103 protein-coding genes and 2 riboswitches (1 of these 105 only partly in view) are annotated in these 115,343 nt (G+C 44.1%); of the genes, 92 read left to right on the top strand and 11 right to left on the bottom strand.

The genetic code is table 11. The annotated features are described in order from the left end of the window. Both pta and ACGLYD_RS16665 read left to right on the top strand, forming a co-directional pair. Positions 1–445, top strand: the 3' end of a protein-coding gene (gene pta, locus ACGLYD_RS16670) for a phosphate acetyltransferase (RefSeq protein ID WP_399629362.1). 527 nt of this gene lie to the left of the window's left edge; the window shows 445 of its 972 coding nt (coding positions 528–972); the start codon falls outside the window, past its left edge; it ends in the stop codon at positions 443–445. 15 nt (positions 446–460) lie between these two features. Beyond that, positions 461–1,303 (top strand): lipoate--protein ligase family protein, encoded by an 843-nt coding sequence (locus ACGLYD_RS16665; protein WP_067213247.1) that lies wholly within the window; start codon positions 461–463, stop codon positions 1,301–1,303. Between the two features lie 142 nt (positions 1,304–1,445). On the opposite strand, the gene ACGLYD_RS16660 is transcribed toward ACGLYD_RS16665, so the two are convergent. Then, a complete protein-coding gene (locus tag ACGLYD_RS16660; RefSeq protein ID WP_067213244.1) occupies positions 1,446–2,084 on the bottom strand; it encodes an RsfA family transcriptional regulator in 639 nt (212 codons plus the stop codon). Positions 2,085–2,266: 182 nt separating this feature from the next. Here ACGLYD_RS16660 and ACGLYD_RS16655 point away from each other — a divergent pair, with 182 nt between their 5' ends. Beyond that, positions 2,267–3,565 (top strand): HD domain-containing protein, encoded by a 1,299-nt coding sequence (locus ACGLYD_RS16655; protein WP_067213241.1) that lies wholly within the window; start codon positions 2,267–2,269, stop codon positions 3,563–3,565. Between the two features lie 12 nt (positions 3,566–3,577). Next, positions 3,578–4,084: a YwgA family protein gene (locus tag ACGLYD_RS16650; protein WP_067213238.1), complete on the top strand. Its 507-nt coding sequence runs from the start codon at positions 3,578–3,580 to the stop codon at positions 4,082–4,084. 182 nt (positions 4,085–4,266) lie between these two features. Here ACGLYD_RS16650 and ACGLYD_RS16645 read toward each other — a convergent pair whose 3' ends face one another. Continuing rightward, positions 4,267–4,452: a 2-hydroxymuconate tautomerase gene (locus ACGLYD_RS16645; protein ID WP_399629360.1), complete on the bottom strand. Its 186-nt coding sequence runs from the start codon at positions 4,450–4,452 to the stop codon at positions 4,267–4,269. A gap of 68 nt (positions 4,453–4,520) precedes the next feature. Between ACGLYD_RS16645 and ACGLYD_RS16640 the strand changes: the two genes are divergently transcribed. Further along, a complete protein-coding gene (locus tag ACGLYD_RS16640; RefSeq protein ID WP_067213234.1) occupies positions 4,521–5,051 on the top strand; it encodes a YwhD family protein in 531 nt (176 codons plus the stop codon). Between the two features lie 685 nt (positions 5,052–5,736). Here ACGLYD_RS16640 and ACGLYD_RS16635 read toward each other — a convergent pair. After that, on the bottom strand, positions 5,737–7,794 hold the full coding sequence (locus ACGLYD_RS16635) for a transglycosylase domain-containing protein (protein WP_067213232.1): 2,058 nt from the start codon (positions 7,792–7,794) through the stop codon (positions 5,737–5,739). Positions 7,795–7,953: 159 nt separating this feature from the next. Here ACGLYD_RS16635 and ACGLYD_RS16630 point away from each other — a divergent pair, with 159 nt between their 5' ends. The 24 genes from ACGLYD_RS16630 (at position 7,954) to ACGLYD_RS16515 (ending at position 35,898) form a co-directional block, all read left to right on the top strand. Then, entirely contained in the window at positions 7,954–8,397 is a 444-nt protein-coding gene (locus ACGLYD_RS16630; protein ID WP_067213229.1) for a DUF1934 domain-containing protein, read from the top strand. Further along, the gene (gene argS / locus ACGLYD_RS16625) at positions 8,394–10,061 is read left to right on the top strand and encodes an arginine--tRNA ligase (RefSeq protein ID WP_399629357.1); all 1,668 of its coding nucleotides are present in this window, start codon (positions 8,394–8,396) and stop codon (positions 10,059–10,061) included. The genes ACGLYD_RS16630 and argS overlap by 4 nt, the downstream gene beginning before the upstream one ends. A 638-nt stretch (positions 10,062–10,699) precedes the next feature. Continuing rightward, positions 10,700–10,885: riboswitch (cobalamin riboswitch) on the top strand. A gap of 118 nt (positions 10,886–11,003) precedes the next feature. Further along, entirely contained in the window at positions 11,004–11,966 is a 963-nt protein-coding gene (locus ACGLYD_RS16620) for an ABC transporter substrate-binding protein (protein ID WP_399629354.1), read from the top strand. Then, complete coding sequence (locus ACGLYD_RS16615; protein WP_342539189.1) at positions 11,959–12,954, top strand: iron ABC transporter permease; 996 nt, start codon at positions 11,959–11,961, stop codon at positions 12,952–12,954. The genes ACGLYD_RS16620 and ACGLYD_RS16615 overlap by 8 nt, the downstream gene beginning before the upstream one ends. Before the next feature lies 1 nt (position 12,955). After that, positions 12,956–14,428, top strand: a complete 1,473-nt coding sequence (locus ACGLYD_RS16610; protein WP_342539187.1) for an adenosylcobinamide amidohydrolase — start codon at positions 12,956–12,958, stop codon at positions 14,426–14,428. Beyond that, positions 14,428–15,384, top strand: coding sequence for an adenosylcobinamide-phosphate synthase CbiB (gene cbiB, locus ACGLYD_RS16605; RefSeq protein WP_399633279.1), 957 nt, complete (start codon positions 14,428–14,430; stop codon positions 15,382–15,384). The genes ACGLYD_RS16610 and cbiB overlap by 1 nt, the downstream gene beginning before the upstream one ends. Further along, on the top strand, positions 15,371–16,450 hold the full coding sequence (locus ACGLYD_RS16600) for a pyridoxal phosphate-dependent aminotransferase (protein WP_399629351.1): 1,080 nt from the start codon (positions 15,371–15,373) through the stop codon (positions 16,448–16,450). Before cbiB ends, ACGLYD_RS16600 begins: the two co-directional genes overlap by 14 nt. Then, positions 16,432–17,025 carry a bifunctional adenosylcobinamide kinase/adenosylcobinamide-phosphate guanylyltransferase gene (locus ACGLYD_RS16595; protein WP_399629348.1) on the top strand — a complete coding sequence of 198 codons (594 nt, stop codon included), beginning with the start codon at positions 16,432–16,434 and terminating at the stop codon, positions 17,023–17,025. The genes ACGLYD_RS16600 and ACGLYD_RS16595 overlap by 19 nt, the downstream gene beginning before the upstream one ends. Beyond that, a complete protein-coding gene (locus tag ACGLYD_RS16590) occupies positions 17,022–17,858 on the top strand; it encodes a cobyric acid synthase (RefSeq protein WP_187045941.1) in 837 nt (278 codons plus the stop codon). Before ACGLYD_RS16595 ends, ACGLYD_RS16590 begins: the two co-directional genes overlap by 4 nt. Further along, on the top strand, positions 17,855–18,619 hold the full coding sequence (gene cobS / locus ACGLYD_RS16585) for an adenosylcobinamide-GDP ribazoletransferase (protein WP_399629346.1): 765 nt from the start codon (positions 17,855–17,857) through the stop codon (positions 18,617–18,619). Before ACGLYD_RS16590 ends, cobS begins: the two co-directional genes overlap by 4 nt. Then, complete coding sequence (locus ACGLYD_RS16580; RefSeq protein WP_399629343.1) at positions 18,592–19,185, top strand: histidine phosphatase family protein; 594 nt, start codon at positions 18,592–18,594, stop codon at positions 19,183–19,185. The genes cobS and ACGLYD_RS16580 overlap by 28 nt, the downstream gene beginning before the upstream one ends. Beyond that, entirely contained in the window at positions 19,137–19,559 is a 423-nt protein-coding gene (locus ACGLYD_RS16575) for a bifunctional adenosylcobinamide kinase/adenosylcobinamide-phosphate guanylyltransferase (RefSeq protein WP_399629340.1), read from the top strand. Before ACGLYD_RS16580 ends, ACGLYD_RS16575 begins: the two co-directional genes overlap by 49 nt. Next, entirely contained in the window at positions 19,556–20,137 is a 582-nt protein-coding gene (locus ACGLYD_RS16570) for a cob(I)yrinic acid a,c-diamide adenosyltransferase (RefSeq protein ID WP_187045937.1), read from the top strand. The genes ACGLYD_RS16575 and ACGLYD_RS16570 overlap by 4 nt, the downstream gene beginning before the upstream one ends. Positions 20,138–20,140: 3 nt before the next feature. After that, the gene (locus ACGLYD_RS16565; RefSeq protein WP_399629338.1) at positions 20,141–20,626 is read left to right on the top strand and encodes an ECF transporter S component; all 486 of its coding nucleotides are present in this window, start codon (positions 20,141–20,143) and stop codon (positions 20,624–20,626) included. Continuing rightward, positions 20,623–21,306, top strand: a complete 684-nt coding sequence (locus tag ACGLYD_RS16560; protein ID WP_399629336.1) for a hypothetical protein — start codon at positions 20,623–20,625, stop codon at positions 21,304–21,306. The genes ACGLYD_RS16565 and ACGLYD_RS16560 overlap by 4 nt, the downstream gene beginning before the upstream one ends. A 628-nt stretch (positions 21,307–21,934) precedes the next feature. Then, positions 21,935–24,085 carry a (Fe-S)-binding protein gene (locus ACGLYD_RS16555; RefSeq protein WP_338654938.1) on the top strand — a complete coding sequence of 717 codons (2,151 nt, stop codon included), beginning with the start codon at positions 21,935–21,937 and terminating at the stop codon, positions 24,083–24,085. Between the two features lie 177 nt (positions 24,086–24,262). Further along, positions 24,263–25,459, top strand: a complete 1,197-nt coding sequence (locus tag ACGLYD_RS16550) for an acetyl-CoA C-acetyltransferase (RefSeq protein ID WP_399629334.1) — start codon at positions 24,263–24,265, stop codon at positions 25,457–25,459. 17 nt (positions 25,460–25,476) lie between these two features. Continuing rightward, positions 25,477–26,328, top strand: coding sequence for a 3-hydroxybutyryl-CoA dehydrogenase (locus ACGLYD_RS16545; protein WP_067213191.1), 852 nt, complete (start codon positions 25,477–25,479; stop codon positions 26,326–26,328). Between the two features lie 30 nt (positions 26,329–26,358). Beyond that, complete coding sequence (locus ACGLYD_RS16540) at positions 26,359–27,495, top strand: acyl-CoA dehydrogenase (protein ID WP_067213189.1); 1,137 nt, start codon at positions 26,359–26,361, stop codon at positions 27,493–27,495. 216 nt (positions 27,496–27,711) lie between these two features. After that, positions 27,712–28,851 (top strand): acyl-CoA dehydrogenase, encoded by a 1,140-nt coding sequence (locus ACGLYD_RS16535; RefSeq protein WP_067213186.1) that lies wholly within the window; start codon positions 27,712–27,714, stop codon positions 28,849–28,851. 84 nt (positions 28,852–28,935) lie between these two features. After that, positions 28,936–29,487 carry a TetR/AcrR family transcriptional regulator gene (locus tag ACGLYD_RS16530; protein ID WP_082786850.1) on the top strand — a complete coding sequence of 184 codons (552 nt, stop codon included), beginning with the start codon at positions 28,936–28,938 and terminating at the stop codon, positions 29,485–29,487. A gap of 32 nt (positions 29,488–29,519) precedes the next feature. After that, positions 29,520–32,777 (top strand): fused isobutyryl-CoA mutase/GTPase IcmF, encoded by a 3,258-nt coding sequence (icmF, locus tag ACGLYD_RS16525; RefSeq protein ID WP_187045930.1) that lies wholly within the window; start codon positions 29,520–29,522, stop codon positions 32,775–32,777. A 595-nt stretch (positions 32,778–33,372) separates the two neighbouring features. Then, positions 33,373–33,942: a DNA-directed RNA polymerase subunit delta gene (gene rpoE / locus ACGLYD_RS16520; protein WP_187045929.1), complete on the top strand. Its 570-nt coding sequence runs from the start codon at positions 33,373–33,375 to the stop codon at positions 33,940–33,942. A gap of 360 nt (positions 33,943–34,302) precedes the next feature. Beyond that, complete coding sequence (locus ACGLYD_RS16515) at positions 34,303–35,898, top strand: CTP synthase (protein WP_067213177.1); 1,596 nt, start codon at positions 34,303–34,305, stop codon at positions 35,896–35,898. 232 nt (positions 35,899–36,130) lie between these two features. Here ACGLYD_RS16515 and ACGLYD_RS16510 read toward each other — a convergent pair whose 3' ends face one another. Further along, entirely contained in the window at positions 36,131–36,643 is a 513-nt protein-coding gene (locus ACGLYD_RS16510) for a DUF2529 family protein (protein ID WP_399633276.1), read from the bottom strand. 146 nt (positions 36,644–36,789) lie between these two features. On the opposite strand from ACGLYD_RS16510, the gene ACGLYD_RS16505 reads away from it, so the two are divergent. The 42 genes from ACGLYD_RS16505 to ACGLYD_RS16300 all read left to right on the top strand — a co-directional run bounded on the left by ACGLYD_RS16505 (position 36,790) and on the right by ACGLYD_RS16300 (position 75,249). Beyond that, positions 36,790–37,149, top strand: a complete 360-nt coding sequence (locus ACGLYD_RS16505) for a response regulator (protein WP_187045928.1) — start codon at positions 36,790–36,792, stop codon at positions 37,147–37,149. Between the two features lie 97 nt (positions 37,150–37,246). Beyond that, positions 37,247–38,104, top strand: coding sequence for a class II fructose-bisphosphate aldolase (locus ACGLYD_RS16500; RefSeq protein WP_354311994.1), 858 nt, complete (start codon positions 37,247–37,249; stop codon positions 38,102–38,104). A 129-nt stretch (positions 38,105–38,233) separates the two neighbouring features. Continuing rightward, positions 38,234–38,881 carry a fructose-6-phosphate aldolase gene (gene fsa, locus ACGLYD_RS16495; protein ID WP_067213173.1) on the top strand — a complete coding sequence of 216 codons (648 nt, stop codon included), beginning with the start codon at positions 38,234–38,236 and terminating at the stop codon, positions 38,879–38,881. 19 nt (positions 38,882–38,900) lie between these two features. Beyond that, positions 38,901–40,178, top strand: coding sequence for a UDP-N-acetylglucosamine 1-carboxyvinyltransferase (locus tag ACGLYD_RS16490; RefSeq protein ID WP_067213170.1), 1,278 nt, complete (start codon positions 38,901–38,903; stop codon positions 40,176–40,178). Between the two features lie 86 nt (positions 40,179–40,264). Beyond that, entirely contained in the window at positions 40,265–41,230 is a 966-nt protein-coding gene (gene glpX / locus ACGLYD_RS16485; RefSeq protein WP_067213167.1) for a class II fructose-bisphosphatase, read from the top strand. A gap of 172 nt (positions 41,231–41,402) precedes the next feature. After that, complete coding sequence (gene rho / locus ACGLYD_RS16480) at positions 41,403–42,686, top strand: transcription termination factor Rho (protein ID WP_187045927.1); 1,284 nt, start codon at positions 41,403–41,405, stop codon at positions 42,684–42,686. A gap of 330 nt (positions 42,687–43,016) precedes the next feature. Next, positions 43,017–43,247, top strand: coding sequence for a 50S ribosomal protein L31 (gene rpmE, locus ACGLYD_RS16475; protein ID WP_187045926.1), 231 nt, complete (start codon positions 43,017–43,019; stop codon positions 43,245–43,247). A gap of 184 nt (positions 43,248–43,431) precedes the next feature. Next, positions 43,432–44,037, top strand: coding sequence for a thymidine kinase (locus ACGLYD_RS16470; protein ID WP_187045925.1), 606 nt, complete (start codon positions 43,432–43,434; stop codon positions 44,035–44,037). A 319-nt stretch (positions 44,038–44,356) separates the two neighbouring features. Continuing rightward, positions 44,357–45,433 carry a peptide chain release factor 1 gene (gene prfA, locus ACGLYD_RS16465; protein WP_067213157.1) on the top strand — a complete coding sequence of 359 codons (1,077 nt, stop codon included), beginning with the start codon at positions 44,357–44,359 and terminating at the stop codon, positions 45,431–45,433. Then, on the top strand, positions 45,426–46,280 hold the full coding sequence (prmC, locus tag ACGLYD_RS16460; protein WP_340766917.1) for a peptide chain release factor N(5)-glutamine methyltransferase: 855 nt from the start codon (positions 45,426–45,428) through the stop codon (positions 46,278–46,280). The genes prfA and prmC overlap by 8 nt, the downstream gene beginning before the upstream one ends. Positions 46,281–46,324: 44 nt before the next feature. Further along, a complete protein-coding gene (locus ACGLYD_RS16455) occupies positions 46,325–46,882 on the top strand; it encodes a stage II sporulation protein R (RefSeq protein ID WP_399629324.1) in 558 nt (185 codons plus the stop codon). 60 nt (positions 46,883–46,942) lie between these two features. Next, positions 46,943–47,971 (top strand): L-threonylcarbamoyladenylate synthase, encoded by a 1,029-nt coding sequence (locus ACGLYD_RS16450; RefSeq protein WP_399629322.1) that lies wholly within the window; start codon positions 46,943–46,945, stop codon positions 47,969–47,971. Between the two features lie 69 nt (positions 47,972–48,040). Beyond that, a complete protein-coding gene (locus ACGLYD_RS16445; RefSeq protein WP_338654949.1) occupies positions 48,041–48,544 on the top strand; it encodes a manganese efflux pump in 504 nt (167 codons plus the stop codon). A gap of 58 nt (positions 48,545–48,602) precedes the next feature. After that, entirely contained in the window at positions 48,603–49,046 is a 444-nt protein-coding gene (locus ACGLYD_RS16440; protein WP_187045919.1) for a low molecular weight protein arginine phosphatase, read from the top strand. Then, the gene (locus ACGLYD_RS16435) at positions 49,046–50,356 is read left to right on the top strand and encodes a methyl-accepting chemotaxis protein (RefSeq protein WP_187045918.1); all 1,311 of its coding nucleotides are present in this window, start codon (positions 49,046–49,048) and stop codon (positions 50,354–50,356) included. The genes ACGLYD_RS16440 and ACGLYD_RS16435 overlap by 1 nt, the downstream gene beginning before the upstream one ends. Before the next feature lie 353 nt (positions 50,357–50,709). Next, positions 50,710–51,147, top strand: a complete 438-nt coding sequence (gene rpiB / locus ACGLYD_RS16430; RefSeq protein WP_067213140.1) for a ribose 5-phosphate isomerase B — start codon at positions 50,710–50,712, stop codon at positions 51,145–51,147. Between the two features lie 382 nt (positions 51,148–51,529). After that, positions 51,530–52,027, top strand: coding sequence for a TIGR01440 family protein (locus ACGLYD_RS16425; RefSeq protein ID WP_255428720.1), 498 nt, complete (start codon positions 51,530–51,532; stop codon positions 52,025–52,027). Positions 52,028–52,219: 192 nt separating this feature from the next. Next, a complete protein-coding gene (gene glyA / locus ACGLYD_RS16420; protein ID WP_304627092.1) occupies positions 52,220–53,470 on the top strand; it encodes a serine hydroxymethyltransferase in 1,251 nt (416 codons plus the stop codon). 70 nt (positions 53,471–53,540) lie between these two features. Next, the gene (locus tag ACGLYD_RS16415) at positions 53,541–55,700 is read left to right on the top strand and encodes an EAL domain-containing protein (RefSeq protein WP_399629315.1); all 2,160 of its coding nucleotides are present in this window, start codon (positions 53,541–53,543) and stop codon (positions 55,698–55,700) included. A 91-nt stretch (positions 55,701–55,791) separates the two neighbouring features. Beyond that, positions 55,792–56,421 carry a uracil phosphoribosyltransferase gene (gene upp / locus ACGLYD_RS16410; protein WP_067213129.1) on the top strand — a complete coding sequence of 210 codons (630 nt, stop codon included), beginning with the start codon at positions 55,792–55,794 and terminating at the stop codon, positions 56,419–56,421. Positions 56,422–56,440: 19 nt separating this feature from the next. Beyond that, positions 56,441–57,562, top strand: a complete 1,122-nt coding sequence (gene wecB / locus ACGLYD_RS16405) for a non-hydrolyzing UDP-N-acetylglucosamine 2-epimerase (protein WP_067214075.1) — start codon at positions 56,441–56,443, stop codon at positions 57,560–57,562. Positions 57,563–58,146: 584 nt separating this feature from the next. Then, entirely contained in the window at positions 58,147–58,518 is a 372-nt protein-coding gene (locus ACGLYD_RS16400) for an ATP synthase subunit I (RefSeq protein WP_067213126.1), read from the top strand. Positions 58,519–58,639: 121 nt separating this feature from the next. After that, positions 58,640–59,350 (top strand): F0F1 ATP synthase subunit A, encoded by a 711-nt coding sequence (gene atpB / locus ACGLYD_RS16395; RefSeq protein ID WP_067213124.1) that lies wholly within the window; start codon positions 58,640–58,642, stop codon positions 59,348–59,350. 67 nt (positions 59,351–59,417) lie between these two features. Next, positions 59,418–59,630, top strand: coding sequence for a F0F1 ATP synthase subunit C (atpE, locus tag ACGLYD_RS16390; protein WP_067213121.1), 213 nt, complete (start codon positions 59,418–59,420; stop codon positions 59,628–59,630). 150 nt (positions 59,631–59,780) lie between these two features. Then, positions 59,781–60,335 (top strand): F0F1 ATP synthase subunit B, encoded by a 555-nt coding sequence (gene atpF, locus ACGLYD_RS16385; RefSeq protein WP_082786737.1) that lies wholly within the window; start codon positions 59,781–59,783, stop codon positions 60,333–60,335. Continuing rightward, on the top strand, positions 60,332–60,871 hold the full coding sequence (locus tag ACGLYD_RS16380; RefSeq protein WP_067213118.1) for a F0F1 ATP synthase subunit delta: 540 nt from the start codon (positions 60,332–60,334) through the stop codon (positions 60,869–60,871). Before atpF ends, ACGLYD_RS16380 begins: the two co-directional genes overlap by 4 nt. A gap of 25 nt (positions 60,872–60,896) precedes the next feature. Further along, a complete protein-coding gene (gene atpA, locus ACGLYD_RS16375; RefSeq protein ID WP_067213115.1) occupies positions 60,897–62,405 on the top strand; it encodes a F0F1 ATP synthase subunit alpha in 1,509 nt (502 codons plus the stop codon). 72 nt (positions 62,406–62,477) lie between these two features. Continuing rightward, positions 62,478–63,335, top strand: a complete 858-nt coding sequence (gene atpG / locus ACGLYD_RS16370; RefSeq protein ID WP_067213113.1) for an ATP synthase F1 subunit gamma — start codon at positions 62,478–62,480, stop codon at positions 63,333–63,335. A gap of 44 nt (positions 63,336–63,379) precedes the next feature. After that, entirely contained in the window at positions 63,380–64,795 is a 1,416-nt protein-coding gene (atpD, locus tag ACGLYD_RS16365; protein WP_067213110.1) for a F0F1 ATP synthase subunit beta, read from the top strand. Between the two features lie 145 nt (positions 64,796–64,940). After that, positions 64,941–65,348 carry a F0F1 ATP synthase subunit epsilon gene (locus tag ACGLYD_RS16360; protein WP_067213107.1) on the top strand — a complete coding sequence of 136 codons (408 nt, stop codon included), beginning with the start codon at positions 64,941–64,943 and terminating at the stop codon, positions 65,346–65,348. A 104-nt stretch (positions 65,349–65,452) separates the two neighbouring features. Then, the gene (locus tag ACGLYD_RS16355) at positions 65,453–65,689 is read left to right on the top strand and encodes a DUF1146 family protein (protein ID WP_067213105.1); all 237 of its coding nucleotides are present in this window, start codon (positions 65,453–65,455) and stop codon (positions 65,687–65,689) included. Positions 65,690–66,106: 417 nt separating this feature from the next. After that, positions 66,107–67,405 (top strand): UDP-N-acetylglucosamine 1-carboxyvinyltransferase, encoded by a 1,299-nt coding sequence (murA, locus tag ACGLYD_RS16350; RefSeq protein ID WP_067213102.1) that lies wholly within the window; start codon positions 66,107–66,109, stop codon positions 67,403–67,405. Positions 67,406–67,783: 378 nt separating this feature from the next. Further along, positions 67,784–68,752, top strand: a complete 969-nt coding sequence (gene spoIID / locus ACGLYD_RS16345; protein WP_067213100.1) for a stage II sporulation protein D — start codon at positions 67,784–67,786, stop codon at positions 68,750–68,752. A 10-nt stretch (positions 68,753–68,762) separates the two neighbouring features. Then, positions 68,763–69,422, top strand: coding sequence for a peptidoglycan DD-metalloendopeptidase family protein (locus ACGLYD_RS16340; RefSeq protein WP_399629307.1), 660 nt, complete (start codon positions 68,763–68,765; stop codon positions 69,420–69,422). Between the two features lie 563 nt (positions 69,423–69,985). Beyond that, complete coding sequence (locus ACGLYD_RS16335; protein WP_067213089.1) at positions 69,986–70,255, top strand: sporulation transcriptional regulator SpoIIID; 270 nt, start codon at positions 69,986–69,988, stop codon at positions 70,253–70,255. A gap of 365 nt (positions 70,256–70,620) precedes the next feature. After that, positions 70,621–71,613 (top strand): rod shape-determining protein, encoded by a 993-nt coding sequence (locus ACGLYD_RS16330; RefSeq protein ID WP_067214073.1) that lies wholly within the window; start codon positions 70,621–70,623, stop codon positions 71,611–71,613. A gap of 44 nt (positions 71,614–71,657) precedes the next feature. After that, complete coding sequence (locus ACGLYD_RS16325) at positions 71,658–72,497, top strand: flagellar hook-basal body protein (RefSeq protein ID WP_338654967.1); 840 nt, start codon at positions 71,658–71,660, stop codon at positions 72,495–72,497. A 30-nt stretch (positions 72,498–72,527) separates the two neighbouring features. Continuing rightward, positions 72,528–73,364, top strand: coding sequence for a flagellar hook-basal body protein (locus tag ACGLYD_RS16320; RefSeq protein WP_399629304.1), 837 nt, complete (start codon positions 72,528–72,530; stop codon positions 73,362–73,364). A gap of 113 nt (positions 73,365–73,477) precedes the next feature. Continuing rightward, a complete protein-coding gene (locus ACGLYD_RS16315; RefSeq protein WP_082786736.1) occupies positions 73,478–73,804 on the top strand; it encodes a DNA-directed RNA polymerase subunit beta in 327 nt (108 codons plus the stop codon). 51 nt (positions 73,805–73,855) lie between these two features. Continuing rightward, positions 73,856–74,302 (top strand): 3-hydroxyacyl-ACP dehydratase FabZ, encoded by a 447-nt coding sequence (gene fabZ / locus ACGLYD_RS16310; protein WP_067213080.1) that lies wholly within the window; start codon positions 73,856–73,858, stop codon positions 74,300–74,302. Positions 74,303–74,387: 85 nt separating this feature from the next. Continuing rightward, complete coding sequence (locus ACGLYD_RS16305; protein WP_067213076.1) at positions 74,388–74,774, top strand: hypothetical protein; 387 nt, start codon at positions 74,388–74,390, stop codon at positions 74,772–74,774. A gap of 97 nt (positions 74,775–74,871) precedes the next feature. Next, positions 74,872–75,249, top strand: coding sequence for a hypothetical protein (locus tag ACGLYD_RS16300; protein WP_399629299.1), 378 nt, complete (start codon positions 74,872–74,874; stop codon positions 75,247–75,249). Positions 75,250–75,553: 304 nt separating this feature from the next. Here the strand turns inward: ACGLYD_RS16300 and ACGLYD_RS16295 are convergent, their stop codons facing one another. Continuing rightward, on the bottom strand, positions 75,554–75,997 hold the full coding sequence (locus ACGLYD_RS16295; RefSeq protein WP_067213070.1) for a YwpF family protein: 444 nt from the start codon (positions 75,995–75,997) through the stop codon (positions 75,554–75,556). 272 nt (positions 75,998–76,269) lie between these two features. Between ACGLYD_RS16295 and ACGLYD_RS16290 the strand changes: the two genes are divergently transcribed. Both ACGLYD_RS16290 and ACGLYD_RS16285 read left to right on the top strand, forming a co-directional pair. Further along, entirely contained in the window at positions 76,270–76,710 is a 441-nt protein-coding gene (locus ACGLYD_RS16290) for a single-stranded DNA-binding protein (RefSeq protein ID WP_187045912.1), read from the top strand. A gap of 544 nt (positions 76,711–77,254) precedes the next feature. After that, entirely contained in the window at positions 77,255–77,416 is a 162-nt protein-coding gene (locus tag ACGLYD_RS16285) for a hypothetical protein (protein ID WP_156476111.1), read from the top strand. A 73-nt stretch (positions 77,417–77,489) separates the two neighbouring features. Here ACGLYD_RS16285 and ACGLYD_RS16280 read toward each other — a convergent pair whose 3' ends face one another. Both ACGLYD_RS16280 and ACGLYD_RS16275 read right to left on the bottom strand, forming a co-directional pair. After that, positions 77,490–80,231 carry a DEAD/DEAH box helicase gene (locus tag ACGLYD_RS16280; protein ID WP_340766934.1) on the bottom strand — a complete coding sequence of 914 codons (2,742 nt, stop codon included), beginning with the start codon at positions 80,229–80,231 and terminating at the stop codon, positions 77,490–77,492. Next, positions 80,228–81,808 carry an SWIM zinc finger family protein gene (locus ACGLYD_RS16275; RefSeq protein ID WP_399629296.1) on the bottom strand — a complete coding sequence of 527 codons (1,581 nt, stop codon included), beginning with the start codon at positions 81,806–81,808 and terminating at the stop codon, positions 80,228–80,230. Before ACGLYD_RS16275 ends, ACGLYD_RS16280 begins: the two co-directional genes overlap by 4 nt. Positions 81,809–81,957: 149 nt before the next feature. On the opposite strand from ACGLYD_RS16275, the gene ACGLYD_RS16270 reads away from it, so the two are divergent. The 6 genes from ACGLYD_RS16270 (at position 81,958) to ACGLYD_RS16245 (ending at position 92,741) form a co-directional block, all read left to right on the top strand. Continuing rightward, the gene (locus ACGLYD_RS16270; protein WP_399629293.1) at positions 81,958–82,323 is read left to right on the top strand and encodes a hypothetical protein; all 366 of its coding nucleotides are present in this window, start codon (positions 81,958–81,960) and stop codon (positions 82,321–82,323) included. A gap of 96 nt (positions 82,324–82,419) precedes the next feature. After that, positions 82,420–82,875, top strand: a complete 456-nt coding sequence (locus ACGLYD_RS16265) for a transcriptional regulator (protein WP_067213053.1) — start codon at positions 82,420–82,422, stop codon at positions 82,873–82,875. Positions 82,876–84,072: 1,197 nt separating this feature from the next. Further along, positions 84,073–84,768, top strand: a complete 696-nt coding sequence (locus ACGLYD_RS16260; RefSeq protein ID WP_399629290.1) for a hypothetical protein — start codon at positions 84,073–84,075, stop codon at positions 84,766–84,768. Beyond that, on the top strand, positions 84,761–86,059 hold the full coding sequence (locus ACGLYD_RS16255) for an efflux RND transporter periplasmic adaptor subunit (protein ID WP_399629289.1): 1,299 nt from the start codon (positions 84,761–84,763) through the stop codon (positions 86,057–86,059). Before ACGLYD_RS16260 ends, ACGLYD_RS16255 begins: the two co-directional genes overlap by 8 nt. A gap of 165 nt (positions 86,060–86,224) precedes the next feature. After that, positions 86,225–86,695: a general stress protein gene (locus tag ACGLYD_RS16250; RefSeq protein WP_067213042.1), complete on the top strand. Its 471-nt coding sequence runs from the start codon at positions 86,225–86,227 to the stop codon at positions 86,693–86,695. Positions 86,696–87,179: 484 nt separating this feature from the next. Next, positions 87,180–92,741 carry a S8 family serine peptidase gene (locus ACGLYD_RS16245; protein ID WP_399629286.1) on the top strand — a complete coding sequence of 1,854 codons (5,562 nt, stop codon included), beginning with the start codon at positions 87,180–87,182 and terminating at the stop codon, positions 92,739–92,741. A gap of 151 nt (positions 92,742–92,892) precedes the next feature. Here ACGLYD_RS16245 and ACGLYD_RS16240 read toward each other — a convergent pair whose 3' ends face one another. Both ACGLYD_RS16240 and ACGLYD_RS16235 read right to left on the bottom strand, forming a co-directional pair. Further along, the gene (locus ACGLYD_RS16240) at positions 92,893–93,207 is read right to left on the bottom strand and encodes a multidrug efflux SMR transporter (protein ID WP_067213040.1); all 315 of its coding nucleotides are present in this window, start codon (positions 93,205–93,207) and stop codon (positions 92,893–92,895) included. Continuing rightward, the gene (locus ACGLYD_RS16235) at positions 93,207–93,548 is read right to left on the bottom strand and encodes a DMT family transporter (RefSeq protein ID WP_399629283.1); all 342 of its coding nucleotides are present in this window, start codon (positions 93,546–93,548) and stop codon (positions 93,207–93,209) included. Before ACGLYD_RS16235 ends, ACGLYD_RS16240 begins: the two co-directional genes overlap by 1 nt. Positions 93,549–93,811: 263 nt before the next feature. Then, positions 93,812–93,910, bottom strand: a riboswitch (guanidine-I (ykkC/yxkD leader). A gap of 239 nt (positions 93,911–94,149) precedes the next feature. Between ACGLYD_RS16235 and ACGLYD_RS16230 the strand changes: the two genes are divergently transcribed. From ACGLYD_RS16230 to ACGLYD_RS16220, 3 genes are all read left to right on the top strand, one after another. Further along, positions 94,150–94,767 (top strand): exonuclease domain-containing protein, encoded by a 618-nt coding sequence (locus ACGLYD_RS16230; RefSeq protein WP_338654988.1) that lies wholly within the window; start codon positions 94,150–94,152, stop codon positions 94,765–94,767. 74 nt (positions 94,768–94,841) lie between these two features. Continuing rightward, complete coding sequence (locus tag ACGLYD_RS16225; protein WP_399629279.1) at positions 94,842–96,026, top strand: polysaccharide deacetylase family protein; 1,185 nt, start codon at positions 94,842–94,844, stop codon at positions 96,024–96,026. A 1,013-nt stretch (positions 96,027–97,039) separates the two neighbouring features. Further along, a complete protein-coding gene (locus tag ACGLYD_RS16220) occupies positions 97,040–98,026 on the top strand; it encodes a nuclease-related domain-containing protein (RefSeq protein ID WP_399629277.1) in 987 nt (328 codons plus the stop codon). A 475-nt stretch (positions 98,027–98,501) separates the two neighbouring features. Here ACGLYD_RS16220 and ACGLYD_RS16215 read toward each other — a convergent pair whose 3' ends face one another. Beyond that, a complete protein-coding gene (locus ACGLYD_RS16215) occupies positions 98,502–98,708 on the bottom strand; it encodes a hypothetical protein (protein ID WP_399629276.1) in 207 nt (68 codons plus the stop codon). An 81-nt stretch (positions 98,709–98,789) separates the two neighbouring features. Here ACGLYD_RS16215 and ACGLYD_RS16210 point away from each other — a divergent pair, with 81 nt between their 5' ends. From ACGLYD_RS16210 to ACGLYD_RS16190, 5 genes are all read left to right on the top strand, one after another. Beyond that, entirely contained in the window at positions 98,790–100,394 is a 1,605-nt protein-coding gene (locus ACGLYD_RS16210) for a gamma-glutamyltransferase family protein (RefSeq protein WP_399629273.1), read from the top strand. Between the two features lie 217 nt (positions 100,395–100,611). Continuing rightward, positions 100,612–101,538, top strand: coding sequence for a DMT family transporter (locus ACGLYD_RS16205; protein ID WP_187045904.1), 927 nt, complete (start codon positions 100,612–100,614; stop codon positions 101,536–101,538). Between the two features lie 466 nt (positions 101,539–102,004). Further along, complete coding sequence (locus ACGLYD_RS16200) at positions 102,005–102,925, top strand: nuclease-related domain-containing protein (RefSeq protein WP_399629271.1); 921 nt, start codon at positions 102,005–102,007, stop codon at positions 102,923–102,925. Between the two features lie 320 nt (positions 102,926–103,245). Further along, positions 103,246–103,335: a putative holin-like toxin gene (locus tag ACGLYD_RS16195; RefSeq protein ID WP_222617995.1), complete on the top strand. Its 90-nt coding sequence runs from the start codon at positions 103,246–103,248 to the stop codon at positions 103,333–103,335. A 232-nt stretch (positions 103,336–103,567) separates the two neighbouring features. Next, a complete protein-coding gene (locus ACGLYD_RS16190; RefSeq protein WP_399629268.1) occupies positions 103,568–105,049 on the top strand; it encodes an aminotransferase class I/II-fold pyridoxal phosphate-dependent enzyme in 1,482 nt (493 codons plus the stop codon). 180 nt (positions 105,050–105,229) lie between these two features. Here ACGLYD_RS16190 and ACGLYD_RS16185 read toward each other — a convergent pair whose 3' ends face one another. Next, entirely contained in the window at positions 105,230–105,337 is a 108-nt protein-coding gene (locus tag ACGLYD_RS16185) for a putative holin-like toxin (protein WP_222617994.1), read from the bottom strand. A 251-nt stretch (positions 105,338–105,588) separates the two neighbouring features. On the opposite strand from ACGLYD_RS16185, the gene ACGLYD_RS16180 reads away from it, so the two are divergent. The 5 genes from ACGLYD_RS16180 to ACGLYD_RS16160 all read left to right on the top strand — a co-directional run bounded on the left by ACGLYD_RS16180 (position 105,589) and on the right by ACGLYD_RS16160 (position 114,703). Continuing rightward, positions 105,589–106,665, top strand: a complete 1,077-nt coding sequence (locus tag ACGLYD_RS16180; protein WP_399629264.1) for an S-layer homology domain-containing protein — start codon at positions 105,589–105,591, stop codon at positions 106,663–106,665. 132 nt (positions 106,666–106,797) lie between these two features. Next, positions 106,798–107,994, top strand: a complete 1,197-nt coding sequence (locus tag ACGLYD_RS16175) for a S41 family peptidase (protein ID WP_399629261.1) — start codon at positions 106,798–106,800, stop codon at positions 107,992–107,994. 151 nt (positions 107,995–108,145) lie between these two features. Next, positions 108,146–109,450 carry a nucleotide sugar dehydrogenase gene (locus ACGLYD_RS16170; RefSeq protein ID WP_399629259.1) on the top strand — a complete coding sequence of 435 codons (1,305 nt, stop codon included), beginning with the start codon at positions 108,146–108,148 and terminating at the stop codon, positions 109,448–109,450. Next, positions 109,447–110,157, top strand: a complete 711-nt coding sequence (locus tag ACGLYD_RS16165; RefSeq protein WP_067213010.1) for a WecB/TagA/CpsF family glycosyltransferase — start codon at positions 109,447–109,449, stop codon at positions 110,155–110,157. The genes ACGLYD_RS16170 and ACGLYD_RS16165 overlap by 4 nt, the downstream gene beginning before the upstream one ends. Positions 110,158–111,112: 955 nt before the next feature. Then, on the top strand, positions 111,113–114,703 hold the full coding sequence (locus ACGLYD_RS16160) for an S-layer homology domain-containing protein (protein ID WP_399629256.1): 3,591 nt from the start codon (positions 111,113–111,115) through the stop codon (positions 114,701–114,703). Positions 114,704–115,343 lie beyond the last annotated feature (640 nt).

Raw genomic sequence — 115,343 nt, 5'->3', positions numbered from 1 at the left:
AGAACTGGCTGAAATCGCGATTGAAAGCGCCAAAACAGCGCAGGCATTCGGTGTGGATCCACGTGTTGCGATGCTGAGTTTCTCTACAAAAGGATCTGCCGTAACGGAAGAAACAGAAAAAGTTGCGAACGCGGTGAAAATCGCTCAATCGCTTGCACCTGATTTGCTACTCGACGGTGAGTTCCAATTTGATGCGGCCTATGTTCCGGAAATTGCTGCGAAAAAGGCACCTGAATCAGTCATTAAAGGTAACGCGAACGTCTTCGTTTTCCCATCACTTGAAGCGGGTAATATCGGTTATAAAATAGCGGAGCGTCTTGGTGGCTACGAAGCAATTGGCCCGATTCTTCAAGGATTGAACGCACCCGTAAATGATTTGTCACGCGGTTGTTCCGCTGCCGATGTCTACAAGCTTGCCTTGTTAACCGCGGCACAAAGTCTATGAGTAGGAGAAATTGGAATGATATCATATGAGTCTTTTTTAACTATTCCCACATGGCGTTTTGTGGATGAATCCATGACAACACGTACCCGTTCCGCACTAGAATCATTCGCCGCCGACGATACGCTTTGTCATCTCGTCGGCCAGCAGATAAGCGTCCCGACAGTCCGTACATGGGTGCACAATCAAACGGTCGTGCTCGGTATCCAGGATCATCGGCTACCGCATGTTACAGAAGCAGTTTCGACACTTGAAAATGCTGGTTATAACGCGATTGTCCGCAATTCAGGTGGACTTGCAGTAGTGCTTGACGAAGGTGTATTAAACATATCAATTGTTCTATCTGAACTCGACTCTTCAATCGATATTCCAGCAGGTTATGAAGTAATGCTCACATTTGTTCGTATGCTTTTTCCGGAAGCAGGAGACCGTATTGAAGCCTATGAAATTGTAGGATCATATTGTCCGGGCTCGTATGATTTGAGTATTGATGGCCGCAAATTTGCCGGTATTTCACAGCGTAGATTGCGTCAAGGTATCGCAGTCCAAGTCTACCTTTGCGTTGAAGGAAGTGGGGCGGAACGTGCTGAGCTAATCCGTGATTTTTACGAAACGGGCTTGCAGGGAGAAGAAACGAAGTTCACTTATCCGGTCATTAAACCGGAAGTGATGGCATCCCTGTCAGAACTTCTGGACATGCCGCTCACGGTGAACGATGTTGTTATTCGTATCCAGCTTATGTTGCGCGAGCTTGCGGATCATGTGGAGATAGGCGGCTTGAAACCGGAAGAAATGGAGTTATACACCTTTTATTTGAACCGAGTCTTCGAACGCAATCAAAAAATGCTGGCGCGCGGATGAACAATCGGTTTAGTAGTGGGAGAAAGCGTTATTTTGGCGAGTAGACAACGTTTTCGCCAAACTAAACAACGTTCCGTCGAAAGTAAACAACATCTTCCTAAAACTAAACAACACCCCAGCAAAACCAAAGAAAAACCGCCTATCAATGATGATTGATAGGCGGTTCTTTTGAAACTAGGTTTCCATTTTGCTCCATTTTGAAAACCGGTGCTGTGCGATCAGCATCATCATCTAGCGTGACGAGACGGCGTGCGCGGTTCATAATTTGAACAAATTGTTCGTAATCGGCGCGCAGGGTTTTATTTTCCTGTTGCAGTTTTTCGATTTCTTTTTGGAGTTGCTCCGACTTTTCATTCGCGATTTTAGCAGTTTGCCTCCAGCGAAGTGACTCGTTATCTCCCACGCCTGTGTGATGCATGCGGACAAGAAATGCGATAACCGTATCGAGTGAGAGTGCTGATAACGGAACGGAAATCTTTTGTTCTTCCTCTAGTCCTTGCGAAGGGCTATATAATTGTTGTCCCCGTCGTTTAAAGTCTTTTCCAAGTACACGTATTGCTTGTTTGCGTTCTTTCTTCGCGTCCGAAAGCTCTTTTTCATAATCACGTCTTACAACTGCGTTCCATCTGAACCCGCAAGCTGCTGCCGTTCTGTTGAGCGCGTCCCCAACTTCTTCGAAAGCGCTAAGTTGTGTACTACCTTCGCGAACATGTCGTAGTACTGTGTCGGCTAATAAAGTATCGTTTTCTTCAATCCAAGCATCCTGTCTAACTTTCACCATCTCCGTGCCTCCAGTCATATGTTCATAGTCTCTTTCTACGGTCAGTGTGGACAGGATTTCGTTACTTTATTCATAATGAAAAAAGCATTCTATCTTTTTTTCACTCAAATGAACCTTTTTCCATCTTCCTACGAACCATTTTTACGATTATACTAAAGGGAATGAGTTGACGGAGGTGCACTATGGAATACAAAGATGAAAAACTGGTCGAAGAAAAAGTTTTCAAAGATCCTGTGCATCGATATATTCACGTGCGCGATAAAGTGATTTGGGACGTTATTGGCACAAGTGAATTTCAGCGCCTTCGCCGGATCAAACAACTAGGCACGACGTATCTCGTATTTCATGGGGCGGAGCATAGTAGGTTTCACCATTCGCTCGGTGTCTATGAAATCGTCAGACGCATCATTGACGACGGTTTCAGCGGCAGGCCTGAATGGAACAATGAGGAACGTCTAGTAACGATGTGTGCGGCGTTGTTGCATGATCTAGGACATGGCCCGTTTTCGCACGCCTTTGAAAAAGTGTTCGATCTCGATCATGAACAATTTACGCAAGCGATTTTGTTAGGGGACACAGAAGTAAATGCAGTGCTTCGTCGTGTGGCACCTGATTTCCCACAAAAAGTGGCTGATATAATTGGGAAAACCTATCCGGATAAGCTTGTTGTCAGTCTGATTTCAAGTCAAATTGATGCCGATCGGATGGATTATCTACAGCGTGACGCTTATTTTACAGGGGTGTCGTACGGTCATTTCGATATGGAACGTATTCTGCGTGTCATGCGGCCTACAGAAGAACAGGCGGTTATCAAATATAGCGGTATGCACGCAGTGGAAGATTATATAATGAGCCGTTACCAGATGTACTGGCAAGTCTATTTCCATCCAGTGTCACGTAGCGCTGAAGTTATTTTGATCAAAATTTTACATCGTGCAAAGCAATTACATGAAAGCGGGTATATCTTTAAACAAGAACCTGTCCACTTCCGCTCTTTTTTTGATAAGACATTTCTGCTTGAAGACTATATTGCGCTTGATGAAAGTATTTTATTAACCTATTTCCAAATGTGGATGAAGGAAGACGACGCAATCTTGTCGGACCTTTGCTATCGGTTTATCAATAGAAGATTGTTCCAGTACGCAGAATTTGATCCGGCAACAGAATACCGGAAAATCGGTGAACTCGAGCAGTTATTCAAGGAAGCAGGAATTGATCCGGCTTATTACCTGGTTACAGATTCGTCGTCAGATTTACCTTACGACTTTTACGGTCCAGGTGAAGAAAACGAACGCTTACCGATATACTTACAAATGCGAAATGGGGACTTAAGCGAATTATCGCGTTCATCGGATGTCGTAGATGCGATTTCAGGTAAAAGACGAACAGACCATAAAATCTATTTCCCGGAAGATGTTTTGGAAGCAGGAAAAGAACAAAATCCGCTGTATGGCCGAATTTTAGATATGCTGAAAGGGTAGGTGTGAGGGAAGGTGTTATCAGAACACGCTAAAATTGTGCAATTCATCTCAATGGCGAATGAAGTCACTGGACGAAAAAAGTTACAAAAAATGATTTATATTGCGAAAAAGATGAATTTCCCATTCGCTGAAAAATATGAGCTTCACATGTACGGACCCTACTCGGAAGAATTAACGTTGCGTATTGAGGAACTATGCGAAATGGGATTTCTGGCGGAGCAGTGTACGGACAAAGGATCGTACGTCCAATATAGCTATCAAGTGACAGGCGAGGGGGCGGGTTTCCTCGAAATGGCAGACGCTGCCCACGCAATGCTAGGGACCTGCATCGACAGCATGAACGTCAAGAGCTCCCGTTTCCTCGAACTCGTTTCGACATTGCTGTACTTTGATCATCTTGACAAGGACGAGCAAATCGCTAAAGTCCTTATCGTGAAAAATAAACTGAACTTCTCTGCGGAGGAGATGACGGCTGCATTTGACTTCATAAGTGAAATTCAAACGTATGCGGTTCAGTAAAGAAAAGCGGAAAGCGTCGTTAAGCCCCGACAAGCGCTGAATGGCCTAAAATAAAGACGCTCTTTGTCTTTATCTTTAGGACAGAAGCGACTCGAGGGGCTGACGCTTGGAGTCTGGACAGTAATAAAAGGCTGCCCCATGTCGGAAACTTTCCGTCATGAGGCAGCCTTTTTGGAAATTAATTACTGATCGCTAGGACGTTTTCCAGCGATGGAGTAATGGCTTTTCGACATTTCTTCAATGATGACAGAAACATTTTGAGCAGGTGCACCTGTTGTTTCAGCGACAACTTCTGTCACTCTTTCGCACAGCGCACGTTTTTGTTCATCTGTACGACCTTCCAACATTTTCACAGTTACGATTGGCATTACATTTCCCCCTCTCAGTATATATTGGGTATAGTATACATAGTATCAGATTTGGAGGGGACGAATAAATGACAAATGAAAATAAACCGAAACAGAAATTGGGTTTCACAATTATAAAGGACGATCCGACTGACGGTCATGGCGGATACGGGATTGGTTCGTTGTCACTTGAAAACGTGTCACCTGTCATTATCGATGTCAATGAAGGCGTTGCGCGTATTGAAATAGGTGCGATGCATGCTAGAAGTGACACAGAACGCGGTGTCAAATTTACGCTGAACCGCGAAGATTCAGAAGGTGGCAAACCATATTGGCTTGTCTGGGTAACAATCGATTTCCGCGAACAAGGGCCTTATTATGCGGGTGTTACAGCGTGTGAAATGGTCGTTAATCGTGAAAAACGCCGAGGGTATAAAGTGCTTGCCGATCACGTTAATCGGATGGATAAATCGATGAAACGGAATATCATTGTTGATCATATGGATGATAAATCAAAGCAGATTTTAGCTGAATTCCTTGCTGCTCATAACAAGGAAATGTGGGACAGAAGCGAACCAAAACTGCATGTTGATTTGAGTGTGGATTCGCCGGAGTTGTGAACAAAAAGTGACAAATTCCGCATACTTCTCAATCCGAGGTTGAATGTCAGCTTGAAAGGCAGTACACTGAAATCACAGCTTGCAATTGTAAGCTAGGACAACCGGAATCGTGCACTCCCTGATGAATAACGTATCAAACAAACCCAAGCGCGATACACCATTTAGCAGGACGCCTTGAACGGTAAAAAAGCTTTCCTTCCCCGATTTAATTCGGGAAAGGAAAGCTTTTTTGATTTTGATGAATTCGGGAGCGCCGCCCGATCATATTCCGCGCGAACCGATCATAACCAGTGCCGCCCGAACATATCCCGCGCAAACCGATCATAACCAGTGCCGCCCGATCATATCCCGCGCGAACCGATCATAACCAGTGCCGCCCGATCATATCCCGCGCAAACCGATCATAACCCAGCGCCGCCTGAACATATCCCGCGCAAACCGATCATAACCAGTGCCGCCCGAACATATCCCGCGCAAACCGATTATAACCCAGTGCCGCCCGAACATATCCCGCGCAAACCGATCATAACCAGTGCCGCCCGATCGTATCCCACGCGAACCGATCATAACCAGTGCCGCCCGATCATATCCGGCGATAACCGATCATAACCCAGCGCCGCCCGATCATATCCCGCGCTACCCGATCAAAAACGAGTGGCGACCAATCATATCCCCTAAATCCAAATCACTCAAAAAACGAAAACGGAAATAGTTCAAACTTCTTCCCGTCAGTTTCGCCTACTGTGCGCTGTTCTCGTAGCACTTTATCCGTACATAGCTTTTGTGGCATATCCTTTTCTTTTACATAAACAAGCCGTTGTTTCTCGCATTCATTTACAGCGATACCACCTGTGTCAACGTCAATAATGACGCCATTGACTCCATTCGGAGGGATGAACGGTTCGGGTGGAAGACCGCGATTTACGGTCTCCATGAAGTCGATCCATATTTTTTTCGATGCCGCTTTATCCGTCGTGTCGGTCAGTTGCTTTCCGACATCATATCCGGTCCAAATCCCCGCCGTTAGTGAAGGGGTGTAGCCAATTAAGTATTGATCCGAAATCGTCGTTCCAGATTTTGCTGCATAGGGCCGCGTCTGTTTTGAGCGCATAGATAAACCAGTGGCAGTAGAATAATCGTTGAACACTGGATCGAACATACCAGTCATCAGATGAGTAAGAACAAATGCATCCTGTTCGCTGATGACATGTTTCTTGCTTTGCTTCGGATGTTCATAGACCGTTTTTCCGTCTGCATCTGATATGGATAGAATCGTCGTTGGGACTGTTTCGATACCGCCTGACGCAACTCGGTTATAGGCATTTGTCATGTCAGAAAGTGTGACAAGTGAAGTGCCAAGTGCGGTTGCAGGAGATTCTTCGAATTCACCGTCAACGCCAAGACGTTCAGCCATTTTGCTGAATTTCTTATAACCGATATCTTCAAGCGTTTTCACTGCGTAAATGTTATCGGAAATAGCCAGTGCCTGCGCAAGCGAGATAGGGTGGCCAGCAAATTTACCGTTCACATTGTTTGGTTCATACGTCGAACGGCCTTCATCATAAGTGAAAATGGTTTTTTCCGTCGATAAAAATGTCAGTGGACTGAACCCATCTTCGAGTGCAGCTGCATACAAAATAGGTTTCATCGCTGAGCCGGGCTGACGCTTTGCTTGGGTCGCCCGGTTGAACGGACTTTCGGTATAATTTATCCCACCTATGAGCGATGTGATTGCACCCGTTCCTGTTTCTATCGACATGAACCCAACTTGTAAACCGCTATCCGGCATCCATTTAGCGATCGTTTCTTCGGCGGCTTGTTGGTGAAGTGGATCCAGCGTTGTCCGGATTGTCCAACCACCTTCTGCCGGATAGCGTCCTTTCGCTACAAGTACTTTTTCAGCCTCACGCCACACTTCATCCAGAAAATAAGGGGCAACGCGCTTAGAGTCAGCCCATTCGCGGTTTTTTAACGTAATTTGTTCGTTCGTCGCCCGTTCTTCTTGGCGCGCCGTAATGTACCCTTGCGCCTCCATAAGTGACAATACCAGCAATGTTCGTTCCCTCGATTTCTCGGGATTTTCAATAGGCGAATAAACCGAAGGACCTTTCGCGATGGCAGTAATAACGGCGGATTCCTCTAACGTCAGATCTTTTGCTGACTTTCCGAAATAAAACTTACTTGCCGCCTCGACACCATACATGCCATGTCCGAAGTAAACAGTATTCAAATAACCTTCTAAGATGACATCTTTTTCGTAAAATATTTCCATTCGATAGGCATAAAGTGCTTCAGTGATTTTCCGTTTCCATGTCTTTTCAAACGTCAAATACAAGTTTTTCGCATATTGCATGGTAATTGTGCTGGCTCCTTCGACTTTGCGCCCGGATTTCGCATCTTTCAAAAGGGCGCCTGCAATCCGTCTATAATCAAAACCGTTGTGGCTATAAAAATTCTTATCTTCTGTCGCAACGACTGCATCGATTAGAAACGGTGACATGTCATCGAGGTCTACCCAGTACCGTCGTTCTGCGGAAAACCGGTCGCCAATTTGCTTGCCATCTTTATCAAGAAAGACAGAAGCTTTTGGCACGCTTAAAGAAGGTGCGCCTGTAATTTGAGCATAGAGCCTGAGCGATAGGAAGATGGTCAGCACCGCCATTATCATCGTGACGGATAGCAGCAACAGCCTTCGTAATGCCGAGCGTCTTTTTTTCTGTTTCACATATACTGTCCGTTGCATACGATCCCGTCCCGTCCATATCTTTGCATCTAGTATGGGACGCATGGAAACAGATTAAACGGAACATGCGTAAAAACATGCATTGCTCGGATAGATTGAAATGTAGACCGTAAAAAGGATATAATAAGAAGATGTTTTCATGAAAAGGACAGTGAGTATATGGAATCGCGGGAAAAAGGGCGATATGTAACGATTAAGCTCCATTCGTCAATTCGCCATCCAGGCCAAGACGAGGAGAAGCATGAATTGAATGCAAAAGGTTTGCTGATTGAAAAAGCAGGTAAATCTTATTTGAAATATGAAGAACAACAAAGTGGAAAGTCGATTCAAACAATTGTTAAATTGGATTCTACAGACGCACTTATTATGCGTCGCGGTGCAGTTACGATGCGATTGCCATTTGTTGCAGCTGGTGAACGTCCAGGAACGTACGGCAGTGGACCGGCGACGTTTGACTTAGTTGTCAAAACGGACAAGCTCGATTTCAAGGAGCAAGAAGACAATTCCGGAGGACGCTTCAATGTGCATTACGATTTGCATGCAGAAGGATCGCTTCTTGGAACATACGAACTGACTATTACATACACGGAGGGAACAATATGAACGCGGTAGAACAGATTCAACAAGAGGTAAAAGTGGCACTTCGTCAAGCTGTAATTGATGCGGGTTTGGCAGAAGAAACGGCAATACCGGACATTATGCTTGAAACGCCTAATAACAAAGACAACGGCGATTATGCAACGAACATTGCTATGCAACTGACAAAGTTAGCGAAAAAGCCGCCGCGTGCAATTGCGGAAGCGATACTTGAAAAACTAAATACGGATGGCACTTCGATCGAATCGATTGAAATTGCAGGTCCTGGTTTCATCAATATAAAATTAAAAACGGATTACTTAGGCGGCATCGTCAAGACCGTTCTTGAACAAGGCGAGAACTACGGCCGTTCAAACTTTGGCAATAAACAAAAAGTCCAAGTTGAATTTGTTTCTGCTAATCCGACAGGTGACCTTCACCTTGGACATGCACGCGGAGCTTCTCTTGGTGATTCTCTATCCAACGTTCTCGATTTCGCTGGCTACGATGTGGCACGTGAATACTACATTAACGATGCAGGAAATCAAGTGCACAACCTTGCTAATTCTGTTGAAGCACGTTATTTCCAAGAACTCGGGTTGGATAAAGAAATGCCTGAAGACGGCTACCAAGGACCGGACATTATTAATATCGGTAAAATGCTGGCAGCTGAATATGGCGACAAATACGTCAACACGCCAGATGAAGAGCGTTATGCATTCTTCCGCCAATATGGCCTGGAGCATGAATTAGAAAAGCTAAAAACAGACCTTGCGAATTTCCGTGTGTCGTTTGATGTCTGGTTCTCTGAAACTTCATTGTATGAAAACGGCAAAATCGATGTTGCTCTTGATAAATTACGTGCCAATGGCCATGTCTTTGAAGAAGATGGCGCAACATGGTTCCGTTCAACAACTTTCGGTGATGACAAAGATCGTGTGTTAATTAAAAACGACGGTACTTACACGTATTTGACACCGGATATCGCGTACCATGAGGATAAATTGTTCCGCGGATTCGATAAAATTATCAATATTTGGGGCGCAGATCACCATGGTTATATTCCACGGATGAAAGCGGCAATCGAAGCGCTTGGTTACGGCAACGACACACTCGAAGTCAGTGTCGTACAAATGGTTCAGTTATATAAAGACGGTGAAAAGTTCAAGATGAGTAAACGTACGGGGAAAGCTGTAACCTTGCGTGAGCTAGTTGAGGAAGTTGGTCTGGACGCAGTCCGTTACTTCTTCGCAATGCGTTCAGGTGACTCGCAGATGGACTTCGACCTAGATCTAGCGATTTCTCAGTCGAATGAAAACCCTGTGTACTACGCACAATACGCGCATGCACGGATTTCATCAATCTTGCGCCAAGCTGATGAAAATGGCATGGCTGTATCTGTGGATAATGTTTCTTTACTGCAAGCTGAAAAAGAGTTGGAATTACTGAAGAAAATCGGTGACTTCCCGCAAGTAATCAGTGATGCAGCGAGAATTCGTTCACCACACCGCGTTGCAACATATATCCAAGAACTAGCGGCTACATTCCACAGCTTTTATAACGCAGAAAAAGTGCTAGACCCAGACAACCGCGAACTATCGGAAGCACGTCTAGCATTAATTACAATCACACGCACAACAATTGCAAATGCATTGAAACTTATTGGTGTTTCTGCTCCAGAAAAGATGTAATAAAATTGAACGCCATACTTGAGAGATTGTTATCTCTCAAGTATGGCGTTTTTCACATGCAGATATTCTCCCTATATATGTTGAACAAATGAATACGATGCATGCTCTTTACAAGGGCTTTTGGAAGGCCGCTGAATAAGTCCAACTACCTGGAATGAATTAGAAATCCTGCTAATATCGCTTCGACGCTTTGTGGATGCCTCCCGCGATAAGCCAGAAAGAAGACCGCTTTCAGTCTTATCGCTCCGGCTACCACGAAGGCGCGCCTTCGCTGGATTGTCTATATAATAGAATGCACATTGCATTGTCGGGGAAAAGACCTGTAGCTCGTAGTATGTCTTTCTTCAATGAAATTAGTATAAAATAGTACTCACATTATAATCTCAGTCCAAACTCATGGCGAGAGGCATCCCCAAAGCGCCAAGCGATCTGTAATCCACACGCCGAACTACAACTCTTCCGATTAATGTACACTCTAGCGCCAAGCGATCTACAATCCACATTCCGAATTAATACTCTCTCATCATCGAGCGACACAACAGATTCAACGGGATTCTTTAATTCAACATATCTAAATCTACAAATCTCCCTCACTATCGACACAATAAAAATTTGTAGTATACTGAAAGTTGTACAAAATACATACCAAACATAAAGGTGCCCCGCATTAAAAACGGGGTTAAAAGGGAAGTCGGTTCAATGCCGGCGCGGTCCCGCCACTGTAAGTGTGAGTTAGTCGCAATGTGTCACTGGAAAAAGTTCCGGGAAGACGCGGCAAGCCTTGAACACGAGCCAGGAGACCTGCCTTTATGGATCACACGTACCCTACGAGGATAGGATTAGTGAAAATCGACGTCACTGTGCGTCCAGATTTTTACTCAGCTTATTCCTCCGTAGCAATTACGGGGGATTTTTATTTGGAACAAACAGGAGGAAAACAACATGAAAAAGATTTGGCAATTAGGATTAACGGCATTTTTGGCAGTATTCTTGCTCGCAGCATGTGGAACAGCTGCTACACCAGATAAGCCGAAAGTAGATGGAACACCGGAAGCGGAAGTGGTCAAAGCTGACTTCCCGCTTACGCTAACGGACTCGGTTGGCAATGAAATTACCCTGGAAACTGCACCGGCAACAATCGTTTCTATGGTTCCAAGCAACACGGAAATATTGTTTGAACTAGGTCTTGGGGATGCGATTGTCGGCGTCAATGACTACGATGATTATCCAGCAGAAGCACTTGAAAAAGAGAAAATCGGCGGCCAGGATTTCAACGTCGAAAAAATCGTTTCCATGAACCCTGAAATTGTTTTTGCACATGAATCAGGACTTGGAACAGGCAAAGAAGGACTGCAACAAATCCGCGATGCAGGAATCCCAGTCTTTGTTGTGAAAAATGCAGCGAGTTTCGAAGAAACGTACACAACGATTGAAACAATCGGTCAAGCGACTGGTAAAACAGTAGAAGCAGAAAAAATCATTACGGATATGAAAGCAAAAGTAGAAGAAGTATTGGCGAAAATAGCAACAGTCGACAATAAAAAAACAGTTTTCGTTGAAACATCACCTGAGCCAAACATTTACACACCAGGAAAAAATACATTTATGGATCAAATGCTAGAAATGATTGGTGCTGAAAATATTGCTGCTGATCAGGAAGACTGGTTTATGATAGCTCCGGAAGAAATTATTAACCGTAATCCAGATGTAATTATCGTGTTGTATGATATCGAAACGGCAGTTGCAGACGTTTATGCACGCCCAGGTTTCGATACGATTACGGCAATTAAAGAAAAAGCTGTTGTTCAAGTTAAAGAGAATATCACTAGCCGTACAGGCCCCCGTCTTGCTGAAGGGCTTGAAGAAATAGCAAAAGCCATCTACCCTGAGGCTTTCGGTGAGTAAATCCAGCGTTGCCTACATCGTTTCCGCCGCCGCACTTCTTGTGGCGGTGTGGCTCGGTGTGTCAATCGGGTCTGTGAAAATACCGATTAGTACGTTATGGAATGCAGGGGCGGATGCAACAGCTACCAATATTTTGTGGAAGATTCGTATGCCGCGTGTCGTGCTCGCGGGACTTGTCGGCGCTTCGCTCGCGATTTCGGGCGCTGCTTTCCAGGGGTTGCTGAAAAATCCGCTCGCTGATCCATACACCCTCGGAGTGTCATCCGGCGCCTCGGTCGGTGCTGTTATGACGCTCTTTTTTGGTATTTCTATCCCGTTTTTAGGCACTTATACGCTTCCTATATTCAGTATGGTTGGTGCTGCATTAACAATGTTCCTCGTTCTTGGATTTGCACGCCTCGTTGACCGAGCGATGAGAATGGAAACAATTATTTTGACCGGAATCATTTTCGGTTCGTTCCTCGGTTCTGTGCTATCACTTATGATAGCGCTCACAGGGGAAGAGTTGCGCCAAATTATTGGTTGGCTACTCGGCAGTGTTTCGATGCGAGGATGGAATTATATTACGATGATTTTGCCATTCGTCGTCGTAGGTTCATTCATGCTGTGGCTGAATCGCCGCGAATTAAATGCGATGTTATTTGGAGAAGAACGAGCGCATCATTTAGGTGTCAACGTCAAACGCCGTAAGTTTGCCATTTTGATTGGTGGATCCATCCTGACAGGTTCGGCAGTCGCGGTGTCCGGCACAATTGGCTTTGTTGGTCTAGTCGTTCCGCATATGACGCGACTTCTTTGGGGATCTGATCATCGTCATCTGCTGACATTATCGTTCATGAACGGTGCGACGTTGCTCATCATTTGCGACTTAATTGCACGGACAATCATTTCGCCGACAGAACTTCCGGTCGGTGTCATCACAGCGTTTATCGGTGCACCCGTATTTGCATTTATCTTCTATAAACAACGGAGGAAAGGAGGCATGTGAAATGTTAAAAGTCGAAAATATTTCCGGTGGTTATGGCAAAGAATCCATCGTGAAAGCTGTGACATTCACTGTCAATAAAGGCGAAGTACTCGGCATACTTGGACCCAATGGCAGTGGTAAATCCACACTTTTGAAAATTATTTCAGGCATTCTCCCGAAGGAAACGGGTTCCGTCACAATTGACGGGCAAGACGCTTCTACTTATTCACAAAAAGAATTTGCCAAAAAAGTAGCCGTCTTGCCACAACTCCATGCACATGCATTTTCCCACACTGTTCGAGAAACGGTTGAACTCGGTCGCTATCCGCACCAATCAGGACTATTTTCCTCATGGTCAGATGAAGACGAGCGCGCCGTGACCGATGCCATAACCAGTATGTCCATCACACGTTATGCTGAAAACTCGATAGAACTCCTATCCGGCGGTGAACAGCAACGTGTTTTCGTCGCACAGGCACTCGCACAGGAGGCGCCTATTTTATTACTCGATGAGCCAACGAATCACTTGGACATCGCTCACCAACAACAATTACTCGATACGATTCGTCAACAGGCAATTGACAAAGGACTCACAGTTATTTCGGTGTTTCACGATATCAATTTGGCTTCTTTATATTGCGACCGACTTCTCTTGATGGATAAAGGGCGGATTGCCAGAATAGGTGTGCCACAAGACGTAGTGATGGAAGAGGCAATCGAATCTGTTTACGGTGCGCGAATAAAATCACAGCCCCATCCTGAATTGCCAAAACCTCAAATTACACTGCTGCCGGAAACCAAAGAGGAAATTAAGCCTTTCGCCGTTGTAAAAGAGGACTTTTCGATAGCATCGGACTTTGTTGCATTACGAACAAAATATCCGTTGAAAACCATTTCCTCCGCCGTTCATAATGCTGGAACAGGCTGGTATCGGTCGTTTGTCAATCGTCATGTTGATGCTGATTACAATGTAGACGACGTCAAAGCTGAAAATACTTCCTATCTTGAACAGCAAGGTTTTCATCTGACGGATACGGTCGGTATGATGACCGCGGTCATGACGGATCATGCCGAAGTCGAGGAATACACAGGGGATTTCGGAACGATTCTGATTGCGGTAACAGCTGGCGTTGGTAATGCTGTCGATGTCTCGCAAGCACTCACGCGTGATCAGAAACCTCGTGTCGGTACAATCAATACATGGATTATCGTCAATGGCCAGCTACCTGATGAAGCATTTATCCAAGCAATGATAACGGCAACAGAAGCGAAAACGAAAGCGCTTCAAATGGAATCCATAACAGATCCGCTCACAGGCACAATTGCGACAGGTACATCGACGGACAGCCTGCTAGTCGCGGCAACACAACAAGGAGAATTCCTGCCGTATGCAGGTCCGATTACGCCGCTTGGAAAACTGATTGGCCACGGAGTTTATGACTGCACTGTACGGGCAATCCGTGCCTACAAAAAGGCGAAAGGGTGGACAACTTGATTCCTGCACATTTTATCGCCATTGCAATTGGTTTTCTGCTCGACAGAATTATTGGGGATCCACCGAAATTGCCGCATCCAGTCCGCTTAATTGGGACGTTCATTGCCAAATTGACTAGTGTTATGAATAAAGGTCGGTTCCGCACATTAAAAGGGGCGTCTACACTCTTCATCACAGTCGGGATTGTGTTAGGTATCGTTTTTGCTTTAGTAGGTTTTGCCTATCAATTCAATATCTATGTAGGTATTGGCGTGGAATCAATTCTGATCGCCGTCGGGCTGGCACAAAAAAGTTTGCGTGACGCTGCACTTGACGTTTACCGTCCGCTTGCTGCACAGGATTTACCTGCAGCACGAACGAAGTTGTCATGGATTGTCGGTCGCGATACCGATAAACTAAAAGAAAGTGGCATCGTACGTGGAACAGTTGAAACTGTGTCAGAAAATATTGCGGACGGCATTACATCGCCATTATTTTGGGCATTCCTTCTGGGAGCACCCGGTCTTTGGATGTACAAAGCAGTGAATACACTAGATTCGATGATTGGTTATAAAGACGAACGATATGAGAAGTTCGGTAAATTTTCTGCACGCGCGGACGACATTTTGAATTTCATACCAGCACGTGTGACGGGTTTTCTAATCATTTTATATGCGCCGAATAAAAGTCAGTTGTCCTTTTGGAAACGCTTTGCTGGCTGGAGTAAAGACGCAAGGAAACATCCAAGTCCAAACAGCGGATTTTTGGAGGCAGCGACGGCTTGGCAACTTGGCGTTACGCTTGGCGGAACAAGTACATACCGCGGAATCGTATCGAAGCGACCTGAGCTTGGTCCAGGCAACACCCCGCTAACCGCAATACATATTAAACAAACCATTACACAGATGCATATCATAGTGTTTATTTTCTGGCTAGTAATGACGGTGATTGGAGTGGCTTTATATGCAGTTGCCTGAACATGGCGCAAATCCGCAAAACCTTTACGCAACACTGGGCATTGAACAGCCTATACGGTTATTGGATTTCAGTGAAAATGTCAATCCGGCGGGTCCTCCTGATTCAATTACCAAGATGTGGCCAAGTTTACGAGATTTGCTTACGGCTTATCCAAATCCAGAAGGGGAGCCGTTTCTGTCAGCGGCTGCCGATTACCATGGCATTTCGACCGATTATTTATTCGCGGGGAACGGGGCGGCAGAACTGCTGGCACTTTTGGCAGAGCGTTATCGCGCAAAGCGAGCGATTGTCGTGCACCCGACATTTTCCGAATACGAAGCGACTCTCTTGGCGAAGGATGTGGAGATTGTTCGCGTTATTGCATCGGAAAGTGACGGCTTTAAATTGCCGTTGGAAGCTATCCTTGAGGCCATGACTTCAGCATCAGTTCTGTACCTTTGCACACCAAATAATCCAACTGGAATCATGCCTGAACGCACGGATTTGAACGTAATTATCAGGCATGGTGCTGAAGTAGGTTGTGAAGTCGTATTAGACGAGGCTTTTATCGATTTTGTTGATGAATCACTGTCTTTCATCGCAGAATTAAAAAATAATCCGCACGTCATCGTCGTTCGCTCTATGACGAAAATGTACGCCATTCCGGGAATACGACTCGGGTATATCGCGGCAAATCCGTCGATAATTAGGGGGATAAAAGCACTCGCGCCGCATTGGAATGTGAATGGTTTAGCTGCTCAAATCGGGGCGGTGTGCTTACAGGAAGAGCAATACCGCGAACAGGCAATTCAGTATAGTAATCGTGAACGGGAAAAAATGACACGGTTTTTAACAGACAATGCGTGCAACGTTACTGATTCTGTGACGAATTTTATTTCATTCACCCTAAGTTCTGGCAGTGATTCGAATAAGTTGTATAAAGATATGCTCGCACGTGGAATTGTCCTCCGTCATTCGCAAAACTTCCGCGGTATGGATGGCAGATGGTTGCGGATTGGCATGAAAAACGATGCGTCCATGAACATCTTGAAGGAGGAGCTGTTGCAATGGTTCGCGGAAAACTGACGTTCATAAGTGGCGGCGTTAGAAGCGGGAAAAGCTCCTATGCAGAAAAGCTGCTTGTTCATGAAGCGCAGAAAAATGCGGCCCGGCTAGTTTACATTGCCTCCGGCGTCGTAACGGACTCAGAAATGCAGGCGCGTATTGAACATCACAAATCGGATCGTTCCACTCATAGTTGGACAACCCTTGAACAACCAGTCGAGCTGGAAAAGGTATCGCCCTCCATTCAACCGGGGGATTACGTGTTATGGGATTGCCTGACGACATGGTTAGCAAATGAGTTATACACAGGTTGGGAGTCAGGAAAACCTTGTATTGGACAAGCGGGTTGTATGGAGCGCAAGGAAACACAGTTGTACACAACGATTGACACACTAGTGTCGCAAGCCGCCCATCTCGTTATTGTTTCGAATGAAGTCCTAGACGAACTGCCATCAGAATATGCTGAAACGGAATTCTACAGTAAATGGATTGGCCGCATTCACCAAGTGCTTGTCAAAAAAGCAGATACAGCAATTGAAATGGATTACGGAATCCCAATCATATGGAAAAATGATCGGCAGGAGGTGACGCAATGAATGGGCTAATTGTTTTAGGAACAGCATCAGACTCTGGAAAAACGATGATTTGTACAGCGTTGTGCCGCATTTTATCGGACGAAGGCGTGCGGGTAACACCCTTCAAATCGCAAAACATGTCTCGTTTTTCAGCGATAACGGAAAATGGCGAAGAAATGAGCCGTGCACAATTCATTCAAGCGCAAGCTGCTAGAACGAAGCCGTCGATTTATATGAATCCAATTTTGCTGAAACCAGTTGCGGACATGAAATCGGAAGTGCTTTTTTTCGGAGAGAAATTTGGTCCAATTGTTGGAATGGCGTATCGCGAACAGTTCTTCACGCGTGGAATTGAGGCCATTAACACGTCGCTTACCAAGCTGGCAGAAACGTACGAAACGGTCATTATTGAAGGTGCGGGCAGTCCTGCAGAAGTGAATCTCAACGACAGGGAAATTGTGAATATGCGCGTGGCAGAAATTGCGGATGTACCTGCTGTTTTGGTGGCAGATATTGATCGCGGAGGTGCTATCGCATCAATCGTCGGGACGCTACAACTATTACCAACTGAGCATCGAAAACGTGTCAAAGCTATTATTATCAATAAATTCCATGGTGACGTTTCTTTATTCCAAGAAGGGATTGAATTTATAGAATCCTACACTGGAGTTCCAGTGGCAGGTGTTATTCCTTATAAAATCGATCATGGCATCGAAGAGGAAGATATGGATCGACCGGTAATGAAAGCACCTGCGGGAATCGACGTCTATGATGCATGGGCAAAACATGTTAAAGCGCATCTCAACTGGCCGCTAATCAAAGAAATTTTGTCACAACCTGGTGAGATGGAATGAACGGATTGCTGCTAGCCATGCAATTTTTCACGGCAATCCCCGTTCGAAAAGAATTGCCACTCGGCCGAAGAGAAGTGACAGCAATGTATGTGGCTCTACCTTTCGTTGGAGCGGCAATTGGGCTCGCGATGTACGGAGTGTCGGAACTTCTAGTGAATTATTTACATGTTGGAACATTTCTTGCATCGGTTTTTATCGTATTGACGGCTATCATACTGACCGGCGGTTTGCACCTGGATGGCTGGGCGGATACGGGCGATGCATTCTTTTCATACAAAGATCGCGAAAAACGACTCGAAATTCTAGAGGACCCGCGACTTGGTGCATTTGGAACGATGGCGCTTGTTTTATTGATCATCGTGAAAATCGCTGTGTTCAATGAAATACTGATGCGTGGTTCAGGGAATATTGCGCTGTTTATAGCGATTCCTTTCCTAGCAAGAGCCTCTATGAACCTATATTTCTCCACTGTACGTCTTGCAAAAGATAAAGGAATCGCACACTTTTTCAAAGAAAAGATTTCAATAAATATACTAATTAGCTGGACGCTAGTAAGTAGTGCAATGACTTTATTCGCGCTAGGGTTTATGTTGACAAGTGTACTAATTCCAATTGTGATAGCGGTTGTAATTGGAATCGCATTCTTCACGTTTCGTAACTGGTCATTGAAGCATTTTGGAGGCGTCACAGGCGACCTATGTGGTGCATTCATTGAAGGAATGGAGGTATTGTTATGGCTAGCCGTTTTGTGCTTTATCTAATCCGGCATCTTCCTACTTTGGGCAATAAAGAACGGAAATATATTGGCTGGACAGATGAACCGATTTTAGATTCGGCTAATTTGAATTGGCGTCTACCCGAAGCCCCGATACACGTTTACAGCAGTGATCTTCGTCGTGCAAAACAAAGTGCTGCTCGCTATTTCCCAGATGCGTCTATTGAAACAGCTGCCAGTTGGCGCGAATGTAATTTTGGCGAGTTTGAAGGGAAAACATATGCGGAACTTGAAAAGAATAAGGACTATCGCAAATGGATTGATGATCCATATGAATTCGCACCATTAAATGGTGAAAGTTTAACAGATCTAGAAAGGCGGGTAGTGGCTGCAGTGAAACAATTGCCGAACAAGGCGGTTGTCGTGACACATGGGGGACCTATTCGCGTAGTCTTGACGAAGTTTTCATCTGAAGATAAAGGTTTTTGGTCGTGGGACATCCCGCACGGAACGGGTTACCGATTTGAATGGGAAAGCGACAAAGCATTCGAGGAGGGGGAGTCATGCACGTCTATATCGGCGGTGCCCATAACGGCAAACGAGAATACGTAAGAAAATGGCTGACCGAGCAGGGGCAAGAAAACGTACACTGGGTAGAAGGAAATTGTCTGGGAGATAGTTTCATAGTGGATAGGGAAACCATTCAGACGACTGTCATAGCTGGAGTCGAGAAGTGGCTTGCGGAAACGAATTTATCGGAACAAGCGGCCATTGATTATGTAATGAGTTGCATCGCCAAGGATAGTCAGACAGTTTTTATATTAACCGATATTGGACGGGGAATCGTTCCTATCTATGCAGACCAGCGAAAATTACGCGATGCTTGCGGCCGGCTTTATCAGCAATTAATGGCGGAAGCGGATGAAGTGACAAGAATTTGGTATGGCTTGGCAAAAACTTTAAAGAAAAGGGGAGAACAACAATGAAAATTTACACACGTACAGGGGATAAAGGGAAAACAAGTTTAATAGGGGGCCGCGTCGACAAAGACAGCCTGCGTGTTGAAGCATATGGCACGATGGATGAATTGAATTCATTTGTCGGCAAAGCAATGACGGAACTCGATCCTGCAATTTTTGCGGATATGCTGACAGATTTGGAAGCCATTCAAAACGAATTATTTGATGGTGGGGGCGACCTTGCAAACGTTATGAAAGAACGTCATTACAAATTGTCTGAGGAACCTGTTGAAGTGCTTGAGCAACGCATTGATGTGCTAATGGAAGAAGCGCCGCCATTAGAGAAATTCATCTTACCAGGTGGATCGCCTGCTGCTGCAACACTTCATATTGCACGAACTGTTGCGAGACGCGCAGAACGTCAGACGGTTACACTTTTAAAAGCAGAAGAAGATGTACCGGCAGTAGTACAACGTTATTTGAACAGGCTTTCCGATTATCTTTTCGTTGCAGCGCGCATTGCGAATTCCCGGGTTAACGTACCGGATAATGAATACGTAAGAAGTGCTAAAGTGTTCAGAACGGATAAGAAAAAGGAGGATTAATCAATGCAATTGAAACGGCTCACATTGACGGCTTTTTTTGTAGCCCTTTGTGTCATCGGTGGATTAATCAAAATCCCATCCGGCATCGGTTCTTTGGCACTTGATACTGTACCGGCACTCATTTCCGCGGCCTTTCTCCCACCGGTATTTTCGGGGATAGTCGGGATGCTTGGGCACATGGCCTCCGCTATGAATTCGGGGTTTCTGTTAGGTCCATTTCATGTGCTCGTTGCACTTGAAATGTTCGTCATCGTTATCGTCTTTGCCCGCCTACACAAAGCGGGACGCAATCTAACGAAGTGGATTTTTTTCGTAGTGGCAAACGGTTTAATTGCACCACTGCCGTTTTATTTCCTGATTTCGCCGGCATTTTTCCTCGGAGCAGTTCCATTTCTCTTACTTACGACAATCGTTAACGCAATTGTTGCGGCAGTTGTCATGCCGGCACTTCAGCATGTGGTGGATGGTCGCATGGGGGCACTTCGATGAGAAATGCCATTGATATCGGCAACGGTTTCATCGTGACAACGGATAATTCAGGCGGCATCGGTGAAAAGTTGCAGGATATAGTTAACGTACCGGACCGCGTCACAGCGTATTTTGCGGCCCGCGTTGCATTGCTTGAACAATGGGCGACGCATGCAGAACCTGTTTCGATCCTCATTCACAATTTTAGTGGCAGCGCGAGTTGGGAAAGTTACGTGGCAGGTGTGACGGATTTATTCCACGAGTCGGGGCTTGAGGTTCCGCCTATCAATGGCAGTTCAGAAACCAATATGGAACTTGTTCAGTCAGCGATGGCAGTAACAATCATCGGCAAAAAGATGGAAGCACCAGCTCCGAAAAAGAGTGTATGGTTTACTTACGGTACACCGCTCGTTGGAGATGAAGTACGAAATCGCGTAGATGAAATTGCGTCCGTCCAGCTTATTCACGAGGCAATGAAAAGTGGAATCGTCCATCAAATCTGGCCAGTTGGCTCAAGCGGGATTTTACAAGAGGTCCGTTTGTTAACTGGAATTAAGGAAGCGCGCGTCGAAACCGCGCTGGATTCGATGAAATCAGCGGGACCGTCGACAGTGGTTCTCCTAGCCATTCCTGAAATGAATATCGAGGAAGCTAAAGCACTTTTCGGTGTCCATTTGAATAAACTAATGATGATTACTTAAAACCTGCATTGTCTTTGCAGGTTTTTCTAACTTTTAATAGTGAGACCGATCATATAATCGACGCGCCGATTATGTCTGCTGGCTAACCGATCATATAACCGTCCTGTCGATCATAACTGCTGGCTGGCCGATCATATAATCGACTTGCCGAACAAATCTGCTGGCACCCGATCATATAACCGTCGCGCCGATCAAATCTGCTGGCCACCGATCATATAACCGTCCTGCCGATCATATCCGCTGGCTAACCGATCATATAATTGTCTTGTCGATCATATCCGCCAGCCACCGATCATATAATCGTCTTGCCGATCATATCCGCTGGCTAACCGATCATATAATTGTCTTGTCGATCATATCCGCCAGCCACCGATCATATAACCGTCGCGCCGATCATATCCGCCAGCCACCCAATCATATTATCGCCGCGCCGATCATATCCACCAGCCACCCGATCATATCTTCCACCAACCCTCCAACTAATTTCACCAATATCTCAAAACTATCAAAACTTTTAGTTGACTGAACGCTCATTCATAATTAAACTAGAAAATAGACATCGACACGATACTTATTTTCGACTACACTATCTGTACTATTCAAACAACAAGGGAAGGGGAGATAATAAATGCATCCATTGATCATTGCCAACTGGATTTTGTTTCTCGCGGTCGTGGCCTACGCGCTTGCGTTGTTCACATATCTAATCAAAACACGCATTCAATTTATCAAACTGGGGAGAAAAGAAGAGTTTGATAATAACATTTCGGAACGTCTCCGCAAAATATGGATTTACGTCTTCGGACAAAAGAAATTATTAAAAGATAAAAAGAGTGGAGCTATCCACGTTATGTTTTTCTACGGGTTTTTACTCGTACAGTTTGGAGCTATCGATCTTGTCTGGAAAGGGTTAAAACCGGGATCACACTTACCATTTGGTTCAGTATATCCTGTCTTTACAATCTTCCAGGAAATCGTTGCTGTAACAATACTTGTCGCGGTTGTGTGGGCATTCCACCGCCGTTATGTTGAGAAGCTCGTGCGTTTAAAACGTGGATGGAAATCCGGACTTGTCCTTATTTTCATCGGGGGACTTATGCTTTCAACATTACTTGCAAACGGTATGAACATGATTTGGCAAGGACATGAAACGACATGGATGGAACCAATCGCATCGACGATTGCTACAGTATTCAGTTTCATGCCGGAAACTGGGGCGGCCGTCATATTCTTCATTGCTTGGTGGATCCATCTGCTAATCTTACTGACGTTCCTCGTCTATGTGCCACAATCGAAACATGCGCACTTGATCGCAGGACCTGCTAACGTTTATTTCCACCGTCTTGATCATGCAGGCCGTTTAAAGCCAATCGACTTCGAAGCATTGGAAGATGTAGAAGAAGGAGAAGAGATGCCGCCGCTTGGAGTAGGTAAAATAACTGACTTCACGCAGCTGCAAATGATCGACTTATACGCTTGTGTTGAATGTGGACGTTGTACGAATATGTGTCCAGCATCTGGAACAGGTAAAATGCTGTCTCCGATGGATCTCATAACGAAACTACGTGATAACCTGACAAATACAGGTGCACTTGTGACAAAGCAGAAACCGTGGGTACCAACACTCGCGTTCAATAAAACAAAAGGCAACCAGATTGCATTTGCAGCTGGACTTGAAGGCGCTACAATGGATGACATTTACAACCCGTCCCTCATCGGCGATATCATCACGGAAGAGGAAATCTGGGCTTGTACAACATGTCGTAACTGTGAAGACCAATGTCCGGTTATGAATGAACACGTTGACAAAATCATCGACCTTCGCCGTTATCTTGTTATGACAGAAGGGAAAATGGATCCGGATGCACAACGCGCGATGACAAACATCGAACGTCAAGGGAATCCATGGGGGCTTAACCGTAAAGAGAAAGAAAACTGGAGAGATGCACGTCCAGATCTTCATATTCCAACGGTCAAAGAATTGAAAAAAGCGGGCGAAGAATTTGACTATCTGTTCTGGGTGGGGTCAATGGGGTCATTCGACAACCGTTCACAAAAAATCGCCTTATCATTTGTCCATCTGATGAATGAAGCGGGCATCAAGTTCGCCATTCTTGGCAATAAAGAGAAGAACTCTGGAGATACGCCGCGTCGTTTGGGGAATGAGTTTTTATTCCAAGAGTTGGCTACCGCCAATATTGAAGAATTCGAAAAAGCGGGCGTCACAAAACTTGTTACCATTGACCCGCATGCCTACAATATCTTCAAAAATGAATACCCTGACTTCGGATTTAAAGCAGAAGTAGTCCATCATACGGAAATGCTTTACGAACTTGTTGTCCAAGGGAAGTTGAAACCGGAGCATGCAATCGACGAAACAATTACGTTCCATGATTCATGTTATCTAGGTAGATACAACGACGTTTATGATCCGCCACGTGAAATTCTTAAAGCAATTCCTGGCGTAAATCTCGTCGAAATGAAACGTAATCGTGAAGACGGCATGTGCTGTGGAGCGGGCGGAGGACTTATGTGGATGGAAGAAGACACTGGCCACCGTATCAACGTCGCTCGTACAGAACAAGCACTTGAAGTCAGCCCGGGGATCATATCATCCGGCTGTCCATACTGCTTGACGATGTTGTCAGACGGCACGAAAGCGAAAGAAGTAGAAGAGTCTGTCGGCACATATGATATCGCCGAACTACTAGAACGTTCGATTTTCGGTGAGGATTGGCAGCCAGCTGAAGAGGCTGAAGTAGAGTCTATTTTGCAATAAGCCATTGCGGAACAATCAGTATTGTCGTACAATTAATAGAATAGTGAACTATGATTTGTGAAATCAAAAGGAGTGGAAACACTCCTTTTTTCTTAAACTCTTATCGAGCGAGCGTTCAGTCGCTCAATTCAAATGAGAATGAAAGCGTTACCAACAATCATCAAAGGGGCGATAGATATGGGAAGAACGGTCATAGTAAATGGGGCAAGAACACCATTCGCAAAATTTGGCGGAGCGTTAAAGTCACTGACGGCAAGCGATCTTGGGGGGATTGCTATCAAAGATGCATTAAATCGTGCGGGCGTGAAAGCAGATGAAGTCGGTGAAGTCATCATCGGAACGGTATTGCAAGCAGGCCAAGGTCAAATTCCTTCTAGGCAAGCAGCGACGAAAGGTGGACTTCCTTGGTCGGTGAAAACGGAGACCATCAACAAAGTATGTGCATCAGGCATGCGCAGCGTAACTCTTGGCGACCAGTTGATCCGTCTTGGCGATGAAGAAGTCATTGTTGTGGGCGGTATGGAGTCTATGTCCAATGCCCCTTACTACGTACCAAAAGCACGATTTGGGTTGAAAATGGGTGATGCAGAACTGATCGACGGTATGATCTACGATGGACTTTCTTGTTCATTCTCACCCGACCGCGTCCATATGGGCACATACGGTAACTCGACAGCTGAAGAATTTGCACTGACGCGCGTTGCACAGGACGCATGGTCACTCCGTAGTCATGAACGTGCATTGCAAGCGATTGACGCAGGATTGTTCGCACAAGAAATCGTTCCAGTCGAAATCCCGCAGCGTAAAGGTGATCCGATTTTAGTCGATACGGATGAAGCACCACGCCGCAACACATCGCTCGAATCACTGGCGAAATTGCGACCGGCATTCGGCAAAGACGGCACAATTACGGCAGGAAACGCACCAGGCGTAAATGACGGAGCATGTGCACTTGTGTTGATGAATGAAGAGCGTGCGCTAAAAGAAGGAAAAACACCATTAGCAGTCATTATTGGTCATGCAGAAGTGGCTATAGAACCTGCAAACTTCCCGCAAACACCTGGGCTTGTCATTAATGCATTACTTAAAAAGACGGGTAAGAAACTAGAAGATATAAAACTCTTTGAAATAAACGAAGCATTTGCAGCTGTTGCTCTCGCAAGTTCACAAATTGCAGAACTGGATCCTGAAAAAGTGAACGTCAATGGCGGTGCAGTTGCACTCGGTCACCCGATTGGCGCAAGCGGAGCGCGTATTATCTTGACACTTGCGCATGAACTGAAACGCCAAGGTGGCGGTATCGGTATTGCAGCAATTTGTTCAGGCGGAGGCCAAGGCGACGCAATTATGATCGAAGTAGCAAAATCGGAATAATGTGGAGGCGTTAATCAATGGATATTAAAAAAATAATGGTGATCGGTGCAGGACAAATGGGCGGAGGAATTGCTCAAGTCTGTGCACAAGCCGGCTTCGACGTAAAACTGAATGATATAAAAGAAGAATCATATGCTAAAGGGCTTGCAGTTATTACAAAGAATCTGTCTCGCAATGTCGAAAAAGGTCGCATGACAGAAGATGAAAAATCCGCAGTCCTTGGTCGCATAACGAAATCACTCGATCTGCAAGATGCATCGGACGTTGACATTGTCATCGAAGCAGCAGTTGAAAATATGGATATCAAAAAGTCCATATTCGCGAAGTTGGACGAAATCGCTCCGCAACATGCAATTCTTGCATCCAATACATCTTCACTTCCAATCACGGAAATCGCGGCGGCAACAAAACGTCCTGAACAAGTGATTGGCATGCATTTTATGAACCCAGTTCCAGTGATGAAACTAGTTGAAATTATCCGCGGTCTTGCAACTGCTGACGACGTGTACAAAGCGGTGGAAGACATGACAGTGAAATTGTCTAAAACACCGGTAGAAGTAAATGACTTTCCAGGATTCGTCGCAAACCGAATTCTTATGCCGATGATTAACGAAGCAATTTACACGCTCTATGAAGGCGTTGCAACAGAACAAGCGATTGACGAAGTCATGAAACTCGGCATGAATCACCCAATGGGTCCGCTTCAGCTCGCAGACTTTATTGGACTCGATACATGTCTATATATTATGGAAACGCTACACGAAGGATTTGGCGATTCGAAATATCGCCCATGTCCCCTCCTAAGAAAATATGTAAAAGCAGGATGGTTAGGGAAGAAGTCAGGCCGAGGATTTTACGTTTACGAATAACTAATGCTTACATTTAAAGGGGAAATCATAATGGATTTAACATTCACCGAAGAACAGCAGATGATGCGCGACATGGTACAAAGTTTTGCGAAGACTGAAATCGAACCGTTCATTCCACGTATGGAAGCTGGGGAATTTCCACGTGACATTTTAAAGAAAATGGGCGGACTCGGCTTGATGGGCATTACTGTCCCAGAAGAATATGGTGGGGCAGGCATGGATTTCATCTCATATATTAGCGCCATCCATGAACTGTCGAAAGTAAGCGCCGTTGTCGGTGTCATTCTTTCCGTTCATACATCGGTTGGAACTAACCCGATTATGTATTTCGGTAACGACGAACAGAAAAACCGTTACCTCCCAAAATTGGCAAGCGGCGAATACCTTGGTGCTTTCTGCCTGACAGAAGCATCATCTGGTTCTGACGCAGGATCTCTTAAAACACGTGCGGTCAAAAAAGACGATCATTATGTGCTTAACGGTTCTAAAATGTTTATTACCAACGGTGGGGAAGCAGATGTCTACATCGTCTTTGCATCGACAGATCCATCTAAAGGGACTTACGGTATCTCAGCATTCATCGTCGATAAAGATACACCTGGCCTCGTCATTGGAAAAGATGAACGGAAAATGGGACTTCACGGTTCGAGAACAGTAGAGCTGTCGTTTGATCAAATGAAAGTTCCACTAGAAAACTTACTTGGTGAAGAAGGCGGTGGCTTCAAAATTGCGATGGCAAATCTCGACGTCGGTCGTATCGGCATAGCGGCACAAGCACTCGGTATCGCAGAAGCAGCACTTGAAGCGGCAACAGGTTACGCGAAAGATCGTGTTCAGTTCGGCAAGCCGATTGCTGCTCAGCAAGGCGTAGGATTTAAACTTGCGGACATGGCAACTGCAGTCGAAGCAGCAAAACTACTCGTCTACCGCGCTGCACAACTGCGTGCAGAAGGACTCCCGTGTGGAAAAGAAGCCTCGATGGCTAAGCTATTTGCTTCAAAAGCGGCAGTCGAAGGATCAATTGAAGCAGTTCAAGTATTCGGCGGTTATGGCTATACAGAAGATTACCCAGTCGAGCGCTATTTCCGTGACGCAAAAGTAACTGAAATCTACGAAGGCACAAGTGAAATTCAACGTATTGTTATTTCGAAACATCTGATGAAGTGATGTACGCGTTCTTAGTGTAATTGCAACTATGAAGTTTTAATTGTAACTATCTACGTGTAATTGCAACTATGGGATTCTAACTGCAACTTTCCAATCGTAATTGCAAACCGAACAACGAAGAGTTCGGTTTGTATAATACCTGTGCCCTTTACAGAGATTATACAATAAATACCAATGATGAATACCAACCAAATACCAAATAAGGTGGGAAACCCAATGAACTTTAAATTATCCGAAGAACACGAAATGATCCGTAAAATGGTCCGCGACTTTGCGGAAAATGAAGTCGCACCAACAGCAGCAGAACGTGATGAAGAAGAACGTTTCGACATGGATATCTTCAAAAAAATGGCGGACCTTGGCCTAACAGGTATTCCTTGGCCTGAAGAGTATGGCGGCATCGGCAGTGACTTTCTCGCATATTGTATCGCTGTAGAAGAACTGTCACGCGTTTGTGCTTCAACAGGCGTCACACTTTCTGCGCACACATCTCTAGCGGGATGGCCGGTATTTAATTACGGAACGGAAGAACAAAAACAACAATACCTTCGTCCAATGGCAGAAGGTACGAAAATGGGGGCATACGGTCTAACGGAGCCTAGTTCTGGTTCTGATGCAGGCGGCATGCGCACAACAGCGAAACGTGACGGCGACGACTACGTAATAAATGGTTCTAAGATTTTCATTACAAACGGCGGCATTGCGGACATCTACATCGTCTTCGCAGTTACTGATCCAGATTCAAAACATAAAGGAACAAGTGCATTTATCGTAGAAAAAGATTTCCCTGGTTTCTCAGTTGGGAAAAAAGAGCGTAAACTCGGCATTCGTTCATCGCCTACAACTGAAATCATGTTCGACAACTGTCGTGTTCCAAAAGAAAATCTACTTGGCGAAGAAGGGCAAGGATTCATCATCGCTATGAAAACACTTGACGGCGGCCGTAACGGAATTGCTGCACAAGCAGTCGGGATTGCACAAGGGGCACTTGACGCAGCTGTTGACTATGCGAAAGAGCGCGTTCAATTCGGTAAACCTATCGCTGCAAACCAAGGCATCGGCTTTAAATTGGCAGATATGGCGACAGCAACGGAAGCTTCAAGATTGTTAACATACCAAGCTGCATGGCTCGAGTCGAATAATTTACCATATGGTCAAGCATCTGCAATGGCAAAACTAATGGCTGGAGATACAGCTATGAAAGTTACAACAGACGCTGTTCAGGTTTTCGGCGGTTACGGGTATACAAAAGATTATCCTGTTGAGCGTTATATGCGTGATGCGAAAATTACGCAGATCTACGAAGGAACGCAAGAAATTCAGCGTCTCGTTATCTCCCGAATGCTGACGAAATAAGCGGGGAGGTGTAGGAAAGTGAATAAACGAGAAGTGAAATCGTCTGTCAAAGATGAAAGTCTGATTGAAAAACGGCGTGAACAGATGATTCGTGGTGCGGTGAAACTTTTTAAAGAGAAGGGATTCCACCGCGCGACAACCCGAGAAATCGCGAAAGAAGCGGGATTTAGCATCGGAACGCTTTATGAATATATTCGCACCAAGGAAGATGTACTCTACCTCGTTTGTGACAGTATTTATAACGAAGTGCATGACCGCCTTTCTGCCCTGCCTACCCAAGAAGGGACAGTGGATGGACTGCGAGTGGCCATTAATCAGTATTATCATTTGATTGACGATATGTCGGACGAATTTCTGGTCATGTACCAAGAATCAAAATCTCTACCGAAAGATGCACTGCAATATGTTCTGAAAAAAGAAATGGAAATGGTCGCTTTGTTTGAGAATCTTTTAGAAATGTGTGCAAAGTCGGGGGAACTGCGCATTTCAGAAGAAGAAGTCGGCATCGCGGCACATCATATCGTCGTACAAGGACAGATGTGGGCATTTCGCAGATGGGCATTGCATAGAAGTTATACGATAGAAACCTATATACGTGTTCAAACAGACCAACTTTTTAAAGGGTTAATTGGGTAAAACGTTCATTAATGCAAAGGGGTGTTCCACATATGGCAACAGTTGAGATTTATAAACCGAAACACCATATCCGGTTCGTTACAGCGTCGAGTCTTTTCGACGGGCATGACGCATCCATCAATATCATGCGTCGTATTATGCAAGCGAGCGGCGCAGAAGTAATTCACTTGGGGCATAATCGTTCAGTCGAGGAAGTTGTCAACGCGGCCATTCAAGAAGACGTTCAAGCAATTGCGATGTCTTCGTACCAAGGCGGGCATGTTGAGTACTTTAAATATATGTATGACCTTCTTCAGGAAAAAGGGGCACCGCATATTCGCATTTACGCAGGTGGCGGCGGAGTTATCATCCCGAAGGAAATCAAAGAACTGCATGACTACGGTATTACATGGATTTTCTCTCCTGAAGATGGGCGTAAAATGGGTCTTCAAGGGATGATTAATCGGATGTTGGAGCAATGTGATTACCTCACAGCGACTGACAATGAAATGGAAAACCTTGAAAAAATAACTGTCGACCAACCCGAAATCCTCGCGAATGTGATTACGTACGTGGAAGAAATGTACGGTCAGAATGATGCGCAAGCAGTTGCAGTTGTTGAAAAAGCACGTACACTTTCTAAAAATACACCGGTTCTTGGGATTACTGGAACAGGTGGAGCGGGGAAAAGTTCGCTTACTGACGAATTAATTCGCAGATTCCTCCACGAACTACCGGAAAAAAGAGTCGCAATCCTATCGATTGACCCAACGAAACAGAAAACAGGTGGGGCTTTACTTGGCGACCGTATTCGTATGAATGCCATCTTCAATAAGCGCGTATTCATGCGAAGTCTCGCAACACGAGGTTCCCGTACAGAGCTTTCTGGAGCGATTCGGGATGTGTTAGACATTGTGAAAACAGTCGGTTTCGACCTAATCGTTGTTGAAACAAGTGGAATCGGGCAAGGGGATGCTGAAATTACGGAAGTTTCCGATGCTTCGATGTATGTCATGACAAGCGAGTTCGGTGCGCCGACACAACTTGAAAAGATTGACATGATTGATTTCGCAGACCTAATTGTCATCAATAAATTCGAACGTAAAGGCTCTGAAGATGCATTGCGCCAAGTGCAAAAACAATATCAACGCAGTCATCTTCTGTGGGATAAAGATCTCGATACAATGCCAGTGTACGGCACAATCGCAAGCCAATTCAACGACAAAGGGACGAATTCACTCTTTGCAGCACTCGTTTCCGTATTGAACGACAAATGCGGCCTCGACTGGGAAACATCTTACGGACAATTCGTCAAAACACAAAAACAAAACGTCATCATCCCGAACGACCGTCAGCAATATTTACGTGAAATCTCTGATACGGTCCGTGGGTACCATAAAAAATCTGAAGTGCAGGAAACGCTTGCACGCAAATTATTCCAGCTCGAAGGAGCCATTCAAACGGTCAACGAACAAGCGCCAGACGATGCGCTCGTGACTTCACTGCAATCACTTGCGGAAGGCATTAAAGAAGAATTGACGTCAGAGTCGAAACGTATCCTCGCAAACTGGGATAAATTGAAAGAAGCCTACGCGGGCGATGAATTCATCACAAAAGTTCGCGGTAAAGAACTGCGCACTGCTTTGACAACCACAAGTCTTTCAGGATTAAAAATCCCGAAAGTCGCGTTGCCGAAATTCAAAGATTACGGTGAAATTCTTCGCTGGGTTTATAAAGAAAACGTCCCGGGGTCCTATCCATATACAGCTGGCGTATTCCCATTCAAACGTGAAGGCGAAGATCCAAAACGTCAATTTGCCGGAGAAGGAACACCGGAACGGACGAATCGTCGTTTCCACTATTTATCGAAAGATGACGATGCGAAACGACTGTCAACGGCGTTCGACTCTGTGACATTATACGGAGAAGACCCGGATGAACGTCCAGATATTTACGGAAAAGTTGGGGAGTCTGGCGTCAGTATCTGTACGTTAGAAGATATGAAGAAACTGTACGAAGGTTTCGATCTGTGTGCACCGGCAACGTCTGTTTCCATGACTATTAACGGTCCAGCACCGATTATTCTTGCCATGTTTATGAATACAGCAATCGATCAACAAGTGCGCATCAACGAGGAAAAACTTGGGCGGGCACTAACTGTTGAAGAATTCATTGAAGTCAAAGAAGGAACGCTTCAAGCAGTTCGTGGAACAGTGCAAGCAGATATTCTGAAAGAAGACCAAGGACAGAATACATGTATCTTCTCAACAGAATTCGCGCTTCGCATGATGGGGGATATCCAGCAGTACTTCATCGATGAAAAAGTACGTAATTACTACTCGGTGTCGATTTCTGGCTACCATATTGCAGAAGCAGGCGCAAACCCGATTTCACAATTGGCATTCACACTATCAAATGGCTTCACATATGTAGAATATTATTTGAGCCGCGGTATGAATATCGATGATTTCGCTCCGAATTTATCGTTCTTCTTCTCGAATGGCCTTGATCCGGAATATACGGTTATCGGACGCGTTGCTCGCCGCATTTGGGCAGTCGCGATGCGTCAGAAATACGGCGCCAACGAACGTAGCCAAAAATTGAAGTACCATGTCCAAACATCAGGCCGCAGCTTGCACGCGCAGGAAATTGATTTTAACGATATCCGCACAACGCTGCAGGCGCTTATGGCATTGCAGGATAACTGTAACTCGCTCCATACGAACGCGTATGACGAAGCCATTACAACGCCAACGGAAGAATCAGTTCGTCGTGCGATGGCTATCCAAATGATTATTACAAATGAGCACGGCCTATCGAAAAATGAAAATCCACTTCAAGGCGCATTTATTGTCGATGAATTAACGGATCTCGTTGAAGAAATGGTCTTGCGCGAATTTGAAAGCTTAAATGACCGCGGCGGCGTGCTCGGTTCGATGGAAACACAATACCAACGCGGTAAAATCCAAGAAGAATCGATGCATTATGAAATGAAAAAGCATTCAGGTGAGTTGCCAATTATTGGCGTTAACACATACTTGAACCCGAATCCACCGTCGTCTGATGACGTCGATAACATGGAAATCGCGCGTGCCACACAAGACGAGAAAGAAACACAAATCCTCAACTTACGTGCATTCAAAAGCTTGCATGCCGATCAAACCGAAGAAGCCTTGAAGAAGTTGAAAGAAGTAGCTGTTTCAGGCGGTAACATCTTCCAAGAACTAATGGAAACGGTAAGAGTAGCAAGCTTAGGGCAAATTACCAACGCGTTATATGAAGTAGGCGGGCAGTATAGACGGAATATGTAATACGAAATGCGGAAGGCGTCTGGACGCTGGAGCTGGACAATTAGGGATGGCAGTCTAAAAGCGCAACTGCATAACCGACTTCCTGTAGACATCGAATCCGTGCAAACTTCGGTTTAGCACGGATTTTCCTTTTTTAGTGTGTAGTACCGTCCGCTGTCATAATGCGTTTTACTCCATGCTGCCGGGGGATTGCCCCATCTATGTAAATCGGGCGAGAGGCATCCCTAAGCGCCATAGCGGTATTGAATGAAATCACTATGTCCATTATTCCCCTGGAAAGTGTTTGGTATGTACTTTTCTTTTATATGGATATTGCTTGTAATTTTCACGTATAATAGAGAGAATGACTGGAAGGGGTGCGGGCGTGAAACTATATATACATATAATGATCATAGCCACCCTTGCCACCCTCTTTTTTCTGCTATATGATAAAGGATTAGGTGCTATCCCTTTTTTACTTTCTGGGGCTTATTTGGGGTTTATTTGTGTGACAGAACTTCGACACTCCAAAAAGAATAAAAGAATGTAGCATATTTTGGACTGTATTGTTTATAATGATAAGTATGTTTGTGTTTATAGAAAGGACGTGCGTTAATTGAACATCCGTGAAATGACGAAAGAACAACTGATAGAAGAATCGATGATTGATATCGCATATGCGGTTTTGGCGGAAAGAAAAGAACCGCTAACATTGCTTCAGCTGATGGACGCAATCCGTAAACTGAATGGCATAACTGAACGAGTTATGAGAACAAAATTACAACAATTCTATACAGACATGAACATTGACGGGAGATTCCTTGCTATCAACGACAACCGTTGGGGATTGCGCGAATGGTATCCGGTTGATCAAATCGAAGTAGAAACAGCTCCAGTCGTAAAAGTACGCAAGAAGAAAAAGAAAAAAGCGTTGCTTGAAGACGACGACATCATTGAAGACGAGGATGACGAGGATGAGTTGTTCGATGAAGAATTCGATGAACTAATCGATGACGATGAAGACGACGACGATGACGACGAGGAAGAAGAAGACGTTGTCGAGATCGAAGTAGATCTTATTGATCCAGACGACGAGCTTGAAATCATCCCTGATGATGCAGAGCTTGAGCTTGATGAAGAAGACGAAGAAGAGGAAGATGAAGACGAGGATGAAATCAAGGAATAATTACTTGACTTCACACGTCCGACACTATAACATTTTGACTGGGCTCCTTAAATGGACATGAATCAGTGTATATGCGCTCCTCCTGTAGATACTGTCTACAGACGGGGCGCTTTTTATTGTTTTAACATTATTCCGCAGAACTCCAAACCCCTGCTGAATAATGTTAAAGCCTCCGGCGGATGTCACAGATTTTGATGGGAATGAATTGAGTAGACTCACGGCCTGCATGATGCAGGTTGATTAGCTGTTGTCGCAAGGAAACGACGCATTTAAGCTAGCTTCCATACTTGATCTGTACGCAAATACGTCAAGGCGAATTTGATTTAACTAGAACGAACCAGACGAATGGAGGAGTAAAACATGACAAAGTATATTTTCGTAACCGGTGGCGTTGTCTCATCACTAGGTAAAGGTATCAACGCAGCATCACTTGGACGACTATTAAAATCTCGAGGACTTCAGGTGACAATCCAAAAATTCGATCCATACATTAACCTTGACCCAAGAATGATGAGTCCTTTACAGCATGGTGAGGTCTTCGTTACAGAAGATGGAGCAGAAACGGATCTAGACCTAGGTCATTATGAACGTTTTATTGACATCAAATTGAACAAGTATTCGAACGTTACGATGGGGAAAGTATATTCATCTGTCCTACAAAAAGAACGTCGCGGTGAATACAATGGAGCAACTGTCCAAGTCATCCCTCATATTACAAATGAAATCAAAAGCCTGATCAAACGTGCTGGAAAAGAAACGAACGCAGACGTCGTCATTACAGAAATTGGTGGCAGTGTCGGCGATATCGAATCCCTTCCTTATCTAGAAGCACTTCGTCAGATGAAAACGGATCTTGGGAAAAGTGACGTTATGTATATTCATAACACCCTTATTCCTTACTTGCATGCAGCCGGTGAAATGAAGACAAAACCTACACAGCATAGTGTTAAGGAACTTCGGAGTCTCGGAATTCAGCCAAATATGATTGTTGTACGAAGCGAATATCCAGTACCGCAAGAAATGAAAGATAAGATTGCTTTGTTCTGTAATATCAAACCAGAAGAAGTCATCGAAGCACTTGACGCGGAAACGCTATACGAAGTACCACTTAGATTGCATGAACAGAATATGGATCAAATCGTAGTAGATTTCCTTGAACTTGAGACGAAACAACCTGATATGACAGAAATAAAAGAACTGGTAACACTTGTGAAATCCCTTTCGAAAAAAGTTCGTATCGGACTTGTCGGGAAGTATGTTGAAATGCAGGATGCATATATTTCAGCGGTTGAAGCACTTCGCCACGCAGGTTACGGTTTCGACACAGAAATTGAAATAAAATGGATCAATTCGGAAGATGTAACAGCACAGAGTGCAGCTGAATTATTATCGGATGTCGACGGAATCCTCGTTCCAGCTGGTTTTGGAAAACGTGGTATCGATGGTAAAATTGAAGCAATTACTTATGCCCGTATAAATGGCATCCCGTTTTTCGGAATCGGCTTAGGCATGCAATTAGCTGCAGTCGAATACGCACGCAATGTTATGGGAATTGAAAACGCTCATTCAGTTGAATTTGATAAAGATACGGAAAATCAAATTATTGAGAGTCCTCCTGAAAGTAATGGTAATCCAGAAAGTTACTTCAGACTTGGCGCTTACCCATGTAAATTAAAAGAAGGAACGAAAGCGCGTGCTGCTTACGGCGAAGAGTTGATTTACGAACGTCACCGTAATCGCTATGAATTTAATAATGAATACCGCGAGCAATTCGAAGCTGCAGGTATGAGGATTTCTGGTATAAGCCCGAATGAACAACTCGTGGAAATCATAGAATTAGAAGGTCACCCATTCTTTGTCGGTGTCTCGTTCCACCCAGAATTCGCATCTCGCCCAACACGCCCACAACCGCTATTCCGCGAGTTCTTAGGAGCGATAATCGCTGGAAAAGAATAACGTTTCGGTTGCAACCTGTTGGACTAGCCGTATATAGAGCGCGCGACCGATTATATATGCCGCTCAACCAAGCATATCGGGCATCTACCCGATCATATGTATTGGCCAACCGAGCATATCCGTCGCTCGACCAATCATATCGGTCACGCAACCAATCATATCCACCAATCACCAACTAAAAAAGCTGCACATAAACGGGGAATTCCCGCTTATGTGCAGCTTTTACTTGTTTTTAATCCTTGTCTAAAATCATTTCATCATAGGCAATCTTCACAGCTTCATAAACAAACAACGCACTGAGCGCATGCGGCTGAACAATCCGTTCACCGTCGTCACCTGGTAATAAACCACGTGTAAGCCCAGTCGATATATATGTATAGGATAATTCTTCAAGTTCATTGCCGTTGCCTGGTTTTTCAGCGGCGAGTGCGGCAAAAGGAATGAATCGTCCAGCAAGTTGCTGTGCAAGTTCTAATGCAGGCCTATCCGTCGCAGACCGAGTTAATAGCCAAATCCGGTCGGCTGCTGTAATGTCCATCCCGAACTCATAACGAACGGCACCACTAAGTGGATCGGTACTGTGAAAGGCGGTTGCGGTAACTGCCTCCATTTCACCGAATCCCGCAATAATAACACGACCTTCCCCAATTGTTGCCTGTGCGAGAAGACGGGCTGTTTCTTCAATAGACTCTTCACCATTTCCAGCGATACGCTGAAGAAGTCCGCTGATTTGTGTCGTCAACATTTTCAAAATTACCACCTCCACCTAATTATAGGAAAAGGAGCATGGAAAGCAAAGGACAAAGTTTTGTCAAAAAAAGAAGGGTATCTGTGACATTTGTCAAATAAGTAGGTATAACAACATGGGATTGCAGAAAGAGGGAATGGAGATTGAAAAGTCTTTTAATTGTGGATGATCAAAAGGGGATACGACTTTTGTTGGATGAAGTATTCCGCCGGGAAGGGTTTAAAACAACCCTCGCAGCAAATGGATTAGAAGCGCTCCAAGCGGTGGAACAAGAAGTGCCAGGCTGTGTACTGCTTGATATGAAAATGCCGGGCATAGATGGATTAGAGGTTTTAAAAAGATTAAAAATCGGCTGGCCAGAGATACCAGTCATCATGATGACTGCGTACGGTGAAATTGAATTAACAGAAGATGCATTGAAAACTGGGGCTATGAAATACTTTACTAAGCCGTTTGATATTTATGAAGTCCGTGATGCGGTGAACGCGATGTTTGAAAACTGACAAAGCAGGCAGTGGTAAACACTGGCTGTTTTTGTTATGATATTGGTGGTATACAATAATCACACTATTCTTTTCAAGATCCTAAGGAGGAATTCGCATGGCACTTGTCTCCATGAAAGAAATGATGATCAAAGGGAAAAAAGAAGGGTACGCAATAGGTCAGTTTAATATAAACAACCTTGAATATACGCAAGCGATTTTACTAGCGGCACAAGAAGAACAATCTCCTGTTATCCTTGGGGTATCCGAAGGTGCAGCACGTTATATGGGCGGTTTCACAACGGTTGTCCACATGGTGAAAGGTCTTATGCACGATTATAAAATTACAGTTCCTGTTGCAATTCATTTGGATCACGGTTCAAGCTTCGAAAAATGTAAAGAAGCAATTGAAGCAGGTTTCACTTCCGTTATGATCGACGCTTCATCAAAACAACTTGCGGAAAATATTGAAATTACGAAAAGTGTAGTTGATTATGCGCATGAACGGGGAGTTTCTGTAGAAGCAGAACTTGGGGTCGTTGGAGGCCAGGAAGACGATATTATTGCTGAAGGCGTCATTTATGCGAACCCTGCAGAATGTAAAGAGCTTGTGGACAAAACAGGAATCGACTGTCTTGCACCTGCATTAGGATCAGTCCACGGACCATATAAAGGCGAGCCAAACCTTGGTTTCAAGGAAATGGAAGAAATTTCAAGTCAATCTGACCTACCGCTTGTCCTTCATGGCGGAACAGGTATTCCGATAAAAGATATCCAAAAATCTATTTCATTCGGAACGGCTAAAATTAACGTCAATACAGAAAACCAAATACAAGGAACAAAAGCTGTACGTGAAACACTTGCGGCAGACGCTGAAGCCTATGATCCACGTAAATTCTTGACGCCAATGCGCGATGCCATCAAAGTAACGGTTATCGGTAAAATGCGCGAATTCGGTAGTTCACAAAAAGCTTAATTATATTTAGTTAACAGAAAGAGGAGAAACATCAATGGTGATGTATTCTCCTTCTTTTAAGAGTTTTTCGGAGCTCTTCATAAAGTTTTTACTATAGAGTATTCATTCATTATAAGGGGGATTTTATTCATGAAGTTTTTCATCGATACAGCTAATTTTGAAGAAATCAAAGAAGCGCATACTTGGGGCATACTATCAGGAGTTACAACAAATCCTTCACTTGTTGCGAAAGAAGATGTACCTTTTCATGATAGGTTGCGAGAAATTGCAGCACTTGTCCCTGGTTCAGTCAGTGCAGAAGTCATCGCACTTGATGCTGAAGGCATGATCAAAGAAGGACGAGTATTGGCAGAAATTGCTCCAAATATTACGGTGAAATTGCCAATGACACCTGAAGGATTGAAAGCTTGTGCGGTCTTTTCACAGGAAGGCATCAAAACAAACGTAACACTTATCTTCAGTGCAAATCAGGCACTTCTTGCAGCACGTGCAGGAGCGACATATGTTTCCCCATTCCTCGGCAGACTCGATGACATTGGACAAGATGGCATGGCATTGGTCTCTACAATTGCAGATATCTTCTCAATTCACAATATCAAAACAGAAATTATTGCTGCATCCATCCGCAGCCCACAGCATATTACAGACGCAGCGCTTAGTGGTGCAGATATTGCAACGACACCTTTCAACGTGTTGACGCAGCTATTCAAGCACCCACTTACGGATAAAGGAATCGAAGCATTTCTTGCGGACTGGGAAACTAGAAAGAACAAGTAAGGCATCAAAGGAGAGTCATATGGACGTTTATAAAATAACAGGCGGCAAACCATTACGAGGTTCAATTAAAGTGAGTGGCGCTAAAAACAGTGCAGTTGCACTTATCCCTGCTTCTATTCTGGCTGATTCCCTAGTTACAATCGAAGGACTGCCAGAAATTTCGGATGTCGTTACCCTTCAGGCGCTACTGGAAGATATCGGTGGGAAAGTTGAATTTAATAAAGGAACGATGACGATTGATCCAACAGAAATGATGTCGATGCCACTTCCGAACGGTAACGTGAAGAAGCTTCGTGCATCCTACTATATGATGGGCGCGATGCTTGGAAGATTCAAGCACGCGGTCATCGGCTTGCCAGGTGGTTGTCATCTGGGGCCACGACCAATAGATCAGCATATCAAAGGTTTCGAAGCGCTCGGCGCGAAAGTAACCAACGAACACGGTGCCATCTATTTGCGTGCGGAAGAATTACGCGGTGCAAAAATCTATTTGGACGTCATCAGTGTTGGTGCAACAATTAATATCATGCTCGCAGCAGTTCTCGCAAAGGGTCGTACGACAATTGAGAATGCAGCGAAGGAACCTGAAATCATTGACGTCGCTACACTGTTGTCCAATATGGGTGCGAAAATTAAGGGCGCAGGAACGAATGTCATTCGTATAGATGGCGTGGAAAAACTTCACGGCACAAAACATACAATTATACCTGATCGAATTGAGGCAGGTACTTTTATGATTATGGCCGCAGCAGCGGGCGATGGCGTTACAATTGACAATGTCATACCGTTCCATGTTGAGGCGCTCACGGCGAAACTTCGTGAAATGGGTGTGGATATTGTTGAAGGAGAAGAACAAATCTTCATTCCAAAGTCGAGAAATCTGCAAGCCGTCGATGTGAAAACACTTGTATATCCAGGTTTTCCAACGGATCTCCAACAGCCATTTTCTGTGTTACTATCGCAAGCAGCTGGACCTTCCGTCATTACGGATACAGTTTACTCGGCTAGATTTAAGCATATCGACGAGCTCACAAGAATGAATGCTGATGCGCGAGTTGAAGGACGGTCGGCGATTCTAGCTGGACCGACGCCGCTTCAGGCGGCAACAGTACGCGCATCCGACCTTCGCGCAGGGGCCGCGCTCGTTATTGCGGGACTCATTGCCGACGGAGTGACGGAAGTACAAGAAATTCAGCACATCGAGCGCGGGTATAGCTCCCTTATCGAAAAACTTCAGGGAATTGGAGCGGATATCCGCAAAGTATCGATTTCGAAAGAAGCAATCGTGGGCGAATGAACGACCCAGCACCAGAAAAAATTATGCTATAATTAGTCAGAGTGGCAAAACTTACGGGATTTAACCGTATACCAGGAGGCACACAAATGGAACGCAGTTTATCGATGGAATTAGTTCGTGTTACAGAAGCAGCAGCAGTATCAGCTTCACGCTGGATGGGACGCGGCTTGAAAAATGAGGCGGATGACGCTGCAACAACAGCAATGCGTACAGTATTCGATACTATTCCGATGCAAGGGATTGTCGTAATTGGTGAAGGGGAAATGGACGAAGCACCGATGCTTTATATTGGTGAAAAGCTAGGGACTGGAATTGGTCCTGAAGTGGACGTCGCTGTTGACCCGCTTGAAGGAACAAATATTGTCGCAGCAGGCGGCTGGAACGCACTTGCAGTTCTAGCTATTGCGGATAAAGGCAATCTTTTGAATGCACCAGATATGTATATGAACAAAATCGCTGTTGGCCCTGAAGCGGTTGGTAAAATCGATATCGATGCATCCGTAACTGAAAACCTTATGGCTGTTGCTAAGGCTAAAAATAAAAACATTGGTGACATTGTTGCAACTGTTCTTAACAGGGAACGTCACGCTGCTATCATCGAAGAAATTCGGGCTTCAGGCGCACGCATTAAGCTTATCAATGATGGTGACGTTGCAGCAGCCATCAATACTGCTTTTGATGAAACCGGAGTAGACATTTTATTCGGACTTGGCGGAGCACCAGAAGGTGTTATTGCTGCAGTTGGATTGAAATGCCTTGGCGGCGAAATTCAGGGTAGACTGGTTCCGTCAAATGATGCAGAACGTGAACGTTGTATCAAGATGGGAATCGACGTCGACAAAGTGCTTTACATGGACGACCTTGTCAAAGGGGACGACGCCATATTCGCTGCAACTGGCGTAACAGATGGAGAACTTCTTCGTGGCGTGCAATTTAAAGGCGGTTACTGTGAAACACATTCATTAGTCATGCGTTCGAAATCCGGCACAATTCGTTTTGTTGAAGGCCGTCACAGCATGGAGAAAAAACCTCTGCTTGTCATGCAAGACTGATATAGCTCATCGCCCGGTCATAAACCGGGCATCTTCGCTTGTATAGGAAGTACCTGTATATATCCAGGAGGTCCTCGTCTGAAGTGGACCTTCAGGATATATTCATTATGATATACCTTCCTAGATTAACCTCAAAAATTCAACCCATTAACCTAAAGAGTGGTGCCAAAAGATGACAGTGCTAACAATATCAGCGTTGGAGAATATGATCTTAAAAGAGTTATATGCCCATGCAAAAGAATATAAAATTGCTTATTACAGCAAGTTGACGAAAAGGGAACTTATTTTTGCTATATTGAAATCGAGGGCGGAACAGGAAGGCTTCTTCTTCATGGAAGGTGTTCTTGAAATTATTCAATCCGAGGGCTACGGCTTCCTTCGTCCAATCAACTACTCACCAAGTTCGGAAGATATTTATATATCCGCTTCACAAATCCGACGTTTCGATCTTCGAAACGGTGATAAAGTAAGTGGGAAAGTTCGGCCACCAAAAGAATCAGAACGCTATTACGGTCTTCTACAAGTGGAAGCTGTCAATGGAGAAGATCCAGAAGTAGCACGTGAACGCGTGCATTTCCCGGCTCTAACTCCTCTTTATCCAGACCGTCATATCAAACTTGAAACGGATCCATTAAAGCTATCGACACGTATTATGGATCTTATCTCACCGGTTGGTTTCGGTCAGCGTGGACTCATTGCAGCTCCGCCAAAAGCAGGGAAAACATTGTTATTGAAGGAAATTGCGAATTCAATTACACTGAATCATCCTGACGCGGAACTGATTGTTCTTCTGATTGATGAAAGACCAGAAGAAGTGACTGATATCGAACGCTCCGTTAAGGCCGATGTCGTCAGCTCAACATTCGATGAGTTACCAGAAAATCACGTCAAAGTGGCGGAACTTGTATTAGAACGGGCGATGCGACTTGTAGAGCATAAGCGGGATGTTATCATTCTTATGGATTCCATCACACGGCTTGCGCGCGCGTATAACCTTGTTATTCCATCAAGTGGACGCACACTGTCAGGTGGTATCGATCCAGCTGCATTCCATCGTCCAAAACGATTTTTCGGGGCAGCACGTAATCTTGAAGAAGGCGGTAGCTTGACCATTCTTGCGACGGCTTTGATTGACACAGGTTCACGCATGGATGAAGTCATCTATGAAGAATTCAAAGGGACAGGCAATATGGAATTGCATCTTGACCGCAATCTTGCGGAACGACGGATCTTCCCAGCGCTCGACATACGCCGCTCAGGTACACGGAAAGAAGAATTGCTTATTCCAGCTGACCAGCTTGAAAAGCTATGGGCGATTCGTAAAACATTTTCCGATTCGCATGACTTTACAGAACGTTTCATGAAGAAATTGCGTCTCACAAAAACAAATGAAGAGTTCTTCGATAAATTAAATGACGAAATGAAAGCCCACCGTAATGGTAAAGGGTTGCTATAATCAAAAGCCCATGGTGACTGCTTTGCCTAAGTAAACTAAGCGAAGGCGCCTTACAAGGGGGAGCCGAAGCCCTAAGACTGGCGGCGAAGCTGCTTGACTTAGGGCGGGAGGCATCCCCGAGCGCCGTAGCGAATTTAGTGGAATTCTTTAGTACAGCATATGTCGTAGCAAATAAAATAGTTGCATCTACAAAAAAAACTTGTTATAATATTTTAGGTAACTTAAATAATATCTGCGTGCATATACGGTTGACGAATACGGACCGTGTAAGGCATCAGTCTTATAATACAACTCTGTTCCAGATGGTTCAGGGCGAAAGGAGAGAGATTGATGAAAGCAGCAATTCACCCAGCTTATAAAGTAGCAACTGTTACTTGTTCATGTGGTAACACATTTGAAACAGGTTCTGTAAGAGAGGACATCCGAATTGAAGTTTGTTCGGAATGCCACCCATTCTACACTGGACGCCAGAAATTTGCTCAAGCGGACGGACGTGTCGACCGCTTCAACAAAAAATATGGTCTCAAAGAAGAAGGCCGCGAAGAAGAAGGCCAAGAGTAAGATTTTCACAATACCCGTCAGGTGCACATGCGCCGGGCGGGTATTTCTTTTTGGAGAAAAATGTGACTAACACATTTAGGTCTGAAATAAAAGACGTTAAATGCAACTGATTTTAGGGTATGATAGATAATCTAATGATATGAAAATAAATAATTATATAGAGGCAACTGGAAGGAGATTCACCATGTACGTAACAATGCAAGGCGGTTGGATTGAGGTCATTTGCGGTAGTATGTTTTCAGGGAAATCCGAGGAATTGATTCGACGAATAAGAAGATCGCAGTTCGCTAAACAAAAAATTGCGGTATTCAAACCGGAAATCGATGATCGTTTTAGCGAAGAAGCCGTCGTCAGCCATAATGGGACAACTGTTATCGCGAATCCGATTGCTAGCTCAAACCATATTGAGCAGTTTGTCACCGAAGATTATGACGTAATCGCAATCGATGAAGCTCAATTCTTCGACGAAGGTATCGTCGACGTCGTGATGGAATTGGCCAATCGTGGATTCCGAGTAATCGTTGCTGGACTTGACCAGGATTTCCGAGGCGAACCATTCGGGCCGATGCCACGTCTAATGGCTGTGGCTGAACACGTTACCAAATTACAGGCTGTCTGCACAGTGTGTGGCTCGCCCTCTAGCCGAACGCAGCGCCTCATTAACGGCACGCCTGCGGGCTATGATGATCCCATTATTCTAGTCGGCGCTTCAGAAGCGTACGAACCAAGATGTCGCAAGCACCACGAAGTACCAAAAGGCGTAACAGCTACAGCAACTGTAAAAGGATAACAGCAATCAAGCCCGTCCGGCAGAAGAGGGCGGGTTTTTTAGTGTGAATGGGTGCGGGTATTGGTGTTGCCATGTTTCTTTAGAATGTTGTCTAGTTTTTCTGTAACGTTACGAACTTCGAACGAAACGTTGTTAACTTCCGCAAGAACGTTGCGAACTTCGTGCGAAGCGTTGCTTACATTCGCCGAAATGTTGTCTACATTCACCGAAACGTTGCGAACTTCACGCACAACGTTAGCATCAGTGAAATAATTGTATTTACCAAGAGATTTCCCGTACAATAAACGTACAAAACAGTCCTGAAAATGAGGTGTCCACAATGTTTGAAAGGTTACAAGCAGTAGAAGACCGATATGATCATTTGAATGAAATGCTCAGTGATCCCGCGGTAGTAAGTGACATGACGAAACTCCGGGAGTACTCGATAGAACAATCCGGCTTACAGGAAAAAGTTGAAGTCTATCGTGACTATAAACATGCAAAAGCTGAACTTAAAAGCGCTAAAGAAATGTTGAACGAATCTCTCGACGATGAAATGAAAGAACTTGTCAAAATGGAAGTTTCCGAACTGGAAGACCAAATCGAATCATTCGAAGGAAAGTTAAAGTTATTGCTCGTGCCAAAAGATCCGAATGATAACAAGAACGTTATTATGGAAATCCGGGGCGCAGCAGGTGGCGATGAAGCGGCATTATTTGCCGGTAGCTTATTCCGCATGTACAGCCGTTTCGCGGAAATGAACCACTGGAAAGTCGAAGTGTTGGATTCGTCTCCGACAGAACTCGGTGGCTTTAAAGAAATTATTTTCTTGATTAATGGAACGGGTGCTTATTCAAAATTGAAATATGAAAACGGAGCGCACCGTGTACAGCGGGTCCCGGAAACTGAATCCGGTGGGCGTACACATACATCGACAGCAACTGTCGCATGCCTTCCTGAAGCAGAAGAAGTTGAAATTGTTATTCATGAAAAAGACATTCGGACGGATACATTTGCATCATCCGGTCCTGGAGGTCAGTCGGTCAACACAACAATGTCCGCCGTTCGGTTGACGCATCTTCCAACAGGCATCACTGTGTCGATTCAAGATGAGAAATCGCAAATCAAAAATAAAGAAAAAGCGATGAAAGTATTACGGGCACGCGTTTCTGATAAATTCACACGTGAAATCCAAGATGAGTACGATGAAAAAAGGAAATCAGCAGTCGGTACAGGCGACCGTTCTGAGCGGATTCGCACATACAACTTCCCACAAAATCGGGTAACTGATCACCGTATCGGCCTGACGATCCAGAAACTTGATCAGATTATTGAAGGTAAACTCGATGAAGTTATCGACGCACTTATTATGGAAGAACAGGCATATCGGCTAGAAAGTTTGGATCGTAATGACTGAAAAAATCTATGAAGCTCTTCAGCGGGCTTCTTCTTTATTGGAACAACAAGGCATTGAACCACATGCTGCACAGCTCCTTATGGAATTTGTCACACAAAAGTCTAGGGCTTCTTTATTTGCAGATGTACAGGAACAACTTACAGGCGAACAACACAAGGACTTTTGGGATAAAACCGACGAACTGCTCGAAGGAAGACCCGTACAATATGTAATTGGTGAAGAAGGTTTCTACGGCTACACCTTCAAAGTGGATGAAAATGTTCTTATCCCGCGTCCAGAAACAGAAGAGCTCGTTTACGGCGCGCTTGAACGAAGCCAGAAACTCTTCGCCACTAAAAAAATTACCGTTGCAGATATCGGAACAGGTAGCGGTGCAATCGCAGTTTCATTCAAAAAAGAATGGTCCGAAGCTCTCGTTACTGCAACGGACATCAGTGAAGGTGCGCTTGCAATCGCGAAGCATAACGCAAAAGCAAATGACGCCGACGTGACTTTCCTACAAGGCGATCTTACTGCACCGATTGCGAAGGACAAATGGGATGTCGTGTTATCCAACCCGCCCTATATCGCACATGATGAAGCGACTTTAATGTCAGGTACAGTCCTCGATCACGAACCGCATAATGCATTATTTGCGGATGAAGATGGACTTTACTTTTATCGAAAACTTGCTGAAACATTGCCGCCACTTATGAACAAGCCCTCCCTCGTAGCAGTCGAAATCGGTTACCTTCAGGGGCCAGATGTGCATAAGTTATTCACAGAGGCATTTCCGGAGGCTTTAGTTGAAACAGTAAAAGATATTAACGGCAAAGATCGAATGATATTTTGCGAGACTCGTGAATAAATCCCCCTTACTCTGGCAACAATGCAGAGTAGGAGGGGATAAAGATGTTAACAGACTACGAGATTATCAGAAAGAAAACTATAGTTCAAAAATTGGTGCCTTATATTGAATTTATTATCCTGCTTATCATTATTCATGCCTTCATAGCGGTATTCTTAACGGCGACGGAAGAGGATGATGCTATCCGTTTCAGATTGCTTGCCCATTCAGATACGCCCGCAGATCAGCAGATTAAAATAGGGATTCAACGTGAAATTCAGCCGCTAATCGAAAACGCAGTTAATAAGTCATATTCGAAACGAGAGCTTGGGGATAACTTGGCGGCGCTCGAAAGCGAAATCCTTGAAATTGCTAACGCCATGTCAAACGGTGCTACTATTTCACTTGAACGAAAAGAAGCATTATTTCCACCGAAGCGGTCAGGTCTATTTATTAGCCCACAAGCAACATATGATGCCTATATTTTGACAATTGGTAGTGGACGTGGGGATAACTGGTGGTGTGCAATGTTCCCGAAAATCTGTTTCCCGGATAAGAAAGAGGAAGAAGAGGAAAAAGTCACTTTTTTCGTCTGGGAGTGGATAAAAGGGCTATTCGCATAAAGTTACTAACAAAGTTTGTGGATAAAGTGATTAAAATGTGTATAAGTGGGGGATTAGCTCATGGAAACAAAAGTTGTTTCAGTGGATAACTTTATGGATAACGAAAAAAACTATAAACAGGCTGTGGATATTTTAAAAAGTGGCGGTGTCGTCGCGTTTCCTACGGAGACAGTATACGGTTTAGGCGCACTTGCAACTGATGAGTTAGCGGTACAAAAAATATTCGAAGCAAAAGGCAGACCTTCCGACAACCCACTCATCGTACATATTGGTAATAAAGAACAAGTCTTCAACTATGCGACGGATATTTCCGCAGATGCAGAAAAGCTGATGGATACGTTTTGGCCTGGTCCATTGACGCTTGTCTTTCACAAAATACCAGGCGTCATCGCCCCGAACGTAACACCCGGCGTTGAGACCGTGGGCGTACGAATGCCGGATCATCCGGTTGCATTAGGACTTCTACGCGCACTCGGTGAACCGCTTGCAGCACCGAGTGCTAATCAAAGCGGTAAACCGAGCCCAACTGAAGCGGCTCATGTACATAAAGATCTTGATGGGCTCATTCCACTCATTCTTGACGGGGGACAAACTGGTGTTGGCGTGGAGTCAACCGTATTGGATTTGACGACCATTCCGCCCACTATTTTACGGCCAGGGGGGACAACGCAAGAAATGATTGAGAGCATCGTTGGTCCTGTAAATTCTGAAACAAAGTCGCCTGGTGAACAAGCACCACGTTCCCCCGGTATGAAGTATTTGCACTATGCACCGGAAGCTCCTCTTTATGTCATTAATTACGACGTGGATAAAATTTATGCAGCTATTGATAAGCTTCATGCTGAAGGCAAGAAGGTCGCGCTGATTGGGCCAGATGAATTGGGCGTTTCAGGCGCTGATTGGTACTTTGCAATTGGTGTGGCAGGTAACAATGAAGCAATGGCGACAAATTTATACGGAGCGCTCCGTAAGTGTGATTTGACGGAAGCGGATCTTATTCTAGCTGTTGAAACGGACTTGGCTGGAGTTGGCGCCGCTGTCATGAACAGATTAATGAAAGCGGCCGAAGGAAAACACTTTATGAACTGAAGCTAATACGAATGACCTCCTCAAATGCCGCATAAGATGAACCGATGCGGTATTCGGGGAGGTTTTATTTTGGCGGAATTATTTGCGGCTGGCATTACGACCTTAGATGTTTTAGTCATTTATTCATTCCTGCAAGTAAATAAAGGGAAACTTACGTTAGCGCTTTGGACGTCATTTCTTAATATGGCTTTCCCGTTTCTTGGATTCGTTACTGGGGAGTTATCCGCACATATATTTACAGTGTGGAGCAGTATATTATCAGGCGTAATGCTTGGGTTGATAGGTATACATATGTTGTTACAAAGTGATACACCGAGCTCTTCATCGAAACAAGTTTCTCCTTTTATCATTGCATTCGCCGTAAGTATCGACGCTTTTTCAGTTAGTGTTTCATTTGGTATGCTCCAAATGGATAAAGTTCTATTTATCGTGGCATCGGGAGCGTTTACTTTTATTTTTTCCTGTGCTGCGCTCTTATTAAAAGGACGTCTAGGCCTTAAAAATGGGAAAGCACTAAGACTAATTGCAGGATTCGCTTTAATAATAATAGGAGTATTGTCATGTTTTCGTTGAAATTTGATGTTTCTTTATTCGCAAAACTCGGCTATTCTAAAGAGAGAGGGTGAAAATAATGAATATATATTTGATTTGCACCGGAAACACGTGTAGAAGCCCGATGGCAGAGGCAATTCTTCGTTCCAGAGGGATTGAGAATGTGTCAGTTCGTTCAGCGGGTGTTCACGCACAAGATGGCTGGCCGATTTCTCTGAACGCGAAAACGCTTATCGAAGAAGCGGACATGCTTTACACGCCCGTTTCAAGAGCTGTTTCAAGTGAGGATTTGAAGTGGGCTGATGTTGTTTTAACAATGACAGAAGGGCACAAAGCAAATCTCATTTACTCCCACCCAGAAGTAAAATACAAAACATTTACACTAAAAGGATTTGTGAAACCGGATTCAACTGGCGATGTGTATGACCCGTACGGAGGCGATATCGATACATATCGGCATGTGTTCAATGAGTTGTCGGGAATTATCGATGTGCTTGAACAGAAATTGATGGAGGAATCGTGATGAGAGAAAAAAGGGGAAAAAAGTTTGGATTAAAGAGAAAGCTTATTCTATTTATAACAATACTTGCGATTGTCACTTACACAACGAGTGCCTTATTCATTAATGTCGTACAACCACAATTTTTTCCGAAATTTGAACCGTTCTGGTTTGCAGTGATGACATATGGAATGGGAATATTTTGGTCGGGCGTGTTAGCGGCACTCTTCAGTACGATTTTAACGAAACCATTACAAAATCTTGAGAAAGCGGCTAACAAAGTCGCAGATGGCGAAATCGGAACGGATATTGTACTGCCGAACTCGTCTGATGAAATCCGCTCAGTGGCGGAAGCGTTTCAGCATATGGTCCTTAATTTGCGTACGATAGTAGGGCAAATTGAGACGAATTATGAAAAGACGGCCACTACAGTTGATAGCTTATCTGCTGAAACCGGAGCCGCTGCGAGACAGGCGGATGCAGTAGCATCTACGATCAAGGAAATAGCCTCGGGTGCAGAGGAATCGGCGATCGCCATCCAAGAAACAGCGGAAGCGATTGAAGATGTTCGGTTATTGGCTGTTGAAGTGAGCAACAGGGCTGAAGATTCATCTGAACGCTCAAAAGAGATGCTTGAGGAACTTGTACGAACGACAGAGGTATTCCGTATGCTTGTCGATGGCATCCGAAATATGTCTTCACAAAGTGAACTATCACTTGGCACAATTAGGCAACTGGATCATAATGCACAAAAAATCGGTGAAATCGTCCAGCTTGTCGGTAACATTGCGGCACAGACAAATTTATTGGCGCTGAACGCATCCATCGAGGCGGCGCGTGCAGGTGAACATGGTAAAGGATTTGCGGTAGTTGCAGAAGAAGTGCGTGTACTCGCCGATGAAAGCGCCAAAGCAGTACAGGGGATTTCTAATCTTGTAGTAACTATTCAAACCGATGTTACAAAAGTTGTGAAGGAAATGGAAGAACAAGTGAAGACGGCGGCGACCGAAGCAGACCGTGCCAATGAAACGAGTGAAAATGTCGAAGCAATGGCGTCTAAAGTGAACGGCATGGCAGATTCCGTCGTAGAAATCACGAAATTTGTCGAACTTCAGCTGACAAATATAGAGACAACCGCACGCCAATCACAGGAAGTCGCAGCAATTGCGGAACAAACATCCGCTGGTGCGCTTGAAGTCGGAGCGGCAACAGAGGAACAAGTTCAATCAATTGAACAGGCAGATGCGATGGCGAGTGAACTGAAGAGCCAATCCGAAGATCTATATAATGTCATTAGCCAGTTCGACATAACGAAAAGTGGAAGCAGCCGTTAAGACGCGACAGGCATAAGGCGGAAAGGATGGCAGTCTAAGGTCGCGACGTCCTGTCGCAATGACTGCATGACCTGCAGGATGCAGGCCCGAGTGGCGTCCTTTGCCACATAGCTGAGCCGCCTTATGACCCGAACGTCTGACAGGACATAACGAAAAGCGGAAGCAACCGTTAAGACGTGACGTCCTGTCGTAATATGGGGGATGAAGTTCGATCCTTCCCCACTGAATCCTTTAGGTTAGGGAGCCAGACAATAAGAAAATTCGATTTACAGCCCAATTTTCATTAGGGCTGTGTTTTTTTTGCCGAAAAATGATAGAATGAGTTGTGAGTATATTATGAAAAGAGGGATCCTGTGAAAATCGCGATTTCTTCAGACCATGGCGGAAACAATCTTCGTCAGGAAATTATCAAGTTATTAGCAGAGTTAGGATTGGAATTTGTAGATCTTGGTCCGGATTCGAATGAGGCAGTTGACTTTCCGGACTATGCGACACCCGTCGCAAATGGAGTAGCATCGGGAGATTTCGACCGAGGCATTCTTATTTGTGGAACAGGGATTGGCATGTCTATTGCAGCAAATAAAGTAAAAGGTATTCGCTGTGCGCTTGTTCATGACGTCTTCAGTGCGAAAGCCACAAGGCAGCATAACGACTCAAACATCCTTGCGATGGGAGAACGTGTCATCGGACCAGGTCATGCAAGGGAAGTAGTTGCAGCTTGGTTAAACACGCAATTCGAAGGCGGACGCCATGAACGCCGCATCGGCAAGCTCATGGAACTGGAAAACTAACGAAAAGCGGAAGGCGCCGTTTAGACGCGACAGGCATAAGACGGACCGACGAAGTGGCGCTTTTTGCCACGTAGCCGGGCTGGCATATGACCCTAGCGTCTGGCGTCTGCAGCTAGACACTAACTAAATTTAAAGGAAGGCAGTCTAAGTTCGCGACATCGTGTCGCAACGACTGCATGACCCACTTCGTGTGGGCCCAAGCGCCTGATTAGCCCCGAAAAGCGCTGGAAGTCTTGACGACAAAGGCGTCCTTTGCCTTTTCGGCAAGACTGAAGCGACCCGAGGGGCTAGGCGCTGGAACTAGACACCATAAGAAGGCAGGTGGTATAAAGTGGACGCTTTGAATTTATGGAAGCTTCAACTCGAGCAGCTTTTAGCGGAAATGGCTGAACAGACAGACCTTATACCGGGCACAATTTTCGTCATCGGCTGCTCGACCTCTGAAATTGCCGGTAAACGAATCGGTACTGGAGGGGCGCTTGAAATTGGAAAAGCGCTATACGACCCCTTAAAAGACTTTGCCAAAAAACATAAACTATTTCTTGCATTCCAAGGATGTGAACATATTAACAGGGCGCTGACAATTGAACGTCACGCGGCTGAAAAGTTCATGCTAGAGCCAGTTTCAGTCATTCCAATGATAGATGCGGGTGGTTCAATGTCGGCCTACGCCTATCAGCATATGAATGACCCTGTAGTTGTAGAGGAAATTCGCGCAAGTGCAGGCATCGATATTGGACAAACATTAATCGGCATGCATTTGAAACGGGTTGCTGTCCCTTTACGCACATCAATTGGGCAAATCGGCAATGCAGTTGTCACGGTCGCAACAACCAGACCGAAGTTAATAGGTGGAATTAGAGCAACATATTTAGAATAGCGGAAGCGGCCCGCATAGACGCGACAGGCGCAAGACGGAAAAGGAACGCAGCCTAATATCGCCACTTCCTGTGGCAACAAAGAGGGATGCAGTTCAATCCCTCTCCGCCGCATGACCCACTTCGTGTGGGCCTCCGAGCGTCTGGCCGCTGTAGACTGGACAAAAAAATAGATGATGAAGGGGAATGAGAATATGGAATTGAACAAATTGGGCAACGTACAACGTGAAGATGAGGCAGTATACGAAGCGATTATGGCGGAGAAAAAGCGTCAACAGTCAAATATTGAACTAATTGCATCTGAAAACTTCGTAACAGAAGCGGTTATGGAAGCACAAGGTTCTTATTTAACGAACAAATACGCTGAGGGCTACCCTGGCAAACGCTATTACGGCGGTTGCGAACATGTCGACGTCGTTGAAAATATTGCACGTGACCGAGTGAAAGAAATCTTCGGCGCGGAATATGCAAACGTTCAGCCGCACTCTGGTGCACAAGCAAATATGGCTGTTTATTTTGCAGTACTTGAGCCTGGAGATACAGTTCTTGGTATGAATCTTTCGCACGGCGGTCACTTGACACACGGAAGCCCAGTTAACTTCTCAGGTAAATTGTATAACTTTGTTGATTACGGAGTGAGCAAGGAAGATGAGCTAATTGACTACGAAGATGTCCGTCAAAAAGCGCTTGAGCATAAGCCGAAAATGATCGTAGCGGGTGCGAGTGCCTATCCACGTGAAATTGATTTTGCTAAGTTCCGTGAAATTGCGGATGAAGTGGGCGCGTACCTATTCGTCGACATGGCGCATATCGCAGGGCTTGTAGCAGTCGGCGAACATCAAAACCCAGTTCCGCATGCACACTTCGTCACTTCGACAACGCATAAAACATTACGCGGACCTCGTGGTGGACTTATTCTTTCTACAGAGGAATTTGGTCGTAAACTTGACAAGTCAATCTTCCCAGGAGTTCAAGGTGGACCATTGATGCACGTTATTGCTGCAAAAGCGGTGGCATTTGGCGAAGCACAGAAACCGGAATTCAAAACGTATATCCAACAAGTGAAGAGCAATGCGAAAGCATTAGCTGAAGCGCTAATAGCTGAAGGTGTAGACATCGTATCCGGCGGAACAGATAACCATTTGGTTTTGCTTAACCTGCGTTCACTTGAAATCACGGGTAAAATTGCAGAGCACGCACTAGATGAAGTCGGCATCACTACGAACAAAAACACGATTCCATATGACACTGAAAGCCCGTTTGTTACTTCGGGAGTACGACTTGGAACACCAGCTGTTACAACACGTGGTTTCAAGGAAGAAGAAATGCGAGAAATCGCATCGATCATGGCGAAGGTTCTGAAAAATCATGAAGACGAAGCTGTGAAAAAAGAAGCTCAGCAACGTGTTACCGCATTGACGGACAAATTTCCGCTATATGCATAATATCTAAAGAAATAAGCCGCTATCAATATGGATGGCGGCTTATTTTTTCTTTCACTTGAAGGGGGGTTGAATGATGGGTAATCCTAGAAAAACACAGACTGAAAAAGCTGAAAAAGCAATATTGTTTAATTGGCTTCAACGTTTTGGAAGTCGTTTTCGAACAGGTTTCATTTTGACGGATCCATCTGTTTCAGACGATCCAGTTGTTTTTATCAATGAAGCATTTACAGAAATTACGGGCTACCCGTCCGAAGAAGTAATTGGGCAAAATTTGCGATTCATGCAAGGCGAAGAAACCGACATGGAGCTTATTGAGGAAATTAATAAGAAACTTCGCAAGGGAATGCCTGCGAATGCCGAGATCCTTCATTATAGAAAAGACGGTACTCCATTTTGGAATGAGCTTGTCATCCAGCCGCTCGTCGACGAAAAAGGGGAAGTTTTATTTACCTCTTCTTTCATTTTAGATGTGACTGAACGGAAAAAAGACGAATCCCTACTTCGATTACAAGAGGAGATTTTTTTAGGGATAAATACGGGAGCAGAACTCTCTGATTTATTACAAAAGATAGGAACCGTTGTCGAATCTTTCTTTCCGAAAGGGTCTGTATGTTCGATTCTTTTCAAAGAGCAAAATGATGGGTGGTACATCGGAGCAGCGGATTCAGTACCTGATCAATTGCTTGGAGAAATATTGGATAATGAGGCACTTGAAACCAGTTATATATCAGAAGATGTGATAGTCATGGAAAATAATCAAGAGAAAGTTCTACAAGGAGAAAAACCGGTAATTGATTTCCATTCGAACTGGTCGGTTCCGACATTTGACAGTGAAGATGAAATGGACGGACTCGTAACGGTGTTCGTGAAGAAAAACGGAAATCCAACAGAAACTCAAATTCAGTTTCTCAAAAAGATGGTCCCGATTGTCCAAATGACGAGAAAGCATTATACACAGCAGGCAGAGTATCGCAGGCTTGCTTTTACTGACCCGCAAACAGGATTGCCGAACCGTCATGCGTTTTTGAACCAACTTAAACATAATCTCTTAGATGGTCAAGGCCATTTTGTTGCGGTCATAGAACCAGGTGAATACGCAAAAATAGTTGACCTATATGGAAGAAATGCAGCCGATGAATTGTTTATCCAGCTGGGCAAACGAATCGAAAAAGCAGGGAAAAGAAACTCGAACTTTATCGGGCGTTTTTCAAGTGCATCACTCGTTATAACGGGTGAAAGCGGTGAAGGGAACTACCTTTTCGAATTAGGTACGATTGTTACGGAACCGTTCATTGTTGCGGGACAGGAACTGTTTATCACACTGAAAATCGGAATTTCATTTTCCGAAGGTGACAAAAAAAGTGAAGAGGAACTGCTGCGCCGGGCGGATATAGCTATGACAGACGCGAAAAAGAAGCCTGGCAATGCGATGTCATTTTACAGGGATCTTCAAAACGAAGAAACAATCAAAGAAATGAAGATTTTCAATGAATTATCGAAAGCACTTATTGGACAGGAAATCGATGTCTACCTTCAGCCCAAAGTCGATTTGAAAGATGGAGCAATCATTGGCTTCGAAGCGCTTGCTCGCTGGTTTTCACCGGTGCTAGGCCCAGTTCCGCCGAATCTTTTCATCCCAGCCGCTGAAAATATGGGTAAAATCATTGAACTGGAAATAATTATATTATCAAAAGTAATGGAATGGCTGCGGAAACGTCAAAAGACAGGTGAAAAGATGTATCAGGTGGCCGTCAATATTTCTGTCCACCATTTCTTTGACCGGACTTTCGTCGATAAGTTAATAAGGCTAGCTGATAACCATGACCTTTCACCCGAGTATATTATGTTGGAAATGACGGAGAGTATCGGACTCGTTGACATACAAAAGGCGAAATCGATTTTTCGTGCACTAAATGCGGCAGGCTTTGAAATATCCGTCGATGATTTTGGTGTCGGCTATTCTTCGCTCAGCTATTTGCCTCAATTACCTCTTTGCGAATTGAAGATTGATCGAAGTTTCATTAGTGAGCTTGATGAACCGGGCACGCTCGCAGTCGTCAGAACAATCATTCAACTGGCTGAAAACCTTAATTTGACAACAGTTGCAGAAGGAATCGAAGAGGAAAGACATATTGAAATTTTACGTAATCTAGGCTGTAAAGTGGGGCAGGGTTTCTACTATTATAAGCCAATGCCTTTGCAAGAAATTCAGCGATTGCTTGCCGAATAGTTAGACATTAAGTAGTCAGATGTCTAGCGTACCTGAACTGGAATATATCTGTTATAATGAACAGGACATTCTAATAAAGGGGCGAATATTAATGCCGAAAATACATGTTTTTGACCATCCACTTATCCAACATAAACTTACGTACATACGTGATATCGAGACAGGAACGAAAGAATTCCGTGAGCTTGTCGATGAAGTAGCGACACTTATGGCTTACGAAATCACGCGCGAACTTCCACTTAAGGAAGTGGAAGTTCAAACGCCGGTCTGTAAAGCTAAATCGAGCGTACTTGCAGGCAAGAAACTTGGAATCGTTCCAATCTTACGTGCAGGTATTGGTATGGTAGATGGAATTCTAAAATTAATTCCAGCAGCAAAAGTAGGACATATCGGCCTGTACCGTGACCCTGAAACGTTGCAACCCATCGAATATTACGTAAAACTACCTTCCGATGTATCGGAACGTGACTTCATTCTCGTCGATCCGATGCTTGCAACGGGCGGATCTGCAATTGCAGCGGTCGAATCGTTGAAGAGCCGCGGTGCGAAAAACATTAAGTTCATGTGTCTAATTGCTGCTCCAGAAGGTGTGAAAGCATTGACAGATGCACATCCTGATGTGGATATTTATATCGCTGCGATGGATGAAAAATTGGATGAAAAAGGCTACATCGTACCAGGACTTGGTGATGCTGGCGACCGTCTATTCGGAACAAAATGATTTGGAAGGCGTGAAGATATTGACAAAGAAATGGAAAGTGATGACGATTTTCGGTACAAGACCGGAGGCCATTAAAATGGCTCCGCTTGTGTTGGAATTGCAAAAGCATTCGGACGACATCGAATCGATTGTGACGGTTACAGCGCAACATCGTGAAATGCTGGACCAAGTGCTTCACACATTCGGTATCACACCAGATTTTGATCTTAATATCATGAAAGATCGGCAAACACTTGTTGATGTTGCAACACGCGGACTCGAAGGGCTTGACCGCATCATGAAAGAAGCACAACCCGATATCGTACTGGTCCACGGAGATACGTCGACAACTTTCATCGGTGGACTTGCAGCGTTTTACAACCGAGTTTCGGTTGGACATGTTGAAGCAGGGCTTCGTACGTGGGATAAATATTCACCGTACCCGGAAGAAATGAATCGACAGCTAACAGGCGTCATTGCTGATCTTCATTTTTCACCGACAGAACAATCGGCTAACAATTTGATAGCCGAAGGAAAATCGAAAGATCGCATCTATATCACGGGAAATACTGCGATTGATGCGCTTCAAACGACAGTGCGTGAAGAGTACTCACACCCTGTTCTCGATAAAATCGGAACGGACAGGCTTATATTACTAACTGCACATCGTCGTGAAAACCTTGGTGAACCAATGCGCAACATGTTCCGTGCTATAAACCGGTTACTTGTGAAACATGATGATATCCAAGTTATCTATCCTGTTCACATGAATCCGGCAGTGCGCGAAGTAGCTGATGAACTTCTTGGAGGCAACAACCGCATTCATCTGATCGAACCGCTTGAAGTTGTTGACTTCCACAATTTTGCAGCACGATCACACATTATCTTGACGGACTCAGGTGGTATCCAAGAAGAAGCGCCTTCACTTGGCAAACCGGTTATCGTCTTGCGCGATACAACCGAACGCCCGGAAGGTATCAAAGCGGGGACATTAAAACTTGCCGGTACGGATGAAGAAACAATCTTCACATTGACGGATGAACTTTTAACCAATGAAGCAGAATACAGCAGAATGGCGAAAGCGTCCAATCCATATGGTGACGGACACGCTTCTGAACGAATCGTTGAAGCGTTGAAAGAGTACTTATCTTCTATAGAATAACAAGTAGCACGACGACCGGATAAATCCGGTCGTATTTTTTTGGAATAGGGTCATGGAATTTCAAAAAAATAGGGAAAGTCCTAATTGAAAACCCAAAACCATTAATATTCATCGAACAACCTTCCAATTTTGTCGAATGTTTGACAATGTGAAGTCTTTGTGAAAAATTTCACTGTAATCAATTGACATCAAAATATGCCTAATGTATGCTTACAAAGGGTAAGAATGATAGGGTTTTCATATATGAAACGGCGACATAATGTGAATGTTAAGGCTGTGTTAGCATCCTATCGTTTTTTGACGGATGAGCAGAGGCTTAAATAGCATCATGCATTTGATTAAACGCAGCATCTGCCGAATTGCCTTCCATTCGACAATACTCGCACAACTTACAGGTTCCATCCTTTTCAGAGTCTTGCCAAGAATAGTGTAAGCGGCCTGCTTAGACTGGACAAATAACTGGCTGGACAGCGAAACGGGACCACCCCGCTTTTTCTTGTGATTTGCTTGCTACTAAGCCTTATCTCAATCGAAGTTGCAAGGCTCCATACAATTTGGAAATACGAATCAGGAGAATCACCTACATGCAAACATTGCAAGAAATTCATAGAAAGCAAAAGAAGGCTCTCTTTTTTTTGCTCGCATTGTTCGTTCTAGGGTGGGCATTAACTGATTTGAAGCCGATTTTCGCAGGATTAATTCTCGGATCTCTGTTCGGATTGTATAATTTTTGGATTCTTGTCCGTAGAATGGAGAGATTCGACAAGATTTTTACGGAGGGTAAGAAAAGAGCATCACTTGGAACGCTGATGCGTTTCGCATCCGGTGTGGCTGCGGCGGCAGTCGCGATTTCGCTGCCGGAACATTTTAACCTGGTTAGTTCGGTTATCGGGCTTATGATTCCTTACATCCTGCTATTGGCTGATGGGATTATATTCCGTACAAAAAACCATTAAAGCTTTTTCGAAGAAAAGAGCTTACATCGATTTTTGCTTTTTCGAAGAAATGAGCTAACATCGAACTTTTCTGTTTCTCAGAAAATGCTTAAACCGATTGTGAAAGGGAGGTGAACGAAACGTGACCCACGAAAATCCGACGAGAGTGTGGCTCGGATTGACATTTAACTTGTCAAACGTCCTTATGCTTTTCATCACGTGCCTGATTGTATTCCTTATCGCATTCATTGCAACACGTAAAATGCAACTGAAACCTACGGGTATGCAGAACTTTATGGAATGGATCATGGATTTCGTAAAAGGTATTATTAAGAACAATATGGACTGGAAAACAGGCGGGCGCTTCCATGTACTTGGAATAACGCTATTAATGTTTGTTTTCGTAGCCAACGTAATCGGACTTCCATTCTCTATTCAAGTGAATCACGTGCTGTGGTGGAAATCACCAACGGCAGATCCAACAGTCACATTGACACTTGCTGCAATGGTCGTTGTTTTATCGCATTACTACGGTATCAAATTATTGGGCCTCAAAGAATATGGGAAAGGTTATTTAAAACCAATGCCATTTATGGCCCCATTGAAAGTAATTGAGGAGTTTGCAAACACGCTGACACTTGGTCTGCGTCTTTACGGTAACATCTATGCAGGTGAGGTCCTACTTGGTCTTCTTGCAACACTTGGAGCAGGAAGTGTCTACGGCTTTGTCGGCGCCCTGGTTCCAGCACTCGCTTGGCAAGGGTTCTCGATCTTTATCGGAGCAATCCAGGCATTCATCTTTGTTATGTTATCGATGGTCTATATGGCGCATAAAGTCAAAACAGACCATTAAACATATACTGCCCGTTTAACGGGTGAACAAACAAAAAAACTCGAAAATATTAGGAGGAAATTATACTATGGGTTTATTAGCAGCTGCAATCGCAATCGGTCTTGGTGCACTTGGTGCAGGTATCGGTAACGGTCTTATCGTTTCAAAAACAGTTGAAGGGATCGCTCGTCAACCAGAAGCACGTGGCGTTCTTCAATCAACAATGTTCATCGGTGTTGCACTAGTTGAGGCGATTCCTATTATCGCAGTAGTAGTAGCGTTCATCGTTATGAACAAATAATAATTACCAACAGTAACAAAATGGCGAAGAGCGCACTACAAAGTCCTTCGCCATTCCTTTATGGAGAAAAATGTATAACACAACTTACGAAATAATGAACAACTAACTATATTCGATGAATTATAAGCTCTTGAAGGGAGTGAAACAATCGTGTTTTTGGATACCTTCGTCCTATTGGCAGCAGATGTAGCCGATCCAGGATTCTTAGCAAAACTGAACGACAGAATAAACCTTGGTGATATAATTGTCACACTTTCGTTTTTCACGATTCTCATGCTTCTTCTGAAGAAGTTTGCTTGGGGCCCACTTATGGGTGTCATGGATCAACGTGCTGAGTTGATTGCAAATGAAATCGAATCGGCTGAAAAGAGCCGTGCAGAATCACAAAAGATTCTTGAAGAACAGCGTAACCTTTTGAATGAAGCGCGTAATAACGCTCAGGCGATTGTTGAAAATGCCCGTAAGCAAGGCGAAACTCAACGTACAGAAATCATCACAGCTGCTCGTTCAGAAGTGGGTCGTATGAAAGAAGAAGCAACTCTTGAAATTGCATCTGAAAAAGACAAAGCGATCGCGGCAGTTCGCGGAGAATTCGTATCTCTTTCTATCCTTGCAGCATCTAAAGTGCTCGGTAAAGAAATTTCCGAGGAAGATAATCGTGCATTGATTGAAGAAACGATTGCGAAGGCAGGCGAAGGGCGATGAGCCAATCGGTTGTAGCAAAACGCTATGCACAAGCATTGTTTGAACTAGCACAAACAAACGGACAAACTGGCGCAATTCAAGAAGATCTTCTTGAATTGAAAAAAGTTTTCCAAACAAATCCAGAGCTCGGTCAATTACTTCAATCACCGAGATTAAAATCAGCAAAAAAGAAAGAGCTTATGGCAGATTCATTCAAAGGCGCGAATCAGCTCATTTTGAATACTTTGTTCCTAATGCTCGATAAAAAACGCATAGACGAGGTTGTAAACCTTGTTAACGAGTTTATCTCTTATGCGAATGATGCAGCAGGCATCGCTGACGCGAAAGTGTATTCTACACGTCTGCTTACAGTTGATGAAAGCCAAGCTATCTCTACTGCATTCGCCAAAAAGATTGGTAAAACAGCATTGCGAATTGAAAACATCATCGATCCGAGCTTACTTGGAGGCATCCGTCTTCAAATTGGTAACATTATCTACGACAGCAGCGTAAGCGCGAAGCTTGAGCGACTGGAACGGGATCTTATCGGTTCATAAATCTGAAATTTGAGGGGTGACATGCATGAGCATCAAAGCTGAGGAAATCAGTGTTCTCATAAAACAGCAGATTGAAAATTATCAATCTGAGATGAAAGTGAGCGAAGTCGGTACAGTTATCGCAATTGGTGACGGTATCGCACGTGCTCATGGCCTCGACAACGTCATGGCTGGGGAACTTTTAGAGTTCTCAACTGGCGTCATGGGTCTGGCTCAAAACTTGGAAGCGAACAACGTTGGTATCGTTATCCTAGGGCCTTACACAGACATCAAAGAAGGCGATGAAGTACGTCGAACAGGCCGTATTATGGAAGTTCCAGTTGGAAAAGAATTAATCGGACGCGTTGTAAATCCACTTGGGCAACCAGTTGATGGATTAGGTCCGATCAATACGACAAAAACACGTCCAATCGAAAGCCCAGCACAAGGGGTTATGGCGCGTAAATCCGTTCATGAACCACTACAAACGGGTATTAAAGCGATTGATGCACTTGTACCAATCGGCCGCGGACAGCGTGAATTGATCATCGGTGACCGTCAAACAGGTAAAACGACAGTTGCAATCGATACAATTCTGAACCAAGCTGACCAAGATATGATTTGTATTTATGTAGCAATTGGACAAAAGGAATCAACAGTTCGTGGTGTTGTTGAAACACTTCGTAAAAACGGCGCACTTGATTACACAATCGTTGTTACGGCGTCTGCTTCACAACCATCACCATTACTATACCTTGCTCCATACACAGGAATAACAATGGCTGAAGAATTCATGTTCGATGGTAAGCACGTTCTAATCGTTTATGATGATCTATCTAAACAAGCAGCGGCATACCGTGAACTTTCTTTACTACTTCGTCGTCCTCCAGGCCGTGAAGCTTATCCTGGTGATGTTTTCTATCTTCACTCTCGTTTACTTGAACGCGCAGCGAAGTTGAATGACACACTTGGTGCAGGTTCTATCACGGCATTACCATTCGTTGAAACACAAGCTGGAGATATCTCTGCTTATATTCCAACGAACGTAATTTCTATCACTGATGGACAAATTTTCCTTCAATCTGACCTATTCTTCTCGGGTGTACGTCCAGCGATTAACGCGGGTCTTTCAGTTTCCCGTGTTGGTGGATCAGCGCAAATCAAAGCAATGAAAAAAGTTGCGGGTACACTACGTCTTGACCTTGCGGCATACCGTGAGCTTGAAGCGTTCTCACAATTCGGATCAAACCTTGATTCTGCAACTCAAGCGAAACTGGATCGCGGAGCGCGTACAGTTGAAATCTTGAAGCAAGACTTGAATAAACCGTTTAAAGTTGAGCAACAAGTTATGGTTCTTTACGCATTGACACGTGGATTCCTTGACGATATCGCTGTCAAAGATATTCTTCGTTTCGAAAGCGAACTTTTAAGCTGGCTTGAAACTAACCACACTGACGTTTTAGATCATATTCGTACGACGAAAGACCTTCCAGCTGATGAATTGATGGCAACAGCACTCAACGCATTCAAGAAGATTTTCGCACGTTCTGAATAATTCTAGTTGGAATCAAATTTGACGTTCTTCGTCAAAGTGACCAAAAAAAACAAAAGGTGGTGAGAATTGCCAATGGCATCTTTACGCGACATAGAAAACCGTATTAAATCGACGAAAAAGACAAGTCAGATTACGAAAGCAATGCAAATGGTCTCTGCTTCTAAATTAAGCCGTGCCGAGCTGAATGCGAAAGCGTTCATCCCATACATGGAAAAAATTCAAGAAGTTGTAGGTTCAATCGCAGCTGGAACAAGTGACTTGAGTCACCCGATGATGATATCTAGACCTGTTAAAAAGACAGGTTATATCGTGATTACATCTGACCGTGGACTTGTAGGGGGTTACAATGCTAACATCCTACGTATCGCAAAACGTGCGATTGAAACACGCCACACTTCGAAAGAAGAAGTGAGCATCATTTCAATCGGACAAAAAGGCCACGACTATTTCGAAAGACTAGGTTTCAACATAGCTGAAAGTAAGATCGGTCTATCTGACCATCCTTCTTTCGACGAAATAAAAGATATCGCGAAGCGTGCTGTTGGCATGTTCACAGAAGGCGAGTATGACGAAGTGTACTTGTATTACAACCACTTCGTTTCCGCCATCGCAAGTGAAGTGACGGAAAAGAAATTGCTTCCGCTCACTGACATCACATCGACTGCCGCTACTACTTCATATGAGTTTGAGCCTTCTGGCGAAGCAATTCTTGAAGTGCTTCTGCCGCAATACGCGGAAAGCCTTATTTATGGAGCTGTAATTGACGGAAAAGCGAGTGAACATGCTTCCAGTATGACAGCGATGAAAACTGCTACTGATAATGCAGCTGATTTGATAGATTCTTTAACACTTTCATTCAACCGTGCACGACAAGCTGCGATCACGCAACAAATTACGGAGATCGTTGGCGGCGTCGCAGCTCTTGAATAAGAGTGGGCACTGTACGGCAAAGAGTAAGACAGGAGGGAAAAAGTATGAATAAAGGACATGTTCTTCAAGTAATGGGTCCGGTTGTTGACGTTAAGTTTGAAGACGGACAACTTCCATCTATTTATAACGCATTGAAGGTCCAAATTGAACGTCCAAACGCTGAGCCTGAAACGTTGACACTTGAAGTCGCGCTACACCTCGGGGATGATTCTGTACGTACTATTGCGATGTCTTCAACAGATGGTCTACAACGTGGTACTGTAGTTGATGATATGGGTTCTTCGATTACTGTCCCAGTTGGTGACATTACACTAGGACGCGTATTTAACGTACTTGGAGAGATTATTGACCTTGGTGAGGAAATCCCGGCTTCAGAACGCCGCGACCCGATTCACCGTTTAGCTCCAGTATTCGAAGAACTTTCAACTGAAGTTGAAATTCTTGAAACAGGTATTAAAGTTGTTGATATGCTTGCTCCATACATTAAAGGTGGTAAAATCGGCCTCTTCGGTGGTGCTGGTGTAGGTAAAACAGTTCTAATACAAGAATTGATCAATAACATCGCTCAAGAACACGGTGGTATTTCCGTATTCGCAGGCGTTGGAGAACGTACTCGTGAAGGTAATGACTTGTTCTACGAAATGACAGATTCCGGCGTTATTAAGAAAACGGCAATGGTATTCGGTCAAATGAATGAGCCACCTGGTGCACGTATGCGTGTTGCATTAACTGGTCTTACAATGGCAGAACATTTCCGTGACGTACAAGGCGCGAACGTGCTTCTGTTCATCGATAATATTTTCCGCTTCACACAAGCGGGTTCTGAAGTTTCAGCACTACTTGGCCGTATGCCATCAGCAGTTGGTTACCAACCGACACTGGCAACGGAAATGGGTATGCTTCAAGAACGTATTACATCGACAAACTTAGGTTCTGTTACGTCTATCCAAGCAATTTATGTACCAGCGGATGACTATACTGACCCGGCTCCTGCTACGACGTTTGCTCACCTTGACGCAACGACGAACCTTGAGCGTAAACTTTCTGAAATGGGTATTTACCCTGCGGTTGACCCACTTGCTTCGACTTCACGTGCATTAAGCCCGGAAATCGTTGGCGAAGAGCATTACAACATTGCACGTCAAGTTCAACAAACGCTTCAGCGTTACCGTGAACTTCAAGATATCATCGCAATACTAGGTATGGATGAACTTGGAGAAGAAGATAAGCAGTTAGTTGGACGCGCACGTCGTGTTCAAAACTTCCTGTCACAAAACTTCCACGTTGCTGAGCAGTTCACAGGACAAAAAGGATCTTACGTACAGGTTTCCGAAACAATTAAAGGCTTCAGCGAAATTCTTGCAGGTAAGTACGATCACCTTCCAGAAGACGCATTCCGACTTGTTGGAACGATTGAAGACGTAATTGCTAAAGCTAAAGGTATGGGTGTTGAAGTTTAATTCAATTCAGCAGGATTCTAACCCCTTCTGAATTGAATTATAGCCTCAGGCGGATGTCACAGATTTTTATTGGGCTTACTCGATAAAAAACTGGGTGTAAATACACCGAGGCGTACTTGATTAGAAGGGACCAGGAGGGAAAAAAATGAAGACAATTAAAGTCAATATCGTCACTCCCGACGGCCCTGTTGTTGAAACTGAAGCGAACATGATCATCGCAGTTACCGAAACAGGTGAAATCGGGATCCTTCCCGGCCACATCGCGATGGTCGCACCGCTTCAAATCGGTGGGCTTCGCCTGCAGAAGGATGATTCGACGGAACAAATTGCCGTTCATGGCGGTTTCATCGAAGTCCGTCCGGATGTTGTCACTGTTTTAGCACAAAGTGCAGAACTGGCTTCTTCTATTGATATCGACCGTGCTAAAAAAGCGGCGAAACTAGCAGAAGAGACACTTCAGGCAAAAAAAGAAGGCAGAGAACACGAATTAGCGGCACTGGATTTAGAACGTGCCCTCAATCGTATCAATGTCTACGAAACAAGAAAAAAATGAGTTGTTGATGTGGGCGGACAGGGGAAAAAATTCTTCTGTTCGCCTTTTCAATGTAGTCATACCAAATCTTCAATTCTAGCTTAATGAACAAGGGAGGGCTTCAAATGGGCGACATAATTGCATTTCAACCACTTTTGGCCATCGTATCGCATACTTTTTTTATAGCCATCTCATTTTATGCACTACAGGCAATCATGCCAGAAAAAATTATTAAAAAGAACCGTGTCTTCCAAGCACAATTATTGTTCATTTTACTCAGTATTTTAATGGGTTGGGCAGTATCGAATTTCTTTTTAGAGCTATCCTATTGGTCAGGAAGACTTCCATTTATGTTTGGCTAAAGTTTCAATTTCGATTCAATATATGTACTTTTTATACGATGAGTTGATAAGATACATGTAGTCGCCGCGTATACGAAAAAGCCGTAGATGTCTCCGTAAGAATACTACTATGACTTGATAAAGAAATTCGTATTCGGGGCGATGACATGAAATTCATCACTTTGTGTTAATGTAAGGTTTGTTATTACTTAATACGGGGAACTTAAGTGACAAGCGGAGAGCTGTTATGACACAAAACGGCAAAAGTGCACATAGTATAAACTACTTGGCGCTTAGACCGAAAAATAGACCAGACGTTACTTGTTTAATAAGCAAGGGCACTGTAGAATAGTATATGTTTTGATGATGAATTTTTTGCGAAAATAATATATAACTACAACATGTTTGGCTACAACTTAGGAGTCGGAGGGACTTGTTTTGGATAAAATAATTATCAACGGTGGACGTGTACTTAAAGGAAACGTTCGAGTCGAGGGCGCTAAAAACGCAGTATTACCGATACTTGCGGCTGCACTTCTTGCATCAGAGGGTGTAAACGTAATACGTGACGTCCCAAATCTATCAGACGTTGGGACAATAAATCAAGTACTGAAAAGTTTAAATGCGAATGTGGATTATACACCTGAATTAAATGAAGTCATTATCGATTCTTCGGGTACGCTTTCAAGTGAAGCACAGTTCGAATATGTACGGAAAATGCGTGCATCTATTCTTGTCATGGGCCCACTACTTGCGCGTAATGGCTTTGCACGCGTTGCAATGCCTGGTGGTTGTGCAATTGGATCTCGACCAATTGACCAACATTTAAAAGGCTTTGAAGCGATGGGAGCAGAAATTACATTTGGCCACGGGCACGTTGAAGCGAAAGCGGAAAACGGTTTGAAAGGCGCTAAAATTTATCTCGATTTCCCAAGTGTCGGTGCAACTGAAAATATCATGACTGCAGCGGCATTGGCTAAAGGAACGACAATCATTGAAAACGCGGCGAAGGAACCTGAAATTGTAGACCTTGCCAACTTTATTAATGAAATGGGCGGTAAAGTTGTTGGAGCTGGTACGGATAATATCCGAATCGAAGGCGTCAATAAATTACATGGCACAATTCATCATATTATACCTGATCGTATCGAAACAGGTACATTCATGGTAGCAGCTGCAATTACAGGTGGCGATGTCATCATTGAAAATGCCGTACCTGAGCATAATGCTGCACTTATTTCGAAAATGGGCGAAATGGGCGTCGTAATTACGGAATTAGATGAAGGAGTTCGCGTTACTGCACAACTGCCTTTGAAATCCGTAGATTTGAAAACAATGCCACATCCAGGTTTCCCAACAGATATGCAGTCCCAAATGATGGCGCTTATGCTAACGTCGACGGGTACTGGTATCATAACTGAAACAGTTTTTGAAAATCGTTTCATGCACGTTGAAGAATTCCGCCGCATGAATGCTTCTATTAAAATCGAAGGCAGATCGGTTATTATTACAGGACCATCTGAACTTCAAGGCGCTGAAGTGGCGGCTACGGATCTTCGTGCAGCTGCAGCCCTTATTCTTGGAGGACTTGTAGCAGAAGGCGTTACTCGTGTTACTGAACTGGAGCATCTTGACCGCGGATATGTGAATTTCCATGGTAAACTTGCTGCACTTGGAGCGGATATCGTCCGTGTTTCACCGGAAATGCAAACGGAAAAATCAGCACAACTCGTTTAATCAAATTCAATACGTATTTGGAAAAGGCTGTAGAGCATTGACTGCGGCCTTTTTCGCATTTCATTTTATGTAATTATACGGGCAGGATGTTCTGCACGTAGACTGCCTACGTTTGTAATGATACTCTGCACTTTCGCTCACCTCTAGACTACGCTCGAGGCATAAGTCAACCCAGCTAGAAAGGATTGAACTGCATCCTTCCCGGACAAAGAACGTCGCTTGGGTCTGCAGGATGCAGGCATTGCGACACGACGTCGCGAACTTAGACTGCCTTCCTTTACCCATCTTATGCTTGTCGCATCTAGACGGAGTCCTGCACTTTCGCTAGTATGCCCAAAAAAGCAGGAATAAAACCCAATATGATTCATATAATTAATCATGGACAAACTACTAACAGCGTTATTCATTATACTTCTATTTTTCATCCCTCTATTATTGAGGCAGACGCCCGAAAAAGTCACTGAGCCCGGAGAACAGAAAGTGGAACTTTGCCCCGTAGACATCATGATTGCCGGTGCGGACAAGCCAATCTCGCTTGAGGAATATGTAGTGGGGGTCGTCGCAGCTGAAATGCCTGCAACGTTCCAGGAAGAGGCGCTAAAAGCTCAAGCGATTGCGGCCCGTACATATGCACTCCAGACAACAGATAACGGCAAAAAGGCAATTGCTCCTGACGTTTCCGCACAAGTTTATTCGTCAGAGGAGAAACGGAAAGAGCGATGGGGAAAAGAATTTAAGCGCAATGAAAAGAAAGTGCGTGCAGCGGTGGAAGCGACTGCGGGAGATACCATTGTTTATCAAGACAAAATGATATCGGCAATGTTTTTTTCCACATCTAATGGGAAGACTGAGACAGCACAAAACTTTAGCGGCAATGATATTCCCTATCTACAAAGTGTGGAAAGTCCCGGGGAGGGGGACGTTGAGGCAAAGGTAGAACGAACAGCCGAAATACCGCTTGCTAAATGGAATAAAACAATCGGGGGCAAGTGGAATGCCGATAGTTTTAGGTCGTTACAACTTGTACGCAATCCAACGGGCCGTGTCCAAAAAGTCGTAACTTCTGAATTTCAAGCGAGTGGTAGGGAAGTGCGTGAATTATTGGGACTAGCATCCACGGACTTTGATATCGCATTTGATGTGACAAATAAAATAGTGCATGTAACAACGACAGGATATGGTCACGGCGTTGGGATGAGTCAATATGGAGCAGAAGCATATGCTCAGAAAGGATGGGCAGCCGAGAAAATTCTTTTACACTATTACACAGGCACGCAAATAAAAAAATTCACATTACTTGATTCCCAATGTTTAAAAACTCCTTCACTTGCAAATAATAGCGAGTGAGGTGATGACAATGCGAGAAGAAAAACCGAAAGCCCCTTCTCAGAAGAACAAAAGTGCAAAGACAAAAAGCTGGTTTTGGCCTGTAGTCTATTCGGGTATCGCAATCGTCTTCGTCGGCATGATCTGGGGTTATAATGCATTCATGAAAGATGATGCCCCAGGATTTGCGGACGTTGCAGGGAATGACCCTAAAGACGGATTGACGGTCGAGACGAACGCTGTAAAGGAAATGCCTAAATATCCATTTCCTGAAGCGCTCATTGATGATGTGGCCATTCTGCAAGATTATTATGATGTAGATGCAGAGGAAGCCATGCGTGAAAGTGCTATGCTCGTATTCGATCAGCAATATGTGATGAACACTGGCGTAACCATTTCAGTACAAGGCAAGCCATTCGAAGTCGTCGCTTCACTAAGCGGCACCGTGGAGGATGTCGTGCTAGACCCATTTAAAGGTGATGAAATCATACTTTCTCATGCAGATGGGTTGAAAACAATCTATCGATCCGTCTCAGGTATTCTCGTTAAAAAAGGTGAAGAGGTGGATCAGGGCCAAGCGCTCGGCACCGCTGCAGAAAACGATTGGAATAGTACAGTCGGTATCCACATTAATTTCGAAGTCCAAAAAGATGGGGTAGTCGTCAATCCGCGCTCATATCTTGCATTTTAAAACAGCACGTTCCCAGCCATTCCCGAATTAATCCGGAGTGGCTTTTTTTTTGGTGAAATCAGACATATCCAACGCTGAACCGGTCATAACCGCCGCCGATCCGATCATATCCCACGCTACCCGATCATAACCGCCGCCGATCCGATCATATCCCACGCTACCCGATCATAACCGCCGCCGATCCGATCATATCCCACGCTACCCGATCATAACCGCCGCCGATCCGATCATATCTCACGCTACCCGATCATAACCGCCGTGGAATCGATCATATCCCACGCGACCCGATCATAACCGCCGTCGAATCGATCACATCTCACGCTTGCCGATCATAACCGTCGGCGAATCGATCATATCCCGCGCCACCCGATCATAACCCCCGCCGAAGCGATCATATCCCACGCTACCCGATCATAACCACCACCGAATCGATCATATCCTGCGCCACCCGATAATATCCGCACGCCAACTAATCTACTGCCCCTCAACGACCGCCCGCATATCAAGCCCATTAATTGCATAAGATAAAGGAAGAATCGGACCTGACACGAAAGGAAGAGGGCGTGCACGAGCAAATACGGAGGCGATGCGTGCGCCTCGGAAAAATGTTGCTGGAAACTGGACTTACCGTACGGGCGTTAGCAAAAGCGACAGGCTATTCGAAAAGCACGGTCCACAAAGATTTGACGGAACGTTTGCCTAACGTCGATGTGGCACTGTCTGAAGAAGTCGCAAAAATACTTGCCTATCATAAGTCTGTCAGACATTTACGGGGCGGCGAGGCGACGAGAGTTAAATGGATGAACGAAACGAAAAAAGTAGGAAGCAGTTAGGATGAAAGGCGGATCGCAGACTCATTGCGATCCGCCTTTCCTATTGTCTAGGCTCCTGCCGCTAAACTCTCTCGTGATATGTCTTTCGCGTCTGAACGGCGCCTTCCACTTTTCGATTGTCTAGACTTCAGCGCCTAGCTTCTCGGGTCACTTCAGACTTTAAGATAAAGGCAAAGACCGCCTTTATCTTAAAGCCTTTCAGTGCCTGTCGGAGCTGATCAGGCGCTTCCACTTTTCCTTTAATCTTTCAATCAAATAGTTCTAAAGTATATTCATTGCCAGTTAACTATGGTAAAATTGTTAGTTAGAAGCGTATACATACACGGGAATATCCGATGATGCAGGTGGAAGGGGAAACAGAAACAATGTTTGCAAAAGATATTGGAATTGACCTCGGTACGGCAAACGTCTTAATACACGTTAAAGGAAAAGGGATTGTTCTAAACGAACCCTCAGTCGTGGCAATTGATAAAAACACGAATAAAGTACTGGCAGTCGGAGAAGAAGCAAGACAAATGGTTGGTAGGACGCCTGCCAATATTATTGCGATTAGACCTATGAAAGACGGGGTTATCGCTGATTTTGATGTAACTGAAGCTATGCTTAGCCACTTCATTAATAAATTGGACGTTAAAGGATTTTTATCAAAACCTAGAATTCTTATCTGTTGTCCTACAAACATTACGAGTGTTGAACAGAAAGCCATTCGGCAAGCCGCTGAAAAATCGGGCGGTAAGAAAATTTATCTTGAAGAAGAACCAAAAGTTGCAGCAATTGGAGCTGGAATGGATATTTTCCAACCGAGCGGCAACATGGTTGTCGATATTGGTGGAGGTACAACGGATGTCGCTGTTTTATCAATGGGAGATATCGTTACATCACGCTCGATCACTGTAGCTGGAGATACTTTTGACAACGATATTACACAATATATTAAACAACATTATAAGTTGCTTATCGGAGAACGAACTGCAGAAAATATCAAATTCAATGTTGGTACGGTTTTCCCAGGCAGTCGAAAAGAACAGATAGACATAAGAGGACGTGACATGGTTTCGGGACTTCCCCGCACTGTGACAATCCATTCAGATGAAATCGCTGTAGCACTAAAAGAATCAATCTATATGATTGTCCATGCAGCGAAAAATGTCTTGGAAAAAACACCACCTGAATTGTCTGCTGACATTATCGATCGTGGCGTATTTCTTACTGGGGGCGGTGCGTTATTGCACGGCATCGACCAATTACTCGCTGATGAATTGAAAGTACCTGTATTCATTTCAGATAATCCGCTCGATTGCGTTGCAATTGGGACAGGCATTTTATTGGAGAATATGGATAAAATCTCTAACCGTTAGAAATTGTTAACAACTCTAATTTTGAAGTAAGAGGAGGTGGACATATGTTCCGTGGATTTTACACAGTTGGATCAGGGATGATTGCACAGCAACGCAGAACAGAAATGCTGGCGAATAATATGGCGAATGCCAACACGCCAGGCTTCAAGGCGGAGCAATCGGTGATTCGCTCGTTTCCTGAAATGTATATGTCGAGTATTAACACGGCAAAAATCCCAACAGAAAATGGCTTTCAAATGAAGGGCTTATCTCCGGTAGGTTCAGTTTCAACGGGTGTTTACATGCAGGAGACGTTGCCATTATTCACGCAGGGACAATTGCGCGAAACTGAGCTGACGACCGATATTGCTCTAATTGACGGTCGCTTACCGATTGATGCAGAAACTGGAACTCAGGGTGCCATCTTCTTCAGACTTGAAAATGAAGGTGGAAGTGAGCAATATACAAAGAACGGTAGTTTCACACTTGATCCAAGCGGGTTTTTGACCAGTGCAGGTGGCGCCTATGTTCTTGATAATAACGGGCAACGGATTGCCTTGCAAAACGATGATTTTCGTGTAACGGATGAAGGCATAATTATGGACGGCAACACGGCTGTCGCAACACTTGGTATTTCATTTGCACAGCGCCCTGACATGCTTCTGAAACAAGGAGATGGCATGTTCGTAACAGAAGGCGGCGAAAACCTTGCAGCCGCAAACGGCACAGCAGGCGTCACCTATTCGATGCAGCAAGGTTATCTCGAAGGTTCCAATGTTGATGCAGCACGAACGATGACGGACATGCTTACTGCATACCGTGCATTCGAGGCCAATCAAAAAATTCTTCAAGCCTATGACCGCAGCATGGAAAAGGCAGTAACGGAAGTGGGGCGTGTCAACTAATGACACGCGATTTGAAAGGGAGCGGGATGCATGATACGCACAATGACGACAGCAACAAATACGTTGAGTCAATTGCAAAGTCAAATGGATATAATAGGAAATAACCTTGCGAACATTTCAACGAATGGTTATAAAGCAAGCGATGCTAAATTCCAAGAGATGTTATATCAACAATTTGACAATGACAAAGCGGATACTGCGCCGCGTCAATCGCCTCCGGGTATCCGCTACGGATCAGGTGCTGTACTTGGCCAATCACAAATGAACTGGAAAGCGGGTTCATTGCAAACGACGGGCCGCGAACTCGACTTTGCACTGACGACACCAAAACAATATTTCAACGTCCTAATGCCTGATGGAGGCGGGGAAAAAACTGTCTATACACGTCAAGGGAATTTCTACGTTTCTCCAGTTGCTAATGGACAAGTGATGCTTGTAAATGGTGACGGATATCCGGTTGCAAACAGTGCGGGATTGCCAATTACGTTTTCCGATAATGTTACAAATTATACAGTTAACCCAGGTGGGAATTTGCAACTGACAAATGCAGACGGGACGACGCAAACAATCGAGCTGGCCGTGACAGTGATGGAACGTCCAAATTTAATGCAGCGTTTATCAGGAACGAATTTCGCGTTGCCTGAAAATTTGGCGGATCTTGGTGTCACACAACAGCAAGTTCTAACTGAATTACAAGGTGCAGCGCGAAACGTAATTGGATTGGAAGGTCAGGCACTCGAAGCATCGAACGTTAACTCTCAGAAAGAGATGACGGATCTCATTAGTGTGCAACGTAATTATCAATTTAATGCGCGTGCAGTGACGCTTGCAGATCAAATGCTCGGTCTGATTAACGGCATCCGATAAGTTCTTGATAAAAATAGTATCGTTCGGCTCTGAAGTGTATGAGACAGACGAAAAGGGTAGTCTACCTGCATCCGGTAGCTATCTGATGACCGGACAATTAGGGAGTACTGAATATGACAGATGAAAAAAGAAACAACTTGAATTCGAATGATTCAAGGAAAAAGGAGAGTGCACCGCCTTTAATTCGGTCTACTCGTAAAGAACGCGGAAGACAAAATAAGCCGGTGGAGGAAACTCCACCGAAAAAGCAATTTTGGGTCCAAATTCGCATCCTTCCAATTTGGCTTCGTGTGATACTTGTTCTCTTGCTTCTAGCCGGTGCAGCCTATCTTGGTGCCTTGGTAGGATACAGCAGTATCGGTGATGGGGATTCGAGTGATGTCTTTAAGAAAGAAACTTGGATTCACATTATGGATATCATTAATGGGAAAGAGTCGTAAAAGACTCTTTCGTTTTGAATAGAAAAGTACTGAAATGTCAGGAGGATGACTATGCTAACAGCAGAACAGATACAAGCGATTTTGCCGCATCGTTACCCGTTTCTTATGGTAGACCGGATTCTTGAGGTCGAAGAAGGAAAACGAGCAGTAGGCATAAAAAATGTGACAATCAATGAAGATTTCTTCAATGGACATTTCCCAGGTTATCCGGTTATGCCAGGCGTTCTAATTGTGGAAGCGCTCGCACAAGTTGGTGCCGTCGCTTTATTGCAAAAAGAAGAAAATAAAGGACGTCTTGCCTTTTTTGCCGGGATTGACAATTGTCGCTTCAAACGGCAAGTAACGCCAGGTGATACGTTAAAACTCGAAGTGGAAATCACACGACTTCGCGGTACGATTGGTAAAGGTAAAGCAATCGCAACGGTTAACGGAGAAATCGCATGCGAAACAGAAATTACGTTTGCATTAGGTCCTATAGTTTCAAAAAATGGGAACTAAATTTGCGAACACCTTGAAATTTGGTTACAATGGTCATTACGGTGCGGTTACAATGCACTTCTAAAGTGGGAGGTAACAAATCAGTATGTTTAAAGATCTTTCTCCAAATTTAAAAAGTAGCATTACTAGGTCCATCACACAGACATTCGAACAATACATGAGCGATATCGAGTGGTCCGGTGAAAAATTCAGTATCGATGATTATATCGCCAGCTGGCGTGAATATATTACCGTAAAAGCACTCTGGTATTCAAAAATTCCAGAAGAAATGAAAATTGATCCGGAATTCCATGAAGACCTCGCGCAGCGTATCAATGAAATCATCGCCCGCATCCTCAGTGAGCCGCCATCTGAAGAACAGATTGTGGAGATCCAAAGCATGCAGGAAGAGCTTGATACTCATTACGAGTATCACTGTAAAGCCGAAGCGGTATACATTGACACATTGCTAAAAAAATATTTAGAAGCTTAAAAAAGAAACATGGATAGTTCCCTCATTTCGGGCAAAGCTACGAAGTATCATACAGGTTTGTGTGATAGACGGCTTGTGGAGAGGAGGGAATCTTTTCATGTTCAAAAAAGCGATACCACTTGTTCTTATGTCGGGACTAGTCCTTACAGCTTGTGCAAACAACGATGCAGTTCCGAATAACAACGAAACTCCAATGGAAAATGTGGAGGATCGAACGAAGGACATAACACCCGAAGTGAACGATGAGCAAACAGGACCGAATATGGATGGTCTCGAGAACGAGAACGGCACCGGTGTGGATAACGGAGTCATTAATAACAACAATGGAGTACGAAACGATGTCATCGAAAATGATAACAACGCGACTCCGAATGAAGGCGTTATTAATGATGGAGAAACGAACACGAATACACCAACTGGTACAACTAGCGACAAAAATCTAGATCGGAACAAAACGAATGGAAACAATCGTTAACCGCAAGCCGTGCGGGAACCGCCTCGTAACACTAGAGGCGGTTTTTTTATGCAAAAGCGCAGGGCGCCGCCCAGACGCGACAGGCATAAGGCAGGTAAAAGGAAGGCAGTCTAAGTTCGCGACGTCGTGTCGCAACGACTGCATGACCTGCATCCCACAGGCCCAAGCGGCGTCTTTTGCCGCACAGTCGGGCTGCCTTATGACCCGAGCGTTTGGCGCCCGGAGTCTAGCCGTATACAAAAGCGCAGTGTGTCTTACAGTTTTTCTCAACAAAAAAACTGCCCGTATTCCAGGCAGCACGAAGTCATTCATTCTCTTTTTCTTGATCCTTTTTTAAACGTGGTCGAGAGCGCATATCGGATTCGAACCGCTGTAGCAATTCGGCGCCGCCCATTCCCTCACCAATCAATTCTTCCAGCAACTGTTCTGCATACTGTGCACGTGCTCGTTTCAAGCGGCCTTTCATTAACACAGAGACATTATCCCCAATCAACTTAACCCCTTTGACAGCAACGCGAAAAGCAGCTGGTTCATTTTCAGGATAAGAAATAACGACTTTCACTTCAAGTAATTCTTCATCAGCCATCCATTTTTCAAAAATGGGTTGATGTTCCTTATCAATGAACATCTCCAATATCCACATACGGTGACTGTTCTCCTGATTGATTATAATTCCGTCTATGAGAGGGAAATCCAGCATTCGCTCTTCGTGTAATATTCCGACAGACAACATTTTGAATGTTTTCATCGGTATCCACCTCAATCTTTTTCCTTTTATTATACCATAGGCACAAATTTCACCGACAAACTTAAAACATGGCAAACTTAAATTATTGACGAATCGGATAAATTCAAGTCAGGCATACGGTTATGCCGTTTATGTAGATAAATGTAACTTCGTAGTTAGGCAAATAGGGTTTTTATAGCGAATAATAGACAGAAAATTGGGATATCGTGTATTGCACAAATTAGACTAAACCAAGTAAGATGAAATTAATAAACGAGAGAGGAGGAAATCGATTGAATCAAGTTGCACTGGTTGGACGTATCACAAAAGATCCAATTCTGAGAAGAGTATCAGAAGGAAGGGTACAAACAAGTTTTGTACTTGCTGTGAACCGCAATTTTAAAAACCAAAAAGGAGAAGTGGAGACAGACTTTGTACTTTGTACACTGTGGGGAAAGGCGGCGGAGAATACTGCTAAACATTGCGGTAAAGGATCTCTAATCGGCGTAGGCGGGCGCATTCAGTCTAGGTCCTACGAACGTGAAGACAAGAGTAGAGTCTATGTAACAGAGGTGATTGCTGAGGATATACGGTTCATTTTAACAAAAAAACGCACCAATGACAACTTGTATAGTGAACAGGTAGGTAGAATGACACTTCCGGTGGAGGAGAAAAGCGATGCTGAGCATTTCAATCTCCCCAGCCGTGAAACAGAAGGATTACCGATTTTTTGACCAGGCACAATGATACATAAAAAGCCAGGGAATGGTCGTGAAAAGGAGGGGATAGACTAGCCGGACGACAAACCGGGGCCGTACCGACAACTGAAAATGGATAGGTAGTAAGCAAAGCTAATTTTAGCGGAACGCAGCCTAAGAACACCACAAGAGGAAGGTAGTCTAAAGTCGCCGCGTATTGCGACAACGACTGCATGATCAGCATCCTGCTGGCCTTGACAACTAAGGGGGATGGGGTTCAATCCCTCTAGGCTGAATGACCTGTATTCTGTAGGCGCTAATAGGCTATATGTGAGGAAAAGAAATAACCGTACATGTCAACAGAAGGGGTTCTGCCCATGTTCGGTCAGAGTGAGAGTAAAGTGTCGCGAACAGATGCTCAGTGGCGTCTGTTCGCGGTAGATAAGGGGAATGTAACGCTAATATCCGATGGGGTCGGATATCTTACGTCGAAAAACGCTAATGGGGATCCCGAGGACGGAGGCTGTTTCCGTCAATGGGATCCACACAAGCGGATTATGAAGAGAAAGGAGTGTGGAACATGACTACAATTAAAAAGGACATGAAACGGATGGAAATGCAAATTGAACAATTAATCAGCATTGTAGCCAATCAGAACAATCGCCTGAATCGAATTGAAGACCTAGAAAGGAAGAAAAAATTCGGAACTGTACATATTATTCCACTTGCGGAACGTGTGTAAGAGGATTCGACAACGGTAAGTAAAAAGACCCCAGTGCACTGGTGGCTCAGGAGTCTTCTTACATAGCATAATTTTAGTTGTCAAACGATAATAGATCGTCCAGTTCCGTTTCGGACAAATCAGACAGCCATTGACTTGATTGGATGAGATCCGCGGACAATGCAGCTTTCTCGACAAGCATCTTGTCGATTTTTTCTTCAATAGTTCCAATCGTCACAAACTTATGGACATGGACAAATTTTGTCTGGCCTATGCGATAAGCACGGTCGGTAGCTTGATTTTCGACGGCTGGATTCCACCATCTATCTGCATGCAATACGTGGTTTGCACCAGTCAAGTTCAGTCCAGTTCCACCAGCTTTTAACGATAAGATGAAAATAGGGAATTCGCCTTCTTGGAAAGCCTCGACAAGCCGGTCACGCTGACCTTTCGGCATACTGCCTGTCAAGAATGGTACATCGATTCCATGAAGTTCAGACAAGCATTGACGAATAAGTTGCCCCATGCCAATGTATTGCGTGAAGATAAGGCATTGTTCCTTATTAGCAGCGATTTCAGCTGCCATTGACACAATTAAGTCTAGCTTATTGGATCTAGAAAGTAATTGTGTTGCTGGAGCGTGCGGTTCTTTCAAGAATAAGGCCGGATGGTTACAGAGCTGTTTTAATCGGCTAAGCATTTTTAAAATAAGGCCTTTCTTTTCAAAACCGGTAAGTGTCTGCAACTTGAATTTCGTTTCTTCAAGGAAACTTTCATATAAGGCAGCCTGTTCAGTCGTTAAAGGACAATATTCATTTTGCTCAAGTTTTTGTGGAAGATTCAGCTGTAAATCGGGATCACTCTTCGTTCTGCGTAGAAGGAACGGACGGATTTTTGCTCGTAGCTTCCGCTTATCCGCTTCAGAATCATCACGTTCAATCGGGATGATGAAGTTATCCGTGAACTTGCGGAAACTGCCGAAGTATCCTTTGTGAATAAAGTCAAAAATCGCCCACAGCTCTGATAAACGGTTCTCAATCGGTGTACCGGTTAGTGCGATATGATGCTTGCCGCGAAGTTTTCGGATGACACGGGACTGTTTTGTCTGCATGTTCTTTATGTTTTGTGCTTCATCCAGTGTAATGCTGGCAAATTCCGTTTCTGCTAGCATCTCGCCATCCTGTGAAGCAGTACCGTATGTTGTAAGAACGACGTCGGGCTTCAGTTGAGCCATTAGTTCTTTAAAGCTTTCGTCTTTTGCACGTAATGGGCCATAGTGTGTATGGACAGAAAGCGTTGGTGCAAACCGTTCAATCTCTTTCTGCCAGTTGCCGAGAACACTCGTCGGACAAACGATGAGTGACGGTGAATCTGTATCAGGTCTTGCATGGATATTCAGTAAATAGGTGATAAGCTGAACTGTCTTACCCAGTCCCATATCGTCGGCAAGACATGCACCAAAACTATTATCACGCATAAAGGTAAGCCAGTTATAGCCGTCTTCTTGGTATGGTCGAAGTTCAGCAAGTAAATCCTTTGAAATACCGGCTGCTGGAAGCCCCTTTTTATCGGCTAGCATTTCCATATAGCCTCGAAGCGATTGGTGCATAGTGAAAGCAAAAAGTGGGTCATCGATATCTTCGTCCTCTTCAAGAGGAACAATCTCTTCCGGTACGTCTTGGAACAGCAGGTCTTTAACAGTCCACTCCCCGGCATCCGCACGATCCATTAAATCACGAATTTTTCTGAGCCAAAGGGGATCGATATGGAACCATTCATCACCAGAGCGGATGTATTCACGGTTTTCATCGACAAGCTTACGGAATGAATCCTGATCAATTGGATTACCAGCAAGAGAGAAATTCCAATCGAAAGATAGCACTTCGTCCAAGCCTGTAGCCGATTTATACGATTGTATGCCCGCGTTCGTTCGAATACGCAATTTTGATTCTGTCACCGATTTCAACCATGCAGGCAGGATGACAGGATAGCCGAACGATTGAAGTAGCGGAAGGTCTTCTTTAATGAATGTCCGTACTTCCGGATCAGACATCGGTGTGGACAAAAAGCTTTCGCTTGAAGCAAGCTCTACAGAGCCAAGGAATGATGTCATTTCGGATTGCTTTTTCACAACTTCATCTGCGAATGGTTTCCATTTAGCAGGAAGCGCATCAGCCGCAGGTGCATTCACTTTCCGAGCGGCAGGTGTCCAGTGCGCACCGCGTTCGCCGATAATAACTGTTTCAAGAAGCCATTCCGTATCTGTCTCGGCTTCTGGTTCAGTTAAGCGGAAGGCAACACTGATTGGAATTGTGGAAACGGATTCGCCCGGCCAGCCGTACATCCGTAAATGGGGTAGCAGGGAAGCTAGTAGATCGGGATTGATAGCAGATGCAGCAAGTTTGCTGCTGACTGCTTGGCTGATAACGGCTGCAGCCCCTTCTGATATGCCCGCTTTGCTACCGTCAAAACGAATAGTGTTACCGTCTACTTCTGCATAATTCCATAGATTAGGGTCGGTCCAGGCGCTAGTTGCCTCACGAATTGAAGAAAGCTGAGTATCGTCTTCATCCGTCAGTCCAACGAATGTAACATAGGGGTGCATAACAGAAAAAACTTGAAGCAGTTGGTCTGCCTGTAAATAAGCAACTTCGTCATCCATATTTGCAAGAAGCCCGTAAAGTGCACGCTCATTGTTGAAGAATAGGAAGGAAACAAGATCATCTGGGGCGACTGGCAACCCTCTGCCATCTTCAGCGGCAATGGAATATAGTTCGTCTTCCATCAAACGGATGCTCAGACGAAAAAGGCGGTTCAATGTGAATGTTCCTGTCATAAGTTCAAATTCCCTTTCTCCATTTCTTCCATCAATGCGCGTAGTCTACGGTTTTTTTCACGCACTGTATCGATATATTGATTCCAAAAGTCAGCTTTTCCGCTTTTCTTCGAACCAGTTTTCATTTGTTTAAACAATTTGACGGCGCGTCGATAACTGTGACGGTTCTTTTCTTTGATGAAACCCATAGCAAACGTATGGAGTAGGGGCAAAACGGCTGATGGATCCGAAGCCAGTGCGACTTTTAAGCCACCCGCTTCTGCGCCGTCATATGAAACCCCATATCTATGCATGAGAGCCGCCCATTCGCCGAATCGTTCACGTTCAACCAAAAAGTCAGCGTAAACATCGATACCGGGTTCACCATATTGAGCAAACATGCTTTCACGTAATTCTTCCGAGAAATCTGCCGCTTCGAATAAACCATCGATGTCCCGCACGAAAGCAGGACGAGATGAAAGTGAAACAGAATCACTTACGTAATCGCCGATGAAGGGCAACAAAGCGTGCATAATTATAGATAGGGCCTTGGTTTCATCATTATTTTCCGCTAGTTTTGCAAGCGGTAGCCATGTAGCAACATTAGTAGCTGTTACATGTGTAACGAGTTTCGCTAACTCATCATGTTCTCCTTGAATCAAGTGGAAAAAGGCGATGAAAATTCGAGCTTCCTCTGATTCTTCATTCGTGAGAATCGTTAGTTCAGTGTCTCGGGCAGCTCGAAAAGGAAATAGTTGCTGCCAAAAAAGACGATAGACTTGGAATCGCTCATGGAAGAGCCCGGAATTTCCTAGGGCGAATGTTCGAACGAGACTTTTCACCCGTTCATGAAAAGCATCTGCTTCAAACAGTTTCGGTTTTGCACCGATTGCATTGACGCTATCATTCAGCTTTCCGAGCTGTTCCGTCAACCAGTTTTGCACATACCACTTCCCGTAGAAAAAGGAAGTTGGTTCACCGCCGAGATGGCCTTTTACATACGTCCATCCAGCATCCAGTACATGTAATCGATAATAAAGTTCAAAAAGAGGTTTCCATTCATATTCAAACGGAATAAGCGGAGTAGCTTTTTGATCAATTATAGAAGATTCGTGGATGAATACACCCGGATTTTCCGCAACTTCAATTGCACGAAGCGGCTGAGTTAAGCGTGTCAGGACGTCGATCCATGCATCTGGGGTACGTTCTGAAATGGACAGTGCCATCTGTTGTGATTCAGTTCTGCGCCATTCGTGTAGCCATTCGCTCAAAGAATTGTGTTGTGAATAAAGATGAAATACGACTGCAATTCGGTGCGAACACCAGCCAGCGTATCCGCATGTACAATTCGCATCTACTTTGTTGAAAGAAAGGCGCACGTTTTCTGAGTCTACGCCAAGGAGAGTCGCTATTACTGCGCCTTCAGATGGCGCATACCTATAGGAATTGGTGGCACCATTTCTCACAAGAGCCACAGCACGTCTGATTTCGAGTGCATTGCGTTCTATATCTGGCCGTAGGGCATGTTTAATTGTATTCATAAAATCATTTATTTCATTTTCGTGCAAGTAGGATACACGTTCGACAGTCATATTCATCGGACCACTCCCTAAGAAAAGCATTCCTTCTATTATACCGCTTTTCTCCAGTGAGCGGAAATGAAGTTATTCCATATCTTGTTCTTTTGTTTGTTTATCTATAAAAGTAAAGAGCATATTCGTTAAAAAGCCGAAGAAGGAGTGAGGAATTGGAGAAGATTGTTCTATACGTACCTGATTTGGAGTCTCAGTTTCATCATAATAAAGAGTTTCAAGAAAGTATTACTCCATTATCATGCACGATTTCCCCCATCATTAATCATATCATCTACGAATCTGTGGAACGTAAATTATATTTTCGTTCGGTGGCACTCGGAACGATGGAATTTCAGTTTGTGCTGCTCGACTTTAGGCGTAACAATATTGTGTTCGTGAGAAAGAGGAATTCTATCGGAGATGTAAACTGTGGCGTATATGAATGGTTGTCATCATTGAAATTTCAATTCGAGCCAAGAAAGATGTCATTTGTAATGGAAAGGCCAAACGATAATTATGTGTTGCGGCAACATATATAGATGAATAGCATACTATAATAATAAACTGTTCACAAACTAGCCACAGTTGTGATAAACTAATAACAATCAGAATATTCTATATTGGAGGGGAGAAAGATGCTATCAGTTCAACGAATGACACCATTTTACACGAGTCAAGAAGATTTTCAACTCAGACTAGTGTTTGCTTATCAATACTTTTCCATTCTTAAAGGGGGGGACGTATTTCAATTCATCCCGTCAGAGGGAAAAGAAATTGTCATTAATACCAAGAGTTTGCAAGTCGAAAACCTCGGCGAAGTATTCGTTTTCCAACGGGGGAACCGATTTATTCGATTACCGCTCTACCAATTGCTACTTATTTCAGATCTTCATATCCATTTGACCACTATTCTTGAAGGAACGATGGGGCTGGAAATGGAAGTAGAGACGCTAGAAGTCGTAACATTAGAAGCGGTGGGTATCATTGAACAACTGGAAGCCGATAACAGGTTGCGCATGATTGATTATGCACTCGAAACAGACAACATACAAATGTTCAATGAACTGACGGAAGGACTGCAGCAAAATTGAAAAGTGAAACTTAACAAACACCTGTCGTTAGCGGTTAACGGTAGGTGTTTTTTTATTGCCCTGGCACTTATTGAATCCCGTAAAATGGGCAAGTTGTCACATAGAAACTTCACCTCCAGACTCTGGTGATTTTGTTCTAGATAATCCAAATGAAAGCTCAAATTCCCACCACGGTGGTGCAGACATTACTATTATTGTTTACTTAAATATGTTGAACAAATGAATGCCAAGATAAACTGAGCAAAGGCGCCTGACAAGTGGGAGCCTGCCACCGTAGCGGATTTGAAAGGAACCTCTATTGCACCTTATATAGTTCAACCTGTAATGAAGTAAAGAGCCACAATGAAAATGGTGGAACCTGTCAAACCAAAAAGAATGTCTTGCCATGTGAATGCAGAAATTCCCTCTTTATTCATAGCTATCCGCCCCTTTGTCGATTTCCCGGGAAATAAGCCGGTATTTATTCCCCAATAAATCATTCAGTTTTAGTAGAAAGTATAATTTTTTGACTTAGAATAGTGTCTAGCTCCAGCGCCTAGCCCCTCGATTCGCTTCAGTCCTGAAGTTAAAGGCAAATTGCGCCTTTATCTTCAGACCCTCCAGCGCTTGTCGGGTCTACCAGGCGCCTTCCGCTTTTCTTATTGTCTAGACTCCAGGCGCCAGCCGCTCGGGTCATAAGCAATCCAGCTATGTAGCAAAGAGCGCTACGTCGCTGGATCGACTTATGCCCGTCACGTCTACCAGGCGCTTCCGCTTTTCTTAGAAGAATGGACAAAAAGTGCGCTTCTTAAACATGTTTTATATGTTTCTGCAACCCATTAAAGAAGGAGAATAGTAAAAAAATCGTTGCTTACTAGCATCCAAACATTGCAAATCTCTCAATTTTTGCTAAAGTAATCATAGTAGATCAATTACGTCTCGGCGTAAATTCGCTTGGATTTTGGATTGCGCTTGAGCACGTCCAGTATCCGTGCTTAGGAGTTCGGGTCATAAGTCAAAGCTACTTTGTGGCAAAATCCGTCACGATGCATCTTCATCTTATGCCTGTCGACCCTAAGCTTTTGAGAGATTATCTCGTTTCAAAATTTGTACTATCCGCCGTGGGCTTAGGTCGACGGGGAGGAATTGTAGTTTATTCTTCTTTGTTAAGGTGACTTCATCAAATTCAGCAATAGTGAGCAGAAAGGGATTACCGTAATGTTTTTTGACTTTAAGTTTTGGCATTTCTTGACGAATCCACATCAGTTGGCAAACCAACTTGAAAATTCTTCAATGCGCGGCTTCAAAAAACGTGTGTTATTCATAGCTTTTTTCGGTGTTCTTTTATTCGCCGTTCGTGATATATGGGGAATGAATACAGAGTCAATCACAGCACTCCTTTCCACAATGACCACAACAGACTATACAATTGCACGATATGTATCAGTACTTGGTGCACTCGTGTGGGCCCTTATGTATATGGCGTTTCATTTCTTTGGTTTTGCATACATATTAAGTCGATTGACGGCAATTCCGTTTAAAAAGTTATTACCTTTACAACTACTTGTGACGGGTATTCTATTACTCGAGAAAGCAGTTTTGCTTCTTGTCTTTACGATGAAGGGAGCAACAACAAGTGTTTCATTCCTATCATTTGGTCCACTTGCGCTAACATTTCTCGATTCCTGGTATATCATCCTATTCCTCAATCAATTGACAGTGACAACTGCACTTATCATTGCACTTCAATCACGGTTTATCGGTGCGTATACGGGTCATACCGAACGCAAAGGCTTTATCTGGATACTTATAGGAATCCACGTAGCAATGGCCCTTATAGTTGCGGCTATTGGATTTATTCCACTAGAAAGCTTGTTCCATTCCTTTGTAGAAGGGGGTGTTGGTAGTGAATAAAGTGACGAATATTGCTATCGCTGTCGCAATCAGTGCATTTCTAGCAGTGAATTTTTATCTGCTATTTTCCGATAAAAGCGTCATCACCAAATCAGTATATGTCGAACGCTATGAACGTATGACAAGCAGTGATCACCGAGAGGAGCTCGCTAAAGAAGGCTTTGTTGCTCCCGAAGAAACCTATACAGTATACGTCGGTAATGACGATACGGTAGATTCGTGGCTAGTTAAAGAAGGCGATCCCGTTACAGTGGGGGAAGAAATTGCTATTCTACAAACAGAACGTGCAGAAGGACAGCGCGCTGTTTGGGAAGCCGAACGCGAGGCTCTTCAACAACAGACATCATCTGTTCGAAGCATGATATCAGGTCTTGAGTCTGAGCGGGAGGAAGCTCAATCGGATAGTTCTTCGAATGTGAATCGCAAAGATAACGTGTCGGAAAATACAACCGACAAAAAAGTGGAAGTAGGACTGAATGTTGATGTCCAGGTAGATGTGAAGCAGGACGGATCATTTGCACAGGCAATCGCAGCGGCTGAACAGGATCTTGCAGAAATTGAACGCCAACAAACAGTTGTTGAGGCGCAATTATCACAAAATCCAGGAAGACCTGCTCTAATTAGCCCTGTTGACGGTATAGTTTCTAAAGTAACGCGTACCGGTTCCACGCTGTCAGTTGATATTTTCAGCTCACAAAAAGTGATTGTCACATATGCAAAAAATGACGAGTGGCAAAAAATTCGAAATGGTGATCAGGTCTTAATCCAAGGGGATAGCATCGAAAATGCGGTAGAAGGAACTGTTCTTTCTGTTTCCGAGGCACCTGCAAGCGACAACGAATGGCTCCAAGCCTACAAAGAACTCGACGAAACCAAAGTGAAGAATCCACTTGCTTATTATGAAGTACGAATTTTGACGGATGCTACTGATCAATCGGTGCCATTTGGTACAAATGTCAATGCAATCGTTATTGTCAATGAAGCGCTGGATGTCACTTCAGTGAAAGAAAAGTGGCTTCATGACTTGTACAAAGAAACGGCGTATGCATGGATAATTGATAATGAAGGTCGTGCTAAACAAGTGGCCATTGCGACACCGTTCACATGGGAAACTCGGGCGGTCGTGTCGCAAGGTCTCAATCTTGGAGATGTAGTTGTTTATGAACCTGAACTTGCTACGTATGGATATTCACCTACGGTATTCATGTCATTGCCTACAGAGTTGCCTTCAAAAAAACAATGGAGAGCATTCGGGTGGAAAAATTACGTGAAATATATACTTATAAGATGACATCAGAACCCCGAATCTTCGGGGTTTTTTGATGCTCTACTATTCTTTCGTTACGAAACTGTAATAGGAATGTAGCAATTGAAAGGTTTTAGAAGAACAAGAAGGGGTATTTTCAATACTAGCTAGCCAAATAGCTTATTGAAAAATACTAGGAGGCGTTATGAGATGGTAACACGACATGTAGTTGGCTATTATGATACAGAAACTGAAGCAATCGCGGCAATTGAAGATTTAAAAAGACAAGGATATGTGTCAGATGACATATCTGTTATGAGTAAACATACAGCAAATGCGGATGTTATTGCAGAAGAAACAGGAACATATGCAGCAGATGGTGCAGCCACAGGGGCAGCAACTGGCGGAATTCTAGGAGGACTTGGCGGCGTGCTCGCGGGAATCGGTGCACTCGCAATACCAGGAATTGGCCCAATCATCGCAGCTGGCCCAATTGTAGCAGGCATTACTGGCGCAGCTGCCGGAGCGGGAGTTGGCGGACTAGCCGGAGCACTTATCGGCATGGGTATCCCTGAAGAAGAAGCGAACCGCTACAACGATTACTTCAATGAAGGAAAAATCCTGGTCCTTCTTGATGGTGACTATTCAAGACCGAATGATCGATTTCCCCCAATCGTCTAATGTCATATAAATGCAGACAGCCACCCAATTTTAGTTGGGTGGCTGTCTGTTTGTGGTTCGGAGGCTGACAGGGGGAAGTTGTACATATGATTGGTCGTGTAGATATATGATTGTTCTTGCAAAAGATATGATCGGTTTACAAGTTATATAGTCGGTTGGTCGTGATATATGATCGTTTTCCCACTTTGTAGTGCGTTAAATTTATTGATTTTCATTGATAATTTTATGATCTGTCGCCCGTCGTTTCATAAAAGCAGAAATTAGAGTGCTAGGACCATTGAATTGTTTCCACTATTATCCATAAATCGTATGGACTACTATTCTTTGATTCTTACGAAGTCCCTTTGAACGATTTTTTCAATAACGCATGATTTTCCCCGAAATACACGTTTTGTATCATATTAAATCTATTTTTATTATGATAGATTCTTTATGTCGCACTATTTTATTAAGTGTGAATAAACGGGTAAAGGGGAGATGGGATTTGAAGAGGGGTAATTTCACTAAATTTTTCAGCGCATTTTTAGCTCTTGCAATGGTGCTTTCACTACTAACGCCATTCACAGCATCGGCAAATGCAGAAAAGGCAAAACCATTCAAGCCGGATAATTACAGCGAAAGCATTATGCAACAGAAAGCAGCTATCGCCGAACAATTAAATCTGTTGGATGGTGGTTCCAAGTTACACAAAGACTTACAAGGGTTAACTGGAAATGGACAAGTCGCAGTTATTGTTCATTTATCCGAAAAGCCAGTTGCACTTGAACAGGGGATTAAAGAGTTAGCGGGGAAAACATTCACTTCTGCAGAAGCAACGGCAGTGAAAAAGAAAGTGAAAACGCAACAGACAGCTATGAAAAAAGAGATGCAAGTGAAAAACATTAATTTTACTGAGAAATTCGCGTACGATACTGTACTAAATGGTTTTTCTGCGACTGTACAAGCAGGAGATCTTGAAAAGTTACTAGCTATTAAAGGTGTTACATTAATTGAACCGGATACTGAAGTGCATGCATTTGAAGCTCCAGTTTCATCTGGAACAGTAGATGCGAATATGAACACCAGCATTTCATTCCTAGGAATTGAAAGGCTCTGGGCTGAAGGAATTGAAGGACAAGGGATTAAAGTCGCTGTACTTGATACAGGAATTGATAAAGATCACCCGGACTTTGCTGGTATTTATAAAGGCGGAAAGAACTTCATTCCAAATTCTGCTACTTATACAAGAACCCGTGCAGATAATGATGCATCGGAAACGTCACCTGTTGAACGACCAGCAGGAACGCCTGAATTTAGCGCAACTGGAAGCGCTTTCTATACATCACATGGTACGCACGTGGCAGGAACAATTGCTGCAATCGGGGCGAATCCGTACGGAGTTAAAGGGATTGCACCGAAAGTAGATCTTTACGCATACCGCGTTCTGGGAGCTTACGGTAGCGGATCTACTTCGGGAATCATCGCGGCAATTGAAGAGTCAGTTAAACAAAAGATGGATGTTATCAATCTTTCCCTTGGTGGGGGAGCAAATTCTGAAACTGACGGAGGTTCATTTGCCATCAATAATGCGATGATGGCCGGAACGATTTCCGTAATCGCAACAGGAAACTCGGGTCCGAAACGTGGAACGATGGGTACACCGTCGACAGCACGTCTTGGAATTGCAGTTGGCAACACAACGAATCCTGAAGCAAATTTTGACAGCAACGTACATGTAACAGTCGGAGACTACCAATTATCTAAAACCATCAACTTAATGGGAACTACATTTGGAGCAGATTTAACAACACAATTGTCGGGTGAATATGAAGTCCTAGCAGTGCCTGGAATGGGTACTAAAGCTGACTATAACGGACTCGACGCTAACGGGAAAGTGGCACTTGTCTCACGAGGAGATATCGCATTCGTCGACAAAATTGCCGTCGCAAAAGAAGCAGGTGCAATTGCAATTCTTATCCATAACTTTGCAGGCGGTTCAAATGCACCGAACGCTTCTGGAACATTCTTAGGAGATGCATTTGAATTCATCCCAGCTTATGATTTGTCACAAACAGACGGAGATGCAATTCGTGCAGCTCTTAAAGGCGGTCAAGGAACTGTAACGTTCGGTAATTTCAATAAAACAATGACAATTGGAGACAATGTCAACGATTCCAGTTCACGTGGGCCGTCGACTCCAAATTTTGATATCAAACCAGATGTTAGTGCGCCTGGAACGAATATCATGTCAACAATTCCAATGTACAAAGCAGATTTTCCAGCTGCAAGTTATGAAGAAGCTTTCACACGTAAAACAGGTACATCAATGGCAACACCGCATATTGCAGGAATTGCCGCACTTGTTAAGCAAGCAAATCCAGGTTGGAGTGCTTTTGACGTGAAAGTCGCGCTATCCAACAGTGCAAAAATTTTAGACACGACCAAATACGATGTCATGTCTCAAGGAGCAGGACGTGTGCAAGCTTATGCAGCAGCACATCCGACTATCCTTGCATATGCAATGGATGAGGCAGTGTTGGATACAAGCGGTGAAATTGTCGACAATATTAAAGGGACAGTCACTTTCGGTCCTCAATCAATCAAAGAAAAAAACATTTCCGTTACAAAAGACATTCTTGTAAAAGATATGAAAGGTAACGGAGGAAATTATAATGTAACAGTCGATGTTACGAAATCATTCGAAGATGCAAAAGTGACCGTCGACAAATCAGCATTCACTTTGAATGGCGAGCAATTGTTAACAGTTACATTAACGGCTTCGAAAAAAGCAAACGCACCACCAGGTTCCGAAATTCTGGGCTATATTCACATTGACGGTGAAGGCACTGAAGTTTCATTACCATTCGCAGCGGAGTTTGGCGGAGCGCCGGCATCTGCATTTGAAAACTTCGCAATCACAGAAACAGATCTTTCATTCAACAATGACGGTATAAAAGACTCGGCTGTTCTGTCATTTAAACTGACAGGCGATGTCACAACAAATTACATCGAACTATGGGATATCATGGATCCTGAAGGTGGAGAATATGGAGACGGCTATATCGGCTACTTACATGCAGGTACTTCGCTCGCAGCCGGTTCTTACACGCTTAACGTGGCAGGAAATTACAAACCTTGGACTGAAGGTGCAGCTCAAACAACAATTCCTGATGGACTCTACACAATTGACTTCACTGGACAAACAGTTTCAGGCGAACCAGCAATTCTTAGTGGCTACGTTGGTCCGGTCGTCGTGAAATCTGAAGCCGGTACAATTGAAGGAGCACTTAAAGGTACAGCTGCAACAGGTAAAATCATTGACAAGTATATTGACTACCAAGCTGAACTTGTAAACTATGATTTAGGTTATGACGTAAATACGAAACTCAAAGCAAGTTACGAAGTGATGGAAAACGACACGGTGAAATCGTCCGGTCCTGTTAAATTAGCACAAGACGGATCATTTACAATCGACGTTGGTACGTTAACAAAAGATAACAGTGTCAAAGTGAAATATGTTGACGCTGCAGGCAATGCCGCAGAAAAAGTACTAGTCGATGATGGAACAGGCGTCAAGTATTCTGTGGATAAAGAAGAACTAGCACTGCAAGTAGGCGGTACAGAAAACCTAACAGTAACTGAAACAACAACAAAAGCGGACGGAACAAAAGAAGACAAAAATGTCACAGCAGAAGCAACATTCGTGTCTGCTGATGAAAAAATTGTAACAGTTAAAAATGGTGCAGTAACAGCAGTCGCCGCAGGTAAAACAGCAATCACAGTAAGCTACAAAGAATTCACAGCAACAATCGCAGTCGAAGTGGCAGCGAAAGATGGTCAAGACCAAGTTACGTATTCTGTAAGCAAAACGAATCTTACAATAGGCGTTGGTCAACAAGAACAACTCTTCGTCACACAAAAAACGACAAAGGCTGATGGTTCAGTCGTTGAAAAAGACGTAACAGGAACAGTGAATTATGATGTCGTCAACAGCGATATTGCAAAATTCGAGAAAGGTCTCATCACAGCACTTGCGGCAGGTAAAACGCAAGCACGCGTCATGGTTCCAGGACAAGAAGATATGTACGTTTACCTTGAAGTGACAGCAGCACCGCAAGATCAGGTTACTTATTCAGTTAGTAAAAAGAACCTAACAATCGGTGTTGGCCAATCAGAACAATTTTACGTCACCCAAACGACGACAAAAGCGGATGGCACAGTCACTGAAAAAGACGTCACAGGAAATGGCAGCTACAATGCAGTCAACAATAAAGTTGCTACAGTCAAAAAAGGACTCGTAACAGCACTTGCAGAAGGCCAAACACAAGTCCGTGTTATGATTCCAAACGAGGAAGCCATCTACGTTTACGTTGAGGTAGTGAAACTTCCTCAGGATATCATTACGTACAAAGTGAATAAAACAAATGTGAAAATGAATGTCGGCGACCAATTACAGTTGAAAGTGACAGAAACAACGCTGACTCCGAAAGGACAAACGAGCAAAAAAGACGTCACAGCAACAACTTCATTCAAAGTCGTCAACAATAAAATTGCAAAAGTTCAAAAAGGTCTAGTCACAGCGATTACAGGAGGTCAAACACAAGTACTTGTCACAATCCCAGATCAGGATCCAATCCTTGTCTACCTGAACGTGAAAGGCGACGTAATCACCTATTCAGTCGATAAAAACAGCGTCGCACTTAAAGCAGGCGCAACTGAACAATTAACAGTAATAGAAAAAACAACAAAAGCTGACGGCTCTGTCACAGAGAAAAACGTGACAGCAGATTCTAAATTTAAATCTGCGAATTCTAAAGTCGTCACATTAAGTAAAGGGTTAGTCACAGCAGTCGGACCAGGCGAAACGGCCATCTCTGTCACACACTCGGACTTTACAACGACAGTCACAGCGATTGTCGAGCAAGACGTAATCACCTATTCAGTCGATAAAAACAGCGTCGTACTTAAAGCAGGCGCAACTGAACAATTAACTGTAATAGAAAAAACAACAAAAGCTGACGGCTCTGTCAATGAGAAAAACGTGATAGCAGATTCTAAATTTAAATCTGCGAATTCTAAAGTCGTCACATTAAGTAAAGGGTTAGTCACAGCAGTCGGACCAGGCGAAACGGTCATTACAGTTTCACACCCGAACTTCACAACGACAGTCACAGCGATTGTCGAACAAGACGTAATAATCACAACAGAATTGATCACAAACCCAGCAGCACTTGAATTGGTAGTCGGGGAATCTTCTCGCATTTCAGTTCAATCGATTGAAACGAAAAATGGTGAGGCGACATCGACAGACGTGACAGAAATTGCTGCATATAGCGGGTTCGATTCAACTGTCATCGATGTTCAGCAAGGCCAAATCATTGCAGTCGGCGCTGGTGAAACAACAATCACAGCTTCTTATGGCAATGACGTTGCAACCATTTTCGTCAAAGTCGAAATGGTTTCAGTACCGGAAGCGCCTGAGGTACCTGAGTCACCAGGAGCTCAGAAATATAGTGTTTCAGAAGCAGAAATTGCAGCTTATGTGAACGATAAACAGGCAAAAGAAATCTTCATTGCACTACCTGAAAATGGAGAGGAAATCGCAATCGAATTCAACTCAACAATCCTAAATACAATCGTTAATGCTAAGAAAGGCTTATTCGTCACTAGAGGCGAAACGTCATTCTTCTTCTCGAAAAAAGCAGTCGAGAAACTTATGCAACAAGCTGGCGGTGATGCTACAATCACGTTAAGCGAAGCAAATGCATCTTCTATTGCAGATGCAATTTCAGAAAACTTTATCGTTAATCTTGAGGGCGGTACTGGCGATAATCGATTTGCGTTGAATCAATTCAATGAAAAAATCGAAATCGTTCTCCCGATAGACGCGTCTAAAGTGATCAAGAACAACAAAATAGCGGTACGAGATCTACATTCAACTAACACAATAAAAGCAAAATACAACAATGGAGTACTTGAATTCACAGCGACTGGTCCAGGTAGTTTCGTTGTGATCAATACTTCCACAGCGAACCGCGCAGGTAACTTTGTCGCTATCAGCTATTAATTTAAAAAAGGAGCACATTGAGTTTGATATGCTTCCCCATTAGGTAGATAGATTAAAAATAAAAGCTGGACTAAAGATTTTTTTAGTTCAGCTTTTATTTCACTTAATAAAAAACAAATTAACTTCTTCCTATTACAATCTAAAAACTCTATCATGAGACGAGTTTTAGACCTATTGCAGCACCTAAGACCATGCCTATAAAAATAAGTCTTCTCCAATCTTTTGATTCACCATATAAAAGCATACCTAAAATTGCTCCACCAGACGCACCAATTCCTGTCCAAATTGCATAAGCCGTACCCATAGGAAGTGTTTTCATTGAATAAGCAAGAAACACAAAACTAGCTCCAAACGCAAGAGTTAGAAATAGCACCGATTGCCAATTACGGTCTTTATGCAATTTACTTATCATTACAACACCAAACATTTCAAATAAACCTGCAACAATCAAAGAAACCCACGCCATTAAGATTCAGCTCCTTCTTTATCGCTATCTTGAGTCACTAATTTCAAACCAACGACTCCACCTAATAAAACCAAAATTAAAAGTACTTTTGCTAATTTAAATGGTTCATCAAAAAATATGATGTCGGAAAAAACTGTTCCGGCTGTACCTAGTCCAACAAAAACCGCATAGACAGTTCCAACAGGTAGTTTTTTTCCAGCCATAATCATTAAATAAAAACTAACGATAATAGCAATAACTGTTCCAGTCCAAGTCCAAAAGTCATTTGCATGTTTTAATCCAATAACCCAAAAAACTTCGAAAAAAGCAGCGATTATTACTTTAACCCAATCTGTATTCATTTAACTAACACCTCCGTTTATCTTTATTCAGCAGAAGACTCTCACCTCCAAAGGTGGAAGATGAATGCGGTTTTGTTTTCCTGTTCAGCGGGTATGCAATCGCCCGCTGAACAAAGATAAAGCCTCCGGCGGATGTCACAGATTTTGAAAGGAGTCAATCGAGCAAGCTCGATTCAAAATCTGGACGCAATTACGCCGAGGCGTAATTGATATTCTTCCCCAAAAAAACAAAAAAGCCCAAGAGATAACTGTTAAAAAACAGTTCCTCCCAGGCTTTTATCCTTCCGTGACACAGCATAGCTGTGAGTTTTCTCTCGGACCAGACCAACATTGACAGTTGCGGAACCCTAGAAAACATTCAAAGTATGTAATTACCTTGTATTATACACACTTTTAAATCGTAGTCAAATGTACAACATTATAAACAAAACATGATTTTAATTTACCTCATGTACAATCACTTGTCCTTAATGGTCCAAAGTAGGCTGCTTTTTTTATCCATTTTATTTGAAGATTAAGCGCTATAAAAAAGGGTATTAAATAGTATAAGGAGAATTACTACTAAACAAAGGACAATAACCGAAAAAAAGGAAGTGCACCCATGACAAGCTGGAATACAGAAGCGATCGAATTACTTGAAAGGAAACCGAAGCAACAAAATTGGGGAGCAAGAAGAGCCGCAAAAGATAAGAAATATAAATCATCCTCCCAATTAGTGGATGATTACATCGTACTCGATTTTGAAACGACGGGTTTGCGTGCTGGCGCTGATAAAATCATTCAAATTGGTGCCATTAGGTATGTAAATCATGAAGTGAAAGACATGTTTAATACGTTCATCAACCCCTTCCGTCATATCCCAGAGACAGTTACACGACTTACAGGCATTTCAAACGAAACAGTTGAATTGGCACCGAGTATCAATCAAAAAATTGAAGAACTACTCGAATTCATCGGAGATTTACCAATCATTGCTCACAATGCATCGTTTGATATGGGTTTCCTTTATGCACTCGACAACATCGATGGCATAAGCATTCCCGAGTATATCGTCATCGATACCGTCAAACTAGCTAGAAAAAAAATCACCGAAGCCCCCAACCATAAACTAACCACATTGACAGAATTTCTACAGGTCGAACACGATGCCCATGATGCCATCGGCGATTGTGTGGCAACAGCAGCCATTTATCAATATTGCGTGAAAAAGCATTTTTAAAATAAACTCGCATAATCTACTAAGTCGGCTCTGACTGGCGGCAGATTTTTGTTAAGGTAAGAACAGGAAATTAAATGAATGGAAAGGGGGAAATTAAAGTGAGGAAAAATGTGTGGGCCATCTGTACAGCATTAGTTATAAGTTTAGTTTACGGCACAATTGTAGGCGAGGCAGAGGTGAAAAAGCCAACACATTACATAGGACTTCATGATCGATTATTGGACTTTAAAGACGTCCAGGTCATCGATAACGATATGAAGATCCCACTTAGCGAAATCACAAAAGTACTCTACATCCCAGTAGAAAAAGAAGAAGGCATCACTTATCTTCGAAAACGAGGCACCGTTATCAGCTATGATGCTTCAACAAAATTGACATCGAAAGACGGTGTGGAACTCAGTTGGACTCCAATCGTCGACGTCAACGGCACACTCTACATTAGCGCAAAATACATCGCAAAAGTGACGGGATTCAAAGTAGAATACATCCAAAAATTGAAAACGTTGCGTATTTACCGCGATGACTACGAGCATATGAGCCATGCAGCTTACGAAAAACATGTTAAACAATTGTTGGATAAAAAACAGCCAGCCAAACCACCAGTTAAGCCAGAAAAGCCTGGAGCGAAATCCGGAACAACAATCTACTTGACCTTTGATGACGGCCCCAATAAATTCACAACAATCAACAATGCAACACTGAAAAAATATAACGTCCACGGTACATTCTTCTTCCTAGGAAAACACATGAAAAAAAACGAGGACATCGTTAAAACAGTGGCTGGCGATGGTAACTACATCGGCACGCACAGCATGACACACGACAAAGACAAAGTATATAAATCCACCAAATCATTCATCGATGAAATGACCGAAGGAACCAAACTCATCAACAAAATGACCGGCATCGATGCTAAACTACTCCGTGTTCCATACGGCAGCAAACCGCACGTCACACCGGCCATGAAAAAAGAGCTCAACCAATACAACTACAAAATGTGGGACTGGGACGTCGACTCCAATGACTGGAAATACACCGACAAAGAAGCTGATAAAATCGTTAAAAACGTCCGTGACGGTGTCGATAAAGCCAATAAATCCGGCGACCGTAACATCATCGTCCTGCTACACGACCGCAGTCAAACAGCAAAAGCCCTACCAGAAATCATCGAATGGCTACAAAAAGAAGGTTATACCATCAAAACATACGAACCCGAGCACCACATCATCCAAAACTTTCTGAGCGACACCACATTATAACCAAAAAACCGCCTCTTGCAGGCGGTTTTTATGTGCGGGAAAATGGGGAGCGGTCATATCTCCAGGCAATCGATCATATCTCCCGCAGAACCGAGCATATCCTTAGGCAAACGATCATATCTCGCACGCAACCGAGCATATCCTCGGGCAAACAATCATATCTCGCACGCAACCGAGCATATCCTCAGGCAAACGATCATATCTCTCGCGCAACCAAGCATATCCACAGGCAATCGATCATATCTCTCACGCAACCGAGCATATCCCCAGGCAATCGATCATATCTCCCGCGTAACCAAGCATATCCTCAAGCAATCGATCATATCTCCCATTCAATCGAGCATATCCTCGGGCAAGCGATTATATCTCCCGCGTCCCCGAGCATATCCTCATGCAAACGATCATATCTCTCGCGCAACCAAGCATATCCTCATGCAAACGATCATATCTCTCGCGCAACCGAGCATATCCTCGAGCAATCGATCATATCTCCCGCGCAACCGAGCATATCCTCAGGCAAACGATCATATCTCCCATTCAACCGAGCATATCCTCAGGCAATCGATCATATCTCCCGCGTCCCGAGCATATCCCGGCGCGAGCAATCCAAAAATAATTAGAAAGGAAGCTTTTGGCCACGGCCAAAAGCAGATTTAAGTCAAATGCATAGATCTAAAATCATACCACCCGCCAAAGCGGGAAACCGATCATATAGGATGTTGAACCAATCATATAACCTGTTCAACCAAGTATATACCTATGCTACCGATCATATCTCCAATTGAACCGAGCATATCCTAAGCCCAACCAATCATATCCAGCACCCGACCAGCCAACGGTAAATCAATACACCGCCCACCAAAAAGAGCAAGTGCTCAAATCTCAAATATATACCCAAAAACCCTATCAAATATCAATCATGCCACTGTTTAACAAATACATAATTCGGCTTTGGCGAAAAGTATATAAAACCACCAAAAATTCTGATATCATTTTTAAGAGGTGATAAAAAATTGATTTATAAACAAAGATCAATGCCGAAAATACTAATTGGATTAAGTGCATTAATGCCCCGATTACAGCCGTCACATGCCGAAATGCTTAGAGTCAGAGAGGACTTTCGAATACGAAAAGCAGGCTATGGTGGGGAGCAACACTTTGACAAGCATCTACTAGAATTCAAACCCCATTATCCACACGCTATCTTGCACGACGTCTGCTTGAAACAGAACGGCGTTTATTTTCAGATGGATTCGGTACTTATTACGCCAGCTTTCATTCTTATTATCGAAGTGAAAAACATTGCTGGGAAAATTATCGTGAAATCAAACCCCACACAGTTCATCCAAGAATCCCCGACAGGTGAACGAAAAGTGTTGAGCAACCCCATCGCTGAGCTCAATCGCAAGCAATTATTTCTCAATGAATGGCTCAAGCAAAGGAAGATCGATATCCCGATTAGCGGACTTGTTACTTTCGCATTCACCAATGAGTTAATCTTCGAAAACGTTCCCGAAACTAAAATCACATTCACCAATGAAACTCCGACTTATTTGTATTCCTTATCCGTCGATAAAGAAATCATAAGCAAAGATACTATACAGAAATTAACATTTGAATTAAGAAATAACCATCAAGAATATGATCCTTTCCCGTTAACCAAATTGATGAATATATCCCCAATTGATATTTTACCCGGAGTCATTTGTCCGGCATGCAACACTAGAGGAATGAAGTGGAAGCCTAGAAAATGGGCATGTTCGACGTGTAATCATACTGGACCTGAATATCATATTGCGGCGCTTGCAGATTGGAGATGTCTCATGGGCAACCGAATAACCAACAGGGAATTCAGGAGTTTCATGTTGCTAAATGACCGACAAGTAACAACGAGATTCCTTGCCCGATCCGGACTATCACACGAAGGAAAGGGGAAAGGTAGTTTTTATATCATGAATGAAAATACAAATAAGCATGAGTCAGCGCTTCATGAACTTTGAAGCGCTTTTCTACGAATAAAACTAGTAATCCGTCCAATGAAAACAACATTTAAACTAGTAACCAATTATAACTAGCGCCAAACCAAGCATATCCCCGGCCAAGCAATCAAATCTCCCATCCAACCGATCATATCCCCACCCAAGCAATCATATCTCCCATGCAACCGAGCATATCCCAAGCCAAGCAATCAAATCTCCCATCCAACCGAGCATATCCCAAGCCAAGCGATCAAATCTCCCATCCAACCGAGCATATCCCAAGCCAAGCGATCAAATCTCCCATCCAACCGAGCATATCCCAAGCCAAGCGATCAAATCTCCCATCCAACCGAGCATATCCCAAGCCAAGCGATCAAATCTCCCATCCAACCGAGCATATCCCAAGCCAAGCGATCATATCTCCCATCCAACCGAGCATATCCCAAACCAAGCAATCAAATCTCCCATCCAACCGAGCATATCCCAAGCCAAGCGATCAAATCTCCCAAGCAACCGAGCATATCCCAAACCAAGCAATCAAATCTCCCATCCAACCGAGCATATCCCATGCAACCGAGCATATCCCAAGCCAAGCGATCAAATCTCCCAAGCAACCGAGCATATCCCAAACCAAGCAATCATATCTCCCATGCAACCGAGCATAAACCCAAGCCAACCAATCATATCCCCACACCACCCCCAAAAAAACTTCGCCTCCCTAAACACCTCCATCTCCAGTATAATAAACTCACAGAACTATCCAATATCAAAGGGGGAACCACCAATGGACTACCTTTACAACCCAAATCCATCCATACGCCATACCGCCTTCGCGAAAAACGGCATGGTTGCAACCTCACAGCCACTGGCTGCACAAGCAGGCATTGAAATTATGCGCAGGGGAGGCAACGCAATCGATGCGGCAATCGCGACCGCGGCGGCACTTACCGTCGTCGAACCAACATCAAACGGTATCGGCGGCGACGCATTCGCACTCGTTTGGGTCAACAACAAACTGCACGGCCTCAACGCTTCCGGCCCGGCACCGCAATCTCTCACAATCGACGCCTTAAAAGCACAAGGCCACGACAAAATGCCAGTCTACGGCTTGACGCCAATCACCGTTCCAGGCGTACCCGCAGCATGGGCGGAACTCGCGCGCAAATTTGGCAATCTACCATTGAAAGAATCACTCGAACCAGCCATCCGCTATGCCGAAGAAGGCTATCCGCTCACACCGATTCTCGGCAAATACTGGAACGCTGCCTACAAAAAATACAGCACTTCATTTACAACAGAAGAATTCGATGCATGGTTCACCACATTCGCGCCCGACGGTAGAGCACCAGAAATCGGTGAACTTTGGAAATCACCAGATCACGCCGCCACACTACAATCCATTGGGGAGTCAAATGGAGAATCCTTCTACACGGGGGAACTAGCCGACAAAATCGACACCTTCATGCAACAACACGGTGGCTTTCTCACAAAATCTGATCTGGCAAACTACCAGCCAGAATGGGTAGAACCCGTCTCTACAAACTACCGCGGCTACGACGTTCACGAAATTCCGCCAAATGGCCAAGGCATGATCGCACTAATGGCACTCAACATCCTATCGGAAATGAACAGCCCAGTGCCGCACGACACGCAATCGCTTCACGAACAAATTGAGTCTATGAAGCTCGCATTCACAGATGGACAAGCATTCATCACCGAACCAACTGATATGCCAATTAAACCCGAACACCTTCTATCTAAATCGTACGCACAACAACGCGCCGCCAAAATTACAGCAACCGCAACATGTCCAGAACCGTATGAACTTCCAAAAGGCGGCACAGTTTACCTGGCAACTGCAGATGGGGAAGGCAACATGGTATCCTTCATCCAGTCGAATTATATGGGCTTTGGCTCCGGTATTGTCATTCCAGGCACTGGAATCGCACTCCAAAACCGTGGCGCGGACTTCTCGCTAGACCTGAATCACCCAAATGCACTAAAACCGGGCAAACGAACATTTCACACCATCATCCCAGGCTTCCTAACAAAAAACGGACAAGCCATCGGGCCATTTGGTGTCATGGGCGGATACATGCAACCGCAAGGCCATTTCCAAGTAGCCATCAACACAATCGATTACACATTAAATCCACAAGCAGCTCTCGACGCACCGCGCTGGCAGTGGATAAAAGACAATCTAGTCCACGTCGAACCGGGCTTCCCGAACCATCTCGCCCAAGCACTGACAAGACTTGGTCACCAAATCCAGCCAACCCTCGACTCAGGCTCATTTGGTCGTGGCCAAATCATCTGGCGAAATCCTAAAACCGGCGTCCTATCAGGCGGCACCGAATCCCGAACCGACGGAGCAATCGCCGTCTGGTAAAATATTTCATCGAACCCGCATAAGAATTACTTAGGCGGCTACTACCAAGCTTTAAAAGGTGTATACTTAAGCATCATCAAACCCGACACATAAGAAATAACGTTGCGAAGTACCCAATAAACGTTGTTTACTTCTAGTAAAAAGTTGCCATCTTACCCTACAGTATTTCGAACAACCAATCATCACCAAATCACCAACTAAAGGAGGGGACGGCCCCATGTGGAGAATCTACGCACTCCTCACTACCGCAATGCTTATCTGGGGATTTAACCTGCCACTCCTCAAATATCTGCTCATATATGTCGGTCCAGTTACCATGACAACATTCCGTATCCTGCTTGCAGGCATCACGGTATTCATCATTCTGGCGGCGTTCAAAATGCTTCGTCTGCCGACAAAAAATGAATGGAAATATATCATAGGAGGCGCGATGCTCAATGTCGTCCTCCATCATTACTTCCTTAACATGGGACTTGTTCGTACGACCGGCACAAACGCGGGACTGATACTCGGAACAGGCCCCGTCCTAACGGCGATCTCCGTCGCACTTATCATGCGGAATTACCCGTCTAAAGTGCAATGGCTTGGTTTCTTAGTCGGCCTAGGCGGCGTCAGCTCCGTCGTTTTAGCAGGCGGGGGAATCGGCGGTCTCGCTCTCGGTGATAGTTTCATTTTCATTTCAATTGCCGCTCAAGTACTGTCATTCCTAGTCATCGCAAAAGCAGCAAAAACACTCGATCCACGTATCATGACCGCTTATATGATGGTAGTCGGCAGCGCGGTATTACTCATCATTAGCCTGATTCAAGAACCCGGCGAAATCAAAGCATTTGCCACGGTACCACCTATGTTTTGGCTCGGTTTCGCAGCAAGCGCCATCATCGGCACAGCTGTCGGACACATGCTCTACAACTATGCAGTCGGAAAAGTCGGTCCAGCCAAAGCCGCCATCTTCATCAACTTCAACACCATGTTCTCCCTAATCGGCTCAGCACTTTTCCTTGGTGAAATCATCACCTATCGCCATCTCATCGGCCTAGCCCTCATCATTGCCGGCGTTATACTAGGATCCGGCGCCGCAGAAGATCTATGGAAAAAACGTCGTGCACACAAAGTTGAGCAGATTGATAAAAACGTTGTCTAGTCTCCTAAACCCGCCGTTTACATTCTAGATTAAGAGACCTTTCTTTTGAATAAACAATCACCACCCAATCAGCCATCCGGACCACCGGATGGCTTCCTTTATGCCCTTCAACTCTAAAAGTATAATTCAAAAGCTAATTAGAAAAGGGCAGTCCCGAATAAAATAAAGAAGTTCACAACGTATCCGAAAGACTAAGCAACGTATCAACGAAACTAAACAACGCATTCCTGGAACTAAACACCGTATCAATCAAACAAAACAACATACCGATCAAACTAAACAACACATCCCAAAAAGTAAGCAACATAACAACTAAACCAAACAAACACTCCCGCCAAGCCCCTTGCCACCTCACCCAAAACCTGCTATTCTACCACTGAACAAAGAATATTCAGACCACCGAAAGGAGTGAATCCCTATCTACACAAAACGCCAACCGCCGGACGATCTCATACCCCTGAAACGATTGCTCGCCCGGCTACCTGACAATCACCAGCAGTACAAAACAATCAGCAACAAACTATACCAGACGAAATCCGGCTATTCCGGCGAACTTAAAGTCGACCGTATCCTCAACGAAATCGACTTCCCCAAAGGTTCCGCCATCATGAAAAACATAACCGTGGACATCAAGCCCAATTTCCGCGTCCAGCTAGACACTCTAATCCTAACCCCAAAACGCGCAATCCTATTGGAAATCAAAAATTACGCTGGCACCGTCCTGTTCGACGAAGCATCCGGAAAAACTACCAAAATCTCTGGCGACGGCGCAATCGAAAAATTCGACTGCATCATCCATCAGCTAGACCGCGCTACGTACGCCGTCGAAAAATGGCTCAACCAAAAACAAATCGAATTACCCGTAGAACCAATCCTAGTAATGGCAAATCAGCGGACGGAAATCCCCAAAATGCCCGTATCCACACCGCTCAAATTCGCGAAACAGCTACCCAGATATATCCGAGGGCTCCCGGACATTCCAGACAAACTCACGCCGCACCAAATCACAACAATTGCCAACCAGCTTTATAGTAACCAAGTCAAATGGAAACGAATTCCCGCTAGCGAAAAACACAGCATCTCACCATTCGAATTAAAAAAAGGCGTCCTTTGTCCCGACTGTAATGCCATCATGCCAAGAACCCAAGGCCGCACATGGATTTGCAACCATTGCGGAAAACCCAACAAAGGTGCACTCGAACAAGCCGTCGCCGACTGGTACCTGCTCATCAGCCCAACACTCACAAACAAACAGCTCCGCCAATTTCTCGAATTAAACTCAAAATCCGCCGCCAGCATCATATTCCGCCAGCTGCGACTCAACCGAAAAGGCACACCACCAAGAACCATCTACACCTGGGACTACAAATTTCCCATGCATAAATAACAACAAAAAAAAGCCGCCCTCTCCACCGGGCGGCTACCTTTATATGCAAATCAAACCCATAACTCCACAACGTATCCAAGAAAGTAAACAACGCCCCCGCCAAACTAAACAACATTCCCGTCCAACAAGACAACATCAAACGAAAACTAAACAACACTCTCGAAAAACTAAGAAACATCCTCCAAATACAGAAAGGGAAGTTCAATAAAAGATAAAATTCAATAGCAATTCTAGAACATACGTATGGTACAATAAGAGAACAATAGAATAGGTAACTCAAGGGTGGTCAGCCCACTCCCGTATGAAAGGGGGTGGTGCCAATGTCAGTATTCGAGGCGCTAATGTTCGCAGTAGCTTTTGCAACATTAATCGTGTTAATACTCTCATTTGACCATAAAAATAAAAAATAACCCATCCTTGAGTTAGAGGCTCAGATGGGTTACTACTCCAGATGGGCTGATCCCCTTATAGGGAACCTAGCTATTGCTGACCGTTTGACGCTCGACACGTCAAGCGGTCCTTTTTATTCTTTACTAGATCTATTCTCAATATACAGTATGCTACAGAAGACTTCAAGAACCAGAACCAAGAAATAACTTAAAAAGCAGAAGAAAGGGAAGTCTTTAGTGGGCAAAAAGACGGTTGAAAAAAGTCTTGGCCAATCAAGTCCAAGAGTTCACAACGAATCAAACAAACTACACAACACTCCAACTCAACTACATCCCGCCGAAACATCACAACACTCCGATCCAACTAAACAACATCCCGTCGAAACCAAACAACATTCCCAACCAACTAAACAACACTCCTATCCAACCAAATAACATCCCCGCCGAACTAAACAACACCCCTCAACACCACACCCAAAAATCATCCCCCCACATCCCGCATATACTACTACCCACCAATCAAAAAGGGGGAACCACCATGTCACTCACCATCAACCCGCGCGTCCAACAAATAGAACCATCCGGCATCCGCAAAATCTCCAACCAGCTCATAAACTACCCCGATGCCATCAATCTAACCATCGGCCAACCCGACTTTCCAACACCCGAACGCATCAAACAAGCCGCCCACAAAGCAATCGACGACAACAAAACCACCTACTCACACAACGCCGGACTCCTCGAACTCCGGCAAGCCGTATCCACCTTTTTTACCGATAAATACAGCTTCACCTACAACCCGCAAACCGAAATCATCATCACAACAGGCGCCAGCCAAGCAATGGATACCGTATTCCGCACGATTCTCGAACAAGGAGACGAAGTCATCGTCCCCGCACCCATCTACACCGGCTACGAACCGCTCATCACACTCGCCGGCGCAACACCCATCTATCTCGACACAACAACAACCAGCTTCATCCCGGACCCTGCCCAACTCGCCAAACTCATCACACCAAAAACAAAAGCAATCGTCTTCAACTATCCATCCAACCCAACTGGTGTCACCATCCCGCACAAAACGATGGACGAACTAGCCGCAACACTCACCAATCACGACATCTTCATCATCTCGGACGAAATCTACAGCGAAAACACCTACCAAGGGGAACACCGCTCATTCGCTGAGTACCCCGAACTCAAAGACAAACTATTCCTCATCCATGGCCTGTCCAAATCCCATTCCATGACAGGCTGGCGCATCGGTTTCCTGCTTGCCGCCGAAAAATGGATGCAACAAGCCGGCAAAGTGCACGCCTATAACACCATCTGCGCAGGCGTCCCATCCCAACACGCAGCGATCTGCGCACTAACCGAATGCCAAGACACGCCTGCGGCAATGAACCCGGACTATATCCTACGCCGCGACTACATCTACACCCGGCTCTCTAACATGGGCCTTCCGACAGTCAAACCGGGTGGCGCATTCTACATCTTTCCTTCTATTAAAGAGTTCAACCTAACATCCGAACAATTCGCCCATACTTTGCTCGATGAAGCCCGAATTGCCGTCGTACCAGGCACCGCCTTTACGGCATATGGAGAAGGCCACATCCGAATTTCCTACGCCTACGCATTCGACCAACTCGAAATCGCCATGGACCGACTCGAAACCTGGATAACCAACTGGCGCAACAAAGAACGCCACATAGTTCCAAATCCACCGTTATTGTAATCAATAAAAAGTACCATTCTTGAAACAATCACCGAATAAAGGTATAATGTCTTTAGAAACGCATAACATAAAAAAAGACCGAGTGCGCTAACACTCGGCCTAGCAACTGCAAACCGCAAGAAGAGCGGTTGATCCGGTTTTAGACAGAAATAACCGTCATACCTTATCAGCGGGGGACGGTTATTTCTTTTTTACGAAGAAAATGATCAATGTGACTACAATTGTAAAGGCTGCTAACATTACAGTGCAAAGCTGAATTAGCAAATTTATCGATTCGTAAGTCGACATTGGCATCACCTCCATTCTCATGGAAGTGACCAACCGCCCACACTTCATATGCAATTACCAACTCTATCATAACACGAAAAGAACATTTGTTCTATCCTACGACAACAAAAATCCATCAATCGATTACTAAGAAATCAATAAAAACAAGCCCCTCGCCACCAGCAAGGGGCTTTAAACTTTTTCAACCAAACAACAAACCTCTCAATAACCCCGCAAAACATAGTATAATCATAGAAAAAGGAGGCACTACCATGAAAAAACACATCCCAACCCTACTACTCTCAGCAACTCTACTAATCGCATTCCAACCAGCTGCACAAGCTGCCACATTTACTGACGTGCCAACCGCACACTGGGCGCACAAAGCCATTGACGCAATATCCACCCGCGGCCTCATCAATGGCTACCCGGATGGAACTTACCGCCTCAATGAGCCCGTCACCCGAGCCCAAGCCGCAAAAGTCGTAGCACTCGCCATCAACGCCAAACCGACAGCCGCATTCAAACCGAGTTTCCAGGACGTCAGCCCAGCCCATGGCGCTTACAATCACATCCGCGCACTCACCGAACGTGGCATCTTCACCGACGGGGACAAATTCCACCCGAACGAGCCACTCACACGTGCGCAAATGGCCAAAATACTGACACTGGGCTATAAAATAATCGTCGACGACAATGACCTTATCAAATTCCAAGATGTCATTAAGCTCAACCAAAACTACGGCTATATCACGACACTCGCCGAACTCGGCATCACAACCACACCGCCAGGCGGTATGTACAAGCCAAACGACATCGTCACCCGCGCACATATGGCGGCATTCATCGACCGCACCACAAAATTCGAACTTGAGCGCGAAAAAGGCGTCATCTACTATGACAAAGCCCGCAGCATGTATATGGACAAATCCAAGCCCGATCCAATGCCGCCAGTAATAGACGATCAAGACAACGCCCTCAAAACCGTTGAACTTGTCAATAAACAGCGGAAACAGCTAGGCGTAAAAGAACTCATACTCGACGCTGATCTCTCAGCAATCGCTAAAGCCAAAGCGCAAGACATGGCGAAAAATAACTACTTCGACCACAAATCACCAACATATGGCACTGTCGATGAAATGCTGAAGAAATTCAACTACAAATGGACCGCATACGGTGAAAATATCGCTAGAGGCTACATCGCACCCGAATCTGTCGTCAAAGAATGGATGATCTCGCCAACTCACCGCGCCAATATCGCAAACAACAACTTCACACACGTCGGTACTAGTTATGCGACCGACGACAAAGGAAAACCGTACTGGGTCCAACTCTATACACAAAAATAAAAACACACATAACCAAACAACATTTCCACCAAACTAAACAACAAAATACCAAATCCACCCATCTTACAAACTTCAAAACTGGGTATAGGTTATAATATAAAAGAACATACCCGTGAAAGGGGACTCACCACATTGAAAAAAATCCAAACAGCATTCATCGCCATCATAACCCTGTTCCTATTTACACCAATCGCCCAAGCAAGTACACTCGACGACGTCAAATTCTTCGTCGAGACCTACTACTATGGTGACGTCCCTAAAAACCTCAACACCATGAAAAACGTAGACGAAATCGTCAACTCACTCGACGAATACTCGCGCTACATGTCCGCTGGGGAATACCGTACCTATCTATCGGCCGTTGCTGTGGATGAACACCAACCATCGTCAATCCAAAACGTAGCAGCAACAACACCGACTAAATCACCAGCAAAACCAGAGCACCCAATCACATCATCCATGCTCTACGGCAACATCGGCTACATAAAAATCGCCACGTTTTCCGCCGACCTGGGCAAGCAAGTGGAAGCACACTGGACGAAGCTCAAAAAAAATGGAGCAACCGGACTCATCGTCGACCTGCGCTATAACGGCGGTGGCTACGTCGACAGTGCCGAACAGCTTCTCGGCTTTTACCAAGGCGTGACAAACGCTTACTACCTATCTACACGCGAAGGCAACAAAATGATTAAACCGATACCAACCAAAACGAAATTCCCGAAACAATCATATGTGCTCGTCAATCGCTATTCCGCATCTGCATCTGAAATCGTCGCTGCGTCCCTCATCGATCAGCAAGCCGCTACCATAGTAGGTGAGACGACGAAAGGGAAGGGCAGTGTCCAATCCTTCTTTGAATTCAATGACGGTAGTGCACTCAAACTGACAATCGGGCACTTCACGGGACCCAAAGGAACGCTTGTCCATAAAAAGGGTATCCAACCTAGCATCAAAACCGAATCGAACAAAGAACTGATAGACATCCATCAGCGGCTCCTCAACGAGTCATTCAGCAACAAGCACTACAAAAAAATCGACAATCTCGACAATGTACCAACGACTAAAAAAATGACTATCCAATTTACCCAGCCAATGAACTTTAACAACGCACAGACGTCCAATAATATAGAACTAGTTAAAGTAGGCGGCGTAGCCGTCCCAATCACCATCAACCAAAAGGCCAACAACACAATTGAAATTGTTCCTAACAAAAACCTGCAACCCGGCGCTTCCTATGAACTCATCATCCACCCGGGCTTGAAAAACACTAATGGCCGTACGGTTAAACAAGGCACATACGTCCCAATCACCGTCAAAAACGCTAGCTGAAGCCATTGGGTACTTGGAAAAACTGGTGTATAGCCCCGGTGATATGTACACGAACACCAATTGTGCTATAATCAACAAATGTATATTGGTGCATCTGACCAATTAGTATTTATAATAGAACAAGCAATATCCGGAAGAGAGGATAATCATAATGAATACAAACCAACCTAAAAATATATGCGTCATCGGACTAGGCTACATAGGCCTACCAACAGCAGTAATGTTCGCCAACAGTGGCGTCCGCGTACACGGCATGGACGTCAACGAAAAAGCAGTTAACATGATCGCTAACAAACAACTTCATATAGAAGAGAACGGACTTCAAGAGCGTCTGGAAGAAGCAATCGACAAGGGATACTTCACGGTTTCAACACAACCTGTCGAAGCAGACGTCTACATCGTGGCTGTCCCATCGCCAATCAACCCGGACAACACAGCAAACTTGGAGTACATCCGTAAAGCAACAGCGTCAATCGTTCCTTATCTAAAAAAAGGGGCATTGGTCATTCTCGAATCAACCGTGCCACCAAAAACAGTAGAAAACGTTATGTTGCCTGAACTTCGCAAGTCAAACCTAGAGCTAGGTGTCGATCTATTCGTCTCACACTCACCAGAGCGCGTCATTCCAGGCAAGATCTTCGAAGAACTCATTAACAACGATCGCATCGTCGGTGGTATTACGCCTGAATCCGCTGAGATGACAAAAGAGCTATACCAAACATTCGTCCAAGGGGAAATCCACCTAACTGACGCAACAACAGCGGAGCTCGTCAAAGTAATGGAAAACACCTACCGTGACGTTAACATCGCGTTTGCCAATGAACTCGCAAAAATCGCAGAAACAATCGACGTCGACATATGGGAAGCTATTCGCTTTGCCAACTTCCACCCGCGCGTTAATATCCATACGCCAGGACCTGGTGTAGGCGGACATTGTATCGCAGTGGATCCTTGGTTCTTGGTGGAATTAAGCCCGGAAAACTCCGACATCATTAAGAAGTCGCGCCTGACGAACAACGGCATGCCGAAATTCACAGCGCAAAAAGCACAAGCACTTCTCGAACAGCATGGCATTCAGTGCGGTAACGTCGCAGTTCTCGGTCTTGCATTCAAAGCCGACGTTGACGATCTACGAGAAAGCCCTTCGACGGAAGTTATTAAAGAACTACAAAACTTGAATCTACAAGTAACGTCATTCGATCCACATATCAAAGAACTGCAACACCCGACACAACGCGCAACACTAGGCGAAGCGCTTCAAGACGTTGACCTGATTATCCTGACGACGGATCATACGGAATTTAAAAACCTCAATCCGGAAACAGTGAACACTGGCGACACCAAGCCACTCGTACTCGATACAAAAAACGCACTCAACCGTGACAAGTGGGAACAAGCCGGATTCCGTTTCTTTAAGCTCGGCGATGGCAAAAACAAAGGGCTTTCTTCTATATGAAAGAGACCATTCTTGGCGTCCAAGTCAACACGGAAAACTACGACGAGTTAATACCGAAAGTCTTCCGCAACATCGAAGACAAGAAGAAATCACTCGTCGTAGCCATCAATCCGGAAAAGCTGATGAAAGCAAAAGAAGATCCGGGACTTAAAGCGCTTCTTAATAGAGCCGAGTTCCAAATCCCGGATGGCATTGGTGTCATTATCGCGTCCAAATTAAAAAAGGGAAGTATCTCATCACGCATTACCGGAATTGACATGATGGACCGCATCGTTAGGGAAGCAGCACGTACTGGGCGTGCAGTTTTCCTGTACGGTGCGAAACCAGGTGTTGCCGATAAGGCGGCTCAACAACTAAAACAAACCTATCCAGATCTCATCGTGGCAGGAACACAGGATGGCTATGAATCAGACACTAGTAAAGTCTTAGAAACTATCAATAAGGCCAAGCCTGATATTCTATTCGTTGCGATGGGTTCTCCAAAACAAGAGCAATGGATTGAACAACATCGGGACAACCTATACCCAACGTTGTATCAAGGCGTTGGTGGTTCATTCGACGTCCTTGCAGGTAACGTCAAGCGAGCACCCGCCGCATTTCAAAAAATGGGTGCGGAGTGGTTGTATCGTCTACTAAAAGAACCAAGTCGCCTTAAAAGGCAAATGAATCTGCCAAAATTCTTATTTGAAGTTTTCAAACAAAAATAAGGTTGACACTCTTGTATTCCGGTAAAAGTGGTGCTAGAATACTAAAGTGTAAGGATAATTTCCTCTATAAAATATATAACAAACGCCATGCAGATCGAAATTTGGTTGGTTGACCACACAAAAAGACTCGAACAGTTCCCATCTGTTCGAGTTTTTTTGTATTGAAAAGCGGAAGTGCCTGCTAAGCCCCAACAAGCGCTGAAGGCTTGCAGATATGGCGCCCTTTGCCATTATCAGTAAGTCTGAAGCGACTCGAGGGGCTAGGCACTGGAGTCTAGACACCCCCGAAAAGCGGAAGGCGTCGTCCAGATACGGCAGGCATAAGACGAATTGGCGAAGCGGCGTTCTTTGCCGCACAGCCGAGTCGGCTTATGACCCGAGCATCTGACGCCTGAAGCCTAGACATACCGAATAGCGAAAGGCCTCCATAAGCAAGCTCCCGGGTGCCAGTTACTTCCACAACTCACAATCTTCGAATTGTGGCAGCAGCTGGCACCCAAAGTAATGAATGACAATCCTCCCAATTTGGAAAGAAAACCATTTTCCGCCATAAATTCAAAACAGATGAAAATAAGAGGATTCGATGTTTATGTGGATCGAAAAAACCATATAATTCCCACTTAAACACGCATAGGTAAGGCGAAAAGACTGGAGATCGCGTAAGGAATTCCAAATACATAATCAGCAGTAACTAGACACTAACAATTGAAATCGTTCTGTAACTTTAAACCAAAAGTCGTAAAATACTTGATATATATCAGATATGCGATAGAATGGTAGAAGCGGCTCAGGAATCTAGTAATGTTTCCAAAGGGATTTACTATATTACTAACTTGTAATTGACATCCTTGTCGTAATTATCTATACTTTAATCTGTAATGACTTCTATCTTTCATTTTGCCGTGGAAGTAGTTGACACAAATTTATTTTCTATCTAAGAGGAGGAAATTATTCAATGGCTAACCAACCATCTAAGTACAGCAAATTTTTAGTAGGGGCTGCATCAGCAGCACTAGTAGCATCCGCAGTAGCACCAGTAGCAAGCGCGGCAGATTTCAAAGATACGAAAGGTAACACGCACGAAGAAGCTATCAACGCTCTTTCTGATTCTGGTGTTATCAAAGGCTATTCAGACGGTACATTCCTACCAAACAAAACGTTGACTCGTTCTGACGTTGTTAAAATGATGGGTAAATGGCTTGTAACTGAAGGACACGCAATTCCTGCAGATGCAAGAACTAACCCACGCTTCACTGACTTGTCAACAAAGTCTAACGCAGAACTTCTTGACTATGCTGCAGTTGTTAAAGACGCAGGCGTATTCATCGGATCTAACGGTAAACTTCTAGCAGTTGATAACATCACTCGTGAAAACATGGCACTAGTGCTTGTTCGCGCATTTGATACTGTTGAAAAAATCGACTTGGCTACATACGTAGCTGGACAAGATTTCAAGCGTGATGTAAAAGATCTTACATCTGCAAAATCTGAAGCACGTGCTGCTATCGACGTTCTTGATTTCTTCGACATCACGAACCCAACAGTTGCTAGCTTCAATCCAAAAGGCAACACAACTCGTGGACACTTTGCTACATTCCTACACAAAACAATTAACGCAGACTTCTCTAAAGTAGCTGGCGAAGCAGCAGAAGGCGTTGTATCAGTTAAGGCTGTTAACGCAACAACTGTTGAAGTAGCTTTCAAAGAAGAACTTAAAGACGTTAGCGCTCTTAAATTCTCTATTGAAGGTCTAGCAATCTCTAATGCTGCTGTTAAACAAACAGATAGCAAAGTATTGGTACTTACAACTGCTACTCAAACAGGAGACAAAGAGTACACACTTAAATCAGGTGAATCTACACTTGGTAAATTCAAAGGGATCTCTGGAGTTATTCCAACTAAGATCACTATGAATACTGCTTCAACACAAGGTGTTGTTGGTAAAGAAGTTACACTTAAAGCTGACATCGGCGTTAAAGAAGCAGGAGTTCCTGTAACATTCAACGTATCTGCTGGTTCTAAATTGAACAAAGACCACATTGAAGAAGTAACAACGAATGCTGAAGGTATTGCAACTTATTCTTACACGCAATATGTTTCAGGCGAAAGCGATGACGTTGTTGCATATCCAACAGGCGCACCAGCAGTACGTAGCCTAGCTACAGTATACTGGGGAGTTGACACAATCCTTGCAATTACACCAACTGATGATAAGCAAGGTAACAACGTAGCTAACGGAGCAAACAAAGTATACAAAGTTACATCTAAAGATCCTAAAACTGGTAAAGTTGTAGCTAACCAGAAATTGCATGTAACATTCGTTGAAAACGTAGGTGTTTCAATTGACAAGACATCTAAAGCAACTGTAAACGGTACTAACCCTATGCAATTATCTAACGGAACTGCAGCAGTTACTGCTGAAGTTGTAACAGATAGCAAAGGTGAAGCTACATTTACAGTATCTGGTCATAACACAACAGTTACACCAGTTGTATTCCATAACGAAGTAAACAGCAAAAAAGAAGATGTAAACGATTGGGAAGCTACTAAACTACAAGCACAAGCAGCTGAAAAAGTAGTATTTGGAGCAACTCAAGCAGATTACGTAATCGATGTTACACGTGACGGTCTTGAAGAAGCAGCAGTAGGCGTTAATAACGGTCGCGAATACAAAGTTGTTTTGAAAACAAAAGACGGTAAAGTAGCTGCGAACGAAATCATCAACCTTGGATTCAATGAAGATCTTGATCGCAACATCAATACGAATACAGAAGCATATTTCGTCGATGAAGATGGAAATAAAGTTCCTGATGCAAGAACAAAAGCTTACACTGTGAAAACAGACGCTAAAGGTGAAGCTACATTCACAATCGCTAGCGATAATCCTAGAGGGATTAAAGACTATGCGACACCAATCGCTTGGATTGATATTAATACAAGCAATGCACAAGAAGGTAAATTTGACGATGGCGAACCATTCAAAATCGCTTCAATCTCTTACTTTGCGGAATCGAAACTTACAGACGGTACTGTTAAAGCATACAATGATGCAGTGAGCACAACAAAAGCTATTAAAGAATTCACTGGTAAAGAAACAGCTACATTCAAGTTTGCTGCTGCAAACCAAAGTGGAAAAGCTATGACTAGCCTACCTGAAGGATACAGCCATATCACAGCTTCATTCACAGTATTCAATGAAGGGGCAAACGACATCACTGTTGACGGCCATGTTGTATCACCAAATCGTAGCTATACAACATCTACAATTGGTAGTGTAACTACACCTGCACAAATTCTAGTGAAAGCTGATAAGGATACAACTACTTCTGTACGTGTAGTAGCAAATGGAACAGCAATTCCTGTTTCAACTACTAACAACCGTCCAATTAACCTTGGAAGCCACACAGCAGAAGCTAAATTTACATCTACATCTGCTATTGGTGTAATCCACACTGGTATTGTTAAAACAATCGATACTGACAAAAAGGATATCTATTTTGAAGGAAAAGAAAAAATCAGCTATAAAGATGCTTCATTCAAGAACGTGAATGCAGTTGCTCTTACACAAGCTGAATTTGAAACACTTATCCAAGCTAACTTAGACACAGCTAAAGTAACAGTTAAGAAAGATGGCGATAAAGTAATCTTTGAGATTGTTTCTCTAGGTGATCTTTCATCTTCAGTTTCAGCAGTTAATGCTGCAACAACTCTTGCTGAAGTTAAAGCTGCTCTTGCAGGCGTGAAAGAATATCAAGCACTAACAGCTACAGCTAAGGCTGAAGTTGCTGATGACATTCTGAATGATTTAACAACAAACAGCAAAGTATACACACCTGCTTCATTAAAGGCCGCAGTTGATATTGAACTTCGTGTAGGAGCTAAGTATACTGCTGGTACTATTACAGTACCAGGAGAAACGGCTAAAGGATCATTTGTAGTAGATGCTACTAATAAACTAGAAGTTGAATCTGCTGCTGGTTTAACTGAGTACAATGATGTTAAAGTTGAATTTGTTCTAAATACAAAAGTTGAATCAAATGTTGAGACTGATTATGATTCAAAAACTAAAGTATTAACTGTGAAATTACCGGTTTCTGCTATTGATTCAGTAACTGGAACAGCTACAGCTGATGCAGTTACTGGTGCACAAATTAAAACAGCAATTGATGCATTCAATGGTGGCGATAAATTAGTTGCTACTGTAACTGGATTTGCTACTGATGCTTCTGCATTAAAAGGTAAAACAATTACATTAAAAGGTGCAACTAAAACTACTGTAGGTGCTGATACTACTTTAGTATTAACATTCTCACATGCGTTAACTACTGATACATTTGCTGACTTAGCATTTGCTGGTGGTAGCACTATTACAACTGCTGATTCTACTGCAAGCGTATCTGCTGATAAGAAAACAGTAACTATCGTTGTTAATGGTAATAGCACTGGTGCTTCTTCTGATACTGTAACTCTTGGTGATAAAATTACTGGATACGGTAGTTATGCAGTAACAGGTAAAACAGTATTTGAAGACGCGGTTGTTAAGTAAGTTCGAAAAAAAATTTTTATAACAATCCAGACAAATCATCTAAGAATATCTTGATGACGTCACTCACACAACTCAGATACAATTTTGACTGCTGAGTATGACACGAAAGAATATAGTCCTTCAATCGAGCAATCGGTTGGGGGGCTTTTTCTGTTTCAACTACTTTTTCAAGCATATATTATAATCCTGAATATAATAAACAAGCCCTAGTTCCCATTAAGTGCGTGCCTGTACACCACACAAATCAGACACTATTCCGATGATACGGAAAACTGGTAACTGGCACTAGCGTTGCATAGTATTCATAAATAGTAAAAAAAGATAGATTATACACTAATGAAAAAAAGGGAAACACGTCCGTAAAAGGAGAATTGTTTTCTTTTTTCAAACATTAGAAATTCCTCTTAAATAATGCACTTTAGTGATATTACTTACAATTGCGAAATCTTCTCCAAATGGATTTCTATCGGTTTGGAATCAGGCAATCTTTTCCTTCCTTTGCTTTTCTTTAACCGACGTTTACAGGTAGTTAAAAGATGGCTGATCGGATTGAACATATAGAGACGAAATACCATTAAAAACGCCCATACTGACTTTTTAGGTTGATGAATGAGTCGCATGATTTCAATGAGGGCAAAGG

Origin of the sequence: Sporosarcina sp. SG10008 (assembly GCF_044569405.1) — a bacterium.
Taxonomy (GTDB): Bacteria; Bacillota; Bacilli; order Bacillales_A; family Planococcaceae; genus Sporosarcina; species Sporosarcina psychrophila.
Note: the sequence above shows the minus strand (reverse complement) of the source record. Positions and strands in the feature narration are given on the sequence as shown.

Coding starts and splice junctions, on each gene's coding strand:
- ACGLYD_RS16295 (WP_067213070.1), bottom strand. CDS start 75,997: ATGAAAACATTCAAAATGTTGTCTGTCGGAATATTACACGAAGAGCGA.
- ACGLYD_RS16535 (WP_067213186.1), top strand. CDS start 27,712: ATGAACTTTAAATTATCCGAAGAACACGAAATGATCCGTAAAATGGTC.
- ACGLYD_RS16580 (WP_399629343.1), top strand. CDS start 18,592: ATGGCTAGCCGTTTTGTGCTTTATCTAATCCGGCATCTTCCTACTTTG.
- rho (WP_187045927.1), top strand. CDS start 41,403: ATGACAGTGCTAACAATATCAGCGTTGGAGAATATGATCTTAAAAGAG.
- ACGLYD_RS16450 (WP_399629322.1), top strand. CDS start 46,943: ATGGAAACAAAAGTTGTTTCAGTGGATAACTTTATGGATAACGAAAAA.
- ACGLYD_RS16330 (WP_067214073.1), top strand. CDS start 70,621: ATGTTTGCAAAAGATATTGGAATTGACCTCGGTACGGCAAACGTCTTA.
- ACGLYD_RS16515 (WP_067213177.1), top strand. CDS start 34,303: ATGACAAAGTATATTTTCGTAACCGGTGGCGTTGTCTCATCACTAGGT.
- ACGLYD_RS16455 (WP_399629324.1), top strand. CDS start 46,325: ATGTTAACAGACTACGAGATTATCAGAAAGAAAACTATAGTTCAAAAA.
- ACGLYD_RS16325 (WP_338654967.1), top strand. CDS start 71,658: ATGTTCCGTGGATTTTACACAGTTGGATCAGGGATGATTGCACAGCAA.
- ACGLYD_RS16250 (WP_067213042.1), top strand. CDS start 86,225: ATGGTAACACGACATGTAGTTGGCTATTATGATACAGAAACTGAAGCA.
- ACGLYD_RS16195 (WP_222617995.1), top strand. CDS start 103,246: ATGTCAGTATTCGAGGCGCTAATGTTCGCAGTAGCTTTTGCAACATTA.
- ACGLYD_RS16610 (WP_342539187.1), top strand. CDS start 12,956: ATGTTAAAAGTCGAAAATATTTCCGGTGGTTATGGCAAAGAATCCATC.
- ACGLYD_RS16185 (WP_222617994.1), bottom strand. CDS start 105,337: ATGTCGACTTACGAATCGATAAATTTGCTAATTCAGCTTTGCACTGTA.
- ACGLYD_RS16550 (WP_399629334.1), top strand. CDS start 24,263: ATGGGAAGAACGGTCATAGTAAATGGGGCAAGAACACCATTCGCAAAA.
- ACGLYD_RS16415 (WP_399629315.1), top strand. CDS start 53,541: ATGATGGGTAATCCTAGAAAAACACAGACTGAAAAAGCTGAAAAAGCA.
- ACGLYD_RS16530 (WP_082786850.1), top strand. CDS start 28,936: ATGATTCGTGGTGCGGTGAAACTTTTTAAAGAGAAGGGATTCCACCGC.
- ACGLYD_RS16240 (WP_067213040.1), bottom strand. CDS start 93,207: ATGGCGTGGGTTTCTTTGATTGTTGCAGGTTTATTTGAAATGTTTGGT.
- ACGLYD_RS16400 (WP_067213126.1), top strand. CDS start 58,147: ATGCAAACATTGCAAGAAATTCATAGAAAGCAAAAGAAGGCTCTCTTT.
- ACGLYD_RS16380 (WP_067213118.1), top strand. CDS start 60,332: ATGAGCCAATCGGTTGTAGCAAAACGCTATGCACAAGCATTGTTTGAA.
- atpE (WP_067213121.1), top strand. CDS start 59,418: ATGGGTTTATTAGCAGCTGCAATCGCAATCGGTCTTGGTGCACTTGGT.
- ACGLYD_RS16575 (WP_399629340.1), top strand. CDS start 19,137: ATGCACGTCTATATCGGCGGTGCCCATAACGGCAAACGAGAATACGTA.
- ACGLYD_RS16440 (WP_187045919.1), top strand. CDS start 48,603: ATGAATATATATTTGATTTGCACCGGAAACACGTGTAGAAGCCCGATG.
- ACGLYD_RS16360 (WP_067213107.1), top strand. CDS start 64,941: ATGAAGACAATTAAAGTCAATATCGTCACTCCCGACGGCCCTGTTGTT.
- ACGLYD_RS16665 (WP_067213247.1), top strand. CDS start 461: ATGATATCATATGAGTCTTTTTTAACTATTCCCACATGGCGTTTTGTG.
- spoIID (WP_067213100.1), top strand. CDS start 67,784: ATGGACAAACTACTAACAGCGTTATTCATTATACTTCTATTTTTCATC.
- ACGLYD_RS16565 (WP_399629338.1), top strand. CDS start 20,141: ATGCAATTGAAACGGCTCACATTGACGGCTTTTTTTGTAGCCCTTTGT.
- ACGLYD_RS16590 (WP_187045941.1), top strand. CDS start 17,022: ATGAATGGGCTAATTGTTTTAGGAACAGCATCAGACTCTGGAAAAACG.
- upp (WP_067213129.1), top strand. CDS start 55,792: ATGCCGAAAATACATGTTTTTGACCATCCACTTATCCAACATAAACTT.
- ACGLYD_RS16490 (WP_067213170.1), top strand. CDS start 38,901: ATGGACGTTTATAAAATAACAGGCGGCAAACCATTACGAGGTTCAATT.
- ACGLYD_RS16165 (WP_067213010.1), top strand. CDS start 109,447: ATGAAAGAGACCATTCTTGGCGTCCAAGTCAACACGGAAAACTACGAC.
- ACGLYD_RS16470 (WP_187045925.1), top strand. CDS start 43,432: ATGTACGTAACAATGCAAGGCGGTTGGATTGAGGTCATTTGCGGTAGT.
- ACGLYD_RS16225 (WP_399629279.1), top strand. CDS start 94,842: ATGAATGGAAAGGGGGAAATTAAAGTGAGGAAAAATGTGTGGGCCATC.
- ACGLYD_RS16425 (WP_255428720.1), top strand. CDS start 51,530: ATGGCTGAACAGACAGACCTTATACCGGGCACAATTTTCGTCATCGGC.
- ACGLYD_RS16645 (WP_399629360.1), bottom strand. CDS start 4,452: ATGCCAATCGTAACTGTGAAAATGTTGGAAGGTCGTACAGATGAACAA.
- ACGLYD_RS16655 (WP_067213241.1), top strand. CDS start 2,267: ATGGAATACAAAGATGAAAAACTGGTCGAAGAAAAAGTTTTCAAAGAT.
- ACGLYD_RS16545 (WP_067213191.1), top strand. CDS start 25,477: ATGGATATTAAAAAAATAATGGTGATCGGTGCAGGACAAATGGGCGGA.
- rpmE (WP_187045926.1), top strand. CDS start 43,017: ATGAAAGCAGCAATTCACCCAGCTTATAAAGTAGCAACTGTTACTTGT.
- atpG (WP_067213113.1), top strand. CDS start 62,478: ATGGCATCTTTACGCGACATAGAAAACCGTATTAAATCGACGAAAAAG.
- ACGLYD_RS16600 (WP_399629351.1), top strand. CDS start 15,371: ATGCAGTTGCCTGAACATGGCGCAAATCCGCAAAACCTTTACGCAACA.
- ACGLYD_RS16660 (WP_067213244.1), bottom strand. CDS start 2,084: ATGGTGAAAGTTAGACAGGATGCTTGGATTGAAGAAAACGATACTTTA.
- ACGLYD_RS16275 (WP_399629296.1), bottom strand. CDS start 81,808: ATGAATATGACTGTCGAACGTGTATCCTACTTGCACGAAAATGAAATA.
- ACGLYD_RS16305 (WP_067213076.1), top strand. CDS start 74,388: ATGTTTAAAGATCTTTCTCCAAATTTAAAAAGTAGCATTACTAGGTCC.
- ACGLYD_RS16355 (WP_067213105.1), top strand. CDS start 65,453: ATGGGCGACATAATTGCATTTCAACCACTTTTGGCCATCGTATCGCAT.
- fsa (WP_067213173.1), top strand. CDS start 38,234: ATGAAGTTTTTCATCGATACAGCTAATTTTGAAGAAATCAAAGAAGCG.
- argS (WP_399629357.1), top strand. CDS start 8,394: ATGAACGCGGTAGAACAGATTCAACAAGAGGTAAAAGTGGCACTTCGT.
- prfA (WP_067213157.1), top strand. CDS start 44,357: ATGTTTGAAAGGTTACAAGCAGTAGAAGACCGATATGATCATTTGAAT.
- atpA (WP_067213115.1), top strand. CDS start 60,897: ATGAGCATCAAAGCTGAGGAAATCAGTGTTCTCATAAAACAGCAGATT.
- ACGLYD_RS16265 (WP_067213053.1), top strand. CDS start 82,420: ATGCTATCAGTTCAACGAATGACACCATTTTACACGAGTCAAGAAGAT.
- ACGLYD_RS16210 (WP_399629273.1), top strand. CDS start 98,790: ATGGACTACCTTTACAACCCAAATCCATCCATACGCCATACCGCCTTC.
- ACGLYD_RS16180 (WP_399629264.1), top strand. CDS start 105,589: ATGAAAAAACACATCCCAACCCTACTACTCTCAGCAACTCTACTAATC.
- ACGLYD_RS16620 (WP_399629354.1), top strand. CDS start 11,004: ATGAAAAAGATTTGGCAATTAGGATTAACGGCATTTTTGGCAGTATTC.
- ACGLYD_RS16285 (WP_156476111.1), top strand. CDS start 77,255: ATGACTACAATTAAAAAGGACATGAAACGGATGGAAATGCAAATTGAA.
- ACGLYD_RS16340 (WP_399629307.1), top strand. CDS start 68,763: ATGCGAGAAGAAAAACCGAAAGCCCCTTCTCAGAAGAACAAAAGTGCA.
- icmF (WP_187045930.1), top strand. CDS start 29,520: ATGGCAACAGTTGAGATTTATAAACCGAAACACCATATCCGGTTCGTT.
- ACGLYD_RS16540 (WP_067213189.1), top strand. CDS start 26,359: ATGGATTTAACATTCACCGAAGAACAGCAGATGATGCGCGACATGGTA.
- ACGLYD_RS16635 (WP_067213232.1), bottom strand. CDS start 7,794: ATGCAACGGACAGTATATGTGAAACAGAAAAAAAGACGCTCGGCATTA.
- ACGLYD_RS16435 (WP_187045918.1), top strand. CDS start 49,046: ATGAGAGAAAAAAGGGGAAAAAAGTTTGGATTAAAGAGAAAGCTTATT.
- ACGLYD_RS16510 (WP_399633276.1), bottom strand. CDS start 36,643: ATGTTGACGACACAAATCAGCGGACTTCTTCAGCGTATCGCTGGAAAT.
- ACGLYD_RS16595 (WP_399629348.1), top strand. CDS start 16,432: ATGGTTCGCGGAAAACTGACGTTCATAAGTGGCGGCGTTAGAAGCGGG.
- ACGLYD_RS16500 (WP_354311994.1), top strand. CDS start 37,247: ATGGCACTTGTCTCCATGAAAGAAATGATGATCAAAGGGAAAAAAGAA.
- ACGLYD_RS16560 (WP_399629336.1), top strand. CDS start 20,623: ATGAGAAATGCCATTGATATCGGCAACGGTTTCATCGTGACAACGGAT.
- ACGLYD_RS16205 (WP_187045904.1), top strand. CDS start 100,612: ATGTGGAGAATCTACGCACTCCTCACTACCGCAATGCTTATCTGGGGA.
- ACGLYD_RS16230 (WP_338654988.1), top strand. CDS start 94,150: ATGACAAGCTGGAATACAGAAGCGATCGAATTACTTGAAAGGAAACCG.
- ACGLYD_RS16555 (WP_338654938.1), top strand. CDS start 21,935: ATGCATCCATTGATCATTGCCAACTGGATTTTGTTTCTCGCGGTCGTG.
- ACGLYD_RS16280 (WP_340766934.1), bottom strand. CDS start 80,231: ATGACAGGAACATTCACATTGAACCGCCTTTTTCGTCTGAGCATCCGT.
- ACGLYD_RS16640 (WP_067213234.1), top strand. CDS start 4,521: ATGACAAATGAAAATAAACCGAAACAGAAATTGGGTTTCACAATTATA.
- glyA (WP_304627092.1), top strand. CDS start 52,220: ATGGAATTGAACAAATTGGGCAACGTACAACGTGAAGATGAGGCAGTA.
- cobS (WP_399629346.1), top strand. CDS start 17,855: ATGAACGGATTGCTGCTAGCCATGCAATTTTTCACGGCAATCCCCGTT.
- ACGLYD_RS16235 (WP_399629283.1), bottom strand. CDS start 93,548: ATGAATACAGATTGGGTTAAAGTAATAATCGCTGCTTTTTTCGAAGTT.
- ACGLYD_RS16630 (WP_067213229.1), top strand. CDS start 7,954: ATGGAATCGCGGGAAAAAGGGCGATATGTAACGATTAAGCTCCATTCG.
- prmC (WP_340766917.1), top strand. CDS start 45,426: ATGACTGAAAAAATCTATGAAGCTCTTCAGCGGGCTTCTTCTTTATTG.
- ACGLYD_RS16320 (WP_399629304.1), top strand. CDS start 72,528: ATGATACGCACAATGACGACAGCAACAAATACGTTGAGTCAATTGCAA.
- ACGLYD_RS16300 (WP_399629299.1), top strand. CDS start 74,872: ATGTTCAAAAAAGCGATACCACTTGTTCTTATGTCGGGACTAGTCCTT.
- atpD (WP_067213110.1), top strand. CDS start 63,380: ATGAATAAAGGACATGTTCTTCAAGTAATGGGTCCGGTTGTTGACGTT.
- ACGLYD_RS16570 (WP_187045937.1), top strand. CDS start 19,556: ATGAAAATTTACACACGTACAGGGGATAAAGGGAAAACAAGTTTAATA.
- ACGLYD_RS16160 (WP_399629256.1), top strand. CDS start 111,113: ATGGCTAACCAACCATCTAAGTACAGCAAATTTTTAGTAGGGGCTGCA.
- fabZ (WP_067213080.1), top strand. CDS start 73,856: ATGCTAACAGCAGAACAGATACAAGCGATTTTGCCGCATCGTTACCCG.
- ACGLYD_RS16260 (WP_399629290.1), top strand. CDS start 84,073: ATGTTTTTTGACTTTAAGTTTTGGCATTTCTTGACGAATCCACATCAG.
- ACGLYD_RS16170 (WP_399629259.1), top strand. CDS start 108,146: ATGAATACAAACCAACCTAAAAATATATGCGTCATCGGACTAGGCTAC.
- ACGLYD_RS16315 (WP_082786736.1), top strand. CDS start 73,478: ATGACAGATGAAAAAAGAAACAACTTGAATTCGAATGATTCAAGGAAA.
- glpX (WP_067213167.1), top strand. CDS start 40,265: ATGGAACGCAGTTTATCGATGGAATTAGTTCGTGTTACAGAAGCAGCA.